The sequence below is a fragment of the Aurantibacter sp. genome, assembly GCF_039941195.1.
Lineage (GTDB): Bacteria > Bacteroidota > Bacteroidia > Flavobacteriales > Flavobacteriaceae > Aurantibacter_A.
Window position 1 is genome coordinate 1 of the sequence record NZ_JBDVFA010000060.1, and the last position, 115,343, is coordinate 115,343.

Below are 115,343 nucleotides of genomic sequence, written 5' to 3' on the forward strand. Positions count from 1 at the left end.
CACCCCATCATCCATTTCATTCCAAAACCTAATCCGCCTAAATCAATTGGTTTCGATACTCCAGTAAAATTGGTTGATTCTTCGGCAATTGTTTGTGTATCCGGATAATTCTCATAAACCGCTCTATTAAGTTCTTTTATAAACTCTATTGCTTCTAAATTCTCATTACCACCAAACTCATTAGCATCCCATTCACCTTCTTCTCTAGAATAATCTAAATATAGCATTGACGCAACAGCATCAACACGAAGTCCATCTGCATGAAATTTGTCGAGCCAAAAAAGTGCATTACTTATTAAAAATGATTTCACCTCATTTCGGCCATAATTGAAAATCAAACTTTTCCAGTCTGGATGATATCCTCTTTTTCTATCTGGATGCTCATACAAATGAGATCCATCAAAAAAACCAAGTCCATGAGCATCTTCAGGAAAATGAGAAGGCACCCAATCCAAAATAACACCTATATCATTTTGATGAAGCTTATCAACCAATAACATTAAACCCTCGGGCTCTCCAAAACGAGATGTCGGCGCGAAATATCCAGTAAGCTGATAGCCCCATGAAGGATCATAAGGATACTCCATAATAGGCATAAACTCGACATGAGTAAATTGCATTTCTTTTAAATATGCAACCAACTCATCCGATAGCTCTGTATATGTTAAGGAACGATTTTCCTCTAATTTACGTTTCCAGGAAGCTAAATGAACTTCATATACTGAATATGGCTTATCTAGAGCATTTTTATCTTTACGATAACCCATCCAAGCTTTGTCTTGCCATGTGTAATCAAAATCCCAAACCACCGATGCCGTTTTCGGTGGATGCTCACAGCTTAAGGCAAAAGGATCGGCTTTCTCTGTTTGAATGCCATAATTATTGCTATGAATCCTATATTTATATGTCTCACCCTTCTTTATTCCAGGAATAAAACCTTCCCAAATTCCAGAACCATCCCACCTAACATTTAATTTATGCTCTCCATCGGTCCAATAATTAAAATCTCCTATAACTGAAACTTGATTTGCAGAAGGAGCCCAAACTGCAAAATATGCTCCCTCTTTACCATCAACCGATATCAGATGTGAACCAAATTTTTCATACATCCTATAATGCTTCCCAGCTTTTATTAAATCTACATCAAAATCAGTTAAAAGACTGTGTACAATAACGTTGCTCATATTCGGTTTTCTAGGTAATTACTGTTTATAGTTTATTACAATAACATGCTCAATTCTCTATTAACTCAACTATTTATATCCAGCATTACTATTTAAGTGATTGGTTGAGTTATTTTCATTACTATAATTTATAACACAAAAACAAATACCATGGTTGGGCATTAAATATCGTATTTCTAATTCGTTTTATCATTATAACAAATGCATTTTTTAACACACAAATACATTTATCTGGCACTACAACGGTATCGTAATATGCACTGGACTATTCCTATCTTCTTATTAAAAAATAAAACACGAAGTAAGACTAACATTAATGTTTAATTGAAATATTGATTTTTTGAGTTGATATACTAATGGATGCTTAAGATAAGAAAACAATTGCTTGAAAATTAATAAATAGATTAATCAACTCACTTTTACCACAATTAAAAACAAGAAAAAACAGGATATCTTTCAGTCAACGAACAAAGCATACCGTTCGTCTGTAGGGCTATCTTGGCAATAGACAATAACCACATTTTCCACCACAGAAAAGGGTCATTTCACATCAAAAAAAGGTGCAATTCACAACAAATACCCAAAGTAAGGCTTACTTCAAACTAACTTTGAATCAGAATTAAAAAACCCAAATCATGTCAAATAAAATTAAAAGTTCATTATTCTTAAGTTGTTTTATCGCTGCTTTTACAATATATAATTTTAGCATTACCGAAGTAGATAATAATTTAAACAATGCCACTGAATTTGCTCATGCAGAACTTGAACAAGAGGTTCCAGCTTTCGAACTAGAAATAGCGGAAAACAAGTAATAACCTACTTTACCTACCCATACTTTAAACCCTACGAACTAACCTAAATCAATAAAAACTCAAATCATGTCAAACAAAATCAAAAGTTCGTTATTCTTAAGTTGTTTTATCGCTGTTTTTACAATATATAATTTTAGCATAAACGAAACTGAAAATCAATTTAGTGATTCATCTGAAATTGCTAAAGCCGATCTGGAACAAGTGACATTGATAGACAATTTACAACACGAAGTAAAAAAATAAACCCAAATAACAATACCTACTTAAAGAAGGGCTCAGATATTTATCTGAGCCCTTCTGTTTTTATACACTTAATTATTAGCTTAAAATCAACCCTAACAATGAACACCTAATTTTTAGTACTTAAGAATACTATTACACTCTAAACAACTATCTAAAGCTTCAAATTCACCCACACGTTTAGCATTGTAAGTTTCTATTGAGGAATTGATTTTTGTACATCATCTTTCATTTATTGTAAAACAAGCTTTTAAATCCTATATATGATGCTCTTCTACTTAGTAAAGAATCAAGGTTTAATTGAAACAAAAAAAAATCTTAGAGTTCTTTATATTGAATAAAACATAAAACACCAGCAAACAGCTTATCGCAAAAAGCAAACACTTCATCTAAAGGCCTATATAGCAACAGTTGGACACACTTTTTACCGACCACAAAATAGCACCATTTCACATCAAAAAAGGGCACTTTTCACAACAAATACACAAAGTAAGGCTTACTTCAATCTAACTTTGAATCAGAATTAAGAAACCCAAATCATGTCAAATAAAATTAAAAGTTCATTATTCTTAAGTTGTTTTATCGCTGCTTTCACAATATATAATTTTAGCATTACTGAAGGAGATAATAATTTAAACAAATCCTCTGAATTTGCTCATGCAGAACTTGAACAAGAGGCTCCAGCTTTCGAACTGGAAATCGCGAAAAACAAGTAACAACCTACTTAACCTACTTACACAAAATTACTTGCTAACTAACCTAAATCAATAAAAACTCAAATCATGTCAAACAAAATCAAAAGTTCGTTATTCTTAAGTTGTTTTATCGCTGTATTTACAATATATAATTTCAGCATAAACGAAACTGAAAATCAATTTAGTGATTCATCTGAAATTGCTGAAGCCGAACATGAACAAGTGACATTGATAGACAACCTACAATACGAAGTAAAAAAATAATCCCAAATAACAATACCTACTTAAAGAAGGGCTCAGATAAATTTCTGAGCCCTTCTTTTTTTCCACCGATCATCATAAACACACCTTTATTCTTTACATATTACAATCAATAATTTTCAAGAAACCAGTTGCGCGATTTCTTGCACTTACGCATATTAAAATCATCTAGCCTATAAGCACTATAAATATCTATTAATAATGGACTCTAGTATTTGAACTTCATATATGTTCAGCCATTCCATTGATAATCACGAACAACATTCATTAAACAACTTTAAAATCAAGTCTCATTTCATATAAATCTAATAAAAAATTCCTTAGTGCATAGTTAAACATAAAATACTAGTAAACAGCTTATCGTAAAAAGCAAACAGTTCATCTAAAGGCCCATATAGCAATAGATGAGCACCCTTTTTTTCCACCACAAAATAATACCCTTTCACATCAAAAAAGAGCACTTTTCACAACAAATACCCAAAGTAAGGCTTACTTCAATCTAACTTTGAATCAGAATTAAAAACCCAAATCATGTCAAACAAAATCAAAAGTTCATTATTCTTAAGTTGTTTTATAGCTGTTTTTACTATTTATAATTTCAGCATTACTGAAACGGAAAAAATTTATAGTGATTCATCTGAAATTGTAAAAGCTGAACTTGAACAAATAGCGACTATAGACAATTTAGATTTTGAAGAATCTAAATAATTATTTCGTAATTCTACCTACCAAAAACAATCAGATTTTACCCAAACTAAAAACCCCAAATCATGTCAAATAAAATCAAAAGTTCATTATACCTAAGTTGTTTTATAGCTGTTTTTACTATTTATAATTTCAGTATTACTGAAAACAATTCAAACGAAACGGCTGAAATTGCAATTGCAGAACTTAATCAAATGCCAACACCAAACTATCTTACTAACGAAGATTTAAAATAGACCAGAACAAAACCTACTTGATTAATGGACTCAGACAAACCTGAGTCCATTTTTTTATTAAACTAACTACCAACACTTTAACCCATATATTAAGCGTTTAAAATATTCTTTAACAGATAAACCTTAATTGTGGTAGTATTAACTTAATATAGCAGCACTTTTAAATATTATATAGTACTATTGCGGTAATCTTCAAATCTGATAATGATGAATACCACTTTCACCGCTAGGTTTAAGAATTATATAATAAACCCCATCATAAGTTATATTAACTACAAAGACAACCCGCTTAAAATAAGTGGTATTTTGTTTTTATTATTGATTTTACTATCAATTTCAACAACACAAGCACAATGCGGCTCCGAGCCCTTTCCGAACCAATGGACCATTCATGAATTGGAAAGCACAGAATTACCCTATAGATCAGTATATCTATTCGCTGATACGGATATTGATAGTGATGGCAAAAAAGACATTGTAACTGGTGGTTGGTGGTATAAAAACCCTGGTACAGCATCTGGAAATTGGATTCGTAAAACGATTGGAGGCACCTTTAAAAACATGGCCTATATCCATGATTTTGATGGTGATGGCGACCCTGATCTTTTAGGTACTACTGGTGCGTATAGAGGAGCAGATTTAGTTTGGGCACAAAATGATGGCGCTGGTAATTTTACAATTAGAACAAATATTCCTTCTGGTAATACCGATTATTGGGAGCCATTTTTAGCAGGTATAGCCGGTGCTAATTTTCAATCTGGCGGACCATTTCAAATGGCAATTAACTGGAACGGAGCCGAAAGCACAAATTCACCTGTACAAATTTTAACCGTACCTGCTGATCCTGTTAATAACACATGGTCACTTGTAGATTCAAATCCAGATTCTCTTGGTGAAGATATGCAGGCTGGTGACATTGATGACGATGGAGATATAGATTTATTTCAATCGAGTAATTGGTTACGAAATGAAGGCAATGGTTCATTCACCACCTTTGACACAGGATTGTCTTATGTGACTACACCTGATCGTGCACAATTATCAGATTTTGACGGTGATGGTGATTTGGATGCCGTTGTGGGACAATTAAGTATTGGTACCAGCAATGCTAATAGGTTTGAATTCTCTTGGTGGGAAGCTCCATCAAACCCCACCCAAACATGGGAAAGACATATTTTAGCAACCGATATCAACGGGAGTTTAAGTGTACATGCTGAAGATATTGACAAAGATGGTGATGATGATATTATTGTTGGTGAATGGCAGGGTGATAATAGATTAATTGCTTTTGAAAACGATTTATGTGATTCCGGCACTTTCATCAGACACGAATTAGATGCGGGAGGCACCGGCTTCGACCATCACGACAGCACTCGAGTTGTAGATATCGACGGTGACGGTGATTTTGATGTTATCTCAATAGGATGGGACAATATCGTTCCAAGAATATTCGAAAACACGTCAACTACATCTAACAATGAGGACCCCGTATCTAATGCCGGGAGTAATAAATCAATAACTTTACCAACAAACACGATTACTATTAATGGAACTGGAAACGATCCTGATGGCGGAAATATCACCTTTTCTTGGTCCCAAACAAGTGGTCCTTCTTCAGCAAATTTAACGAACGCATCAACAGCAAACTTAACTGCGAACAATTTAGTTGAAGGAACATATATCTTTCGATTAACCGTCACTGATGATGAAAACGACACTGATACAGATGAAATATCTGTATCAGTGAATCCTGAGCAAAATACCGATATTCCACTAGTAAATGCAGGAAGCAACCAAAATATTAAATTACCTACCAACACTATTACTTTAAGCGGTTCTGGAAGTGATCCTGATGGAGGCACAGTATCTTTCTTATGGTCACAAATTAGTGGACCAAATACGGCTTTACTTGACAATGCCAATACTACAGATTTAACGGCTAATAACTTAATCGAAGGAAGTTATGTTTTTCAACTGACTGCAACCGATGATGAAAGTGATTCAGCATCCGACAATGTTTCTGTAGTTGTGTCACCTCAAGAAAACACCGATATTCCAGTAGTAAATGCAGGAGGTGACCAAAATATAATGCTACCGAATAATAGTATTACCTTAAGTGGTACTGGCAGTGACCCAGATGGTGGCACGGTAACGTTCGCATGGACACAAATTAGTGGACCAAACACGGCTTTACTTGACAATGCGAATACAGCAGCTGTAACAGCTAGTAGCCTAATTGAAGGATCCTATGTATTTCAACTGACCGGAACAGATGATGAAAGTGATTCGACATCAGACGACGTTACGGTAGTTGTTACAGCTCAAGAAAATACGGACATACCGATAATAAATGCAGGAACTGATCAGGATATTACCCTGCCAACTAATTCAATTATTTTAAATGGTTCTGGAAGCGATCCGGATGGAGGCACAGTATCATTTCTATGGGAGCAAATTAGTGGACCAAACACCACTTTACTGACCAACTCGAATAGCGCAGATGTAAGTGTCAGCAGCTTAATCGAAGGCAGTTATATTTTCCGTTTAACAGGAACAGATGATGAAAGTGATTCGACATCAGACGAGGTCACTGTTGTTGTATCGCCGGAATCTAGTTCAGAATTTCCAATAGCAAATGCTGGGAGCGACCTAAATATAACCTTACCCAATAACACCATTACACTAAATGGATCTGGAAATGACCCTGATGGTGGTGCTATTACTTTTTTATGGACACAAACAAGTGGACCAAGTTCTGCGTTTTTAACCAACATAAACACTGCTGATTTAACTGTAAATGAATTAATTGTTGGAACGTATGTATTTAGATTAACAATCACAGATGATGAGGAAGATACGGCATTCGACGAAACATCTGTATTTGTTTCAGCAGCAAATGAAATAAACCAAGAACCGATAGCTGTGTTAGATACAGATATAATATCGGGTCCAAATCCATTGACGGTAAATTTTACAGGAAGTAATTCTACAGATGATGGGACAATAACTACTTATTCGTGGGATTTTGGGAATGGTGAAACCAGTCTGCTTGCTGACCCAAGCTACACCTATACAACCACAGGAACATTTGAAGTAAATTTAACCGTTACCGATTCGAATGGCCTTTCAAACACAACTTCAACCAACATTACTGTTACAGCTCCGGAAACTATCAATGAAGAATCTTCCATTGTTTTAGAAACAAACCCTGCTAAAGAAGGCACAGCACGTATTATTCTTCTAAACAAACCAAATGGAACAATTTTAACTTCACTATACCTACATGATTCAGCAGGACGTATTATAAAAACTTTTAATGCACAAACAGCTTCAACTGGGAACAATACTTATGAATTCTCTATTATAACGCTTAGAGATGGCTTATACTATATAAGCATGGACTTAAATAATGGCGAATATGAAGCACTAAGTTTGATGATTAAAAATTAAACCAACGCTATATTGAATTAATTTTAAAAAAATTCAATATCAACCAACAAACCATGTAAACCCTTTTACCTTAAAGGTTTACATGGTTTTTTTATCACTAATTATTTGGTTAAAAATTTGCCAAAATCAATATTTCCATTAAACCAAACTTCTCTTTCTCAGTCAAAGGTGTGTAATTAATAAAATTTTAAACAAATGAAAAAAGCAATAATAGTAATGATGTTATTGGTGGGCGTAACCACAATAGCACAAGAGAGAAAAGAGAGACCTAATAGAGGTGACATGAAAGATTTAACAGCTGAACAAATTGCAACTTTGCAAACTAAAAAAATGACTTTAGCCTTAGATCTTACTAGTAAACAGCAAACACAAATTCAAGCTATTAACCTTGAACAGGCTACAACTAGAAAAGCTAAAATGGCGGAACGAAAAGCTGCCAAAGAAGATGGTGAACGTAAAAAGCCAACTTCTGAAGAACGATATGCCATGCAAAACGAACGTTTAGATGCACAAATCGCTCTTAAATCTGAAATGAAAAGCATTCTTTCTGATGAGCAATATACTAAATGGGAAAAAATGAGACACCACAAGAAAAAAAGAGGTGGTAAAAAAGGCGAGAAAAACGCCAAAAGAAAATAGGTTGATAGTGAGAGTTGATTGATTGAAAAGGCCATCCGTTTAAGCGGATGGCTTTTTATTTATACTACAATGCATTAACCTTACAAATTCAAATTCTCTAAAGCTTGTATTGTAGCATCTAGATCTTCATACGAAAGTGCATCATTTAAAAAATAACTTTCAAATGCACTGGGCGGCAAGTAAATACCTTGCTTCAACATACCATGAAAATACTTTTTAAAAGTATCATTATTGCCCTTTGCTGAAGATGCAAAATCAACAACCGGTTCATCTGTAAAATGCACCGATATCATACTTCCGAATCTATTAATTTGATACGGAATTCCCTTCTTACTAAAAGCACGTTCTAAACCTTCATGCAAGTACGCCGTCTTTTTTACAAGGCTTTCAAAAACTTTTGGATTATTATTTAACGCTGTTAACATTGCTAAACCTGCACTCATAGCTAAAGGGTTTCCACTCAAAGTTCCGGCCTGGTATACAGGACCTTCTGGCGCTAAATGAGACATAATTTCGTTATTGGCTGCAAAAGCACCTACTGGCAGTCCTCCACCAATAACTTTACCAAAACACATAATATCTGCATCAATTCCTAAAGCTTCTTGAGCTCCACCTTTCCCTAATCGAAAGCCGGTCATTACCTCATCAAAAATCAATAGTATATCATTTTGAGTACAAAGCGCTCTTAATCCTTTTATAAATTCATCTGATGGAATAATACAACCCATATTACCAGCTACAGGCTCAATTATTATAGCCGCAATTTCATTAGAATTTGCCTTAACTAGTGTTTCTACACTTGCTAAATCATTATAATTAGCCAATAAAGTATCTTTGGCTGTACCCTGCGTTACTCCTGGACTATTAGGACTACCGAAAGTAACTGCGCCACTACCCGCCTGAATTAAAAAAGAATCCGAATGGCCATGATAACATCCAGCGAATTTAATTATCTTATCTTTTCCAGTGTATCCTCTTGCCAATCTTACAGCACTCATACACGCCTCTGTGCCACTATTAACAAATCTAATTTTATCAATATTAGGCACCATAGAAACTGCCAACTTTGCAAGTTCGGTTTCAATTTCAGTAGGCATCCCAAAGGAAGTCCCTTTTTTAGCTTTTTCAATTACCGCATTAATTACCGGTTCATATGCATGCCCTAGTATTAAAGGACCCCATGAAGCTATATAATCAATTAAACGATTTCCATCCTCATCATAGAGATAAGCACCCTTCGCTTCTTTTACAAATATTGGATCTCCACCTACCGCTTTGAATGCGCGAACAGGTGAATTTACGCCTCCAGGAATATACTTTTTAGCTTCTGAAAATAAAGCACTGCTCCGTTTATAGATCATTATAAAATATCTTGTTTTACCTTAAACTTGTGAAATTTATTTATAGACAAATGTTGATTTTGAAATTAATCAATCTCAACTATAATCTGTTGCCCGATTGCAAGATTCGAGCTATTCATTTTATTGAGACGCTTCAATTCCGCCACAGATATCGCGTATCTTCTGGAAATAGAATACAACGTATCGCCCTGCTGTACAGTATGAATATTATCCATACTATTAAGTCCGGTGGAAGCTACTACAACATCGCTTCTTACATCAGTATTTAAATCGTATTGATACAACTTATATTTTTCAATTAGCGATATCAATTTTTGTGGATATTTTCTATCCGTAGCATAACCAGCTTGACTTAATCCTTTTGCCCATTTTTTATAATCATAAGGTTTAAATTCAAACAAAAATGCGTATCGAGATCGAGAGGTTAAAAAATGACTGTGATCACGGTAGGAATACATTGGGTGATTATATTTTCGAAAACATTCCCCTTTTTCATCATCATCATGAAAATCATAATCGCCTTGCCAACCGGTGTGGCATTTTATTCCAAAATGGTTATTAGTTTTAGCAGCCAACTCCCCTTTTCCAAATCCACTTTCAAGCAAACCTTGCGCAAGTGTTATACTTGCAGGAATACCGAAAGCTTTCATTTCAAATTGAGCAATTTCAGAAAACTCATTGATATAATCTGAAATTGAATTTATTTCGAATTTTTGAAATCTACCAGAATCTTCCGGTAACGGATAAAGTCCATCGTCTTTGTCACTAGTATGTTTGCTTTTCTTATCTACAACCACTTTAGGACCGCGTTTATTAGCATCGGAATAGCTCACTTTCTGTTTCACTTTACAACTCGATACAGCTAACAAAATGACTCCCAACAAAAATATCTTCTTAATCATACAGTGATTAAAGGTTTGTTCTTTTTTTCTAAAATTAAATTCATACCAGCAATACCTTGCAGACCACCTGTATGAATAGCTAAAATTTGGGTTCCGGGTTTAAAATGGTCTTTTTCTATCTTATCTAAGATTCCATAAATCATCTTTCCCGTGTAAATTGGATCTAACAAAATACCAGTATTCAACTTAAAATCATTTAAGAATTGTACCAGTACATCATTCACCTTAGCATAACCACCAAAATGATAATCTGTAATTAAATCCCAATTTTTCTTCAGTACAAACTTACAAATATCTTCTTTTAAAAAATCACCCTTTAAAGCTGAAAAACCTAAAATAGTCTGTTTTTCACCACTGGAATTAATAAGTCCTGAGATTGTACCTCCTGTTCCTACTGGGCAACAAACAACATCAAAATTTAGTTCCTCTTGTCCTAAAATCTCCTCACAACCTTTTATTGCTAAATGATTAGTACCGCCCTCAGGTAATAAATAAAATCTTCCAAATTCATTTATTAAATCCTTTTTAAAGTCCTTATGACCTTTACCCCGATAAACACTTCTAGCAATAAACTTGAATTGCATTCCATGTTCATGAGCCAACTTTAATGTTGGATTTTTAAGAAAACTATTTCGTAATTCTTCCCCGCGAATTATGCCTATTGTTTTAAAACCATCTTCTTTTCCTGCACAAGCTGTAGCTGCTATATGATTTGAAAATGCGCCTCCAAATGTTAGTAAAGTTTTATAACCCTTTTCTTTAGCCTCAACCAAGTTATACTTCAACTTTCGATATTTATTACCCGATATAATGGGATGCAGCAAATCTTCTCGCTTTATAAAAAGTGAAATCTGCTTCTTTTCTAAAATTGATAGGTGTACTTCTTGAATTTTACGCAACGCTTCGGATATTAAATCCAAAGATATTTAATAAAGCTAAATGGTGAGCGCTGATTTATGTAGTCTAAATTATCTTCATGTAAATAAGCTTCCCGTTCAAAACTTAAATTTTGATAACCCTTATATCCGTCGAGATAGTATATTGACTTAATTACCCATTCCGTTAAGTAAACTATATAAAATGGTATTACTAACAGTTCTAGTTGCTGTTTAAGGTGAATTTTCTCATGATTAATTAAAGAAACATCACTTTTTAAAGCGTCATTCTTTAAAATAATGAAAGGCCAAAGTGATAGGCCTACATAATTTTTTCGGAAAAAATGTTTAAAAACTAATATCATATGCTGACTTTTAAACGCTTTTTAACAAAGATAATTGTTAAGAAACTCGTCATATCATAAAACCAAAAATCTTGCCAACTATTACAACAAGTCGATTTAACTATAGTTTTATGCTATTAAAAACAAATTTTCAAACGATAATACTACATCTATAGTAAAAAATCAAGTAATTTTATACTTCTATCAATATAAAATCAAGTTTAGTGAAGGAAATAATTCCAATTGAAGAAGGTGATTTTTATTGGTCTGAGGAAGGCTATCGAGTATTCACGAAGCAGTATCACTTAAAAAGAGGTTACTGTTGTGAAAGCGGGTGTAGACATTGCCCTTATGGTTATGACCCTAAAACAAATTCACAATAAAATAAGTTAAGAACACGAATACATAATGATTCGGCATAGTTTTTGAAGCGAATTCATATAGAACAAACTGAATCTAATTCTAAAAATATCTGCTATGAAAAAACTTAGAAATTTTGCGCTTCCCGTACTCACTTTAATGCTATTGGCATCTTGTACATCAGTGCGTGTGTTATCTGATTACGACAAAGAGGCCAACTTTAACACCTATAAATCGTATGCTTTTTATAAAACAGGAATCGACAAAGCTCATATTTCTGATTTAGACAAAAAGAGAATTTTAAGAGCTATTGAAGCTGAAATGGATACCAGAGGCTTCGAAAAATCTGACGACCCAGACATCCTAGTAAGCATCTTTACCAAAGAAACAGAACAAGTAGATATTTACAACAACTACTGGGGTGGTGGTTTTGGCTGGGGATGGAGCCCATTTTATTATGGTGGTTTTGGTCCAGGATGGGGTGGCAACAATGTTCGAAGCAGAACTGAAGGTTCGCTATATATTGATTTAATAGATGCAAAAAATAAAGAATTAGTATGGCAAGGTAAAGGAATTGGAAACCTTGGTAATACTGCTAAAATTGAAAAGAAAGAGGCTCGAATTAAAGAATTTGTAACCGAAATATTAGAAGCTTATCCACCTACACCCGAAGCGACTAAATAAGTCCCTAAAAACAAAAAAACCTAAAGCCTTCTATCAAAAGATAGGAGGCTTTTTTTGTAACTTTACAATAATGCCAACCTCAACATTATTGACGTTAGTATTATATTTCACTATTAAAAGCACCAAACTAACTAAACCAAAGTATGAAATTCGCATTTCTGACAATCTCCCTTATTTTCTCGCTCCAAACAAGTTTTGCTCAAAAGGAATTCGAGCGTAATTATGACGAAAGTAAAGTGCCAAATTTTGATATCCCTGATCCCTTAACTTCTTTTGATGGACAAATTATAAAAACTGCCGAAGACTGGTCTCAAAAGCGAAGACCGGAACTTTTATCATTTTTCGAAGAAAACGTTTACGGCAAAATGCCCAGTACAATTGATGATTTATCTTTTAAAATTGTGGAAGAGGGTGATAACGCCATAAATAATAAAGCAACCCGCAAACAAGTAAAAATCACCATTAGAAAAAATAACCAATCTTTAAGTTATACCGTTTTAATTTATCTACCTAAAGACAAATCTAATGCTCCGATTTTTCTTAGCACCAATTTCAGAGGAAATCATACTATAAATGCAGACCCGAATATTATATTAACAGATGCTTGGGTTCCAAACACCAAAGAGCTTGGTATTACAGACCATAAAGCCAAAGAATCGTCGCGCGGAACACGAACCAATCGTTGGCCTGTTGAAAAAATTATAGATGGGGGTTTTGGCCTAGCAACCGTTTACTATGGAGAAGTTGACCCTGATAAAGATGATTTTTCTGATGGATTACATGCTTTATTTTATGCGGAGGACCAGCAGAATCCAAAACCTAATGAATGGGGTAGTATTACTGCTTGGGCATTTGCCCTTAGTAAAACCCTAGATTATTTTGAAACAGACCCAGCCATAAACGCAAACAAAACAATAGTATTTGGACATTCCAGATTGGGGAAAACATCACTTTGGGCCGGAGCAACCGATGAAAGATTTGCTGGTGTTATTTCTAACGATTCTGGTTGTGGTGGAGCTGCACTATCGAAACGAAAATTTGGTGAAACTATAGCAATTATAAGCAATTCTTTTCCACATTGGTTCAGCGATAGTTTCAATCAATATATTGAAAATGAATCGGCTCTACCCGTAGATCAACACCAATTACTAGCCCTTATTGCTCCTAGACCATTATATGTTGCTAGTGCACAAGAAGATGAATGGGCTGACCCCAAAGGTGAATTTCTTTCAGCGCATTACGCTTCTACAGTCTATAATTTATATGGTATTGATGGCATTAATACCAATAAAATGCCAAAAGTTAATCAACCAATACAAAATACAGTTGCTTATCATATTAGAACAGGCAAACATGACGTCACAGATTTCGATTGGGAGAATTATATTAAATGGGCTAAGAAATATATTAAGTAAAAATTTTAATCCTTCAGCAATAATACAGGCAAATCAGAATCCACAGGCTCACCTAAATATTCCAACTTCCACTCCATTGAATTCGTTAAGATGTAAAACTTTTGGAGTTCGCTTAACAACCTATTCTGAGCATTACTTTTTAACGATGAAGCCTCTACTTTTTTTAGCAAAGAATTATTCACGTTCTTTTTTATACGATTATAATCACGCTCATCAAAAGGATTAAAATAATCAGCAGTAACATCGTAATATTCAAAATCCGGATTAATTTTAACCTCTGCTTCAGGAATACTTTTTATACGTAAAGTTTTATTGGTCTCATCTATTTCAAAGTCAATTTTAGATAAATCGTAAGCTACCGTTACCTCAGAATTAACAACTACCAATGCTTTTTTATTTGCTGATATTAAAGCGCCAAAGAGTAATTGCGAATCTTTATAATTGTAGACTTCTGCAAAATGACCTTCAGATACTACCAACTTAGAAACGTTTTCAATCTGTTTTTGAATTAACATCGAATTTTCTTTAAGTATCGTTTTTTCTTCTTTAGAATCCGAACACGACCTAAAAACAAACACAGCTAGTAATGCAATTACAATACCAAGTACTATTTTTTTCATAACAACCGATAGGTTTAAGCTCCTGAATTAAACGTCGTAATATCTAATTTAAAAAAGCATAAAAGAATATGTTTCTTGAAGATACGTAATTTTCTTTTCGAGCGTCTTTTGGAATTTTTTATGTTGTTCTGAATTAGGGTTAAATGGTCGATGCTTCAGATCTCTTTGCACTGCTTCAACTTTATCCATTATTGGATATTCAGTATCAGAAATCCAAGTGTTTTTAAACCGTTCCCAAATATAGTCCACCGCCAATTCGTTAGGATGAATCATATCTGTTTTGTAAAAACGATAATCCCGTAATTCATCCATCATTATTTCATATGAAGGAAAATATGAGACATTATCCTGATGAATTACCTGATGTATTGCGGCTATTAAATGAGCCTTACTTCTTTGATTTTCCACAAAACCATCTTTTAAATGACGAACAGGCGAAACCGTAAAAATTACTTGAACATCTTTGTTAATAGTTTGAATTTTACGAATACAACTATTAATGCAATTTGAAACTATTTCTGTACTTAGTATTTCTTTTTCAAATGTCTTTTGAGGTAATTTGTGACAATTTGAAACTATTTTATCAATTTCTGCTTTTCGATAAACCCAAGAAGTCCCAAGTGTAATAACAATGTGCGAGGCCTTTTTAATTTGATTACTTGTAGCTTCTAAACCCGCATTTAATTTCTGAAGCAATTGTTCTTTAGTTACGTCACTTAAGTCTGAATGTGCATCAAAACAATGCCAACGTTCGTTATAAAAAAAGATATCCTTTTCCGAATAAACCAATTTATTTATCGCCCGTTCTATTAAATTTTCAATCGCCAATGGGTGAAAAAATATGCCAAATGGATTCTGGGAAGATTGAAATTTAAAATGTTCAAATTTACCACCAATAAGTTCTGAAAAACAAGAACCTAAAAAGAACAAATGACTATTATAATCAATTTGATTTAGTTCTTTATTTAAATGAATTTTAGTTTGTAATTTCATGATTATTTCTCTTGAAATTTAAACTTAACCAGTCCGAATTTTACAACAAATAATTTTTAGCACTATCCAAAGCCTCATCAATTCCTGCTGGATTCTTTCCACCTGCAGTTGCAAAGAATGGTTGCCCACCTCCACCACCTTGAATAAACTTACCTAATTCCCGAACAATAGTACCTGCATGTAGTTCTTTTTCATCGACCAATTCTTTTGAGATGTAACAAGAAAGTAATGCTTTTCCATTCTGCTCTGTTCCAAACAATAAGAATAAATCATCCTGATTATTTCCCATTTCAAAACATAAGTCTTTAATACCCGCAGCATCTAAATCTATTTTCTTCGCTAAAAATCGAACTCCATTTATTTCTTCAAGCTCATTAGCTAAATCTCCTTTGAGATTCTTAGCTTTCGCTTTTAGCAACTGTTCAACTTCTTTTTTTAGTTTTGCATTTTCTTCTTGCAAACTAGCTACTGATTTTACTATATCTTGAGTATTATTCAATAAATCTTTTATCTTAAAAAGTGTTCTATTATTCTCAAAATAAAAGTCTTTTACTGCATCATAAGTAATGGCTTCAATTCTTCTGATTCCTGCAGCTACCGCACCTTCCGATCTAATTTTAAAATGCCAAATATCACCAGTATTCTTAACATGTGTACCACCGCAAAGTTCTATGGATTGACCAAAACGAACTGTTCTAACAGCGTCACCGTATTTCTCTCCAAACAATGCCATAGCACCTGCCGCCATAGCCTCATCTATAGGAACATTTCTATTTTCCTCAAAAGGTAAATGACCATCAATACGTGCATTTACAAAATTCTCTACTGCTCTTAATTCTTCGGTCGTTAATTTTGAAAAGTGAGAGAAATCAAATCGTAAATATTTTGAATGTACTGCAGACCCCTTTTGTTCCACATGCGAACCTAAAACTTCACGTAGTGCCTGATGCAATAAATGTGTAGCACTATGATTAGCTTCAGTTCTATGCCGTTGTTTTTCATCGACAACAGCAGTAAAAGTTTCGTCTAATTTCTTTGGAAGGTTTTTAACAAAATGGATAATCTCATTATTCTCTTTTTTGGTATCAACAATATAAACCACATCTCCATTAGGCACTTCCAAATATCCTTTGTCACCTACCTGACCACCACCTTCAGCATAAAATGGGGTTAAATTAAAAACGAGTTGATATAGAACTCCATCTTTCTTAGAAGTGATTTTTCTATACTTCACTAATTTTACCCGAGCATTCAAAACATCATATCCAACAAACTCTTGCTCTGCATCATCTAGAAGAACCGTCCAATCTTCTTTGGATATTTCAGAAGCCTTTCTCGAACGATTTTTTTGTTCCTGCATGGCAACTTCAAATCCTTTCTCATCTAAAGTATATCCCTTTTCACTTAATATTAGTGCTGTTAAATCTATAGGAAAACCATAAGTATCATATAATTCAAAAGCTTTTCTACCTGCTATTTCTTTCCCATTTGCTTGTGCAATTACCGAATTCAACAAAACTAAGCCTTGGTCTAACGTATTTAAAAAAGAATTTTCTTCTTCTTTTACAACATTCTCAATGAGTTGTTGCTGCTCCTTTAATTCGGTGAAATTCTCACCCATTGCCTCTACCAATACTTTTGTTAATCGATAAATAAATGGCTCTTTTGTATTTAAAAATGTAAAACCATACCGAATTGCTCTTCGTAATATTCTTCTTATTACATATCCAGCACCAGTATTACTAGGTAATTGCCCATCTGCGATAGAAAAAGCGACTGCTCTAATATGATCCGCTATTACGCGTATAGCAATATCGATTTCTTCAGAACTACCATATTTAGAATGTGTAATTGCCTCTATTTCACGAATAATTGGCTTAAAAACATCAGTATCATAATTAGATTTCACATTTTGCATAACCATGCACAAACGTTCGAATCCCATTCCGGTATCTACGTGTTTTGCAGGTAGATTTTCTAAACTTCCATCTGCTTTACGATTGTATTGCATGAAAACCAAATTCCATATCTCTACTACAAGTGGGTGATCTTGATTTACTAAAGAAGCTCCTGAAACTTTCTTTTTCTCAGCTGCAGAGCGTATATCTACATGAATTTCTGAGCAAGGTCCACACGGCCCTTGATCACCCATTTCCCAGAAATTATCCTTTTTATTCCCTAAAATAATCCGATCCTTTGGCACAATAGCATTCCAAAGTGCATAAGCCTCTTGGTCTTTTTCTAAATTATCAGCATCACTACTCCCTTCAAAAACAGACACATAAAGACTGTCTTTATCAATCTTGCAAACTTCAGTTAAAAATTCCCATGCCCACTGTATGGCTTCTTCCTTAAAATAATCACCAAAACTCCAATTCCCGAGCATTTCAAACATGGTGTGATGGTAAGTATCTTTACCAACCTCTTCTAAATCATTGTGCTTTCCGCTTACTCTTAAACATTTTTGAGTATCTGTTATCCGAGAATTCTTTGAAACAGTGTTTCCAAGGAAATATTCTTTAAACTGATTCATTCCCGCATTCGTAAACATAAGCGTAGGGTCATCTTTAATAACCATTGGGGCAGAGGCTACAATCTTATGCGATTTACCCTTAAAGAAATTTAAAAAATTTGATCGTATATCTTTGGAAGTCATAGAAACTGCTAACGTTTTGCAAATTTTAACAATTTGTACAAAACAATTTTTATATTTGTTTGTTCTGTAAAAAAACAGTGGCGCAAAAATAGGATAAAATCCATTTATGTCTAAGGTAAAGTATTATTACGATCCAGATACGCTATCCTATCGCAAGATAGAGGTACAAAAATCGAAACGTTACCGCAATATTGCGTTATTCTTTTTAGGCTCGTTACTCTTCGGAATTCTTTCTGTTGTTTTACTACTAAATACGAATTTAATTAACACACCACGGGAACTTTCTTTAAGACGTGAAGTTAAAAATTACGAATTACAATTTGAATTGCTCGATAAAAAAATGGAGCAAATTGAAGAAGTTTTAGCCAATATTGAAGATCGCGATAATAATATTTACCGCTTATATTTTGAAGCAAACCCCATACCTGAAGAACAACGGCGCACTGGTTTTGGCGGTGTAAACAGATACCGTTCTCTTGAAGGTTTTAATAATTCTGAAATGATAATATCAACTACAAGAAGACTTGATATTATTAAAAAACAAATGGCGATTCAGTCCAAATCTTTAGATGAAATCACCAAGCTAGCAGAAGAAAAAGAAAAATTATTGATGGCTATTCCTGCCATTCAACCCATAAATAATGAAGATTTAACTCGAATGGCATCCGGATTTGGTTGGCGTTCAGATCCTTTTACTAAAGCTCGTAAAATGCATAGAGGAATGGATTTTACAGCCCCAAGAGGTACTCCTGTCTATGCCTCAGGTGATGGAAAAGTGATTCGTGCAGATAATGGCGCTTCAGGATTTGGGAATCATATTAGAATTGATCATGGTTATGGGTATCTTTCATTGTATGCACATTTAAGCAAATACAACGTAAAGAAAGGACAAAAAGTAAAGCGTGGTGATTTAATAGGTTTTGTTGGCAACACGGGGCGGTCAGAAGCTCCCCATTTGCATTATGAGGTATGGAAAGACAAGGATAGAATTAACCCAATCAATTTTTACTACGGAAGTTTATCAGCGGAAGAATTTGAGAACATGTTGAAATTCGCAACTCAAGAAAATCAATCCCTTGACTAATGCAAATAGAACTACCTGAAAAAAGATATTACGGTATAGGCGAAGTCGCTAAAGCCTTTGGTGTAAACACTTCACTTATACGTTTCTGGGAAAAAGAATTTGATGCCTTAAAACCAAAAAAAAATGCCAAGGGCAATCGTAAATTCACACCAGAAGACATTAAAAACCTTAAACTTATTTACCACTTGGTAAAAGAGCGCGGATTTACATTAGATGGAGCGAAAACACATCTTAAAGAAAATCGTCAAAAAGCGCTAAATAATTTTGACATAATTGATAAGCTTGAAAAAGTTAAAGCTGAATTAATTAAGATTAAGGAACAATTATAATTTTCTTTAATCTTATTTTTTTGTTCAATTATTGTAACATTTTACCACTTTCTGCTGACTAACATGTATTAACTATATTATCAAACACTAAAAATAAACACTATCATGAAAAAAGGACTAATTGCATTAATAGTATTAGGGGTCTTGGCAATCGGCATTTACCAATGGGCTGTTGGATTTAATAACACCGCTGTAGAACATGAAGCCGATGCAAAAACAGCTTGGTCTAATGTTGAAAGTTCATATCAACGTAGAAACGACCTGATTGGTAATTTGGTTAAAACCGTTCAAGGAGCTGCAGATTTTGAAAAAGAAACTTTAGAAGGCGTTATTCAAGCAAGAGCAAATGCAACTAAGACCACGATAGATGCTGGCAACCTTACACCAGAAAAAATGGCTGCATTTCAGGACGCACAATCTGGACTTACCGGTGCATTAAGCAAATTAATGGTCGTTGTAGAACGTTATCCTGAATTAAAAGCAAATCAGAATTTTCTAGAATTGCAGTCGCAATTGGAAGGCACTGAGAACCGTATAAATGTAGCACGTGACCGTTTTAATGAAGCGGTAAATGTTTATGACAAACACACTACTAAATTCCCAGGGAAACTTTTAGCCGGCCTTTTTGGGTTTGACGAAATGGCGAGATACGAGGCAGCAGCAGGATCAGAAAACGCTCCTGACGTAGATTTCGATTTCAAATAGAAAAATATGTCTAGAGTAGAAGACTTTTTAACTGCCGAAGGGGAGCAAGAAATCGTGTCGGCAATACTTGAAGCCGAAAAGAACACCTCTGGAGAAATTCGTGTTCATATTGAGGCTCACACTCGTTTGCCTCATGATGATCGCGCTAAAGAAGTCTTTCATCTCTTGAAAATGGATAATACCAAAGATGCAAACGGGGTATTAATTTACATTGCTGTAAATGACAAAAAATTCGTTATTTATGGCGATCATGGAATCAACAAAGTGGTACCAGCCGATTTTTGGGAGTCTACTAAAGACGCAATTCAACATCAATTTAAAAAGGGCAATTTTAAACAAGGTATAATTGACGGTATTCTATCTGCTGGCAAAGAATTAAACACTCATTTCCCTTGGAATGCAAATGATACAAATGAACTGAGCAATGAAATATCAAAAGGTTAGCTTACTGCTCTTTCTCTTGTGTAGCGTGGTTGTGCATGCGCAGTTTAAAATTCCTGAAACTCCTACGGAGCAAACTAGTGTTTATGATTACATAAATCTATTATCACAGCAGCAAAACACTGCGCTTGAACAGAAACTAATTCAGTATTCAGACAGTACCTCAACCCAAATTGTTGTCGCCATAATTAAATCTACTGAAGGAGAAGAAATCAACTATTTGGGTGCCAATTGGTTAACAAAATGGGGAATTGGTCAAAAAGGAAAAGACAACGGCGTTCTAATTATTTTAGCTAGGGACGACCGAAAAATTGGAATTAATACGGGATATGGTGTAGAAGGTTCTCTTACAGATGCCATGAGCAGACGTATAATAGAAAACGTAATTATCCCTCATTTTAAACAAAATGATTATTATTCGGGACTTGACAATGGAGCAGATGCCATTTTCCAGGTACTTAATGGAGAGTTTGAAGAAGAACGTACTTTTGATGAGTCGCAAGGTTTTCCTCTAGATGCACTCTTGCCTTTTATAATATTTCTGGTAATTCTTATCATTCTTTCACGCCGTAACAACAAAGGTGGAGGAAGAAATGGAGGTAAACGTTCCGGTGGATTAGACCTTTGGGACATCATCATTTTAAGCAACATGGGGCGCAGTGGCCATTCTGGAGGTGGCTTCGGAGGTGGCGGCGGAAGCTTCGGTGGCGGTGGTTTTGGTGGTGGCTTCGGAGGCGGAATGGGCGGCGGTGGCGGCGCTTCTGGTGGTTGGTAAAGTCAATCGAAAAGCGCAAAAAAACTACACCCCAAACAACTCTACTTCTTACGCATATAAATTGTTACCGGTACTCCCGTAAAATTAAAGTTTTCGCGTAACTTATTCTCTAAGAATCGCTTATAAGGGTCACGAACATATTGCGGTAAATTACAAAAGAACGCAAACTGTGGATAGTGTGTTGGTAACTGCGTAATGTATTTTATTTTTACGTATTTATCTTTATACGCCGGTGGAGGGGTATTCGCAATTATGGGCAATAACACATCGTTTAATTCGCGTGTTTTTATTTTTTTAGAACGATTTTTATATACCTCAACCGCAGTTTCTATCGCCTTATAAATCCGTTGTTTATTTAATACTGAAACAAAAAGAATTGGCACATCTACAAATGGCTCCATAGCCTGCTTGATTCGTTCTGTATATTGTTTCATGGTATTGGTCTCTTTGTCTACAACCAAATCCCATTTATTCACCAATATTACAATACCCTTGTTATTCCTTTGCGCCAACCAGAAAATGTTTTCAACTTGTCCATCAAAGCCTCGTGTTGCATCAAAAAGTAAAATACACACATCCGAATGTTCTATAGCACGAACAGAACGCATAACCGAATAAAATTCTAAATCTTCTTTAACCTTAGCTTTTCTACGGATACCAGCGGTATCAACCAAGTTAAATTCGAAACCAAAACGGTTATATTTCGTATCAATACTATCTCTGGTTGTTCCAGCAATATCGGTAACTATATAGCGATCCTCGCCAATTAATGCATTAATAAATGATGATTTTCCAGCATTTGGACGTCCAACAACTGCGAATCTCGGTAATTCAACCTCTTCCGTATCTTTTTCAGGTAGCACTTTAACTAATTCATCAAGCAACTCACCAGTACCCCCTCCATTTACACTGGATACGGTATAGTACTCACCCAATCCTAATGCGTAAAATTCAACAGCATCAGCTTCTCTTTTAGCGTTGTCAACTTTATTGATAACTAAGAAAACAGGTTTTTTTACACGGCGCAATAGCTTGGAAACTTCTTCATCCATAGCTGTTACTCCAGTTTCAACGTCTACCATAAAAATTATAGCATCCGCTTCATCGATAGCCAATTCTACTTGTCGGTCAATCTCCTTTTCAAATATATCTTCACTTCCAACGGCATATCCGCCTGTATCAATTAATGAAAACTCTTTACCGTTCCAATCGCTTTTTCCATAATGTCGATCACGTGTAACACCACTAACGGCATCAACAATAGCCTCTCTACGCTGAATTAAACGATTAAAAAAAGTAGATTTTCCAACATTAGGTCTTCCGACAATAGCAACAATAGCACTCATTATGGTAATTTAAGCCACAAAGGTAATGTTAATCGCCTTAAACCTTCTAATCTAAAAATAGAAATAAGATACCTTAGGTTGTAGTGCGCTCTTCATTCTTATGAATTACGACTAATTCTGATTTTGAATCTTTGTTTTTTGCCAGATACGGCTCACCCACTTGTCTTTCGCGGATTATTTGAGATGGAGCGCCATATGCTACAACATGGCTTTCTATATTATTTACAACTAATGCACCTGCACCCACAACCGTGTGTGCTCCAATAGTAATGCCTTCAATAACACTAGCACCAAGACAGATTGCTGAAAAAGCTCCTAAATTTACATGACCTCCAGTAGAAGCCCTCGGAGCTAAGCTGGAATAATCTCCCATTACACTATCGTGATCCAATGATGCATTGGTATTAACTATACAAAAATCACCTATCTGAGCGTTGGAATTTACAATAGCACCAGGCATAATAATTGTTCCCACACCTATAGTAACATCTCGTCCTATTACAGCTTGAGGATGCGCAGAAGAAACAAATTCAAAATTGGGAACTATTTCTATGATTTTATCAACCACTTTTTTTCGTATCCAATTATCACCAATAGCCACTATACCAGCGGTTATATTAAATTTATCAATAAAATATGGAAGTTCGTCTTCAGTACCTAGCACTTGGTAGCCATTAGCCAAACGGCATTTTTCTTTGTAGGTATCAATAAAGCCAATTACATTAAAATCAGCCTCTTTTTCGATTATATCCAAAACCACATTTCCATGGCCGGATGCACCGATAATTACAATATTTTTCATTCTCGTGGGGGGATTTGGGGTTTCCACTTTCGATTACTCAAATGTAGGAATTATTAATAGGGAAATAGATAATATGTAGTATTATTCGATGAACTACAAAAAATCAGCAAACCTTCTCAACATAAGTAAAAACGGACTTTATAAGCCTTTATTACTAACTATTATTGTAACCAAAACGTTTTAGCTGACGTGCATCACTACGCCAATTCTTATTTACTTTTACATAAAGTTCTAAATGCACTTGCTTGCCAAAAAACTTTTCGAGGTCTTTTCGAGATTCAACGCCCACACGTTTTAAAGCAGTGCCTTTATGCCCAATTATAATGCCTTTTTGCGAATCGCGTTCTACCATAATAACGGAACGCATTCGAATAATATCCTCATCTTCAAAAAACTCCTCTGTTACTATTTCTACTGAATAGGGAATTTCTTTTTTATAATGAATAAGGATTTTCTCACGTATGGTTTCATTTACAAAAAAGCGCTCTGGCTTATCCGTAAGTTGATCTTTTGGATAATAAGCTGGTGCAACAGGAAGCAATTCTATAATACGTTCAAAAACATTTTTAACATTGAAATTTGATAGCGCCGATATCGGATGCAATTCTACTGAAGGCAAAAGTTCTTGCCAGTACTGCACCTGTTCTTCTAAAATTTCTTGAGTGGTGGTATCCACTTTGTTGAGCAGCAATAAAACGGGAATCTTACTATTTTTAATTTTCTTAAAAAAAGCTTCATCTTTTAAAGCTTTCTCTCCTATTTCTACCATATATAGTAACACATCTGCATCTTCAAAAGCGGACTTTACGAAATTCATCATTGAAGATTGCAGTTCGTATGCAGGTTTAATAATCCCCGGCGTATCAGACAATATCATTTGAAAATCATCACCATTTACAATTCCTAATATACGGTGTCTTGTTGTTTGTGCTTTTGAGGTAATAATAGATAGTTTTTCACCTACAAAGGCATTCATCAATGTTGATTTCCCAACATTTGGATTACCTATAATATTTACAAACCCTGATTTATGCTCTTTCATTACGGAGGTCTTTAAAATAAGCTTTAGTAGCTTTATTAACCTTTGGAGCTAGCAAAAGTACTGCAATCATATTTGGAATCACCATTAAAGCATAAGACAAATCAATTAAGTTCTTTACAAGGTCTAATGATGCGACCGCCGCAAAAACTATCATAATAACAAAATACCAATTGTAAAACTTACCAATTTTAGCATTGGTTAAAAAAGAAAGACATTTTACCCCATAATACGAATAGGTAAATAAGGTGGATAAAGCAAAAGCAGAAACAATAATCATTAACAAGTCGTCACCATAGCCGAAAAGTGTGCGCTCAAAAGCCGTTAAGGTCATTACTATTCCACTTTGATCCTCTAGGTAAGCACCACTTAATATTATTACTACTGCTGTAAAGGTGCAAACTAAAATGGTGTCGATAAATGGACCTAACATTGCTACCAACCCCTCTTTAATAGGATTATCGGTTTTAGATTGACCGTGATACATGGGCGCACTACCTAAACCTGCCTCATTGGAGAACATCGCTCTTCGAATACCTATTATTACGAGACCCCAAAAACCACCAGTTACTACTGTTTTAAAATTCCAAGCTTCGGTAAGTATTAATTTTAAAGAAGGCATAATCTGAGAAGCATTCATAGCCATCACTACAATTACCGCAATTAAATAAACAGCAACCATAAATGGCACTATTGCCGAAGCTACTTTAGCAATTTTTGTTAACCCACCAAAAATCACGAATGAGGTTACGATTGCTAATACAAATCCAACGGTCCATTTCCAGTTGGTTTCATCCATTTCAAAAATAGTTTTAGAGGGTTCTATTACACTCATAAAGGTTTCCGTAAACTGGTTAGCAGTAAATACCCCCAAAAAGCCAAAAAGCCCACAAACAGCAAAAAATATAGCCAATGGTTTCGCTTTTGGTCCTAAGCCCTGAGTAATATAAAACATAGGGCCTCCTTGCAATTTACCATCAGAATCTTTTCCCCTAAACATTATGGACAAGCTGCACGAATAAAATTTAATACACATACCTATTAAGGCAGTCACCCAAATCCAGAAAACAACACCTGGCCCTCCATCATGAATAGCTATGGCAACACCCGATATATTCCCTAAACCTACAGTAGCTGCAACGGCTGCCGAGAGCGCTTGAAAAGAACTTACATCGCCTTTTGCAGTTTTATCATCATACTTACCTGCAGTAATCGCAATGGCATGACCAAAATATCGATAGGGCAAAAATTTTGAATAACACACTAAAAAAAGCCCCCCACCTATTAAAAGAATAAACATTGGCCATTCTGTGAATGGTATTAATTGCGCTAAAATCTCATTGATTGTTTCCAAAGGCTATGTATAAAACCCGAAGTTATACATTTTACTGACTTTTGAAAACGTACTCAACAAAAATATTCTTTCAACAATCTTTGAAATAACTAAAAAACGGTTGTATATTTGTCGCCCGTTACAAATAGTAGCGCACCTTTATCTCGTCAGCGTAATGAACTGAAGTTGCAAAACAAGTGAGATAAGAACCCATATCGCGGGGTAGAGCAGTAGGTAGCTCGTCGGGCTCATAACCCGAAGGTCGCTGGTTCGAGTCCAGTCCCCGCTACTACCAAAGCTTCAGAGAAATCTGAAGCTTTTTTTTATGCCTTTAACTCAAAATAATTTTAAGAGCTGGCTCCCCCGAAGCGTCGGGGCTGTCCCCGCTACTACCAAAACTTCAGAGAAATATGAAGCTTTTTTTTATGCCTTTAACTCAAAATAATTTTAAGAGCTGGCTCCTCCGAAGGGTCGGGACTGTCCACGCTACTAGCAAAGCTTCAGAGAAATATGAAGCTTTTTTTATTACTACATCATCTCAAATTTAGAACTATATGACTTTTTTATTTTCTTAAATTTAACGTCAAACTTATCGATATGAAAAACGCTCGAAGCGTGTTTTTTTTACTGCTACTATTAACTATTGGCTGCAACAGTTTCAAAAAAAGTGAATCATCAAATTTCGAAAAATCTCAAATATTAAAACTACACAACCAGAGTAAAAATGTAAAACTTGAAAAGTCTCAAAGACTTATTTTAGCCGACAGTGCATATAACCTTATTAAAACAAAGCCCCTAGATAGCTTAACACTAGCAACTTTATACAATAAAAGCAATATCCATTATGCCTTAAAACAAATTGACAGCTCTTCTTTTTACGATCAGTTATTATTAGAACAATCGAATCTAATACAGAATAAATATTATGCAGGAAAGGCAAGTCAGGCTATAGCTTATTATTTCGATGCTATAGCTCAATTCGATAGTGCCTATTTCTATTACAACCAATCGAAAAACTACTTTCAAAGCATTATAGATAGTAGTCAAGTTGGGCGACGATTGCTAAGCATGGGCCAGATTCAAAAAAATCAGAACGATTTTTTTGGCAGTAAAGAAACATTAACCGAAGCACTCCAATTTCTTCAGCCTGAAAAGGATATAAATTATATAGCTTCTTGTTATAGCGCGTTAGCATCCAACCATCGCAAACTATTAAATTACGATGAGGCAATTAATTACCATTTAAAAGCTATTGAACTTTCAAAATCATCAAAAAATATTCTTGCCTATAAAAACAATTTGGCGACCACTTATATTGACAATAAAAAATATAAGAATGCCATCACCCTTTTAAATTCGGTATACAATGATACTTTATTGCAAAAAAAATCGTCGCAATATGCTCGAGTTCTCGACAATTTAGCCTATGCCCAATGGTTATCTAATAACAACCAATCAGAAAACCTTTTTATTAAGGCCCTAGATATTCGACTACTAAATAAGGATCGAAGAGGACAAATTTCTAGTTATACCCATTTGGGTGAATTTTATGCTGAAAAGGACAGAAAAAAGGCGTTTGTATATTTCGATTCAGTGATAGTATTATCTAAAGATTTAAAAATTCCGAAAGCAGAAAAAGATGTTCTTGTTCATTTAATGAATTTGGATGACAAGAACACGAATCTAAAAGATCGCTATATATTTTTACAAGACAGTTTGTATGCCGCTGAACTAAAAGTTAAAACGCAATTTGCTAAATACAAATATGACGACAAGCTAAAGCAAGAAGCTATTCTGCGTTTAGAGAAGGAAAATGCAGAACAAGCATTGAAAGCTAGCAAAGAACGAAATCAAAAAATTATGTATTTGGGAGGCGCAGTATTTTTAGCTTCCCTCCTAGCCTTTGCTTTTTTTATATTTAGCCAGCGTACGAAACAATTAAAACAAAAAAATAAATCGGAAAAGCTCGCTGCTATTTATGAAACTGAAGCAGAACTATCTCGAAGATTACATGATGATCACGGTGGTCGATTAAACCAAACCATGTTATTGGTTGAAAATGATGCTGATAAGTCTATAGTCTTAGACAACTTGGAAAAACTTTATAAGCAAAGTAGAGATTTCTCAAGGGATATTAATGAAGTAGATACAGGACCTTATTTTTGGGAGAACCTTTTAGCAATGGTAAAACTTAGAACGCCAACCGATGTAAAACTATTTATAAGTGGTGCTAAAGAAATCAATTGGAATATAATACCCTTAACAACAAAAACAGCCTTGTTTAAAATAATGCAAGAGTTGATGATCAACTTAAAAAAACACAGTGGTGCGAGTATAGTCGCAATTACATTTCAAAATACCAACGATGTTTTACAAATAAACTATGAAGATGATGGTAACGGTGCCACGCAAGAAGAACTTCGACTAAAAAATGGACTGCTGAATACGGAAAAGCGTATTCTAGCCATTGGTGGAAGTATTATTTTTGAATCAGAAAAAGGAAATGGTTTTAAGGCAGCGATACAATTTCCTATTTAATTATACCGTGCTATGTTCAAAAAAGTACTAATTGCAGAAGATTTTCAAGATGCCAATTTAGGTATTATTGACACGCTTAGAGAAAGATTACATATTACCGAAGCTCAAGAAGAACTTTATTGCGACAGGGCTTTATCTCGTTTAAAAGTAGCCCTTGCTGCTGAAGAACCATTCGAACTCTTAGTTACCGATTTACATTTTAAAAAAGACCATGTAACACAACGTATATCATCAGGTATCGAACTTATAACAGCTGCTAGGTTACTGCAACCCGGTATAAAAGTGATTGTAAATTCTATGGAAGACAATCCTATTAAGATTAATGCTCTTTTTAAAGACCAAAAGATAGATGGCTATGTTTGCAAGGGTAGACACGGCTTAAACGAACTGGTTTCTGCAACAAAAGAAGTTTATCACAATCGCACGTATTATTCGCCGCAAATAAATTTAAATATTGCCGACAATGTTTTTGAACTAGACGATTATGATTTAAAAATATTAAAAGCATTGGCCGCAGGACTCACCAAAAAAGAGGTTTCTGAAAAATTTAAAAAAGAAAATATTTCACCTAGCAGCGAGAGCACCATTGATAAAAGAATTAGTCGACTCTATGACGAATACCGCGCTAAGAACACGACCAACTTACTTTTTAAATTAGTAAAAGAAGGAAAAATATAAGGTGTCCAGCAATCAATATTCTTTAGTAAAATACAATTTAATATTCCTTACAGATATCTGTAAGGAATTCTTCTTTTATGGGCATAGGTTTGGTGTATCATTAAGCTTAAACAATATTTAAAATGATAAATAAACATATCAATTTCAACGTATAACAAATTGTTGGCCATCCTGCTGTTTGGGGTATTCGGGGGAAGTTCTATTTAGCGGGTTTGGCCTTCATTAAGCTTTAATAAAGATAATTGCATTTACAATTCAATAGATTAACCATTATTTTATAAACATAGGTAGAGGTCGATTTTACAATCGACCTTTTTTTTACGCTTATTATTTGTTAAAGATTCAATAAACTAATTAAAAAAGGATTCCTGTTTTTCTTATATTCAAGATAAACTAATATACTTCCACCAAATACTATATTTTACCCTCCCTCCTATCGTTTCCGTCAACATTTTAATGATTTGAGCTAAGCTTAACCCTGATAAATAGGCAACTTTGTAGTGTAAAAAATGGTGATAGCCATCATAGTAAATAAAAAACACATAAAAATGAGCAATACAGGAAATACAGTTTTAGGAATATTAGCAGGATCAGCGATTGGAGCTGCCTTAGGAATATTATTTGCGCCAGATAAAGGCGAAAATACAAGAAAAAAAATCGCAGATCAAGCTGCTGCCACAAGAGAGAGCATAGCTGAAGGCGCAATCGATTTAAGCGATAGAGCAGCCCATAGTCTTTCTTCCAAAACGGATACGTTAGAAACAAAAATGAATAGCATTGTATCAGATGTGAGTTATAAGACTGAAGACGTAATCACAACTTTAGAGAGTAAGCTTGCTGATTTAAAAGCTAAGAATAAGAAATTACAAAAAACATCGTAATGGGAATTATCAAATCATTAAACCACACCTCAGATAAAGCCATTGATATTAGTGAAAACTACTATCAAAAAACACAAGAATATTATAAGCTTAAAATTTTTCAACAGCTTACACAAACCATAGGTTTGTTCTGCAAAACAGCATTAATAGGTAGTCTAATTTTTTTAGGAATTATTTTCCTAGCCGTTAGCGGCACTTTGGCTTTATCGAATTTATTAAATAACCCTATTGCTGCTTGTTTAATTATCGCAGGATTAATATTTCTATTGGCATACGTAGTTTATTATTTGCGTGCAAGAATAGATGCCTACATAATAAAAAGTAGTAGTAAAACATTTTTCGATTAGATGAAAACATATAAAAATCAAAATGAAATTAATGCAGACCTCGCTCGGCTCAACCTTGAACGGAAAATAGCCTGGGAAGAAATTAAAGGCCTGCGCTACCAATTAGAAGAAGACTTACAACCCTATAATTGGATGAAAACCGCAATTTCGGTTACCAAAAAATATGGCTTGCTTTATCTAGTTCGTAAAATTCTTAAATGATTTTTTAATACAAATTTGGTTGGTTGATTTGGATAGGGGTACATAGCAATATGTATCCCTATTTTTTTTACAGTACTTCTAACGGAACAGTTATATTATTCTGAAATTCACTAGGACTAATACCGTATTTTCTTTTAAATATTTTAGAAAAATAACTGCGACTACTAAAGCCAATAGAATAAACAATTTGTGATATATTCATATCTGAAGTTCGGATATGGTCGCGCGCTGCTTCTAATCGAATATGTCTAATATACTCCGTTACCGTTCTTGTATACAACAGCTTAAAACCTTCTTGTAGCTTGGCTTGTGACAATCCGGATTTTGTTGCTAACATTTCCAGTGAGTAATCTTTTGATGGATTTTTTATGATGGCATTAGCCATTTTACGCACAAGTTTTAACTCGCTTCGCAGTAAAGACGTACTAGGCATTTTGTTTTTATATTCTTTATCATGCTGTAAAATATGCATCGATAAAATTTCATAAACCAAACCTTCTATTTGCATTATTCGTATCATTCCTTTGGTTCGCACCTTTCGTAAGGCACCAATTTTTGTTGCCAATTTTAAGTTAAAACTACCATAAAATGAAAATACATTTTCGTGATCTGTATCCAAGAAAACGCGATACAATCGTTGATTTAGTTCATCGACATTATTCAACCTTTTCTTAAGAAATTTCTTTCTGGTAATCTGAATTACATTAATGGCTAATTTTTCATCTTTTGGAAAATAACCATAATTATAACCCCCATCCTTACAGGTAACTATTACCGATTGAAATTGTGCTAAGGTTTGAATATCACTTTCAGGCTGATACCCAAATCGATGTTTGCAATAACCCTCTAAACAATATGAAAAATGAATAGGATTGTATTCAGATGCATCCATTCGTAAGACGACGTCATCAAAAAATTTAATGTCGTACTCCAACAAACTAACCCCCCAATCAAAAGTGATAAAGCGAATAGTTCCAAATGCAATTTTGCTATTGACTTTTAAAATATATTCACCCCAGCGTTCATCTATTTCACCTCCAATAACTTCTTGAATTTGCCGTACTGTACCTTCTGTACTCTGAGCATCTACAAATATTTCTGTCAAATTTTCTTTTTTACATAAAACAAACCATTACTGGCTGTTAATCAAATATATAAATAAAGCGAATACACCTTTAAAATAGTTTTTCTTAAATAGCTTTTCATAAATAAAAAAGCTCCTTTAAAGGAGCTTCTTCTACTTGTTCAAGTTATAATGTAACGCTAAAAATAATCCTTAATAATCAACTTTACTTTTTTCAAGATTAACCCTATTTAAGTTAATTGGATTATTCATTTGTAACGTACGAATTGGGAATGGTATGTTAATATCGTGTTCGTTAAACTTCTTTTTTATTGCCATTATTCCCGCGCTTTTAGCATCTAATCTATTCTTTGCATTTTCTGCATCGACCCAAAAACGACATACAAAATTTATGGAACTATCTGCAAATGCAGTCCAGTATACTTCAATCTCAGAATTATCATTTTGATGATAAACCGACTCTATGGCCTCTTTAACTAACGATTCAACCAACTCTAAATCAGATTCATAACCAACACCACATTCTACAGCTATTTTCATTTTTTTGGTTAAGGAATAATTTTTTAGCGGATTTTCGATAATTGTTTTATTAGGTATAATCACCAAACTATTATCATACTCCTTTAACACTAGGCTATTCAAATTTATATCAACAACCTCTCCTGCATAACCCGATGTTTCAATCCAATTGCCCAAATTAATTTTGCTTCTAAATGAAAGTATAATTCCTGATAATAGATTGGACAGGGTACCTTGTAAGGCCAAACCAATTACAAGACCTGAAATACCAGCACCAGCAAGCAATGTATTTAGGGTTTTGCTTAAATCTAATGCTCCTAGCGCCAAAAACAATCCTATAGAAACAACAAATATTGCCGAAAACCGACCTATTAACTTTGTTATACTTTCTTGAGGAATTTTTTTTGCAGCAATGCGTACCGCCCATTTATTTACATACCTTGCCATATAAAAGGCCAATACCATTACTATGGTTGCCACTAACAAATTGGGAATACTCTCGATAAATGCGGTCATCCAACCTAGTAATTTATCAAATATATCAGTAAATGATTCTTGAATTTTATCTTTCATTTTAAATGTTTTAAAGTTTAAATTTCTTTTAGACTGCCACTACTAAAACATTACGAAACACTTTCTAGCTCAACCTTTTTTAATTGGTCGGCTGTATCCTTTATAAAGGCATTTAACATCCAACTAGACTTTTCTAATTCTCTAATATAAGCTCCCAGCATATCTATAGTTCCTTCATCACCAGCTTCGTCAGCTTTATCCAAAGTAAGTTTCATTTGCGCTAACAGCTTTTTGTGATCCGATAGAATACTAACCACCATCTCTGTGTCTTCTATAAAGGGAGATTCTTCCTCAATATTTGCCATTTTTAGATATTTAGATAAATTACTTACCGGATGATATCTTAAGGTTAAAACTCGTTCGGCAATTTCGTCTATTTTGATTCTAGCATCGGTATATAATTCCTCAAACTTTACGTGTAAATCGAAAAAATTTCTACCCAAAACATTCCAATGGAAACTGCGCAATTTTTGATAGTAAATAGTATAATCGGCCAATAACACATTCATTTCTGTTACTACAGGCACCAAATTTTTATCGTTTATATTTAAATAATTCATAGTTGATAATTTTAATTTAACTGGAATATGGTTTTCATACTCTAACTTCTGAAACAAAGATATCTGTAAACTAATATTGTCTTTTGCTCATATGAAGCAGATGTTAACACATTTACATAATTACCTGATTTAAAATCAGATAAAACCTTTACCAGCGTCATATAGCTGAATAGATTTAGCATTTGAGTCAAGGTTTTATTCATTTGAACCAAACAAGCTCTAAATATGATTATAACTTTGTATTAAGCAAAAAGACTATTAGCTACTTCTTAAAGGATATCATTTATTATTCCTCCTATTGGTTTTCAAAACCCAAACACATTACGTTAAGAATAAAAAACGCTTTATTTTTTTGCTGAGATGTAAAATGATAAACATCCCGAAAAAGAAATTATCATTCACTAATAATTATAATTTAAATGAAAACATATACTGAGAAAATCGGAAACAAATTAAACGAACTACTTGAAAAAACTTATGATGCGGAAAAAGGATTTCGAAAAGCAGCAGATCATACGGATCACAGTTATTTGAAAGAATATTTTGAAAAAAAAGCTGAACAGCGTAAAGATTTTGGATATCAATTAAAAACTGAAATTAGCACATTTGGTCAAAACGTAGAAACTGGTGATAGTGTTACCAGTAAAATGCATAGAGCTTGGATGGATATCAAAGCATTATTTTCTTCAGAAAGTGAAGAAGCTATGTTAGAAGAAGCCATTAGAGGTGAAAAAGCTGCTATATCGGAATATGAAGATGTACTATCTGAAACGGCATTACCCCCAACAACAAAAATGCTACTTCAAAAACAAAAGGATAGTATTAAGTCTGGACTGACTACTGTAAAAAGTTTAGAAAAAGCATTTTAAACTAAACATCAAATTATTAAAAAAAGGGAAGCAAATGCTTCCCTTTTTTATTTGAATGAAATCTACAAAATCAATCTTTAATACAACCATAAACTTTTAATTATCAAAGTTTTAAATAATTTTTATATGAGTTAAGATTTCATTTGATACCATTAAACATCCAGATAAAATAAGTCCATATTTGTAAAAGTTAGAGGAAACAATACGATTTCCTAAGTACAAATTTAAAAACCAGAATATATGTTACGTTGGACAATCACTTTTATAATATTAGCAATAATAGCCGGAATTTTTGGATTTGGTGGAATAGCTGCTGGAGCAGCAAGTATCGCCAAAGTCTTATTCTTTATTTTTTTAGTACTATTAGTAATCTCATTAATAAGAGGCAGAAAAGCGTTCTAGTTAACACCAGAAAGCTCTAGAGATATATTAATAATTAAAAAAATAAACAAGATGAAAAATTTAGCAAAACTATATATACTATTATTCTTCTCAGGCGTATTTTTAACTGCCACAAGTTGTAGAGAGAAAACTACTGAAGAAAAAGTTGAAGATTCCATTGAAGCAGTTGGAGATGAGCTGGAAGAAGGCGTAGAAGAAATAAAAGATGAAGCAGATGATGCTATCGATGACCATTAAACTTCACTGATACAAAGCGCTAAGGCAAGCAATTAAATTTGCTTGCCTTTTTTATTTCAAGTTTAACAATTGAATAACTATTAAATTAAGACCAAAAAAAAAAAAGAGACGGTTAAACCGTCTCTTTTTAATAAAAAACTAATAATCTAAAACTACTCTATAATAATAAATTCAGATCTCCTATTTTCTTGATGTTTTGGAATAGAACATACATTCTGATTATTACAATCATTTACTAAACGTTTTTCACCAAATCCTTTACCCGAAATTCTATTTGGATCTATTCCTTGTAATTTCATATACTCGCTTGTGCTCGTTGCTCTTCTTTGAGATAAGGCCTCATTATATATATCATTTCCTCTAGAATCGGTATGTGATTGCACTTGCACCTTAACATTAGGAAAAGCTTTCATATAATCGATAACTTTTTGAATTGATATTACTGCATCTTCGCGAATATTTGATTTATCGAAATCGAAATAAATTGGTTCAATATCTAAGTATTTAACCAGGTCAGTTCCTATTGGAGGAGTTTTCACAATTGGTTCTAAATACACTTCAACATTGGCAATATCTTCTATATCAATAGAAAATGATTTGTCGCCATCATTAAAATCATCTTTTGAAGCAACGACTTTATACATTCCGCCCTCACAATACCCTGCTAAATCAAAATTACCATCCTTATCTGAAACTCCTTCAGCAACAACTGCTCCAGTGGCATCAGTTAAAAGTAATTTTGCATTTAGGATGACTTCATTTGTTTCTTGGTTTTTAACAACACCAGCGATAGCCACATGGCAATCCAAGTCCAATTTCTTAACCTGGGTAAAGCTGTATATATCATCACCTCCATGGCCGCCTTCTCTGTTTGATGCGAAGAAACCCTTCTGAGTTTCACTATCATAAATAAGTGAAAAATCATCTTCACCCGTATTTATTGGCTTTCCTAAATTAACAATATATGGCTTATTTAAATCATCTAATTTAGTAGCAAAAATATCCAATCCTCCTAAACCAGGATGACCATCTGAAGCAAAATAGAGTATGTTCTCTTTTGTTACATATGGAAAAGTTTCACGGCTTTCTGTATTTATACCTGTTCCTAAATTTACTGGAGTACCAAAACTTCCGTCGTCGTTAATAGCAACTACAAACAAATCCGATTCACCAACTGTTCCTTTCATATCAGATGCAAAATATAATTGCTTTTCATCTGATGAAAGGGCTGGGTGAGCTACAGAATATTCATCGCCATTAAACGGCAGTGAAATAATATCTTTCCAATCACCACCCACCAAGGTTGCACGATAAATTTTTAATCGACTTACCCCTTGTTCATCTCTCGAAAACCTTCCATTTTTAGAATTATTTCTTGTAAAATATACTGTCTTTCCGTCCTTTGTATAAGCTGATGATGATTCATGTGTTTTCTTATTAAAAATCTTTGACAATTTCTCAACACTTTCATATTCTCCTTTTTCATTAGCAATTGCTTTATAAAGATTTGTAAATGATTTACCATTCCACAAATGAACATTACGGCGTGTGATTCCACTATCTCTTGAAGTTGAAAAAATCAAATCTTGTCCTTTAAAAGAAGGTGCAAAATCGGATTCTTTTGAGTTGATATTTAAATTCTTAATCTCAAAAGCACCCGATTGCTCTTCTATTTTTTTAAGATAATCAGGTTCTTCATCAAGTTTTACTGCGCGTACTTCAGAACTGGTTGCCTGCTTATATTTATTCATCCACACCTCCGACTCTTGGTAATTTCCATTGGATTTTAAAGATTGTGCATACCTGTACATATATTCCTGCTCGACGTCTACTTCTTCTAACTCAAATAATTTCTCGTACCAGCCTGCCGCTTCAGTATATTTTGCATTTTGATAATTCGCATCACCTAAATCACGATAAATTTGCTCATCTGAATGGCCATCAGCCACTAACTTCTCATAAGAATCAATAGCTAACGTGTAGTCATAGTTCTTATAATTAATTTCCGCTTTTTTTATCTTTTTGTCTTGAGCTGTACCAAAGGCACAAACCATAGACATTAAGTAAAGCGTGTATATAGTTTTTTTGTTCATAATACTTGTTTTAAAAGAATCTTGGGGCGATTACCCTTCTAAACCTATTTTTGAATTCGTAGCGCAACAACACTTCAAAAGAACCATCATTAAAGGCGGTATTACCTAATTCTGTAGTTTCTTTATCATATGCTAAACCTATCAAGAATTGTTCTGAAACTTGAAATCCAAACATTGCACTTACAGCAGCATCCCACCTATATGCTATTCCTAAGTTAAATTTATCGTTAAGTAAAAAATTTGCAGAAGCGTCTATTTGTAATGGTGCACCATTAACAGCTTTTAATAAGGCAGCAGGCTTAAATTTTAAGTTCTGATTTAAATCAAATACATAACCAGTTATGAAATAGAAATTCATACGTTCTTTGGCTATTGCAGAGCTTGAATTGTCAAAATGTTCTGTTTCTAGAAAATTTGGCACTGACAAGCCTGCATAAAACTGATTCGTATGATAATAAATTCCTGCTCCAAAATTTGGTGAAAACCTTTTATCAATATCGGTTCCTCCAATAGCAACAGCCTCATTATTATAATTTCGAAGTTTAGTAAAATCTAAGTTTAGCAAATGACCACCTGCCTTTACTCCAAAAGAGAGTTTACCTGTATCTGAAGTGTTTATAGTGTATGATACTACTCCATCAAAATAAGTATCTTGATTAGTTCCATTACCGATTTCATCATTAACTATCGATAAACCAATTCCTACTCCACGACCAATAGGCGTATTAAAATTTAAAGTTTGAGTCGTAGGAGCCCCATCTAAACCAATCCATTGTGAACGGTGAAGCGCAGTAATACCGAGCACACCTCTTGAGCCAGAGTATGCAGGATTAACCGCCATAGTATTGTACATGTACTGCGTATATTGAGCATCTTGCTGGGCCGTGAGACCCCACAATGAGAGTACAATAAACAGACTGGTAATAATAATTTTTTTCATCCTATTGTTTTAATAATTGTATTTCGATTCTTTTCTATCTATTAACATATAGATATCCGTTTTTAACCTTCGCTACACCTTCATTCATATAATCGATTATATAGAAATATGTACCTACAGGTAATTCTTCACTTTGTTTGATGATAACACGACCGTTGGATATTCCTCTAAAAGCATTGGAACCATTATCATAACCTTTAGTTTCAAAAACTAATACTCCCCATCGGTTATATATCCTAACGGTATTATCTTGATAAGATTCTATATTGTTTATCTGAAAGATTCCATTATTCATACCAGGACCTACTAAATCACTTTGAATAACGATATCACAAACTAAGCCTGAAGGTGTCATACCCCCTACTGCGCTACATGGTTCATATGGATTAGTATTGTCCGCAATTTCTTGTTCATTCGACACATCATCGCCATCACAATCTGCAGTTAACCACAAACCAGTGCGTTCTAAAGTGATGCTCATTTCTTCAAAGTCACATGGGTCAAGAGGATCTGTTTGGTCATTAAGTTCTGTTTCGTTTAATACTCCGTCTCCATCACAGTCTATTAGTAAATAATCTCCCGAAGGATCTACATTTACATTATCAGCATCATAATCGCAAGGATCTTCTGGATTGGTTCCATCTTCTAACTCTTGTCCATTAAGCACACCATCGCCATCACAGTCTGTAATTAAATAAGTACCTGTTTGAAGCGTCGTCATACTAGCTATTTCAAAATCACAAGGGTCATTTGGATTCGTACCATCCAATATTTCTTGCTCATTTGAGACTCCATCACCATCACAATCTGCACTACCTAAACCATTACATTGATCATAATCTATTGTAATCTCACCTGGTGTTGACTCATTACCATCATTATCTTCTACCGTGTATTCAATTACTTCTGGGTCGGCAGTAAAGCCTGTTTCTGGGGTAAATGTTACTTCACCCGTTGTTGGATTTACGGTCCATACACCTTCATTAGGAACAGTTACTTGCGTACAATCGCCATTGGCATCAGTAATATCGCATACACCTCCTGTTACTGATGTAGCATCCAAGCTTACTGTTGTTGGGTCAATACTTCCATCCGGGTCGTTGTCATTATCTACCACGGCAATCGTTACAGGATTTCCAGTCACATTATCTGTGCTTTCATCATCACCTGCTACCGGTACTTGCACTGCATAGTCAATAGTGATGGTGGCATCGTTAGATTCATTACCATCATTATCTTCTACCGTGTATTCAATTACTTCTGGATCGGCAGTAAAGCCTGTTTCTGGGGTAAATGTTACTTCACCCGTTGTTGGATTTACGGTCCATACACCTTCATTAGGAACAGTTACTTGCGTACAATCGCCATTAGCATCGGTAGTATCACATACACCTCCCGTTACTGATGTGGCATCCAAGCTTACTGTTGTTGGGTCAATACTTCCATCGGGGTCGTTATCATTATCTACCACATCAATCGTTACCGCTGTATTGGTAGGATTGTTTGTACTGCTATCGTTTGTAGCTACCGGTACTTGTACTGCATAGTCAATAGTGATGGTGGCTTCGTTAGATTCATTACCATCATTATCTTCTACTGTATATTCAATTACTTCTGGATCTGCAGTAAAGCCTGTTTCTGGGGTAAATGTTACTTCACCCGTTGTTGGGTTTACGGTCCATACACCTTCATTGGGAACAGTTACTTGCGTACAATCGCCATTGGCATCAGTAGTATCACATACACCTCCTGTTACTGATGTAGCATCCAAGCTTACTGTTGTTGGGTCGATACTTCCATCCGGGTCATTATCATTATCTACTACGTAAATCGTTACTGCTGTATTGGTAGGATTGTTAGTACTGCTATCGTTATCTGCTTCTGGAGAAGCATTAATTGGAACAACTATAACTAGAGGTTCGCACAAACAGTTGCTATTAGAAGGAACAAATTCAATTATTACAGATTTCGATGCACAAATTGGTGCTGAACTATTAAACGTAAGTGTTTCAGAAACAGTTGCTCCTTCTGCAATTAAACTAGATGTACTACCCGTTCCAATAGATGCCCCTGTTTTAATTCCAGTACCATCATCACAATACACATCATAAACATAACCAGCGGTTGCATCATCACCTCCAACATTATTAAAATCAAGATGAACTGTAAAGTCAAAACTACCATCAGTTTTTTCAAAATACGTGCCACCATCATTATTAGAGACTTCCAAAATTGGTTTTTCTAATGGTAAAATTTCATAAGAAAAACCTGTAGCAACTTGAAAATCACCACAATTCTCAGTAGAACAACTTATTCCGTTAACTAGTACATAATTAACAATTTGAACTTCAGCCGAATCATCACAAAAAGCTTCGTTTAGCGTGACAATATCAAAATCGAAATCTATAGTATCATCATCAATAACTCCGCTAGGATACTTAATAATCATTTCTTGATAATTACCGACCGTATTAACATTTTCTAATGTTGCTATATTGGTGCCATTAACAACAAATGTACTTGGGACATATTCTGTTCCTGGAATCAATGTTATTTTGGCATAATCTGAACTCGTAGAAGTTCCATTCTTAATTGTTGTTACAACATTTATAGTTTCTTGCACACCACATCCATCGATTGGCGCACCATAACCAGGTAATGTTATTGTACTCAATGCACTATAAGGTGCTACTGCCTGATCTACCTCAATAGCTGAAGATACTGCCCTCAGACCATTACCTAATGCTAGATCTCCACATGGACTTTCTCCATAAACTTTAAATGTAATTACTGAATTAGATATAAAATCGCATTCCAACTGTAATTCCATATCTATATGTGCCGTTCTTTCATCTGTGCTATTGTTAGCTGGATCACCGGCAATTCCTTGAATTTCGGTTATGGCCGTATGTCCTTTTAAATCTATTCGTGCAACACCATTTGTTACAACTGCACTTACAGTTTGAATGTCACCTGAATCCTTTGGATACTCTATGTCAACAGAATTTACCGTCATTCCATCCTGACCACCAGGAATAGCAAATTCAACATAAGGGTTAATTAAATCTGCTAATTGAGCACTAACAACATCTAATTCAATATTAAAAGGTGTACAAAGTGTTTGTTCTGAAGTAGGCTCATCCGTTATAGCCATTTGAACCTGAGCCTCTTTTGGCTCTAGAACAATTGATGTAGACCTCTGATAACAAATTGCTTCGATACTTTGAAAATCTGAGACATCTACATTTAAATCTGGATAACCTGGATAACCCAAACAATCCCAGCCATGTTCAAAAATAACAGTTTCATCTGTACATGCCGTAGAAGTCACTTTTAAGCGAATAGAACCTGTTTCATCCTTGGCTAATGCACCCGCTTCTATCCAAGCTTTACCACTAGCTACATGATAATTAATTGCTGTTTCCGTACCACCAGAAACTTTGTAAGCACCAACTACCTCAACACCTGTGGGTAATGTAGCCTGCAACCAATTGTAATTTACATCATCCGGACTCGTATTACTTATATTAACATCTAAATCTATTACATAAGCATCTCCATTTACGGTCGGGGACGGTGATTGCAATAAAAAGGTTGGTGGTGTGTAATTAAAAGTATTTGTATTTGTAAAACTTGTTGATTCTGGAGTTGCATAAGCAAATGCATCAAAATTAACAGTATAATCATAAGTTGTTGTCTCTGGAGAATGACAAGTGCCCGTAAATTCTACATAAAAACGAGGATAGTGCAATGCACGTTGGTCACGATTTATAAAATTCGGACCAGGAGTTATAGTAATTTGACCATTACTTTCTGTGGCTATAAAATCACCTGAAGTCGTAGAATAAGCTCCTTCAAAACTTACTGAAGTTACATTACCTGTAAATCTAGCTCCTTCAGGAATATCTACTACAGTAGATGTCCAATTAGAAAGTGGCCTGTATTCATCAGGAAACATATCACCAGGTGACATATTATGTGTAAAATAAAGCACACCCGTTTCTGATTCGCAACCGTTAGCTGAACGCGTTTGATTACTTCCATAAATTCTCGGTCGTGAATAATATGCTCGATCACCCCATGTATCACAACTTACTCTTACTGTATTGGCCGGATAATCAGTAAAAGCATAAAAATCACCTCTAAAGCCAGATAATTCAAAATATGAAATATCTTTAAAGTCTTTTGCAAATACAAAATTTAGTTCTAATTCTATCTCATCTTGTTCTAAACCTTCGCCATAATTATAAGAACTACTAATAATATCTCGATAGGAGCTAAGGTCAAAAGTGAGCAAATAATCTCTCGGTCCATTTGTAGTTAGTGTGGGTGGCACAGTTATAGACGTAGTTTCTGTTGTACTTGATTTATCGTTTATTGTAATAGTACCATCCACGAAAGTTATTATATCTGCACCCTTAGTTTCTGTATCTGCCGTATGATAATCAATATCTAAATAAAGATTATTCAAGCTAATATTGTTAATACTTGCTGTGGTTACCAAAGTCATGGTGTCACCTGCTAAATATTTTTTTGTCTCATGAACACTTTCGTCTAAAACAACTTGTGTAGCCTGAGTATTATCGATCCAACCGGCAGTAGTTCTATTGGCATCAAAACTTGTAATACCAGGGCCTGCACATCCTCCTGGGCAATGCGCATATATTTGAACTGATCCGCAATGAATATCTTGATCCCAACAAATACCGCTACCGCCTGTACATTTATAATTTGTCTTATACGGAATTGTTTGTAAGCCATTAAGTCCTACTCCACAGGTAACAGTCAAAGGAAAATCTACCCATTCCTTAAAGTGACCACTAGATATATCTGTTGTAGTAAAAATTACTTCATTACCGGATTGAGTAAATTCTGCAGGTGCCGTAGACTGTAATGCCATCCCCGTAGGAACAGTAATGGAAACGGTCCATTCAGACCCCGCATCATTTGAGCCCATATTGTCTCCATCACAAAGAGGATAACCTGTTCCTCCTATATATAAGGCAGGTGCTATACTAACTGTAAAATCTTCACCATCCACAACATCAGTAGGAGCTTCAACTTCTGTGACAGTTTGGTAATCTCTGATAATATTGAAATAGTTAAAGTCTACACGCTCAGGCAGTCTATCACTCTTACATTGATCCTTAAAATTTACATCCAGATATGTGTGCTCCCATGTCATATAATCATACCTACCTGTACCACAATTATCCCTTGGATCGATTTCGAAGTCAAAACTTAATTCTGTAAACTCTCCTGGGGGTAAATCATCGAAAAAACCATCGTTATCTAAATCATCTAGTCCAAAATTTAATCCATCTGGATCTGATGTGAAAAAATCCGCCGGTATATAAACTGATTCACCTGAACCACCAGATGGATAACTATCACTTGCAAGTGATGATGGTGTAAATGAAGGATTACTCCCAAATCTAAAATTTGAAACACTACGTGTATCTCGATAATCAAATGCCCAAAGAGGATTTGTGGTAGGATCGGTAATATCTGAGTTATTATGACCTAAACCTAGATTAATAGCAACATCTAACGCCATTGAACCTATAGCCGTTTTAGTATTCTCAATTTTGATTGTATAGGAAACAGCATTACATAATTCTACACGTGTTGCACCTCCCTTTGTTAAGGTAATTTCTGGAACATTTGCTCCAAAATTCAATGATCCGGTTTGTTGTTGTGCTGCTTGACAAGTTTCACCTGCTGAACATCCCCAAAAAGCGTTATGAATAATATCGGTATCAATACAGTCGTCTACCCTAAAAGATTCCGTTAAAAAAATTGATTCTCCATTATCAAAACAACCATCGCCATCACCCACAGAGAGAAATGGGTCTGTGGTCATATCAAAATTATAGGTGTAAACACCACCAGAAACAGAGGTAGGGGTTAAATCAGTAGAACCATAAGATAATTTATATTCATCATCTACGTCCGAACCAACCGTTACATAATAAGTGTAATTATCTGTACATCCATTTCCACCTTGTGCTAAAGTTATATTTCTAGTATATGTCTCCCCCACGTTGGCATTCGTTGTGGGAATAGAAGAAATATTTAATGAAGCAGCCCGTAACGTATAAGAGTCTACAGTAATATCGTCATCAGTTGCACTTTGGTTTCCTCCTTGATCCACAAAATTTATAGTATGTGCATCCTTAAAAATACCTCCAGAATTTAAAAACTCCACCGCCTCGCAATTAGCACTTCGTTCAAATGAAAAATACACCTCATCTCCAACTGCCCAATTTCCGTCGCTAGGTCTTTGAATAGTAAAAATAGGTTCATTGGCTGTACCTCCTTCAGTAAGCACAAAATCACCTGAACCTGTTTGCGTAGTAATTGTCGCAGTAGTAGGCACGTACTCTATCCCTGGCGGTAGCGCAAATGTTATACTAAACGTATGGCAAGTTGCATTTTTTCCTTGTATGTATACTTGTTCTAGGGAGTTGTTAGACCCACCACAAGTACCTAATTCTTGAGGGTCTATTGTTACCTTAAATCTGTTAGTTTCAATTTGTGCCATACTGGAGTACACAAAAAGAAACACAGAAAGCAAGGATAAAACCTTTGTTCTGTTCATTTTACAATAATTGAATTTGAGAGTAGTGTGTGTTACAAGAATACCTTGGCATTTATGTATAATCTCAAAAACTCTATTGGAACATTTTTGGGGGATAAAATGTATCATAGTAAAGTTTAAACAATGGCTTAAAAAGCTAAATTATTTAGTTCCAAGCCCAATAAAATTTGATATTTTGATTTAATATTTGAAGTACAAAGAATAACAATCTTTACACTTTATCGAAATAATTGTTGTGTTCATCTGATAAAACAGATGTGAATGTGCCGTTTAACGACATTAGCAGAAATGAAGAACGAATAATTTTTGTAGTCTAATTATAATTTATGTAAGAATTTTCTTGTTTATATTAAAACAACAACCTATAAAACCCTTACTTATATAACTATACGATGCTCATTAAAAAAAGTGGTTTAAATAATTCCTACATCCAAAAAATGGAAAAATACTGCCAATACTGTTAAATAGGCTATGTAAGAGCGCATGATTTCATTAAAATACTTTCAATAAAACACTTAAATTGAAGAAAAATAACAGGTGCCTATATCAATTTTTGGCACCCAGAATCGTAAAATACCATTCAGTATTATCCTGCTTTACATTTGATTGATGCCAAATGCTAAAACCAGCATTTTCAAATAACTTTTTATAGTTATGAGAAAATGAGCTTTCAGGTCCATAAATTTGAGAATTCGAATTCGTTTCAAAATTCACTTGTGATCCAATTGGTTCAATAGCAATAAATTTAATTTTACCTAGATTATTTAGTCGTTTTAAAAAAGCTTCTAAGTTTTCTTGTGTAAAATATTCCAATACCCCTCCTGAAGTAACAAAAATTGTATTTTCTTCTCCAAATTCATTCACCCAGTCTAGAACATCTGCAGCGACAAAACTAAGTCGTGTATTTGAATGAAACCTTTGTTTATTAATTGCTATTTGTTTAACACTTAAATCTATACCAATAAATTGCTCAATTTGGGGAAACTTTTGACTAAGAAAATTCAAAACATTTCCATTCCCGGCACCAATTTCTACTAAGGTTTTATATTCATATGTACTCCCTGCTAGTTCTATTTGGAGTTTATCAAAAATAAAAGACCAATCTGGAAGGAAAATATTCTCGAACATATCGTCTGTTTCCACAAACAATTCATCCCCTTTATTCACCCAATAATTATGATGTAGCTTTGCTAAATTATCAAAATCTTTATTTTTTTTTGCCTTGTTAAGAATAGCATCGCGCATTAAATACTCTACTTTCGAAAGTTTTTTATTCAACACAATTGTCATTCCATTTTCGCCAAGTTTAGCAGCCTTCTTAGGCATTAATACTACCAAACATCTACCAATTATGTATCTTAATTTTTCTTTCATCCTACAAATTTGCATCAGTTTTTCAAAATTCTTGTAAAACTGTAGTTAATATCCCAGCAAACATTAACATGTCATCGAGAACTTTGACAATATAAAGATTAAAATTACTGCTGGTTCACATACTTTATACATTAGTTCTAATATTCTTAAAGGAATTGTACAAGGATGAGGATTAACAGCTCCATTACAAAACTTTACAACAGTCATACTTAAACGCTGTAAATGTTCATTAATCTAAGAAAATAGCATTCGGTCTATTTAGAATAATTAACCCCTTTTCCTTGCGTTAAAAATTATTCGTTAAGCTATCAAAACACTAAAGTTCTATTCGAAACTAATTTAAATTTTGTTCATGCCTACTCCTAACCATATGAATAACGGATTATCTTCTTTTGAAAACCATCTCAGTGGTATTGAATTAGATTATCCTGATTCTACACTACACAAACTTTTTGACCATTGTGCAACTAGAAACCCCAATGCAAACGCTTTACAATATAAAAATGAGACAATTAGTTATGCGGAGTTACAAAATAAGGTAAATCAAACAGCTCACTACTTACATTCACAGGGACTAAACCAAGGCGATATAGTCTCCATTTCTTTAGATCGCACGCCTGAATTTATCATCTCTATTTTTGCGATTTTACAATGTGGCGCAGCCTACCTCCCTATTGATACTGGATATCCACCAAAACGAATTGAATTAATACTTAAGGATTCTAATTCAAAATTCTTTATTAGTACAGCATCTCATAAAAATCTAAATCACCAAGCTAAAAATATATTTGTTGAAAATCTTTCTTCAGAATCTTTAGAGTTTTCAATAGAACCTTTAAAACTACAAATCGGTAATGAAAATGTTGCATATATAATATACACTTCTGGTTCTACCGGCAATCCAAAAGGAGTGCAAGTAGCTCATAAAAATGTGATTAACCTAGTGCATTCCATGAGCATCCAACCAGGGATTACTACAAATGATAAAATATTCGCAGTAACCACCATTTCTTTCGACGCAATGGTAATGGAAACATTCTTACCATTGCTAAACGGAGCAACAGTAATATTAATTGATGAAGACACTCGACGAGATGGCGAATTACTAATAAAAAAAGCACTTGAGGACAATATCACAATCATGTGGGGCACGCCAACCATTTGGCAGATTTTAATAGACTCCGGTTGGGAAAAATCACTAAAATTAAAAGCACTTATTGGAGGTGAACCTGTACCTAAAAATTTAGCTGATAAATTGCTAAATCTTTGTGGCGAAGTTTGGAATATTTATGGTCCAACAGAAACCACTGTTTGTTCTATACTTACCCAAATTAATGAAAAAGATGATCCAATAGTAGTAGGCAAACCTATAGCGAATACTCAGATTCATCTTTTAGATGAAAACAAAAAACATGTAAAACAAGGTGAAATTGGCGAAATAGTTATTGGTGGGGATGGTGTTTCTTTAGGATATTTAAACCAAACCAAACTTACAGATGAAGTTTTTGTCACAAATCCTTTTGATGGAAAATCAGGTAATAAAATGTATTTATCTGGTGATTTGGGAAAGTTACTTCCTAATGGAAAAATTCAATGTCTTGGCCGGAAAGACAAACAAGTAAAAGTTAGAGGACATCGTATTGAATTAGGTGAAATTGAAGCAGTTTTAAGTCAGGTTGCTTCTATTAAAAAATCGGCTGTAATTGTAAGTAATGCTATAGGTAATGAACCTAAATTAGTGGCATATATTCAATCAAAAGATTCGTTAAAAGACACACATACTTTACGATTACATCTTGAAGATATTTTACCTGAGTATTTGATACCCTCAATTTTTATGTGGGTTGATGAATTCCCAGTAACTACCAATGGGAAGGTTGATTTTAAGAATTTACCAAAGCCTGAGTATGTACGACCAGAATCGGCACCTTTATTTAAAAAACCGCGTTCAAAGCAAGAAGTAGAAATTGTAAAAATATGGAGTGAACAATTACAAATTCCTACTATTGGAATAGATGATAATTTTTTTGAAATGGGAGGCACATCTCTCTTGACTCAAAAAGTAGCATCACAGATTAGAAAACGCCTTAAAATAAGATTTCCGGTTACAAGCATTTATCAATTTCCAACGATCGCTTCTTTGTCAAAATCGTTGAATTCAGATTATACACATACGAATAGCCTACAAGTTAAAAATCAAGCAATTGACAGTTTAATTAAAGATGTTGCCATAATTGGTATGGCTGGCAGATTCCCTGGCGTATTAACAATAGACCAATTTTGGGAAGTTCTACGCGATGGTAAAGAAACCATTTCGTTTTTTACTCCAGAAGAACTTGATAAAGCTATATCCGAAGATTTAAGAAAAGACCCATTATATATTGGCGCCCGTGGTGTTGTACCTTCAGCAAAAGAGTTTGACGCCCGTTTTTTTGGAATTAATCCAAAACTAGCAGAAGCTATGGATCCGCAGCAACGTCTATTTTTAGAAATTGCTTGGGAGGCACTAGAAGAAAGTGGACATCTTCCAAAACATTACAATGGTAGTATTGGAGTTTATGCAGGTACAGGAACGAACACTTATTACAAAAATAATATTTTACCAAATAAAGAAATATTAAATCAGATTGGACATTTACTAGTTAATACTGTAAATGAGAAAGATTATATAGCTTCAAGAACCGCCTATCATTTAAATTTAAAAGGCCCAGCTGTAAGTGTACATTCGGCTTGTTCCACTTCACTACTAGCAATTGCAGAGGCAGTAGAAGCAATTAGAAATGGACAATGCGATATTGCCCTTGCCGGTGGATCTAGTTTAACAGCACCAATAAATAGTGGTCATCTTTATCAAGAAGGCTCAATGTTAAGTTCCGATGGTCATTGTCGTTCTTTCGACGCTGATGCAAAAGGCACTGTTTTCAGTGATGGAGCAGGCGTAATTCTGCTTAAAAATTTGAGTGATGCCAAAAAAGATGGCGACCACATTTACGGTGTAATTAAAGGTGTAGGAATTAACAATGACGGTGGCGGCAAAGGAAGCTTTACGGCACCGAGTATTGAAGGGCAAGCCGATGCGATTTCAAGAGCGCTAAATGACGCCAATATTTCTGCATCCGATATTAGCTATGTTGAAACACATGGCACAGCTACGCCATTAGGTGACCCTATTGAAATAGAGGGACTAAATATGGCTTTTGGAGAACAAACTCAAAATGGATATTGCGCTATTGGATCTGTAAAAAGTAATCTGGGGCATTGTACAGCCGGTGCTGGTGTTGCTGGTGTAATAAAGACTATCTTATCTATAAACAATAAACAGATTCCAGCCTCCCTGGGCTATTCAAAACCCAATCCAAATATTGATTTTGAAAACAGTCCTTTTTATGTAAACAATACATTAACCGATTGGAAAATTCCCAATGATTTAAGGCGAGCTGGAATTAGCTCTTTTGGAGTTGGTGGTACAAATGTTCACATTGTTGTTGAAGAATACGTAATGGAATCTAAAACAACTGATAGTGGAAGACCATTACAAATTTTGCCGTGGTCAGCTAAAACTGATAAAAGTTTAACTGATTATGGAGAAAAATTAGGCAACTATTTAACTACTAATAACACGCAACAGCTTGCAGATATTTCATTCTCACTAAATATGACAAGAGATGATTTCAATCATCGGAAATTCATATTAGCCAAATCTAATAAAGAAGCTGCGGAATTTCTTTTACAAAATGATAAAACATCTAAAGAAACAAACAAACTAAAGGAAGTTCCCAATGAAATAGCTTTTCTTTTTCCCGGGCAAGGAGCACAATATTTACAAATGGGTAAAGCGCTTTATCAAAATGAAAACATATTTAAAAAAGCTGTTGATTCTTGCGCCGAATTACTCCTAAAAAATCTTGAAATTGATATTCGAGAAGTTATTTTTCCCAAAGAAAATTCGCAGGAAACAACCAATCGATTAAAAGATACACGACTAACCCAACCTGCTCTTTTTGTAATTGAATATGCACTTGCCCAATTATGGCTCAGCTGGGGCATAAAACCAACTGTTATTTGCGGTCATAGTATTGGAGAATTTGTTGGAGCTCATTTGGCTGGTGTAATAAACCTTCAGGATGCATTGCACTTGATAGCAACTCGCGGACGTTTGGTTAGCGAATTGCCAGAAGGCAGCATGCTATCGGTTAGACTCACAAAAAATCAGTTGGAAGAAATACTTCCTAAAAGCCTTTCAATTGCCGCAATTAATTCGGATAGACTATGTGTTGTTTCCGGATTAACGGCTGATATTGAAAATTTTATGACTGTTCTTAAAGAACAAAGAATACCCTGTCAATTATTAGCTACCAGTCATGCGTTCCATTCTACAATGATGGACCCGGTATTGGATACTTTCAAAGATGAAGTTGATAAAATACAACTGAATAAACCAAAGCTTCCCATTGTTTCTACAGTTACTGGCAATTGGTTAACTGACCAAGAAGCAACAAGTTCAGCTTACTGGACTAATCATTTAAGAGCAACTGTCTGTTTTTCAGATGCTTTAGATACTATTTTAGCTTTAGAAGATGTATTACTACTGGAAGTAGGCCCTGGAAAAGCTCTTACTACGCTTACACAACAGAAAAAGGCTGCAAAGACAAAACCTGTTATTTCCAGTTTAGCAATTCCTAAAAGTAATGAAGATTCATACTACGAACTTTTAAATGCATTAGGCCAACTATGGCTTAACGGCATTGAACCAAACTGGTCCGCTTTTTACGAAGGTCAAATCAGAAAAAAATTAAGACTACCCTCATATGCTTTTGACCGTAAACTTTGTTGGGTAGACCCAATAACTATTGAAAAACCAAAATTTCACACTGAAACTAATTCACCAATTGTAGTTCAAAATCAAAAAACTGAACCACTTATTGAAACAATACCAATGAGAAAGCCCATTTTACTTACTAAAATTTCAGAATTGATTGCCAATGCCTCTGGAATTGAACTTGAAAATTCTGATAACAGCTATAGCTTTTTAGAGCTTGGATTAGATTCACTGATTTTAACCCAGATAGCATTAACATGTAAAAAAGAATTTAATATTCCTATTACTTTCCGTCAACTTAATGAAGATTTCAATACTCCTGACCTACTGGCAGAACACCTAGACCAAAATTTAGATAAGGAAGCATTTGCACCCAAACCAATTGAAGTTTCCGCCCCAATTCAAGTAAAAGGAATTGCAACAAATCCATCATGCACTACAAATGTACATACTGGATTAAATAATAATGAGAACACAACTCTTGGATTAATTGCACAACAAATACAGCTTTTAGGAAAACAGGTTGAACTTATGCAAGGTGGTACCGCAATTCCTAATCCTGCTATTAGCACACCTAAGACTGTTGATACACCCAAAAACAAAATAGCCACAACAACTGCTGTACCTTCTAAATCAATTTTATCCGAAGAAGAGAAAATTGAACATCAAAAGCCTTTTGGCGCAGCACCACGTATTGAGAAAAAATCCACCGAATTGAGTGATTCTCAAATGGATTTTTTAGAAAAATTGACACAACAATACAACAAAAAAACTATTGGCAGTAAAAATTCGTCACAAAAAAATAGAGCCTTAATGGCCGACCCCAGAGTGGTTTCCGGATTTAAACCACTTACAAAAGAACTTATTTATCCATTAGTTATCGAAAAATCTTTGGGCAACCGTTTATGGGATTTAGATGGTAATGAATATATAGATGCATTAAACGGATTTGGTTCATGCATTTTTGGACACCAACCAAATTTTGTAACCGATGCACTAAAAAATCAAATTGATTCTGGTTATGAAGTTGGTCCGCAACACCCTCTTGCTGGTGAAGTTTGTGAATTGCTTTGTGAGTTTACTGAACATGATAGAGCCGCCCTTTGTAATACGGGTTCAGAGGCAGTACTGGGAGCCATGCGTATTGCCCGTACCGTAACTGGTCGTTCATTAATTGTGGCTTTTTCTAAATCGTATCATGGAATTAATGATGAAGGTATTGTTCGAGGTTCTAAGAAATTAAGAACCTTCCCAGCTGCTGCGGGAATACTTCCTGAGGCTGTACAAAATATGCTAATTCTAGAATATGGAACAGCTGAAAGCCTGCAAATAATAAAAGATAGAGCTCATGAATTGGCTGCTGTATTAATTGAGCCTGTACAATCTAGAAGACCAGAATTTCAACCAATAGACTTTATTAAAGAGGTTAGAGAAATAACCTTTAAATCTAGTACAGCACTTATTTTTGATGAAGTAATAACGGGTTTTAGAGCACACCCTGGTGGATTCCAAGGACTCACAGGAATTAAAGCTGACCTCGCTACCTACGGTAAGGTTATTGGAGGTGGACTATCAATTGGTGCTATTTTAGGCAAAAAAGAATATATGAATGCCTTAGATGGCGGTACTTGGCAATATGGTGATGACTCATACCCAGAGGTTGGAGTAACATATTTCGCTGGAACATTTGTTCGTCACCCATTAGCACTTGCTGCATCAAAAGCTTCATTACTTCATATGAAGGAAGAAGGACCTCAACTACAAGAAAACTTAACCACGCTAACCACAAATTTAGCTACTGAGCTTAATTTAGAATTTCATCATAGAAATCTTCCGTTAGAGGTAACGCATTTTAGTTCTTTGTGGCGACTGAACTTTAAAGAAGATATCCCTTATTCAGAGCTACTGTTTGTATTATTAAGAGGAAAAGGAATTCATATTTGGGATGGTTTCCCTTGTTTTTTAACCACTGCTTATACTGCAAATGACATAAATACATTAATTATTGCTATTTTAGAGAGTCTTGAAGAAATGATGACTGCAGGTTTTTTTCAAAAAACCAAAACAAATAACAGTCATAAATTAAATTCAAAACCTCTTTCAAATGTTCTAAACAATCCCCCAGTTTCAGGCGCTAGATTAGGTCTAGATCAATCAGGAAATCCTGCTTGGTTTCTTTCTAATAGAAAAAGAAATGGAGAATTTGTGAAAATAGCATTATGATAGAAAAGGAAGCCAAAATATCATTAAATCATCCTAATACATCATCTTTCGACCCATTTTCGGGTCCAAAAATTGAACGTGTAGTATGCACAACACGTTCACAAGAAGAAATTTGGACTGGATGTAAATTAAGTGGTGACAATGCTAACAAAGCCTATAACGAGTCTATTTCTTTAAAATTAATTGGCGACCTTAAAATTAAAGCCCTAAAACAAGCCTTACAAACTTTAATTCAAAGACATGAATCTTTACGGTCTACTTTTAGTACAGATGGCCGTTTTATGACCATATTCTCTGAACTAGAGACTAAAATTGAATTCTTAGACATAAGTGATCTTCAAGAAGATTTAAAGAAACATGCCCTATCAGAATATTTAAAAGCAGATGCAAATCATCTTTTTGATTTAAATAAAGGTCCTTTATTGAAACCGGGAATTATTAAAACTAGTTTCAGCGAACACATTTTTGTAATTACCGCCCATCACATTGTTTGCGATGGCTGGTCAATTGGCATTATGCTTCAAGATTTGGGGGCTTTATATTCTGCATTTGCAACAAACAAAGCTCCTAAACTACCAGAACCAGAGAGTTTTTATTCCTATGCTGATGAACAAAATCAATACACTCATAGTTCAGCTTATAATCAAACTGAACAATACTGGCTTGACCTCTACAAAAATGACGTGCCTCTTGTAGATTTACCTACAGATTATCCTCGTCCTGCAAATAGAGAATTCTCCAGTGCACGACTTGATTTTCCTATGGATTCTGATTTACTCGAATCTTTAAAAAAAACTGGTGTAAATGCTGGATGCAGCTTAGTTTCTTCGCTTTTATCAAGTTTTGAAGTATTCCTACATCAGCTAATAAACAAAGATGATTTGGTTGTAGGACTCCCCGCAGCTGGTCAATCAGCAGCTGGTAAAATGCAACTTGTAGGACATTGTGTTAACATCTTACCATTGCGTAGTAAACTTAACTCAAAAACCTCTTTCAACACCTATCTTAAAAAGCGCAAAACCGAACTTTTTGATGCTTACGAACATCAACAATTTAGTGTTGGACATTTACTGCAAAAATTACCAATCGCAAGAGATGCAGCTAGAGTACCGTTAGTCCCAGTTGTTTTTAATATCGACCTCGGACTTACGGACGGTGTTAATTTCGAAGGTCTAACATATGAATTAACAAGCAACCCAAGAGAATTCGAAACTTTTGAAATATTCTTAAATGCAAGTGGTGATGCCGATGGATTAGTTTTTGAATGGTCGTATAACACTGCTTTATTTAAAGCGAGTACAATACAAAAGATGATGTTATCTTTTGAATCACTACTAAAAAAATTGGTTGAAAATCCGGATGAAATGATTTCTAAAATCGCAACATCAGATTATTCATCAAAGTATAAAAATCTCAATAATACCTGTAATAATTTTTCATCATTAGCATTACCAGATTTAATAAAAGAACAAGTTAAAAGAACGCCTAATAATTCTGCTCTTGTTTATAATAATACTGAATTAAGTTATGTAGAGTTACAAAGCAAGGTAAATCAATTATCCAATTATTTAATAGAATCGGGTATTAAACCGGGAGATTTAATAGGCGTTTCTTTACAACGCTCCGCTGAGCTGCCCATTCTGTTATTAGCTATTTTACAAAGTAGTGCGGCCTTCGTACCGATTGATCCAAAATATCCCGCTGCAAGATTGGAATATATGTTGGAAGATTCGGAAACCAAATTCTTAATTACCTCAAAAGAAATTTCTGCAGCATTCCCAGCAACTATAAATTTGCAATTTATTGAAGACCTTTTTGTTGCTGCCAAGGATTACTCAAAAAAACCTATTGCAGAATTCGTAGCACCAGAAACTTTAGCTTATCACATATACACTTCGGGGTCTACCGGCAAACCTAAGGGTGTACAAGCAAACCATAAGAGTTTAGTAAACTTTTTATGCAGTATGGCAAAAGAACCTGGGTTAACAGAAGAAGACCGTGTGCTATCCGTAACATCCATGTCTTTTGACCCCGTATTTCTTGAACTATTTTTACCATTAATAACAGGTGCTACTATTGTTCTCGCTAATGATGAAATGGCTAGAGATGGAAGGCTATTGCTTGATTTTTTAAAAACTGAAAGCATCACTATGCTTCAAGCAACGCCTACAACTTGGCAAATGCTAATTGATGTTGGCTGGAAAAAGCCTTTACCTTTAAAAGCTTTATGCGGTGGTGAAGCACTAACGAGACAGCTTGCAAATCAACTTCTTGAGCGTTCTAAAGAACTATGGAATATTTACGGACCAACTGAAACAACTGTTTGGTCTGTTATAAATAAAATTAATAGTGGCAATGACATAATTACGATAGGTAAACCTATTGCCAATATGCAACTATATCTTTTAGACAATAATAACCAGTTGGTTGCTCCAGGAGACATCGGAGAAATATGTATTGCCGGTGCAGGAATGACACTTGGGTACTGGAATAGACCTGATCTTAATAAAAAACTGTTTATAGAGAACCCTTTTAGTCAAGAATATAAATTACTATACAAATCTGGAGATTTAGGTAAACTATTGCCAAATGGTGAAATTCAATGCTTAGGACGCGTAGACCATCAAATAAAAATTAGAGGATATAGAATTGAACCAGGCGAGATAGAAAACGCAATTATGTCACTTGATGGTGTGCAAAATGCAGTTGTAGTAGCCCACTCAAATAAACTCAGAACATATGTAGTTCCATGCTGCAAATTAGAGTCAGATGATAATCAAATAAACGTTTGGCGGAAAACTTTAAAATTAGACTTACCTCCACATTACATACCTCAAGAGTTTATAGTTTTAGATGAATTGCCAAAAACTCCAAACGGAAAAATTGACCGAAAATCTTTAATGGAGCCTAAAGAGGCTGAATTAGATATACCAACATTTACTAGTCCAGCATCAAAAAATGAACAACTTGTTGCAAAAATTTGGCAAAGTGCACTTGAAATAGAAGACATCGACGTCAATAGCAACTTCTTTGAAATGGGTGGTCATTCGATTATTGCAGTAAAAGTGATGACCTTAATTGAAGAAAAAACTGGCAAACGTTTGCCATTATCTTCTCTTTTTGAACACTCTACAATAAAAAAACTAGCAAAATTATTAGACGCTAATACAGAGATAAAAACTAATTCTGTAATTGTTCCAATAAAACCAAAAGGCAATAAACCCCCTTTATTTATAGTACATGGAGCTGGATTAAACGTGTTAATTTTCAATGAAATTGCAAATCAACTAGATCCTGAACAACCAGTATATGGCATTCAAGGTCAGCAAATTTTACCTAAAGACAAACCACTTCCAACTATTGAAGAAATTGCAACTAAATACGTGGCCAACATAATTGAAGCACACCCTGAAGGTCCATACGCCTTAGCTGGATACTCTTTAGGAGGATATATCGCCTATGAAATGGCAAAGCAACTAAAATTAGCTGGAAAAAATGTAAGTATGCTCGCCATACTTGATACTTACGTAGACCCTCACTTTAATTATTCATCCCCTATTCGAAAACAAATGGCCACAACCGGCTATCATATTGAAAGACTAACAAATCTGTTAAAAGAGATGACAACTAGTTTTAAAGATTTAAAATATCATACTGCTAGGAAAATTAAAGAGATATTTTTTGGTGCAAACAGATATACAGATGAAGATGAAATGAAAAATCAGGGTCATAATACAATTGATAAACGGGTATTTAAAATAATGAATAACTATCATATTATTCCAGATGACATACAAATAGATTTATTACGAGCTGAAGAAAAAATATATCATTTACACGACCCAAAAACATTAGGGTGGCAAGAAATTGCTTTAGCTGGAGTTGAAATTCATAATGTACCCGGTCATCACCTAAATATGCTTGTTTCTCCAAATGCTAAAACAACAGGTAAAACTTTACAAAACGTATTAGATCAACGGAATTAGAATTATCTTATGTAGTACAAATACCTTCTCAATTTAAACGAATTTTTACAAAAAATAGTAAGGGTAATTGAATAGAAAGATACAATCAACACATAGCTTACCAATCAACCCACTTTTTCAAGACGAAATACTATTTGAACTTAGTCGATTTTATTAGGATTTAGTCGAGCTATAAATCCTAATAATTTAAATATAAATCCAGTCTAAATAATCATCATAATCACTACATAATATATTGATTTTTAAATATTTAGCCTTAAAATAAATCAAAAAAATTAAGAAACTATTATATACCAAATCACATATTTAATTGATTCAATTGTGTGATTTAAGACTAATATTTATCTTAGCTTTCAATCAATTTAACTATTCCCCGAAACCGTTGAATTCCTACACATTTATGTTGATAAATCATCAATAATTACAAACAAAAAACAAGCAAATTTTCGATCAATAATTTAATCTCTTACTAATTCCAAATTGGTTGCAATTTTAGAGATTTTACGCGCAAGCGCTATTGACATAAATAAATTGATAGTCAGAAGTTGATTTATGAAAAAATATAAAAATTCAGACTTCATTATACCTATATCCGTAATGTTACAGTTATGTATCATTAATGGTATTTTCGCCTATCTTATACCTGAAACCTATTTTGATTTCTCTCGTATACTATATTATAATGCTTCATGGATCGTAATTATTAATGGAGTCCAGTACTACCCTTTCGCTCGTAAAGATCGTTTTTTTACTAAAATTAAAAAGGTATTACAACTATATATCGTTTATGGCCTGGCGTATTTCGCACTTCTAAGTTTTATGGATGAAAAATATGAAACCATACAATATTATATCTTAGTATATGTACTATTATGCCTTGCTTTATTCACCTACAGAGCCTTTTTCTTTTGGTTAAGAAGTAAATATAGATCTGGAGGAGGAAACTCGGTAAAAAGTGTTATTCTAGGCGGTGATGAAAACCTTGATAAAATTCAAAAAGTATTTGATGTACCTGATTTAGGCTATCGATATAGTGGCTTTTTTAGCGACACCTATTCCGATAAAATGGGATATTTAGGAAAGGTAGAAGATAGTTTCCTTTATATTCTGGAAAATGATATTGATGAAATTTATTGTGAGGCATCTAAGTTTAACCCACAAGAATTGAAAAACTTAATAGGATTTGCAGATAATAATCTTATTAAATTCAAAGTCCTATTAGACAACAAAGAAATGTTCTCAAGAGCAATGTCTATAGAGCTATTTGATAACATCCCAGTTCTAAACTTAAGAAATGTACCTTTAGACACAGAATATGCGCGTATTACCAAAAGAACTTTCGACATTTTATTTTCTTCACTGGTAATAATCACAATACTATCTTGGTTAAGCCCATTGTTATTTATACTTATTAAACTAGAATCTAAAGGAAACCTATATTTTAAACAAAAAAGACATGGTTTTAAACGTCAAGTATTTTGGTGTTATAAATTTAGGTCTATGGTCTCTAATAAAAGTTCTGATACAATTATGGCTACAAAAAATGATGCCAGAGTAACAAAGATTGGTAATTTCTTAAGGAAAACTAGTATTGACGAACTACCTCAATTTTTCAATGTATTTAAAGGAGATATGAGCGTAGTAGGCCCTCGACCTCATATGGAATTACATACCGACCACTACGAAACCTCTGTGGATAAATATCTTGTACGACATTTTGTAAAACCTGGTATTACTGGACTTGCTCAAACTAAAGGTTATAGGGGAGAAATAGAAAATAAATACGATATACAGAACCGTGTAAGACTGGATATTTTTTATGTTGAAAAATGGTCTTTATGGTTAGATTTGTCGATAATTTTTGACACAATTGCTAATATTTTTAAAAAGGAAGAAAAAGCATATTGACAGTAAATTCATAACAATACTGAAAGACAAACCATAAAACGTCACGTTTGACGATCTTATTTTGGGCCACCATAATGATTAACTTACTTTACCCATTACTAAACACATAGCATCTTTTTTAAGATTAGATTATTAAAAGAATAAAATGAAAAAAATTAATCTCATTAAGCAATTAAATCTAACGCAGAATTATTTGAGCGCATTACGTGCCATATTTGTTATTGCTACATCGATGGCTATAAGTTCTTGTGGAAATACTAAAGGCGCAACCTATTTTTACGAAACCCCTGACACACAATTTGTTACATCGACCGAAGACTTAGAACCAATAATTCAAGAAAACGACTTATTAAGCATTACGGTTAGTAGTATAAACCCTGAAGCTGCTGAAATGTTTAATGATTCAAACATATCACAAGCACAAACAGCAAATGCCGTAGGAAATGTGGCTAATATCTCTGGGTATTTAGTAGATCAAGATGGTTTTATTAGATTCCCGGTTTTAGGAAAAATAAAGGCATCTGGTAAAACTAAAAAAGCATTAAGAGAAGAGATAACTTCAATTTTAGACGATCGCAAATTACTGCTTGATCCAATTGTAGATATTCGTTATTTAAATTACAAAGTATCTGTTTTAGGAGAGGTTAAAAACCCCACTGTTTTAACTGTTCCAAGCGAAAAAATATCAATTTTTGAGGCACTAGGCTTAGCAGGTGACATCACCATATATGGTGTTAAAGAAAATGTTGTTATTTTAAGAGAAGAAGGTGGTGTTAAAAAATTAGCCAGAGTTGATTTAACGACAGATGACATATTTAGCTCGCCATATTACTACCTAAAATCGAACGACGTTGTATATGTAGCTGCGAATAAAACAAGAATTTCAAGTTCAAGTCAAGCTAATCTTTGGGTACCCGTTATTCTAAGTGCAATTTCACTTGGTATTGTAGCAATAGTAAACTTCAAATAATACTTAAATGGCATCATCTCATAAGAACAGACCACAGGAAGAAGAAAATTTCTTGAGTGAATTATTCTCCAGATTTCTTCCTTTTTGGCCACTATATGTTTTATTAGCCCTTATTGGGCTTTTTAGCGCTTGGACCTATTTAAAGTTTACAACTCCTATTTATGAAGCCTCGGCGACCTTGCTCATAAAAGATGAGAACAAAGGTGTAGACGATGCAAAAATGTTAGAATCAATCGACCCTTTCGATTCTAAAAAAATTGTAGAAAATGAAATAGAAGTATTGCAGTCAAGAACTTTATTGGATAAAGTAGTTACAGAATTGCATTTATATGCTCCTGTAATGGAAGAAAAATCTTTCGGAGAATCGTCTGCATATTCTATTTCTCCTATTTCTATTGAATTAAAAGACCCTAGTGCTATTCCGCTATATTCACCTGATAAACCCGTAAAATATTATTTTACGCATTATCCTGAAAAAAAATCGGTTTTAGTTAACGGAAAAACATACCGTACTGATGAATGGATTACAACATCCAATTTTGGAGAGATTAAATTTAACACTACTAAAAATATAAGTGCAAGTAAAAAAGGCAAACTTTATTACACTCTTTATAATCCTAGGTACATTACTGACTATTTATTGAGCAACCTTTCTGCTGGGGCCACGACTAAACTTTCGACTGTTGTTAAGGTAACTTTTACTGACCCAGACCCCAAGCAAGCAGAAGATATTTTGAATGCACTTATTTATGCATATAATCAAAAAGCAGTTAATGACCGTAATAGGCTCGCCAATAACACCTTAGAATTTATTGAAGAAAGAATGAATAAGGTTAAGGAGGAGCTTGGTAGTCTGGAACAAGAAATACAAGAATTTAGATCCAACAAAGGAGTAATAGACCTTAGTGAACAAGGTAAACTTTACCTTCAAGACATGGGTTCTTATGATAGACAAATGGCATCAGCCCGTCAACAAATTGCTGTACTCGACCAAGTTGAAGATTATATAAAATCAAATAATACTCAAGGTGGAATCGTGCCCTCTAGCCTAGGTGTAAATGACCCTGCATTAACGCAACTACTTAATAAATTATACGACTCTGAGATAAAATATGAAAAACTCAGGAAAACAACAGCTGAAAATAATCCCATTTTAACCTCGGTTTCTAATGAAATAAGAAAAATTAGACCTAGTATTTTAGAAAACGTTCAGAATCAAAAAAGTAATCTAGAGGCTAGTTTAACCAATCTTGGGCAAAGCGCTGGTTCTTCAAGAAGTGCCTTAAAAGCTATTCCAGAAAAAGAAAAGCAACTTCTTGAAATTAGCAGAAGAAAAGCTATTAAAAGTAATCTTTTCTCCTTTTTACAACAAAAAAGGGAAGAAACAGCACTTACCTACGCCCCTAGCAACCAGGAAAGTCAGATTGTAGATTTAGCACAAGCATCTTTTGATCCCGTTAGTCCAAATGGTAAATTAATCTATTTAATAGCCTTAGCCTTTTCTGTTTCACTAGGTTTACTCTATGTTATCGTCAAAGAATTTTTAAATAGAAAAATTCTATTCCGTTCAGAAATTGAAAAATATACTTCAATTCCAATTATTGCTGAAATACCTTATGTTGAAACCAAGGACATGGCAAAAATTGATATTTCAGAAAATTCGAATACTTCAGGCAACAAAGTACAAGGTAAAAAATCAACACGTAAAAAAACGAGACCGCTCAATAGCACTTCTGTTTTAGTAGGACAAGAGCCTTACTTACAAGATTATTTTAGACAACTTGGTGCGTCTTTAGGCTTATACAGTAGAAACTTTAACAAAAAGACCATATTAGCAACTTCAAGCATTTCTGGAGAAGGTAAGAGTTTCATTTGTACAAATCTTGCCAATAGCATCGCTAAATCAGGCAAAAAAGTTGTATTAGTCGATGTTGATTTTATTCGACCAAACACTTCAAAACAGTTTAACCTCTTAAAAAGCAAAGGTATACTTGATTATTTAAGAGGAAACAGTGGCTTAACTGAAATTGTAAATTCAACTTCAATAAACAAGAATTTGAGTGTGGTTTCAGTAGGTATCAGAGATGGAGATGACCACACCAACCTTTTATTAAATGGCAAACTCGATTTACTTTTCGAATTTTTAAAGAACAAGTTCGATTTTGTTATTATGGATGCACCTCCAATAGACCTGGTTGCTGATGTAAACCTCCTAGCGGAATTTTGTGATGAGTCTCTATTAATGGTTAGACACGGTCATACACCAAAGCAAATTGTAAAACATTTTGAACATTCGCATGTTCTAAAAAGATTAAAGGATGTTTCGATAATCTTTAATGGTGTTAAAAAACGAGGCGCTTTAAACAAAGAAATAGGTTATGGATACGGTTATTCAGCTAAACATAGTCATAAATATGAGTATATGCCAGATGAATAAAATAATGCCTTAAAGAGCGAATCAATAAATAATTAAATTATAACATTAAGTTGTAAGTTCAACATTCACGAACCAAATGAGCTTTAAAGAAAATTTAAAAGCATCTATAAAATCACAAGGTTGGCTTACCAAATTACTTCGTAATTACAGGGATGGGTTGCTCTTTACAAAATCTTATAAACGAAGTATTAAAGGGACAAACAATAAATTAAACATTAACAATTCGGCTAGATTTGTTAATAGTAGCATTATAATTAACGGTAACAATAACACTATTAATATTGGAGCAGATTCATTTTTTAAGAATGTTGAAATCTTCATTAGCGGAAATTCAAATAGAATTGACATAGAGAAGCTCGTCTCTTTTAACAAAGGAGGATCACTTTGGGTAGAGGATGAGCATTGTAAAATAACAATTGGTATGGAAAGTACCTTTGAGAATGCTCATATTGCAGCAACGGAATCTAATTCAAAAATTACAATAGGTTCAGATTGTATGTTTGCTTATGACATAGATGTACGTACTGGGGATTCACATGCAATTTTAGACAATAGCACTAAAAAAAGAATTAATGCAGCTCAAAACGTGAATATTGAAGATCATGTTTGGATTGGCGCACACGTTTCGATACTTAAAGGGGCCTATATTGCCTCAAATAGTATTGTTGCTACCAGATCTGTAGTTACCAAAAAATTTGAACAAAGAAATATCCTTTTGGCTGGTATTCCAGCAGTAGCGATAAAAGACAATATCATATGGACAAGGGAACGCATCCCTGATTAGAACAACAGGAACTTGTCAAATAATCGAAAACACATAACCATTAAATACCCGATTAACCTTGTTTGACCCTTTAAAAAATAGATTCATTTCGCCTCTGGTAAATTTCGTCAGAGACAAAATGGGAGGTGGACACGAACGTAGCGTAAAGGCTAAGAAAAACATTGCTGGATCATTAATAATTAAAGTGGTCAGCATTGCTATTAGCCTAATCGTTGTGCCGCTTACACTTAATTATGTTAATCCATCACGTTACGGTGTTTGGTTAACATTGAGCTCTATTGTGGCTTGGTTTAGTTTCTTTGATATTGGTATTACACACGGACTTAGAAATAAATTTGCCGAAGCAAAAGCTAATGGAGACGATGAAAGTGCACAAATTTATGTTAGTACAACATATGGTATTTTAGCCATTGTATTTACCGCAGTTTGGTTAGTTTTTATTTTAATTAACCCTTTTTTAGATTGGTCTTCACTTCTTAAACTTGCACCAGAATACGCAACTGATGTATCTAAATTAGCTTTAATTGTATTTACATATTTCTGTTTGCAATTTGTGCTTCAGACCATAACAACAGTAATTACAGCAGACCAAGAACCCGCAAGAGCCTCATTAATTAATGTAATTGGGCAAGTTATAACGTTAATAGTTATTGTAATACTTGTACAGACTACCGAAGGCTCCCTTGTAAACTTAGGTTTAGCACTATGCGTATCACCTTTAATAGCACTAGTAGGAGCAAATATCTTTTTCTTTAGAGGAAAATACAAAGCCTATCGACCTAAATTATCTAAAATAAAGTTTAGTCATGCAAAAGGCCTTTTTAATCTGGGAGTAATATTTTTCGTAATTCAAATTGCCGGACTAGTTCAATACGAATCTGCAAACATAATTATCTCGAGAAGTTTTGGACCAAGCGATGTAACCTCTTACAACATTGTTTACAAATACTTTAATATTTTAAGTATGGGTTTCATGATATTCTTAACCCCATTCTGGTCTGCATCTACCGAGGCATATTTGAAGAAAGAAATTGATTGGATAAAGAACAGCGTAAAAAAATACAACTACCTTAATCTAGCATTTTTTGCAGCGGGTATCGTTATGCTTTTTGGCTCAGAGACTATTTATAATCTTTGGTTAGGTAAAGACGTTGTGGATATTGACTTTGTTTTATCTTTCTGGGGGTTCGCCTTTTTTATGGTTTCGTTGTATGGTTCCAAATATGTTAGTTTCCTAAATGGCATTAGTGCCTTAAGAATGCAGTTTTGGGCAAGCATATTTAGCCCTATCCTTTACTTAATTTTAGCGTATTTACTAATTGACTATTTTAATATTGGTGTACATGCAATGTTCATTGCAGCAATAATTGCAAACTTTAATGGTTTCATCTTAGCACCCTTACAATATCACATGATTATCAACAAAAAAAAGAAAGGTATTTGGGTAAGATAATGAACAGAAGATTTTACAAATGAATTTGAAAGATTTTAAAGCGAAATTAAAAAATAAAATTTGGCGGAACGTAAAAGCTTACTTCTACGATCAACGCATAGCGGATAGTACTTTAGTGCAAAATATTAATTTATCAACTGCTCAAAACCAAAAAAAGGCTATTGTAAGTTATGTTACGTACAGTCATTTTAATGACTGGGAAAATAACAACATTGGTCGTACCCAGCCATTTGAAATACTTTCTATGGTAAAAGTACTCACAGAATTAAATTATGCAATTGATATTGTTGGTTGCCATGACCTTAAAACTTTAGATTATTTAAAACTTAAAAATTATGACTTGATTTTCGGTTTCGGGGAAACTTTCTATCAATTAACGATGCTTCACCCCAATGCCAAGTCTATTTTATACATGACCGAACATCATCCTAATTTCACAAAAATAGAAGAACAAAAACGGCTTGATTATTTTTACGATAGAAAGAAAAAGAAAGCGAATACGGTTAGAACAGGAAATTTCTATTGGGATCACCACATGAAAAAAAAATATACTCATGTTATTACTATGAGTGAAACCGAACCTTTTAATACAGAATACACAAAACCGTTTAATATTTTTCCTACAGGGATTCTAAACAACAACTTTAAATTGAAGCCTAAAAATCACGATTCAAGCAAGAAACATTTCTTATGGTTTGGATCCTATGGAGCTATACATAAAGGTTTAGATTTATTATTTGATGTATTTCAAAAACATGATGACATAGTGTTGCACGTAGCAGGTTTTTACAAAGACGACAGACAGCTATTAGAATTTCCTAATAAAAAAAATATAATTGATTATGAATATATTGATATTCAATCTAATCAGTTTCTAGAAATTATAGAAACTTGTACCTATTGTATTCTCCCCTCCTGTTCTGAAGGCTTTTCCACAGCTATTACCACCACAATGCGACATGGCCTTATCCCCATCGTAATGGAAAATACCGGGTTTAACAGGTTAAATGAGTTAGCGTTTTTTTTAAACGATTTTAATATTGAATACATAGATAAACAACTCAAGGAGTATTCTACTAAAGACAGCGAATATTTAGCATCTTTAAGTGAAAAAGTCTTTTCTTTTGCTAATTCCAATTTTTCGATTCACGCATTTGAAAGTAAGTTTAATGTTATTTTAAATCAAATACTTAAAAACGATTAGATGATCAATGTTGTTCATTTGCAAACCCACCTACCATCTTCGGGAAATGCAGCTTATAGATTGCATCGCGCTCTAAACCAACATGGCGTACAATCAACCATGCTAACACTTTCTTCTGAAGTTTCTTGGGACAAGAATGTAGAAACCCTTGGTCTGAAAAATGAAATAATTGCTACTATTAATAGTAAATTTCATAGTGCACAAAGTAAAAAAACTGTGCCAGAATATGGATTATTCTCTTATCCTATAATTGGTAATAACATTTCACAACACAACTTAATACAAGATGCTGATGTTATTTATTTTCATTGGACTCTTGCCGGATTTTTAAGCATAAAAAACATGCGACAACTTGCAAAATTAGGCAAGCCAATTATAGTTTTCATGCATGATGTCTGGTATATTACAGGAGGGTGTCATTATAACTTCACTTGTAATAATTATCAAATCGACTGCTCTAATTGTCAGGTTTTTACCGAAAAAAACAAGAATTCATTATCAAAAAAAGGATTTCAAAAAAAGAAAGATTTTTATTCAAATTTTAACAACTTAAGTTTTGCAGCTCCCAGTAGTTGGTTAACTAATATGGCTAAAGAATCAGCCTTAACAAAAAATAAACCAGTTTACCACATACCCAATATAATTGACCATAAAGTTTTCAAACCAATAAATAAATTACAGGCTCGTGAAATTTTAAATCTAAATACAGAAGAAACTATAATTTCATTTGGTGCTGCATCACCAAACAGTCCGTATAAAGGATGGAATTATTTAAAAGATGCTCTAAATATATTAGCATCAAAAGTAGACTCCAAAAAAGTATCCGTACTATTATTTGGAAGCGATTATGACCAAAGAGTAGTTGACGCCGTTCCTTTTAAGGTTAACTTTTTAGGATATATGAAAGATGACAGAGCAACTTCTTTAGTTTATAATGCTGCAGATGTTTTTGTAGCTCCGTCCATGGCAGATAATTTGCCCACCACCGTAATGGAAAGTTTATGTTGTGGAACCCCTGTTGCTGGATTTAATATTGGTGGAATTCCAGACATGATTCATCACAAAAAAAATGGATACCTCGCAGAATATAAAAATTCAACAGATTTAGCCGAAGGTATATTATATTGCTTACAAAACAATATACAAGGATATGCACCTCCGCTATTCGATACATTACCAATAATTAATAGTCATAAGGAACTGCATAAAGAACTGCTTTCAACCAATTCATTAACTTAATATGGAAGAGGAAAGAGAAGTTTTATCTGAAATGTTAGCATCAAGAAATTCGCTAAGAAACCGCCAATTAGTAATTTTATTTTGGGCTGGTTTTTTAATTTATACGCTAGGCTTTTCGCTTTCAGCAGCACCAGAACCTAATTATGTGATTTGTGATCTATTAAGAATCACTGGAATAGGTCTATTTCTTATATCATCACTGCTTGTGGTTGCCTTTAAATTTGAGAGTATCTATTTAGCACTACTGTTTTCGCTCTTAATGTTTTGGCAATTTTTCGTTATACTAAGGGGCTTAGAACTCGATTACGAAGGAGTTAAAAACATCCTTTTTAACCCACTTAATGGTGTATTTCTATACCTCACACCATTAATACTTTTATTACCAAGAAATCCTCAAACCCTTAAATTAATATTTAAAGTTATTATCATTTTAGGATTACTATTTATTGCCGAACTAGCATTAATGCATGCACCAATTATTGATCGTGAAAATATAATGGGTAGAGATATTTTTGAGGTACTTGTTAAAATACTAGCGCTCCCAGCTGGATTCTTAATAATGACATACAATTACCATTCTAAGTCTATTAAATTTATAGCAATTGCTGTCATCTTACTAGCATTAGCTCTGGCCGGCTTTCGGGTCAGGCGTGGTTTAATTTTTATATTAGGCTTAATCTTAATTTTTGCCTTTCTTATCTTTCTATATATAAACAAAAGGCAATCGGTTCTCGTAGTTTTTTCTGTATTTGCAGGACTTTTATGTACCATATTAGGTCTTGGAGCATTTGGAAATAGCGATATTGAATTTGTAAATAGGATAAAAGAGAGATTAGAAGAAGATACTAGAGGTGAAGTTGAACTCTATTACTATGCCGACATGGAAGCCGATGATTGGCTCATGGGTAGAGGCATGAGAGGTATGGTGGCAGCACCCCCTGGTATAGATACTACTGGTGATTATACGGGCTACAGAGAAGGCATTGAGACTGATTACCTTAATATTATTCTAAAAGGTGGAATAATCAGTCTAGGTTTATTATTGCTAATCGCAATTCCTGCAATGATAAAAGGTTTGTTTTTCTCAAACAATTCGCTTTCAAAAGCAGCGGGATTCTGGATATTACTATGGCTGGTATCACTATACCCCTCAACAGTAACAACCTTTAGCATGAATTATATACTGGTTTGGATTGCTATTGGAATATGTTATTCACCTAAATATACTCAATTGAGCGAGGCAACATTAAAAGACTATTTCAAATACGATATTGAACCCGAAGACCAAGATGATTCTTATCACTTAAATTAAAATTTAATTAGATGCCCTCACCTAAAATTTTAATATTAAACCAACCCTTTGTTTCTGATACAGGAGGAGGAATAACACTTAGTAACCTATTTTCTAAATGGGATGCTGACCAAATTGCGGTTGCGAGTTCCGGTTATCTACTAACTGGTGATATTGCTAAAAACAGATGCAGCAACTACTATCAACTGGGTTCAGAAGAAAGAAAATGGATATTTCCACTTAATTTATTCGGACGAACTTATGAAAGTGGTAAAGTAAACCTTTATAACCAATTCAAAGAAGAAGTAACTCCAGAAGAAATTGAAACCAAGTCTAGATCAAATTTTATTGAAAAATATATATCACCTATTTTTCATTATTCTGGTCTTTCACATTTTATTTCTAAAACCCAACTATCCCCAAAATTTTGCTCCTGGCTTTTAGAGATTAATCCAGATGTAATTTATGCTCAAAGTTCATCGCGAGAAGAAATATTATTTTGTATTGCTGTACAAGAGTTTTTAAAAAAACCAATGGTATTTCATAAAATGGACGACTGGCTCACACTTGCCGGAAATAAAACTTTTATGAAAAATTATTGGAGAAAGAAGATAGATGGTGAATTCAAAGACCTATTAAACCATTCTGAACTTGTAATGAGTATAAGTGATTATATGGGTGAGGAATACTTGAGACGATACCATAAAAAGTTTATCACTTTTCATAATCCAATAGACATTGATTTCTGGAAAACTGGGCAGAGAAGTGAATATGAAATCAACCAGAGCCCCACGATTATGTATGCGGGTAGAATTGGTCTTGGTATCGACAATTCATTAATGACAATTGCTAGTGCTATTGATGCTGTAAACGAGCAATTAAATATGTCTATAAACTTTCTAATTCAAGCGCAAGATGCGCCAGACTGGCTTACTGATTATAAATGTACTAAACATCAACATTTTGTATCATATAGTAATCTCCCAAAAGTTTTTGGCTCTGCAGACTTTATGATTTTACCATATGATTTTGATCCAGATGGACTTGCTTTTATTAAATACTCCATGCCCACTAAAGCATCTGAATATATGGCAAGTGGCACTCCGATTATCATTTTTGCCCCGGAAGATACCGCCTTGGTACAATATGCAAAAAAGAATGATTGGGCAGCTGTGGTAACCGAAAACAATACTGAAAAATTGGCCATAGAAATTAAAGATTTAATACAAAATAAGCACTTACGAGAGAAAATTGCCCATACGGCTAGAAATCTAGCAGAAAAGCGCCACAATACCGATATTGTGGCCAATGAGTTTAAAAAATGTATAGAAAGTGTTATTCAAGAGTAATAGTAACACGGCGTTTTAATTCGTTTTGCTGATTTAAGATAAATATATGCATCATATAGTAATAGGTATACCAACTTACAAAAGACCAGAGATGTTGGCGAAATTAATACGCAGCATATACCTATCTATTTTTGATAGTTCAATTATCGGCAAAGTAGACATCTTGGTTGTCGATAATGACATAGATAAAAGTGCTGAAAAAGTTTCGAATGATTTAAGGAAAATCTGTCCGGTAAAATTTAATTTCATATACCACAGTTTTGCCATTAAAGGATTATCGAATGTTAGAAATGAAATTCTCAAGGAATCAATTAAGTTGAATCCTAAGTATATTGTTTTTGTTGACGACGACGAATATGTTACTAAAGACTGGTTAAATGAATTGGTTAAACTAGCAGAAAAGAATGATGCAGATATAGTTCAAGGTCCAAATATACCTGTTTTTGAAAGCAACATAAATGATAGCATTTCGCATCATTTTGATTATTTAGATTTTGATCACGATCAAAAAATATCGGATTTTGAAAGTAATAATGTGCTACTAAAAACCCAATTTATAATAGAAAACAAACTGTCTTTTGATGAACGCTTTAATATTACAGGTGGTGAAGATTCGTATTTCGGAGTTCAAGCCATGGAAAAAAAAGCAAAAAATTATTGGTCAAAAAATGCAGTGGTTTATGAAACCATACCTGATTCTAGAGCCAATTTATCATGGTTAATAAAAAGAACATTCAGAAGCGCTTCAACATATACATACATGTTAAAGCTGCAAAACAACGTTAAACTATTGGTTAAGAAAGTTGGGGTTAGCATGTTTTATTTATTAACAGGATTATTAGCGCTTCCATTTTCGCTTATTCCTTTTAAAAACAGATTTTGGGGCATTTTGGCTATTTCAGATAGTTTAGGTGCTTTATCGGGAATGATAAATTTAAGATACAATGAATATTCATAATTAAAACTAAAATATTTTAGAATTACCACCAATGAGAACTGCACTAATCATAAATATTCCGGCACCTTATCGCTTGCCAATGTATGAGATATTAAACCAACGTTTTGGTGATGATTTCATGGTTATTTTCTGCGCTAATACCGAATCGAATAGAAAATGGAATATTGATGAATTACAATTCAAACATGTTTTTTTAAAAGAAAATGTACGGTTAAAAAAGGACGGCTTTAATTATGTGCATAATAATCCTGAGGTATTTAAAGTTTTAAAAAAATATAAGCCAGATAATGTAATCGCTACGGGGTTCAACCCTACTCATTTATATGGATGGATATATACACTGCTTTATCGTAAAAATTTCATTCCTATGACAGATGGTTGGCTCGGATCTGAAAAAGATTTATCGTGGGTACATACATTAATTCGTAAAATTGTTTTTAAAACATCTTCAACTTATATCGGAGCTAGTAAAAACAGCATGAAACTTTTTGAAGCATATGGTATTGATAAAGACCGTATTTTTCAAAGTGCATTATGCATACATAATTCAAAGTTCGAGAACGATAAAAAATTTACGAATCGGAAGTATCATGTAATGTATTCTGGTCAATTTACAGAACGAAAACTACCCTTATTTTTTGCAGATGTAGTCATAAAATTAGCTGACAAAATTGACGGATTTAAAGTTTTAATCCTAGGCAGTGGACCTTTAAAAGAAGAACTTTTTTCAAAATTGGATGCACATAATATTGATTATGATTTTCCAGGTTTTATTGCTCAAGAGGAGTTACCTAAGTTTTATTCAGAATCAAAAATATTTTTATTCACCACAAGAATGGATCCTTGGGGAGTTGTTGTAAATGAAGCTATGGCTAGTGGAACACCAGTGATAACGACACCTTTTGCCGGTGTTGTTGATGATCTTTTGGTTAACAACCACAATGGTTTTGCAATAGATATTGACACTGATAAATGGGTACAAAAAACTGATGAAATATTAAAGAATGAGGAGAATTGGAAAAGGCTTAGCGAAAATGCAAAAAATAGAGTTCAAGAATTAAATTTCGATAATGCAGCTCAAGGAATTATAGATGCCATAGCCCATATTGAGAATAAAAATTAATTCTAATAATCACAGAACATAAAAGCTAAAGATGCAACCAAAAATACTATTCATTTTACATTTACCACCTCCTGTCCACGGGGCATCGATGGTTAGTAAGCGTTTAAAGAATAGTTCGCTCATTAACTCCAGTTTTAGCGCAAATTACATCAACCTAGCAACTTCTTTTAATCTTGAGGATATAGGCAAACAAAGTAAGGGCAAATTCAGTGCTTTACTTAAAATCCTAAAAAACATTACTAAAGCTTTATCTAAAACAAACTACGACCTTTGCTACATGACCTTAACCTCCGCAGGTCCAGGCTTCTATAAAGACCTATTAGTCGTAATCTTACTCAAACTCTTTAGAAAAAAAATTGTTTTTCACTTTCATAATAAAGGTGTGAAAACGAATAGTAATATCTGGTATAAAAGACTGTGTTACCGGTTTGTATTTCATAACACCAAATGTATTATGCTTTCACCGCTTCTTTACGATGATATCTCCAATTATGTAAAAAGCAATGATGTTTATTATTGTGCAAATGGTATTCCTAAGATAGATATTACAGTTAAAAAAGAAGCAACACCAGCAATTTGCAAATTCCTTTTTTTATCTAATATGATGGAAGCTAAAGGGGTTTACACGCTTTTAGATGCCTGTGAAATTCTAGTCAACAAAAACTTGAAATTCGAATGTAATTTTGTTGGTGATTGGTCTGATATTGATGAAAATAAATTTAGAAACAAAGTACAAACTTTAGGAATAGCCAATAACGTTTTTGCTCACGGTAAAAAATATAATGCTGATAAAAACCCATTTTTGGAGCAAGCTAATGTATTTGTTCACCCAACTCATGAAGATTGTTTTCCTCTTGTTTTACTGGAGGCTATGCAGTACAGTTTGGCAACAATTGCTTCTAATGAAGGTGCAATACGAGAAATTGTGGCGCATAAAGAATCAGGATTTACGATTCAAAAAAAGAATGCCACAGCATTAGCAACTAAAATGGAAGTCTTTATTAAAAACCCTGAATTAGCCACTAAGATGGGTAATGAAGGCAACAGATTATACAAAGAATCATTTACATTCCAAACATTTGAAAAAAGAATAATATCCATTTTAAACGAAATAATTACGGAGACGAAATAGATTTATGAGAATAGCGGTTTTAACAGAAAACATTAATTCACTCGCCAACTGGCAGTTGAGAATATTACAACATATTCTTAGCTCGCCTGAGCTCGAATTTTCTGCGCTTATTATTAACAAAAATCCTAAAATAAACAAGCAACCTGAACTTCAGCTTCCAAGCAGTTTTATAAGTCGGGTTCTATTAAAAACACAGTGGTTTATTGAGAGAAAGTTTTTCTTCAAAAAACCAGAAACGGTTAATATATTAGAGTTAGAATCCGAATTAAAAAATGTTGAAAATTTAGAATTTGACCAAAACAATGTTGAAATAAGTTCAAAAATTATTGAAAAAGTAAGGCAATTAGAAGTAGATTTAATACTCCAGTTTGATACAAATATTGATTCGGAATTACTAGCTCCGCATGCTAAAAATGGCATCTACCTTTTTAAGCATAATGGGGCACATATAAGTTCTGAGAGTCCAATTGGTTTTTGGGAAATCATCAAAAAAGAAGCTACGGTTATTGTTTCACTACAAAATATTACAAGAAACAATCTAAATCTAGTTAACATCGACCAAGCACACTTTAACAAACACTGGTCTTTGGCGAAAACCACAGATATGGTTTTGGAATCTTCTGTTGCCTTATTATTAAAAAACTTAAAATTAAACACCTTTAATAAATTAGAAATTTCGTTCCCACCAATAGAAACTGAAGCAGTTTTAGGGCAGCCCAGTTTTTTACAAATCATCAAATATTCTACAGGTTTTTACCACAAAGTACTTTCTAAGGTTTTCGAACGTATAGCAACAAAATTGTTTAAATGGCGCTATCAATGCTTTACACTACTTATTAGCAAAGGTCAATTTAATGCAACTAAACTATCAACATTAAGACCCATTGATTTGCCTAAAAATGAGTTTTGGGCAGATCCTTTTTTGTTTCAACATAAAAATGAGACATATGTTTTTTTTGAGAATTATCCTTATTCGACAAAAAGAGGAAAAATTTCATGTGGAAAATTAAAGGATGATAAAATTATTGATGTCGTTGACATCTTAGATTTAGATTATCATTTATCATACCCCTTCGTTTTTAAGGAAAATGGAGAAATCTTTCTTATGCCAGAGAGTTCCGAAAATCAAAGGCTAGACATTTATAAATGCCTACAATTCCCTCATACATGGGAATTACATTCGTCAGCTTTTGAAGGCGAACTTGTTGCTGATGCCTTTTTTTATAATGATGAACAAAACATAAAATGGCTATTTCTAAATAAAGGTGCCGAAACAACTGTTCCCTTAGAAAACGAGTTACATATTTATAAAGTAGAATCAGGCGATATGCTTAAAAATTTGACACCACATCATCAAAATCCAGTTTTAATTGACTCGCGAATAGCTAGAAATGGTGGCGCAATTTTCAATTATAACAATGAAGTCTATAGGCCGTCGCAATGTAATGACCAAGGCATTTATGGGCGAGCATTAAATATCAATAAGATAAAAAAATTAAGTCTTGAAGAATATGAAGAAGAAACTATAAAAACTGTTGAGCCAGATTTTTATAAAGGTCTTATGTCTATCCACCACCTTCATCAAACCGATGATAGTTTTGTAATAGATGTTGCTTACGCAAAACATTAGCTTATTTAATTAATTTAAAATGCAAAAAAAACAACATACAGAGTGTTTAGGTTATCAAGTTTTTAATGGGGAATTGGCAAAAGCTTTTTCTTCACAAAAAACACTTGTTAGCACTATCAATCAGTATTCATATTGCATTGCAGAGGAAGATATTGAATTTAAAAAAGCTTTAGAACAAAGCGAAATTTTACTGCCAGACGGTATTGGTATTGTAGTCGCAGCTAGATTGCTTTATGGTAAAAAAATAAAAAAAATAGCCGGAGCAGATCTTCACGAATTTTTATTAAACCAATTAAATAGTAACGGAGGTTCATGCTTTTATTTGGGCTCTTCGGAAAACACTTTATCATTAATTAAAAAACGCCTTTCAAAAGAATACCCAAAACTTAAAACGGGAGTCTATTCTCCTCCTTATAAAGCCGAATTTTCAGAAGAAGATAATTCCGCTATGATTGCAGCTGTAAACGAATTTAAACCTGACATTCTATTCGTTGGCATGACTGCACCAAAACAAGAAAAATGGTCATTTTCTAATAAAAACGAACTTGATACTTCTATAATTTGCTCTATAGGTGCTGTCTTTGATTTTTATGCAGGCACGCTAAAAAGACCACATAAAATATGGGTTAACTTGGGTCTGGAGTGGTTAGGTCGGTTAATAAAAGAACCTAAACGTATGTGGAAACGCTATATCTATTATGGCTTTATTTTCCTTGGATACTTAATTAAAGAGTTGTTTAAAAAAATATTCTAGTAAACAACATCGCTTGCTTATGCCAGGTTCTAAAATAAAGAACGAAAGAAAATATCTGGACTGTCTTATTCAGCATTATTTACCATTCTGAAATTTTCAAATAGTTTGCTGCTTAAAAAAATTTCGAGATATAAAATTCAACTAATACTATTTCTTATTATCTTAAATGCCCATTGAGTAAAATCAATATGGCAAAATCTTTTATATTCAACAAACCAACTAAAAATGAAGAACAACTTAAAACGACTTATTGCTCAAAATAAGGAGGAAGAAAAGGCATATGCTGCAAGGCGGCAGGCTGAAATAGACAACCCTAAAACTGGAGACAAACGACGCGACTTTTTAAAAAAAACTGCGTTAGGTGGTATAGCATTATCCAGTTTTATGGGATATTCGTTTGAGGATACAGTCGCAGAAACTACGGCTAAAGTCAATCGTTCATCCTCACCTTCCGAACTTAAAATTACCGATATGCGTTACGCGCTCACCAAGGTAATGGGAGGCACAGCAATTATCCGAATCGACACCAACCAAGGCATATATGGCTTGGGTGAAGTTAGAGATGCAGCTGATGTTCGTTATGCACTAATGCTAAAAGCTCGTATTTTAGGTCAAAACCCATGTAATGTTGAAAAGATATTTAAAAGCATAAAGCAATTTGGAGGACCTTCACGACAAGCAGGTGGCGTATGCGCTGTTGAAATGGCTTTGTGGGATTTATGTGGAAAAGCTTATAATGTTCCAGCATGGCAATTATTAGGCGGAAGGTATCGCGATAAAATTAGACTTTACGCAGATACTCCTGAGGCTAGTTCTCCAGAAGAACAACAGCGCCTCATAAACTTTAGAGTAAAAGAGCAAGGGTATACTTGGTTAAAAATGGATGTTTCCATTGGAGAGTTAAAAGGCATTCCAGACACCGTAGTAAACGGGAAATTCTGGGAAGACAACAAAGGGAATCTTAACCAATGGGGAGACCAAAGAAATTATATGTCCTATGGTAATACCGCTCATCCATTTACACAAATTCAGATTACAGAAAAAGGACTAGAACATTTACAACAAGTAGTTGAAAATGTTCGAAATATGGTGGGTTATGAAATTCCTATTTCGACTGATCACTATGGACATTTTGACCTCAATAATGGTATTCGCTTAGCGAAAGCATTGGATAAATATCGTTTAGCATGGTTTGAAGATATGATTCCTTGGCAACATACAGAACAATGGCGAACCATTTCTGATGCTATAGAAACACCGACTACAACAGGTGAGGATATTCATTATCTAGAAAATTTCAAACCTTTAATTCATAACCGTTCGGTTGATATTGTACATCCAGACTTAGCATCGTCTGGAGGACTTTTAGAAACAAAACGCATAGCCGATTATGCCGAGGAGTTTGGTATCGCAATGGCCATGCACCAGGCAGGCACACCGGTTTCTTTTATGGCTAATGTGCATTGTGCAGCGGCAACGCAAAACTTTTTAGCATTAGAACATCACTCTGTAGATTTACCATGGTGGGAAGATTTGGTAAAAATGACTGGAAAAGAAAAAATGATTGATAAAGGTTTTTCACCAGTTCCATTGGATTCTCCAGGACTAGGAATTGAACTTAATATGGATGTGATAAAAGCACATATGGACCCAAGAGATAAATCATTCTTCGCTCCTACTGACGAATGGAATGAACTTCGTTCTCATGATAGAACATATAGCTAAGAAACTACAATAACGGATTAAATCTAAATTACAAAAATGAATACTAAAATATTATTAGTAATTGCAGGAATATTAATATCATTCACTGCTCAAACACAAGAGGTTGGAACAAGTCCAGCACATATTAAAGCATTAACATCAGAATGGAAGGGCGAACGATTTGAAGATGGTAGACCAAAAGTTTCAGATGCACTTTTAAAAAGAATGAAAAATATTCAAATAGAAGAAGCTTGGGGATATTTAAGAGGCAAAAATTACCACACACAATACGAAGGTAATTGGAAAGTAATACATCCAGAAGGTGTTATGACTGGTCGTGTTGTTACCGCACAATATATGCCCGAAAGACCAGATTACAAGCAATTAATTAAAATTACTGGAGGTAAAGAAAAAAGAGATACTATCGGTGGCAGCAATTCCTGGCCTATTCAAATATTACAACCCGGCGATGTTTATGTGGCAGACGGTTACGGTAGAATTATTGACGGTACTTTAATTGGCTCTAATTTAGGTAACGCCATTTACGCTAATTCTGGCAATGGAGTAATCTTTGATGGAGGAATCCGCGATTTGGCCGGCCTATTAGATATAGAAGGATTTAATGGCTGGTATAGAGATGAAGATCCTTCGTATTTACAGAATCAAATGCTAACTTCAATTAACGCACCCATAAGAATTGGACGAGCTACTGTATTACCAGGCGACGTTGTATTGGCCAACAGACATGGAACAATTTTCATCCCATCGCATTTAGTTGCAAATTTAGTTATCTCATCGGAGGTAGTAGGTTTGCGCGATATTTTTGGTTTTCAAAGACTTAAAGAAAAAAAATATACTGCAGGTCAAATAGATACCAAATGGACAGACGAAATTAAATCGGATTTTAGAAAATGGCTGAAAAACTATCCAGATAGTAAACTACCCATGACTAGAAAAGAATTAAATGACTACCTAAAAACTCAGAACAATTAAAATTGCGACAACAACTAAAATATAATATGAAAAATATTAATAAGCTATTTCTATTATTTGTTTTTTGTGGCACGCTTGTTTCTGCTCAAAAACCAAATAATAAAGAGATTTTGGAAGTCGAAAAAACTATTGCAACGCTTAGCAAAGCAATGGTTGACCGAGATGGACCAACATTAGAAAAACTAACGATGGAAGAACTTACATATGGTCATTCTTCTGGAAGAATTGAAAATAAGAAACAATATATTGAAGCCGTGGTACATGGTGATTTTGATTTTTTAACTCTAAATAGAAATGAACAAACTATTTTCCTTTCCGGTGAAGACACCGCTGTTGTCCGACATATTTTCGCAACAAACGCTCTTAGTGCAGGCAAACATGTTGATGTTCGAATAGGCAATATGATGGTTTTAAAAAAACATAAAAATCAATGGAAAGTTTTGGCGCGGCAAGCTTATAAACTTTAACTACTGCTCATTTTTAAATTGAAAAAAATTATAGCCTTGTATTCGTTACAAAGGCTATTTTTTTGCTGTCTGGCGACCAACTCGGAACATTTATAGTACCCTGCCCGCCATATATATAACCTATAATTTTAGGCTCCCCTCCTTCATAAGGCACAATTCTTAATAAACAATGTTCGTAAAATGGATGTGAACTTGGGTCTATATCTGCTGGAAATGAAATAAAGGCTATCCATTTTTTATCCGGACTTACATGTGGGAACCAATCATTATATTCATCAAATGTTAATTGGGTTTGTTTCTTTCCATTAGCCTTCATGCGCCAAAGTTGCATTTTGCCAGTTCTTGCGGAATTAAAGAATATATATTTTCCATCCGGACTGTATTCCGAACCATCATCGAGTGTAGTATAATCAGTTAATCTTTCTTCTTTTCCAGAAGCTACATCCACTGTAAAAATATTGTAGGCTCCATCTCGATTTCCTGTAAAAATCATTTTTTTATTATTTGGCGACCAACCATGTAAATAAGAAGCTCCTAAGCCAGATTTAGTTACCTTTTTAGGTAATGAATCACCATCTACTGGCAAATAATAAATTGAAGAATTACCCTCATCATCTTTATTATGATTACTAATACCTAATAATCTACCATCAAAAGATAATACATGATCATTGTTATTATTGATTGCAAAACCCGTATTTAAAGGTGTAATTGCATTAGTAGATATTTCGTAATTATACAAATGACCTTTTGAATTATAGATTAGTTTCTTACCATCAATTGTCCAGTTAGGCGCTTGAATCGAATGGGCAGATTGATATAATATTTTGCGATGACCTGTTTCTACGTTCATAATTTCAAGATTGCTGCCTATAAAATCGCGATAGGGTTGATAGTCCGATGCCACTGGTCTAACAATTCGAACATTCCTATATATAGCACTTTCAACAACATCTGGATTATGCGAACAAACATATATTCCAACATAAACCTCATTATCCATTTCAAAAGAATCCAACTTAACACTTGTAAATTCTTTACCATACTTGGCAGTTGACATAATATAACTATTGCCTCTCCGCTCCAATTGAATTACATCAGGATTTGTTGCTGTGGAAACTAACTCTTCAGTTTCAGCTTCTATCTCTTTTCTGTATTGTAAAGTGGTAAGTCCATCGCCATGTGTTGAAGCGTTAACATGTTTCGAATTTGGATCCAAGCTATTTTTCACAATCCAACCGACTTTTCGATGTGGGTCTACACCGTCACCAACAAATTCAACTTCTGCTCTTAAAATAAAATCGCCCTGAATTGTAGTCCACAAATAATGAAATTCGTCTGAGCCAAACCACATATTTGTACCCGATCCACTTATGGTATAGGTTTGTTCATCTTCAGAAAAAACAACTTTTCCTGAATTTTTACAATCTCCTATATCTGTGTTACGATCAAATATTCCTATTTTATTTTGTGCATGAACTACTGAGAAGCTTGATAAAACATAAAAAAACAATAGCGATTTTAAGAGTTTCATTTTAATTAGATTTAATTGGTTCTTTTGACATTCATTTTGTAACATTAAAACTTGACAAATAGTAATTTAAGCAATAGAAGTTACATATTTTAAAATTTAGCTCCCTTCAGATTCAAAATCCGCTATTCAGATTTAGTCCTTTCATAGCGTTTTTTATAATTTAGGGGAGTTGTTTTGGTAATTGCTTTAAATTGTCGATTAAAATTAGACATGGTTCTAAAACCGCTTTCATAGCTAGCACGAGAAGCATTGATTTTTTTTTCAATTAATAGCTTACAAGCATGTCCTATTCGAATTTCACTAACAAATTCTGAAAAAGTTTTGTTTGAATGAGTTTTAAAATATCGACTAAAAGATGTAGGAGTCATATTGGTCAATTTGGCTAACTCGCCAATTGAAATTTTTCTTTGAAAATGTTTCATTACGTAAGCATACACTCTATTCATACGCTCCGTATCACCTTCCCTAAGGGTATTGGTATAACCAGAACTAGCGATAGATTTTATATTACTAGTTTGTGATAATAAATTTAATATATGCATTAAACCAAGTACTGCATCAAACCCTTCTAATTTCGGAAGATTAGAAATCCTTTGACTTATTTCTTTTACAGCAGCTCCGGTTATATCGAAACCACGCAAACTTTTTCGAAATAATTGCCGTAATAATATTCCTTCCTCCTTATTTAATAATTCATCTCCAATAAAATTTTCATTAAAATAAACTACTATACCTTCTGCTCCATTACCGCCCGCATTAATAGTTTCAATATTATCGCTACGCCATAAATGTGGCAAATTTGGTCCTAATAAAGTAATATCACCAGCCTGAAATGATTTTACGTGATCTCCAATAAAACGAGTTCCTGTTCCTTTAATCACCATAAACAATTGATATTCTGGATGGAAATGCCAATTTGGATCAAAAATCGATTGTCTTAACTCCTCAACTACAAACGCATGGGTCTTTGGAATTGGTGATTTTTGTAGCGCTGATTTCATTTTTTACACTCTTAATCTTAAACTATTGTAGCACTAAACTATCTATTAAATTTAACATTTTACAATATTGCGATATAATACAGTCAATATCTGCAATAAGACAGTCCAATTTATGTGATTTTAATACTTAAAATTGATAAATAAATAGAATAGTGGGTTATGAATAGCATTTTAAAAGGAATTTTTGGAGTTTTACTTATAATTCCATTATTAATTGGTTGTAATACGAAAAAAGAAAAATCATTTTTTGTAGATGACCAACCTAGACGAATTGAATTATTATTTCTCGGACACGAATTAGAACATCATAATTCAAGAAAGTATTTCCCAATTCTTGCTGCTGCGCTAACTAAAGAAGGTATAAATATCACATATACTGAAAATACTAATGATTTAAATTCTGATAATCTAAATTTATATGATGGTCTAATCATCTATGCTAATCATGAAGAAATCCTTCCAAATCAAGAATCAGCATTATTAGACTATATTTCAAATGGTCATGCTTTAATCCCAATTCACTCAGCTAGTTTTTGCTTTAAAAACTCATCGAAATATATAGATTTAGTTGGCGCACAATTTAAGGAACATAGTGAAGGTATTTTCAAAACAACTATTGTAAAAAAAGACCACCCAACTATGCTAGGTCTTGAAGAATTCTCTACATGGGATGAAACGTATGTCCACGATAAAATAGCGGATGATATTGAAATTTTAATGGAGCGTGTAGAAGGTGAACATCATGAGCCTTGGACTTGGGTGAAATCCGTCGGTAAAGGAAAAGTATTTTATACAGCATATGGACATGATGAACGTACTTGGAATCAAACCGGATTTCAACAATTAATAAAACAAGGAATTCTGTGGTCAGTTGACGCTATAGCCAATAAAAATTGGGAGGCCTATTCAAAAGATATTCCAACCCTAGCGTATGAAGAACGTGATAATATTCCGAATTACGAAAAACGTGACTCGCGCTTAAAATATCAATTACCATTAACACCTGAGGCATCAGCCAAATTAATTCAGGTTCCGGTCGAATTCAATCTAGAATTATTCGCGTCGGAACCTGACATTATTAATCCAATCGCCATGAATTGGGATGAAAAGGGTAGACTTTGGGTTATTGAAACTGTTGATTACCCCAATACAGTACGTGATAAAAATGGTATTGGTGATGACAAGGTGAAAATATTAGAAGATACTGATAATGACGGCAAAGCTGATAAAGTGACCATCTTCGCAGAAAACCTAAACATACCTACTAGTTTTGCATTTTATGACGGGGGCATAATTGTTTCTCAGGCACCACATTTCTTATTTTTAAAAGATACTGATGGAGATGACAAAGCTGACATTAGAGAAATAGCAATTGACGGCTGGGGTACATATGACACCCATGCAGGGCCATCAAATCTTCAATACGGAATTGACAATAATTTATATGGTGTTGTTGGCTATTCTGGTTTTGAAGGCACAATTTATGGTGAAGAATTGGATTTCAACCAAAACATGTATCGCTTTGATCCTAAGAATAAATATTTCGAAGTCTTAACAAATACAAGTAACAATACTTGGGGCTTAGGCATAACTGAAGACAACTCGCTTTTTGCATCTACAGCAAATAATACACACAGTGTTTATTTGGGAATTCCTAACAAAATAATGAAAGACGTTGAAGGCATTCCTGCACAAGGTAGTCTAAAAATTGATGGCCATTATGCCATGCAACCTTTAACACCAAACATTAGACAAGTTGATGTTTTTGGAGGATTTACTGCTGCCGCAGGACATCATTTTTACACTGCAAGAAATTATCCTAGTATTTACTGGAATAAATTTGCCTTTGTATGTGAACCAACGGGAGGCCTTGTACATATTGCCAAAATAGAGCGAGAAGGAGCTAATTATATTGAAAAAGATGGTGGCAATCTGTTTGCTAGTTCTGACGAATGGGTTTCACCAGTGGAAGCCAAGGTTGGGCCCGATGGTAATGTATGGGTAGCAGATTGGTATAACTTTATTATTCAACATAATCCTACTCCGAGAGAAGACAATGCTGGTTATGACGCTACAAACGGAAAAGGTAATGCTTATGAAAACCCCTTACGAGATAAGTCTAGAGGTCGAATTTGGCGAATTGTTCCAAAAAATGATATAGCAAAAACTGCACAGTCTTTAGATAAGGAAGATTCTGATGATTTAATTAAGGCGCTCTCGAATAACAATATGTTTTGGCGTTTAACTGCACAACGTTTGTTAGTTGATAATGAAAATAATGAGGTACTCTCAGACCTATACAAATTAGCTAATAATAAAAAAGTAGATGCAATGGGCATGAATACCTCCGCTCTACATGCGCTCTGGACAATCAATGGCTTAGCAGATTTAAGTTCTAATAAAGATGCACTCAACACTATAGTCGATGCTTTAAATCACCCCTCATACGCCGTTAGAAAAGCTGCATTACAAATAATTCCTAAAAATGAAACAAGCGATAAACTAATTTTAGATTCAAATCTTCTTGCTGATAAAAATGAGTTGGTTCGCTTAGCCACATTACTTTATTTTGCTGAGCGACCAGCTTCGGATGCCATCGGCTCAAAACTATTTAATATAAGCGAGGAAGAATCAATTATTGCTGATGATTGGTTATCTAAAGCAACTTATGCCGCTGCTAGTAAACATTCCAAAGGCTTTATAGATGCTTTTACTACCTCAAACCCTGATTTCAAAGTAAATGAAGAAACCGTTAAGAAACGTCAAGAAATAGACTTTGACGACAGCAAATGGAAAACCATGCAAATACCCCAGTATATTGAAGATGCAGGCTTAGAAATGGATGGAGTTATCTGGTTTCGAAAAGAATTTAATTTTAGCTCATACGAAAAAACTCACATCTCTTTAGGCCCAATTGATGATTCCGATATTGTATATATTAATGGTGAAAAAATTGGTGCCACTGAAAAAGATTATGAAAGGAACCGATATTACGATGTGCCTACAAAATTGCTCTTAAAAAATAAAAATGTAATCGCCATACGCGTTGAAGACACTGGTGGAGGTGGAGGCATTTATGGAGAACCTGAACAACTTTATATTCGTTCTGGTAATAAAACCACTAAGCTTTCTGGCGAATGGAAATATGAAATTGAAACTAATTACTCCCAAGCGTCTAAGAATGCTTTTAGCGAAACCTCTATAGCTCAAGTTTTTACAAAAAACTATGCTAATTCAAGTGTTAAAGACAACACCAACGATATAGGTAGTGATCGCAATAGTACTGTTATCAATATGAAAACAATTAAAAATGAAATGAAATTCAACCTTTCAGAAATTGTTGTTGAAGCTGGAGAGTCAATCGAATTGGTATTGGAAAATGTTGATTTTATGCAACATAACCTCATCATTATTAAACCTGGAACTATTGAAAAAGTAGGAGCTGCCGCAGATAAATTGGCTCAAGAACCTAAAGGGGCCGATCTAAATTATGTGCCGAATATGAATGAAGTTCTTTTTGCTACAGATTTAATTAACCCACAAGAAACCGTCACCTTAAAATTCACCGCCCCAAATGAACCTGGAATGTATCCATTTGTCTGTACTTTTCCGGGACATTGGCGTTTTATGAAAGGTATTATGAAGGTAGTTAGTAAATAAAAAAATATGTCAAAAAATATACAATTCGGTGTTAGCACTTGGCTCTGGCAATCACCGTTCACAACTGCATCTATCGCTCTTTTTCCGAAGATTAAAAAAATGGGATTTGACGTTGTTGAAATACCTGTTGAGGATCCAAATTTGATTGATAGCGCCATTGTTAAACAGGCCCTAAATGACAACGGATTGAGACCTACAGTTTGTGGTGTTTTTGGTCCAACTAAAGATTTGACTGCAGCTGATATTAGCTTGCACAAAAACTGCTTTCAGTATATAGAAGAATGCTTTAAGCTTTGCTCAATTTTTGAAGTCGATTTTTTAGCAGGCCCTATGTATTCAGCAGTGGGCAAAGCACGAATGGTTTCTGAAGAACAACGGAAAATAGAATGGAACTTAGCCGTTACCAACCTTCAAAAGGTTTGTGAAATAGCAAAAACCTATGATCAACAAATTGCCTTAGAATCATTAAACAGATTTGAATCTGATCTTATAAACACCGCTGATGATTTATTGCGATTAGTCAATGACATTAATGCGTCTAATGCCAAAATATTACTCGATGGTTTTCACATGACAATTGAAGAAAAAAACGTTCGAAAAGCTATAAACTCAGTTGGGGATAAATTAATTCATGTACAAGTTTCTGAAAACCATAGAGGAATTCCTGGAACAGGATTGACACCATGGGATGATTTTAAATTAGGTTTACAAGACATAAATTATAAAGGAGCCATGGTCATAGAAAGTTTTACTCCGGAAATAAAAGAATTAGCAGGCGCCGTATGTATTTGGAAAAATCTTGCAAATAGTCAGGATGAATTTGCATCTGAGGGACTCAAATTTTTAAAACAAACATTTAATTAATCTAAAATGAAAAAAATAAATATAGCTATTGTTGGATTAGGGTTCGGTGCAGAATTTATTCCAATTTATCAAAAACATCCGAATGCAAATTTGATAGCTATTTGCCAAAGAAACGAACCCAAACTAAACGAAATAGGAGATGCTTTTAATATTGAAAAAAGATTTACCTCTTATGACGAATTATTAATGGATTCGGACATTGACGCGGTACATATTAATACTCCTATCCCTAATCATGGAGAACAATCTATTAAAGCATTAAAAGCGGGCAAACATTTAGCCTGTACCGTGCCCATGGCAACTACTGTTGAAGAATGTCAACAGATAGTTGAATTGGTTGAAGAAACCGGTTTAACTTATATGATGATGGAAACTGTAGTATATGCTCGCGAATTTTTGTACATGAAAGAGTTGTATGAAAATGGTGATTTAGGAAAAGTTCAATTTTTAAAAGCCAGTCATCAACAAGACATGGATGGTTGGCCAAATTATTGGCCAGGATTACCGCCAATGCATTATGCAACGCATTGTGTAGGTCCTGTTTTAGCTTTAACTCGTGGTCAGGCTGAATATGTTTCTTGTTTTGGTTCAGGAACAATTCGAGAAGAATTAATTAATGAATACAACTCACCTTATGCTGTTGAAACCACACATATTAAATTCAAAGATTCTGATTTAAGCGCTCAAGTCTATCGCTCTCTTTTTGATGTTGCGCGCCAATACAGAGAAAGCTTTGAGGTCTATGGCTCTAAAAAATCTGTAGAATGGCCACTTATAGAAGGCAAACCATTAGTAGTACACACAGCTAAGAAACCTGAACCAGAAATTCCAGAAGAAATTGAAAGTCCGGATTTTGCAAAATTATTACCTAAGGAAATTCAAGGTTTCACTACCCACGGGGTTTATGATACTGATGATAATACACATCTATCTTTTACACAAGGAGCTGGCCACGGCGGTTCACACCCACATTTAGTTCATGAATTTGTAAAAGCTTTAATTAACGCTGAATCGCCATATCCGAATGCTAAGCAATCTGCAAATATTACTTGCGTCGGTATATTATCACATGAATCTGCATTAAAAGGTGGCAAAATAATACGACTTCCAGATTTCACTTTTAATGAGTGAATTTCAACTAATCCACATTGATTAATATTTAAGAAACATAATACTACAATTAAAAAAATAAGTGCAAAACTAAATCAAATTATGATTATCATTTTTAGCACTTAAAGAATTATTCTATATTGACATGTTTAACTCTTATAATTTTAAATTAAGTGTGTTCAAAAAACATGAAAAAATTGAGATAGTTTCTTATATTCTTATTTAAAAACTAACACAAATAACATGAAAAAATTAAAACTTTATTCAACTATTAAAAGCTTTGCTCTGGCTTTTTTACTCATTGGCAGTTTCTCATGTAAAAACAGTGTAAAAAAAGAAGCAGTAAGTGAAGAGAACACTAATGAAATTATCGAAAACAGTACAGCTAATTTTGGTGGTTTAGCGTTGTACACCGTTCGCGATGATATGGGAACTGATGCTAAAGCTACACTGCAAGCAGTTGCTGATGCTGGATACAAAAACATAGAGGCTGCGGGATATGCTGATGGCAATTTTTATGACATGTCTCCAACTGATTTTAAAGCACTTTTAGATGAATTAGAATTATCCCCAATTAGCACGCATCAAGCAACCGTTACTCTTGAAAATGCTGATGCAATGATGGCAGATGTAAAAGCAGCGGGATTTGAGTATTTTGTTATTCCTATTCCTCCTATGGGTATGTTTGAATACAACCAGGAAAAACAAAGCATGGGAATGAATGGAACTGCTGTAGATCTTGCGAAAATATTAGACACATTGGGTGAGAAAGCATCAGCAGTAGGACTAAAATTATTATACCATAATCATGATTTTGAGTTTATAAAGAATGATTCGGGCGAATCAATTATTGATTATTTATTAGAAAACTGCAACGCTAACCATGTAAACTTTCAAATGGACTTGTATTGGGTTACAAAGGCAGAAGCCGACCCTATCGCCTATTTCGAAAAATACCCAGGTCGTTTTATAATTTGGCATGTAAAAGACATGGATTCAAAAGGTCGATTTGCTCCAGTTGGTACTGGCAAAATAGATTTTGAAAGCATCTTAGCTAAAAAAGAATTGTCTGGGATGAAATATTATATGGTAGAACAGGACAAGACTTTCGACGGAATGAAGCCGCTTGAGGTTATTAAAACTAGTCATGAGGGATTAAAGAAAATAGGTTTTAAATAACCCCATTTATTTACGACATTTTAGTGTGAATACACTGAAATGTTATACACCTGCGCCAACCAAACATTAATCATACTGAACCTATTATCGTTAATATTCAGCATTTAAGACTTAGCTGACTTCGTAGCCATTGTTATCACTAAAATTTCTTCATTATAAATTCGGCAAAAATTACCAAATGAAATCAAAACAGTGAACCCTGTCGTTCATGTGAAGACCTCAGTCGTTTAAAGATTTAGAACAAATGTTTTAATAATTTTAAAGATCTTTTACAAACCAACTTAACATAGATTTAATTAAAAAAGATGCCTAAATTACTTTATGCGCTCCTAATTGGAGCTCTACTTTTAAAAACCACTACTGTTTCAGCTCAAACCAACACTACCATAAGCGGAAAAGTTATTGCTACTGACGGCTTGCCTATTGAATTTGCCACCGTGTTAGTTGGCAATCCAGAAAATCAAAAACCGATTGCTGGAACTACCACCTTAGAAGATGGTGCTTTCTCTCTAGAAACTAATGTAGAAACTTTTTATATTGAGATAAGTTTTATTGGCTTTACTAAGAAAACTATAGAAAATCCAAAAATAATTGAAGGCAAAATTGAACTAGGCACCATAACCCTCGAAGAAGACTCCCAGCAATTAGATGAAGTTGTTGTTGAAGGACAAGTCTCACAAACAGTTTTCAAATTAGACAAACGGGTTTTTAACGTTGGTGCAGATCTAAGCAGCACTGGAGCCAGCGCTCTTGAAGTTTTAAATAATGTTCCCTCTGTCAATGTAAATATTGAAGGTGCGATTAGTTTACGTGGTAGTGAAGGCGTACAAATGTTAATTAACGGCAAACCATCAGTTATCGCCAATGAGCAAGGAAATGCCCTAGGCACCTTAACTGCCGATATGATTGATCGAATTGAGGTTATTACCAACCCATCTGCTAAGTATGACGCTGAAGGAACTTCTGGCATTATTAACATAGTCCTTAAAAAAGATGAAAAGAAAGGATTAAATGGTTCTGTTACATTAAACACTGGGGTTCCAAATAATCACAGCGTAGGACTTAGTCTTAACCGACGTACCGAAAAGTTTAATTTATTTAGTCAAATCGGGTTAGGTCGTAGAACTTTCCCTAGTGATAATGAAACAGAAAACCGTAATCTTACTGATAACACCTATATAAGTAGTATTGGAGAAAGTGACAAAAACGAGACTTTTTTCAACTTAATTCTAGGTACGGACTATCATATTAATGACTTGAATGTTCTTACACTTTCAGGAAACTTCGCCTATGAATGGGAAAAAGAAAATGCGAATGCAGATTATAGCACTTTCGATTCAAGCAACAATATAACTGATGCTTTCCACAGAAATGAACTTACTACGGCTACCAACCCAAAATACTCATATGAATTACAATACAAAAAAGATTTCGAAGGCAATGAAGACCAATCATTACTACTTAGCGCCACAGGAAACTTATTTGCAAAAGATCAAACCTCAGATTACAATAACATGGTGACCTTAGGTTCCGATGATGATTTAATACAGGAAACTCGAACTGATTTTAAACAGGCGGAGTATACATTTAAAGCTGATTACACACATCCATGGGCAGAAAAATACACTATTGAAACTGGAGCGCAATATCAAATAAATGATGTTTCAAATGATTTTGCCATAAGCGAATACATTAATGGAAATTTTATTGAAGATCCCGATTTAACAAATATTTTTGAATGGATTCAAAAAGTACTAGGCATATATACTACTGCGGCCTATGAAGGTGAAAAATGGGGATTAAAGTTAGGCTTACGTTATGAAGGCACCGATGTTGGCACCTTTCTACAGAACACCAATGTTAGTAATGACCAAAATTATAATAATTTCTTCCCTAGTGGACACACTTCTTATAAAGTAAATGATAATTTTTCATTACAAGCGGGTTATTCAAAGCGTATATTCCGACCAAGACTTTGGGATTTAAATCCCTTTTTGAATATTAGAAACTTTAATAGTAGACGAACTGGCAATCCGAACTTACAGCCTGAATTTACAGATAGCTTTGAAATAACAAGCATACTAAAAGCAGGTAAAACCTCAATGAATTTAGGCGTATATTACAGACATACTGAAGATGTAGTAGAGCAAATTGTTGAAATTGTGCTTGAGGAGGGAAATCAAATAGGCATATCCAAGCCAGAAAACATAGGCACCAACAATACAACTGGAATAGAGTTTAATGCAAAGTATTTACCCAATAATTGGTTATCATTTACTAATGATACTAATTATAATCAATTTGCACGAGAAGGAGAATATGATGGAACCGATTTTGATTTTAATGGAAACCAATGGTCCACTCGAATAACGAGCAAAATTAAGCTACCAGCAGATTTTGATGTTGAATTTACCGGTAATTACCAATCTGGCTACAGAACACTACTATCCAAAATATCTGAAACAGCCTTTATGGATTTCGGAGCAAGAAAGAAAATCATGAAAGGCAAAGCCATACTAAATTTAAGTATAAGAGATGTATTTGCATCAAGAATTAGAGAAACAATTACAACCCAATCAACCTCCTACATTCGAGATTTTAGTAAAAGAGGTAGATTTATTACGTTTGGTGTAAGCTTCGGATTTGGTAAGGGAGAAGCTATGGAATTTTCAGGACAAAAACGCTTTTAATAAATGACTCTTGAATGAAAAAATAATAGACACCATTTTAGAATATAGCCAAAACCATATATAATATTCAATCTATTTACGTCCACTTTCACGAGCACATTCTGTCTCAAAAACTATACAACTGTGTTCAAATTCATGAACTTTAAACAGTCTAGCCTACTTTAGTATTTATTATTATTAGTAGTTTTTTGTATTTCAATGTCTATTGTAATTCTGCGCATTCAACAACGTATTTAAATGAAAAAAAATGTCTATATAAGCTATATTTTACAATATAATACTTATAGGTATTTAAAATATAGACGCTTACATCTGCAAAATAAAAATTATTTTAAGCTATACCAACACCTTCTTGGGCAGTCCACAAAAGCTGGTCTGTAATTTTAATAATTTACAATCGAAATTGCATCTATTTTTATTCCAAAAGACAGCTAATAATTTGGTATTTTTCAGACTAGCTTGATTCAAAAATATGAATTCATAAACAAAATTCATGTCCATAATAAACCAACCGTTCTGTTTATTATACCAATAGTATTCTATAAATCATTGAGAATGGTAAATATTCTCATTTATAAAATCAACCAAAAAATAATAGACCTAAAGAATGCAAGAAATTTAAAAGAAAATAATTAAGGAAAACATCCATATTTAAAACTAAGCAACACTTGCATTTTATTTCTATTTAATACTTTAACCAGTACTATACTTACAAATTCCCACGTATATCAATAAATATGCGATGATTACAATCTAAAAATCTTATTCAAAAAATTTAGAATTTAATTTATAGCACTACAACAGTTTATCAGATATACTTCAATAACTTCAGCAGCTTTTAAATCCAAATTACCGATTATCTTTACCTAGAATTAATTAAAAATCGTAGCTCTTATCGAAATATTGGGAATTTATAACAGGCGAGACTATTTAAAAAAATAGAAATTAAATTTTATATACTTATTAGTATTTAATTTATCTCTAAACAATAAGTGCTATTCTATCGAAGCTAAAAAATAAAGTAAAATTAATTCTTCAAATTTGATTTAGACTAAACTAATATCTCTAAAAAAATTCTAATAATTTGACCTAATTTTAGCATCAAAATAAGTTCACATTTTGAAAAATTATCATTTATTGAATCGCAATAAATTGAATTAAAAATTTGAAATTTTCAATTTATATAAAAAACTACTGCAATCAATATACTAATAGGTATAATAACTATTTTCTATCCTTCCATGCATCAAACTCATCCGCAATATTATTATCAGTTAGCGGATAGAGTCCAACTATACTTCTTCCACCAGCAACCTTTTCCATCACAAATTCTTCAAACAATGTCATCTGTAAACATTCATCAGCAACTTCATCGGCAATCGAGGAAGGTATTACCATAACCCCATCATCGTCACCTACAAGAATATCCCCCGGAAAAACTGCAACATCGCCACAACCAATTGGCTCGTTTAAGGCAATTGCTTGATGCAAAGTTAAATTTGTTGGAGCTGATGGTCTTGTATGATATGATGGAATTTCTAAGTCAGCAATCTCAGCAGAATCTCTAAAACCACCATCGGTGACAACTCCTGCAACACCTCTTACCATTAAGCGTGTTACTAAAATAGATCCAGCGGAAGCCGCTCTTGCATCTTTTCTACTATCAATAACCAATATAGACCCTTCAGGACATTCCTCCACTCCTACCCGCTGCAAATGCTTTGGATCTTTAAAAACTGAAATGGGATTCAAATCTTCTCGTGCTGGTATATAACGTAAAGTATAGGCTTCACCAACCATAGTAGGCTTTCCTAATTTTAAAGGATATACATCTTGTATAAATTGCTTTTTTAACCCTTTTTTGAATAAACACGTTGCGATAGTAGCCGTGCTTACCCTTCGTAGTTTTTCTTTGGTCGAAATCTGTTTCTTATTCATACTACTATGCGTTACGCCATGTTTCTTTTAACCACTCTAAATCTTTTTTCATATGCCCATAAACAATCTCTTTGTCTATTGAAATAGATTTTGCTCCATGTTCTGCTCCCCCTAATTCATATTCTAAATGAAGAGAAATAGGCACATTAATATTGTACTTTTTTAGCAAGGAGAAATAGCGCTTAAAATCTACCATTCCTTCCCCAAGTGGCGTATCAATCAACTCCCATTTACCATCCAACATTCCCCATTTAAAATCTTTAATTACAATTGATTTTATGTATGGCTTAATTAATCTCAAACCAAGCTCCCAACTACCTCCTCCTTCTACTACAGCATGTCGAATATCATATTGACTACCAATTGCCTTATTATCTGTTAACTTTAAAATAGGTTCTAAATCCCAGATTGGAGCACCTACATGATTTCCTGCATGATTTTGATAACAACCGATTAAACCTAACTTAGCATTTAATACTTCTAATTTCTTTAATTGATTACCGTACAATTCCTGACTTTCAGCTATGCTTCGTTCTTCAGGATAAGCCAACCACCCTGTCCTATAATGTGTTAGCCCTAATTTACTTGCAGTTTCGAGTACTGTTTTTTGCACACTATTTTCAGCATCCAAAACATTTGTTGTCATCAACTTAGGCGATAATCCATATTTCTTCATAGCTGCAACCGCTTTTGGCAAATCTACCGCTACATTTTCGGGCAATACATGCCCCTTAGGCCTAACCGTTAAATCCAACCCATCAAAACCTATTTTAGAAGCTATTTCCGACATCTCGTCATAATTCAAAAACTGAAGATGTTTAGAAAATAGATTAACAGAAAGATCATCGTCTATATTTTCCACTACGGATTCAAAAGAACTCGCTACTCCTAATACTGGCATTGCCATTAAGCCAGTTGAGGATAGCTTTACAAAATCTCTTCTAGACAAATTACTGTTCCGTTTTTCCATTTTTCAAGGTTTTTTTAATTTTTGTTAGATTTTATGTTAAAATTTTGATAGTCTGACAAAGATACTTATTTTTGGTAAACCAAACTGGTTAACCAATATTTAAAATTACAATTAAATCCCATTGTTCCATTAAGAAAATCCTTCTTAAAAACTCTAGAATATCTAAAAAATTAAAATGACTAAAACGGGTGTCGAAAAACAAGAAAAGAATTAGCTAAAATCCCACTTTTCGACACCTAAATAGTTAAAACAACTTTACCAATAGTTACTTCAGCCATAATTAATCGATTTTAAATCGTTTTATTTAAAATAATCAAATTCCTAAAAAAATTAATTCATATTTGAAACTACTAGGATGCTACCATCCGATATAACCATTGTCCTTTTTATACAATTAATAAAACGCACTCAAGGTAATTCTTATCAAATCATTGAATAAAATATAGTAACTGAAATTCAAACCCATTCCGCTTTTTTACAATATTAATATTTCTACAGGGTAAAACTTATTTAATTTTCATTTTAACAACATGTTTTTTGTTAAAAACTTGTGAGTATAATAAATATATGTATTTTTGGTGAACCAAACTGGTTAACCAATTTTATCAACATGATTAAGCATTATATACCTCTGATTTTTCTCTTTGTTTTTACTATTTCATGTAACACTGAAACTAAAATGAACAAAATCGTATCATCTATTGAAGAATTTAATGAACGAGTATCTAATATTCAACCTGGTGACAGCATAATTTTAGCCAATGGAGTATGGAAAAATGCAGAACTCCTTTTCGAAGCAAACGGAACCGCTGAAAAACCAATTACGCTCATTGCAGAAGAAAAAGGAAAGGTAATATTGGAAGGTGCATCCAATCTACAAATTGCCGGAGATTATTTAATCGTAAAAGGTCTCGTTTTTAAAAACGGATATACTCCAACAAATGCCGTTATTTCTTTTAGAAAAAGCAGAGAGAAAATGGCCAATAATAGCAGACTAACAGAATGTGTAATCGATAATTTTAATAATCCTGAACGTCAAGTGCAAGATTATTGGATAACTATTTATGGAAAAAACAATCGTATCGACCACAACCATATAACAGGCAAAAAGAACTTAGGTGTTACTATGATAGTTGGACTTGATACAGAAGAAAGTAGAAAGAATAACCACAAAATAGACCACAACTATTTTGGCCCTCGTCCTACTTATGGAAACAATGGAGGTGAAACATTGAGAATAGGAACTAGCCATCATGCATTAGAAAATTCCAACACTTTAGTTGAATCTAATTATTTTGACAGAACAAATGGCGAACATGAAATTATTTCCAATAAATCTTGTCAAAATACATTTAAATACAACACTTTTTTCGAATGCACAGGAACTTTAACCATGCGCCATGGCAATGAAACATTAGTCGATGGAAACATGTTTATTGGCAATGGTAAACCGAGTACAGGGGGAGTACGTGTAATTAATGAGAAACAAACGGTAACCAACAATTATCATATTGGCCTAACGGGATACCGTTTTCGTGGTGCATTCGTAATGATGAATGGTGTACCAAATTCACCTCCGAATCGATATGTACCAGTTATTGATTCTAAGGTAAACAACAACACCTTTATTAATTGCGATAATATTCTTTTTGGAGCAGGTAGCGATGAAGAAAGAAGTCAAGCACCTAGAACTTCAGAATTTTCAGAAAACATTATTTACAATGAAAGCAAGGAAGACATTTTTACCATTGATGATGACATTAGTGGTATTAAATTTCTGGGAAATATTTTAGGCGAAAATTCCAAAACTACTATTAAAGAAGGCTTTGAAAATGCAAAAATACAGTTGACAAAAAACGAGCAAGGCTTTCTAATTCCCAATTCCGATAAAATTAAAACCAAGGTTACTATCAGTCCGAAGATTGCTACAAAAGACAATACAGGAACAACTTGGTATTCAAAATCCGATAACGATATTGCGCTAAATTCGGGTAAAACCTTAAAAGTTGAAGCCGGAATTAATACCCTTTTCGAAATAGTAAAAAAATCTTCTGGAGGTGATATTATAGCATTAGAAGAAGGCGGTAATTATCTTTTAACTAAAGCCGTGAAAATTAATCACCCACTTACATTCAAAACTTCAGGAAAAGTAAAAGCAATTATTCAATTTGAACGGATGATGGCATTTGAAATTGAAAATGGAGGAAGTTTATCATTGGAAAATATAACTTTTGATGGCGCTAAATCTCCTGACTATGCTGGCAATTCAGTTATAAGTACCAGTAAAAAATCAATGATTGACAACTACAAATTATTTATTGATAAATGTGAATTTAAAAACATGGTAGTAAACCATTCTTTTGATGTACTCAGGGTTTCTAAAGGCACTTTTGCTGATACAATCAGCGTGCAAAATTCCATATTTAAAAACATCTCAGGAAGTATTGCCGCTTTAGATAAAGAAACCGATGATATTGGAGCATATAACGTTGAATATTTTCTAATGAAAAACAATGCAATTACAGATTTGCAAGGAGCCGCACTTCGACTTTACAGAGGTGGAAAAGATGAAAGTACATTTGGTCCATTTTTAGAAATAGACCATAATATCTTTGATAATGTAGGTTTTGGAAAGAAAAACAAATATAATGCAGCCATATCATTATATGGGGTACAAGAAACTGATATAAAAGATAACATTTTTAAAGATAGCAAGGCCATTAACATGCATCTGGTCGTTGGTGAACCTATTGTTAAAGTACGAAATAATGCATTAAGCAATTCTGAAAAATTAAAGGTTACAGGCGACCAGAAATACCTCGTAGAAAACCAATGGAACCTTGCTCCGACTTTTTCTGATAAATCATCATATACATTAAGTGAAGACTCTCCTTTAAAAGGAAAAGCTACAGACGGATTAGATTTAGGAATTCTAAAACAATAGACTCGTGAAAATTAGTAATCGGAATATTTTAAGAACAACAGTTCTAGTAAGTTTTTTTCTATTAAGTTTATCACTCATGAAATTACAGGCCCAAGAACACCCCAATTTAATATTAACAAATACGGGTGTCGAAAAAATAAGAAAAGAATTAGGCAATGTTCCCCTTCTTGATGCCTCTTTAGAAAAAATAAAAAACGAAGTTGACGCCGAAATTGCTTTAGGTATCGACACTCCTATTCCAAAGGATTACTCGGGCGGCTATACGCACGATCGTCATAAAAGCAACATGGTAGTATTACAACAAGCAGGAGTTTTATATCAAATACTTGATGATGAAAAATATGCAAAATATGTAAAAGACATGTTAATGCAATACGAGGCATTATACAAAACACTTCCATTACATCCTAAAACAAGATCATATGCCAGAGGTAAATTATTTTGGCAATGCTTAAATGATTCTAATTGGCTGGTATATGTGAGTCAAGCATACGATTGTATTTATAATTATTTAAGTGAAGCTGAACGCAACAAGCTAGAAACAAATTTATTTAGACCATTTGCAGATCATATTTCGGTGGATAGCCCGCAATTTTACCAAAGAGTTCACAACCATAGTACCTGGGGAAATGCAGCAGTTGGTATGATTGGTTTGGTAATGAATGATCAAGAATTAATAGATCGCGCATTATACGGCATCAAAGGTGTAAATTTAGACACGAATGCCAAAGACGATGATGGTGGGTTTTTGAACAAAGATGGAAAAGCAGGCTTTCTAGCGAATATAGAAGAACCTTTTTCTCCTGACGGATATTATAATGAAGGACCATATTATCAACGCTACGCCATGTATCCTTTTTTAATTTTTGCTGAAGGATTACATAATGTAAAACCAGAATTAAAAATTTTTGAATACAAAGACGGTGTGCTTTTAAAATCAATTAATGCCTTATTAAACCTGTCAGATGCTGATGGAGAATTCTTCCCACTTAATGATGGTCAAAAAGGAATGTCGTACTACAACAGTGCTTTAGTAACCGCTGTTGATATTTCATATTATTTTGGCGAACAGGAACAAGGTTTATTAACTATTGCAAAGGAACAAGGAGAAGTTCTATTAGATGATTCTGGACTAGCCGTAGCCCTTGGTGTTAAAAATGGTATAGCAAAACCATTCTCAAAGAAATCAATTAATTTATCTGATGGACCTAACGGCAAACAAGGAGGTGTTGCTATTTTAAGAAATGAAAATATTGAGCTTGTATTTAAATACGCATCACAGGGATCAAGTCATGGACATTACGATAAACTATCCTATTCTTTATATGAAAAGGGAGATGAAATTATTCAAGATTATGGACTTGCTCGATTTGTTAATATTGAACAAAAAGGTGGTGGCAATTATCTAAAAGAAAATAAAACTTGGGCTAAACAAACTATTGCCCATAACACAATTACTCAAAATGGAACCTCTCATTTTGGTGGTAAATATGAAATCGGAAGCAAGCATCACTCCGAACTTCATTATTATGACGATGCTTATCCGAAAATTCAAATTGTTAGTGCACTAGAAAAAAACGCATATCCTGGAACAGAAATGCATCGAACTATGGCCCTAATTAAAGATGAAAGCTTCACCAAACCATTTTTGTTAGACATAATGAAATTAAAATCTAACAATGAAAATCAATATGACTTTCCATACTATTTTATGGGTCAAGTATTACAGTCTAATTTTGACTATGAAAGCCCAACTGCATTAAGTACATTAGGCAAAGATAACGGATACCAGCATTTGTACATTGAAGGAAAGGGTAAAGCCTCATCTAATAACACCAAATTTTCATGGTTAGGTAATAATAAATTTTATTCTTTAACAGTCACAACCAACAATGAAGATGAACTATTTTTTACGAGATTAGGCGCCAACGACCCTGAGTTTAACTTAAGAAGAGATGCTGCTCTTATGATCCGTAGAAAAAATTCTAAAAACACCATTTTTGCCTCCACTATAGAACCACATGGCAATTATAGTCCTGTTACAGAATCTGCAACAAATTCTAAAAGCAGTATTAAAGAAATAAAAGTAATTTTGGATACTGACGCTTATACTGTTATTTCAATTACAACTATAAATGACAACATCAAGTTATTTATTACCGCAAATACAAATAGCTCTAAAGAAGCAAAACACACATTAAAAATTAACGATAAGAATTATACTTGGACAGGTTCTTATTATTTTAAATAGAAACAAATAAATTATAAATTATGAAAAGATTTAGTGAAAAATACGTCATTGCAAAAGATATGGAATGGGAAGAACTCGGTGGAGGAGTATCAAGAAAATTCTTAGGTTACGACAACCAAATAATGATGGTTAAAGTGAAATTTGATAAAGGAGCATTAGGCACGCCTCACCAACATTTTCATACGCAAGCAACCTACTGTGTTTCTGGCAAATTTGAATTCGAAGTTGATGGAGAGAAAAAAATTGTAGAAGGCGGAGATGGGATATATATAGAGCCTAATTTATTACATAGTGCAGTTTGCCTAGAAGAAGGCATTCTTATTGACACATTTAGTCCTGTACGAGAAGATTTCTTAAGTGGTGATGCCGTATCTTATTTTGGAGATAAGTCTTAGGAAATAAAATTTTAGGTTTACCAATTTTTAATACTTATTGGAAATCCTATAGATTTTTAAACATTAACCCTGCCCTTAAAAGCAGGGTTTTTCAATCAAGTATTTGTTTAACAACTTTTCCAATAGCAGCATACTCAGTAGACTCAATAAAACCAATTGAAAAAGTTTGCACTGTAGTTAAATGTTTAGTTGTTTTTTCACCGTTTTGCCTTCCAAAACCAAGGACCGTCATATCAGGTCTGCTAACATAATTATCTGGAATATCATCATCTTCATGATGTAGCACATAAAACATTCTTGGAGAATTTTGATCACCAAAGGCCATCCATTCTGGTGCTGGTAAATCACCTTCGAATGGATCTTCAATAGAATGTTTCACATTATCCACAGAGGCATACCAAAAATCAGTTGCATCCATTTCACCATTAGGAACACCTTCATATTGCACCCAATAATTATAGCCTTCACTAATTTTTGTCATGGTAAAATCACAACGATTATGATAAAAATCCCATTGTCCTTGCCATTTATTATTATCTGAAGTGAAAGTAATACGAATATGTTTTTCAGTATCAATATTTACCTCGGAACTAGATGGATCGGTCCCTGCATTCATAGCATGAAAATAACTTCCATCTTGTTTGTGAATTGCATTTGGAAATCCTCGATATTCACCTTTATGAGCAGAGCCTTTCTTATTATGAAAACCTATCCAATCAACACCATCAGAATCAAGCATACTTGAAAGACCCCCACCTTCTTTTTCCAAATAATATGTTGCCGAGGGCGTAGTTATGATATATGCTGAACCACCACCGGCCGATTCATCCGTACCATGCGTTAAGGTCATTTCCTGTGCCGAACAAGAACCTAATAAAGTTAGTAGCACTAGCGAAGATATCATTGCTCTAAAATTCATAGCTATTTACTAATTTTTAACAGAGATCTTATTAATTGCGCTTCTTTTAAGAAAAAAGCCAATAACACAAATAATAGAAGCACAGACAGCAAACATTATTCTACCCCAATAAGGATTCGGAATTAGGGCCATTAATAAAATACCAACACTCATTACCATAACCATATTACCTAATTTTCGTCTTTGTTGCTGATCGGTCTCATCTTGTTGATTATCCGATATTATTGGTGTTTCTAGATCTTCAAAGAAGCGATCAGTTTCTACTTTATTTTTGTCTTTTGCTTCATTGTAAAATAGAGATGTTGCCCAGAAAAAACCTCCCGTAACAAACACATGTCCGGCAATCGTAAGAATAATGTTCATATCAATAATTTCTCTTTTGGTAAGCGATTCAATACCAAACATAGAAACAAAAACTTCACCAGTAATAACATTTGCAACCAACCAAGAAACTACTAAACCGACTGCAATAGTAGCCCAAGGTGCCCATTGCGGAGTTTTCTTTATTATTACACCTAATAACAGTGGAACCATCATCGGCATTTGAATCATAGTCGAAACAGACATCATCAATTCAAACAAACTAAGCTCTCTAAGCGATGCAAAATATAACGCAGCCACTATAACTCCAATACCGCTTATAAAGCTAACTACTTGACTAAGTCGCAACAATTTCTTATCATCTGTTTGCCTATTCCTCTTTGCTAAAAATGGCTGATATATACTTCGCACAAATATTCCTGCGTTTTTATTTAATGCTGAATCCATAGAAGACATAGAAGCTGCAAAAAGTCCAGCCATTAATAATCCAACTGTTCCTATAGGCATAGCATTTCTAGCAAAAACGAGATATACTGCATCTGCAGCTTTATTTCCTAATTGTGCGTAATTCTCTGGAGCATCTGGGTAAAGTGTAGCAGCAGCCCAAGGTGGAATAAACCAAATAATGGTTCCAACTCCCATAAGGGTCATTGCCAACAAGGCAGCTTTTCTTGCATTTATAGAATCTTTAGCATTTAAAAATCGAAATGAATCATGTAGATTCATCATCGTAATAATTTGTTTGGGTAAAAAGAAAATAAATGTTCCTATTAATATTAAAGGATAGTTCATATTTGGTCCGATGAAAAATCCGCCAGGGAAATTTTCAACCAATTCCACTGGACCACCTACTTTCACTAGCGCAACAACCGCACATGCGATGGAAACCACAGCAACAACCAAAGTTTGAACAAAGTCTGATGCTACAACTCCCCACGCACCAGAAAGCACTGACACGAAAAGTACTGTTAGCCCAATAGCAATAATGGTGTATGCAATATCAGCATCAAAAACTGCACTTGTAAAAACACCCAAGGCATTTAACCAAACACCTGCATTTAAAAATGAAAAGACAATTAATGCCCATGAAAAAAACGTTTCATTTTGTGGCCCAAATCTCCTTTTGATTCCTTCTGTAGGCGTATCTACTCGCATTTGTCTAAATCGTTGAGAAAAATAAGCCCAACCACAAAAGAATGCAAAAGTATTTCCGAGGTAAACTGCACTTATTGCAAAGCCATCAGCGAATGCTTTTCCAGCCGCACCAGTAAATGTTACAGCAGAAAATTGTGCCATAAACGCAGTAGACCCTACCATCCACCACAACATCTTACCACCACCACGAAAATAATCACTCGTAGATTTACTAGCCATACGTGAAAACACGACTCCGATAGCAAGAATTAAAATAAAATAGAGTGCAATTACGAGATAGTCATAAAACATAGTTTCCTTTTTTTATTGAAGATGACGAACATCAGTCCAATTATCATTCTTTCTAATTAAATCTATAAGTTGTTGATACAAACTACCTTCTTTGAAAGACTGATAATAGTCAACTTTTTCACCTTTAATATCTTTCACAAATTCTCTTGCCAAATATTGCCAGTTTCGTTCTGTATCACCCTTTACCTTAGGTTGATCGTCAACTATATCTTGAGGCAATGGTAGTTCTTTCCATGTTTTATTTTCATCCCAAATATGAAGTGGCCCCATACCATAATGACCTTCTATAAAAATTGCTCCTTTCGTACCATAAAATACGATATGGTTCTCATGAAATTTAGGATTAAGTCCACCATGTTTAAATAACACTGACACAGGTTTTGTTGCCATTTTACTTTCCAATTGTGCCATTACAGTGTATGACCACTCAACATTACTTTCTCCCCATTTCAATGAAGGATCATTAAGATCTTTAGGTATATGCTCCCTTCGTGTTTTAAAATTATGAACTCCTTCAACAATAGGCGCTTTGCCCAAATCATCACGAACCTCCCCTATTATAGATAAGATTTTCTCACCAATAACCGATGTCGCTATCGACATCATATGCGTAAAATTATTATTTAACCGACCACCACCATCTTCTTTACGGTGCGACCATCCAAATGGTATATCTCGTTCGAGATTAAAATGCGAAATAAATTCAGCTTCAACAGGTTCTCCAATAACTCCTGACTCCACTAACCTTTTAGCATGAATTACACACGGCATGTACCGAAAACTGGAAGCAAAAGCTGTTTTAACGTTCTTACTTTTAGCAAGGTCATACAATTCGAGGGCAGATTTTCCATCAACAGTTAAGGGCTTATCGCTGTAAACATGACAGCCAAACTCGATTGCTTGTGTTATAGTATCATAATGAGCACCTCCTGGTGTGGCTATAGAAACAATGTCAGGTTTACAATCTTCCAAAGCTTTTTGCCAATCTGTACCAGAATACGGAATTTCCATTTTCTTAGCTACATCAACAACTACATTTGGAGTTCTACCTACAATTCCAACAACCTCAGCACCTACTGCACGAAAAGCGTCTGCATGCCCTTGTCCAGCAAATCCGGTTCCTGAAATAAGTACTTTTAATTTTCTTTCCATTTTTAAACTTTTTTTATCCGTTTCCCGCTTTTTATCCATTTTCAAATGCTTCTTATAAAAACAATTCTCATAGTAAATAATTTATTACCTGATTTTAAGAAAACAATATTTACAGACTTGTAAAACTAAACCTTATAACTTGGTTAACCAAAAATAAATTTAGATTAAATAATGGTATATTTGTAAAAAATGCAAAATAACAGCATCCTAATCGATACTTTACACAAAATATCACTCAATATATTACTATATTAGCATTTTTATAAAACTGCACGTTTCTATCAAATGCATAAATAAAATCAATAAAAACATTAATGGTTAACCAAAAAAGGTTAAGTTTAGTTTAATAAAATTAGTAGGATTAATGTCCGTAGATAAATTTAAAAACTTAGGAGAAATAAACCTCGAAACATCAGTTGACACAATTGTCAATCAGATTAACGAACTAATAACTTCAGGACAACTAATTGAAGGAGATAAGATTCCTTCAGAAAGGTTCCTAAGTGAAAAGTACCAAGTCGGTAGAATGTTTGTAAGAGATGCTCTCAGCAAACTCGAGTTTTACGGAATCCTTAAAAAAAAATCAAGCGGTGTTCGTGTTGTGGCAGGCAACAAACATTCCGCGCTTATTACGCTTACCACCAATGTGGTGAATTTGCTCAAACCAGATTACAAATCACTCATGGAAGTGCGCAATGTACTTGAAATAGAATCTGTTGGACTTGCCGCTGAAAGAAGAGAACAACATGATATTGATGAACTAGAAAAAGCAATAGAATTATTAGGAAATAAGGTTTCAGCCAACGAAGCCGGCATTGAAGAAGACTTAATGTTTCATATTGGTGTAGCGAAAGCTTCCAAGAACAATGTAATTATTTATCTAGTTTCTTATTTGGTTTCTCATATGATAAACTTTTCCAAAAAATATGATATATGTCGCGACTCACGACCTCTTAAAGCATACAACGAACACGTTGTAATTTTAGAGCATATAAAAAACGGAGACAGTGAAAGAGCAAAACAGTCAATGCGGGAACATCTATCAACACTTTTTGACTTTATTCCAGAATCAGAAATAAAATAAATTTAAAGAATGAAAATTAAACAAATTAAGGTATTTGTAAATTGCCCAGGAAGGAACTTTGTTACCGTAAAAGTTATTACTGACGAAGGAGTTTATGGCCTTGGCGATGCAACAGTAAATGGACGAGAGATGGCAGTTGTTGCTTACTTAGAAGAACATGTTGTGCCTTGTTTAGTGAACAAAGACCCACACCAAATAGAAGATATTTGGCAATATCTGTACAAAGGGGTTTATTGGAGAAGAGGGCCAATTACAATGGCCGCTATAGCAGCAATAGATATGGCTCTATGGGATATCAAAGGAAAAGTCGCTGGTCTTCCAGTATACCAATTACTTGGAGGTAGAAGTAGAGAAGGAATAATGGCATATGGTCATGCAAATGGCGAAAATATTGAAGAAACATTAGACAACTTAGGAAAATTTATTGAACAAGGGTTTAAAGTGGTTCGCCTGCAGTGTGCAATACCTGGCCTTGAAGGTTCTTATGGAACTTTAGGTGAAAAAAAGGACTATTATGAACTTCAAAGTGATCGCCCACTTCCTCCAGAACAACCCTGGTCTACCGCAAAATACATGAAATTTATTCCCGAACTTTTCAAACAAGCTCGTGAGCGTTTTGGATATGACATACAATTGGTACATGATGTTCACAGCAGATTAACACCCATTGAGTCAGCTCATTTAGGCAAAATACTAGAACCATACCAGTTATTTTTTCTTGAAGATGCTTCCCCAGCTGATAATCAAGACGGGTATCAAATCATAAGAAACCACACCACTATTCCTTTAGCGATTGGAGAAATTTTCAATACAGTATGGGATGCTAAAGATTTAATAGTTAATCAATCTATTGACTACCTAAGAACAGCCATTACCCATGGCGGTGGCATAACACCTATGAAGAAAATGGCAAATTTTGCCGATATGTACAATGTAAGAATGGCTCCGCATGGCGCACCAGATTTATCTCCAATATGCCATGCTGCTCATGCCCACTTTAATCTTTGGGCTCCAAACTTTGGGGTGCAAGAATTTATCGGATTTGGTACTGAAAAATTGAATAGCGTCTTTAGTCACCCTTTATCTTTTGTTAACGGCTACATCAAGCTTGATGACAAACCCGGCCTAGGAGTTGAATTCAATGAAGAAGAAGCATCCAAATACGAATACAAACGATCGTATTTACCTGTAACTCGATTAGAAGATGGAACAATATGGTATTGGTAATCTTATTTTATTCTGATTAAAGAATATCTTAAAGAACTATTATTTTCAAATAGCTTGGCATTTCAGATTAGTCTAAACACTGATAACTCTAAAACCCATCTGAATGCTATAAAATGCCTTCCCCCTGGCTTATATTAATAAGTGAAGTTAAACTTAAATGAAAAACAGTTTATTACTATACTGCTTATTTCTGTTGTTTTTATCTTGTGGAAGGAACTTAAACAAAGAAGTGGCGATGTCTACAACATTGTCACAAAATTCCTCTTCACAATACCATGAAGCACCAGAACTTTTTGCTGCTGTAATAGCAGATTCCTTACCTCCTGTTTCCGAACGCCTTCCAGACAACCCACAAGTCATTAAACCTTTTAATAAAATTGGCAAGTATGGCGACGAACTGCGATTTGGACTTTCAGGACAAGGCAATATGGACCCTATACGTGCTTGGGGAAATATGGGTCTTGTTCAGCATGATTTTGATTCTAATTTCACCAAAATAATTCCTCATGTCGCAGAATCATTTGAGGTTAATGAAGATAATACCGTTTTTACTTTCCACCTTCGCAAAGGAATGAAGTGGTCAGATGGTACACTTTTTACTGCTGACGATGTTGAATTTGCAGTGAACGATATCCTTTTAAATAAGGATTTACAGCCATTAGCACAGGTCTGGAGTGCTGGTGGTCAAAGTGTAAAATTCCATAAAATTGACCAACTAACATTTACGTTCTCATTTATAGAACCTTATAGTGAGTTTTTGCATGTTTTAGCTGATCGTAGATATCTTCATCCTACGTTATATCAAAAAGCATATTGCTCAAGAGCTCACCCAGACTACAACCCTAATCTTGATGCTGAACTAAAGGCTAATAATTTAAATGATTGGCGCGATTATTTAAGAGCACTATCCGGCGACCCAAGGGCAGTAGGCACCCGTTGGGAAAATCCTGATCGACCAACGCTTGAAGCATGGAAAATTGTTGCACCATATAAGGGTGGGTCCACAATGGTTGTACTGGAACGAAATCCTTATTTCTGGCAAGTTGACACTGATGGAAATCAATTACCCTATATCAATAAATTAATTGGTATAGTTTACGGCGATCCCGAAGGAATGCTACTCGGAGCAATCGGAGGCAATAATGATTTAGGGTTTTCCATTTTCGGCACTCCTGTTAATCGCCCCTTACTCGCAAAAACTGCTGGTCGTCATGGTTCGGAACTATACCCCGCAACAGCTATAGGTGGGACTAGCCTATTATTCCAATTGAATTTAACACATAAAGACCCAGAATTAAGGAAGTTATTTAATGAGAAAGATTTTCGCGTAGCCCTATCAATCGGCCTAGACCGTCAAGAAATTATTGAAACTGCACTTTTTGGAGATGGCGTTCCATGGAACAATGCACCCTTTGAAGATAGCCCTATGTACCATGAACGATATGCTACGGAGAACTTACAATTTGATAAGAATGAAGCAAATAGACTACTAGATAAGCTGGGCTTAACAAAAAGAAACTCAGATGGTATTAGACTATTACCAAGCGGTCGTCCAGTTCATTTTATTGTAGAATCTACTAATCGTCCACCAGAGCGTATTGACCAACTAGAAATGATGATTCAACAATGGCGCAGAAATCTCGGCCTAGACATTCGAGCAAATATCACGGTGAGTTCGCTTATGTTATCACGCACAAATAACAACGACCATGACGCTGCCATCTGGGTAGATTTTGCAAGTTGGATGCCAGGACGATTTCCGACTAGCATGGTACCACTCGAATTTGATTCTCGTTGGGGCATTGATTGGGTAAATTGGTACAAGAGTGATGGAAAACGAGGTGAAGAGCCTCCAAATCACATCAAAGAACGTTTTTTGCTCTATGAAAAATCGAGAGGAGCTCCTAATCTCGAAGCACGTAAAAAGTACTATCACCAAATTGCCGAAATCGCAGCTGATCAGTTCGAGACATTTGGAATATCAAAAAACACCACCAACTACGGACTTAAAAAAATTGCTTTAAAAAATGTTCACCCTAGCAATCCAAGTAGTAATCAATATCCGTTATCGCTGCAAAAACCGTGGAGTTTTTTCTGGGATACTGAAACCGGGAATAGACCTGATATTTAATTTATCATTATTAAAACATTTCGAAACCACAAACCAAATCGAATAACAAATATAACCACATGATAAGCTCATATAAATATTTTGCAAACCATAAGAAAGGAACACAATGATTGAATTCATTATTCGTCGTATTCTTTGGACGATTCCAATCCTTTTTTTGGTGTCGCTCTTAGCTTTTGCCATAATCCAAGCTCCTCCTGGTGACTTTGTTACTGCATTAAGTGCATCTTTAGCAGAACGAGGCGAAGAAGTTGACATGGCTCAGTTAGAGGCACTTCGAGCACGTTTCGGTCTGGACCAACCATTTTACGTTCAATATTGGAAATGGATTAGCGGTGTTGTTGTTGGCGATTTTGGAGTGTCATTTGAATGGCGCCAACCGGTAAGCGAACTTATTGGCGAGCGATTAGGATTATCTTTTATATTAGCTTTATCCACAATTTTATTTACTTGGGCACTAGCACTACCCATAGGCATTTATTCGGCAGTTAAAAAATATACGATTGGTGATTATATAGTTACCACAATAGGTTTTATTGGTTTGGCCATGCCTAATTTTCTTTTAGCACTTGTGTTAATGTATGTTGGTGTTGTGCATTTAGGTAATGACGTTACCGGTTTGTTTTCGCCAGAATTTAGAAACGCCCCTTGGTCAATAGCCAAGTGTATTGACCTTTTTTCTCATTTGTGGATTCCTGTGATAATTCTAGGCACTTCTTCGACTGCAAGCATCATAAGAATAATGCGCGCCAACCTGCTCGACGAACTTCCAAAACCATATGTAACCACTGCCAGAGCAAAAGGACTCTCAGAATTTAAATTGTTAGTAAGATATCCCGTTCGAGTCGCACTTAACCCTTTCATTTCTACAATTGGCTGGATGTTTCCGCAAATAATAAGTGGCTCCGTAATTGTTTCAATTGTTTTGTCACTACCTACTGCTGGCCCCTTATTATTATCCTCACTTAAGGCACAAGACATGTATCTAGCAGGCTCCTTTGTATTATTACTCAGCATCCTGTCTGTAGTAGGAATGCTTGTTTCAGACATATTACTCGCTATTGTTGACCCTCGAATCCGTGCAAAGAAATAAACCGATGAGCGAAACTTCTAAAAAGGTGAAAACACAAATTGAGGCACAATCCAAAAAGGATAATGCGTCTCAATGGCGATTAATGTGGAACAGTTTTCGACAACATAGACTTGCCATGTTTGGTGGAATCATAATTCTCTTATTTTATACTATTGCCTTATTTGCAGAATTTATAGCTCCATTCGATCCACACGCATCGACTTCAAAAAATGTATATCACCCACCCCAGCTCATTAAATTTATTGACTATGATGACAATGGGAGTTGGTCTTATCGACCTCATGTGCAGTTAATGAAACTAGACCGAGACACTATTACCCTCGAAGGTAAATTTAGTCCCGTACAGGGAAGGAAAGTATATTTAAAATTATTCACCAAAGGAGACCCATATAAAATGTGGGGCAAATTTAATTTAAGTCGTCATTTAATCGCTCCTGTAAATCCAGATGAACGATTTTATTTATTTGGCGCAGATCGGTTAGGTCGCGATATGTTGAGTCGCACTATAATGGGCACAAGAATATCAATGTCAATTGGACTTGTAGGGGTTGCGTTAAGTTTATTTATTGGAATTATTTTAGGAGGAATATCGGGTTATTATCGCGGAGTTACCGACACAATTATTCAACGTATTATTGAGATTATGATTGCCTTACCCACTATACCACTATGGTTAGCACTAAGTGCAGCAATGCCTCAAGATTGGTCAACAACTACACGCTATTTTGCGATTACAATAATTTTATCTTTAGTTGGCTGGACAGAATTAGCGCGCGTAGTTCGAGGACGATTTTTAACGTTGAAATCTGAAGATTTTGTAATTGCTGCTAAACTCGATGGCGGATCACAATGGCGCATTATTTTTAGACATATTTTACCCTCCATGACTAGTCATATTATTGCCGCGGTAACTCTAGCTATACCGGCAATGATTCTAGCAGAAACCGCATTATCTTTCTTAGGACTAGGACTGCAACCACCCGCCGTGTCATGGGGAGTTCTCTTACTAGAAGTACAAAACATTAGATCTATAGCCGCTGGCCCATGGTTATTTCTACCAGGAGCAATGGTATTGATAGCAGTTCTTTCATTAAATTTTCTTGGTGACGGCTTACGTGATGCAGCTGATCCATATGCACGTAAAGACCATTGATAAAAATGAATAACACAACACAGAAAAATACGAACCCTACCGTACTAGAAATAAAAAACCTAGTGACCGAATTCCCTACACGTAAGGAAACATTTCGAGCTGTGGATAATGTTAGCTACTCTTTAAAGGCAGGCAAAACCCTTTGTGTAGTTGGTGAAAGTGGTAGCGGCAAAAGTGTTACTGCTAGATCTATATTGCAAATTCTTGATGCGCCAGGAAGAATTGTTTCTGGCGAAATTCTATTACATACTCAAGGAGGAAAAACACTAAAGGAAAATCCTATAGATTTAGTACGTTTAAAATCACGGTCTAGAGCAATACGTTCTATTCGTGGACGGGAGATTGCCATGATTTTTCAAGAACCTATGAGTTCATTATCTCCAATACATCGTATCGGAAATCAAATAGCGGAAGTATTACAATTGCATGAAGGATTATCAAAAAAACAAGCTTGGGCTCGAAGTGTAATTTTACTTGAACAGGTAGGAATTCCTGAACCAGAAATTGCTGCTAAAAGGTTTTCGTTTGAATTTTCGGGAGGAATGCGGCAACGAGCAATGATTGCAATGGCTTTAGCCTGTAATCCATCTGTATTGATTGCTGATGAACCTACAACTGCACTAGATGTCACCACCCAAGCAGAGGTACTTGAGCTTATAAAATCAATACAGGCAGAACGAAATATGGCCGTTTTATTTATTACTCATGATATTGGAGTTGTGGCGCAAATTGCCGATGAAGTTGTTGTAATGAAAAAAGGTAAAGTACTTGAAAAAGGTGATGTATTCAACATTTTTAAAAATCCAAGTCATCCATACACACAGGAGTTAATTTCTAGTGCTCGAGAACTTGATCAACCTGCTATTCAGCGACTCGAAGCTAGAGCACGACAAAAAATAGGTAAACCGATATTAATAGCAGAAAATGTTCGCAAAGAGTTTGTTATTTCAAGTGGTATGTTTGGATTGAAAGCGAAAAAAGTAGCTGTAGGGTTAAAAGACGCAAGCATTGAACTACATGCAGGAGAGAATTTAGGAATTGTAGGCGAAAGTGGCTCAGGAAAAACCACCTTAGCTAGGTGCTTACAACGCATCTATGATAATACTGCTGGCAAGATCAATTATACTGACCGAAATGGTAAATCTGTGAATCTTGGGGAATTAAAAAGCAATCAATTACGACCCTATTGGCGTGATATCCGCACTATTTTTCAAGACCCATTCGGGTCCCTTAATCCAAGGATGACTATTGCTAAAATTATTGGGGAACCTATGCTTGTTTCTGGTGAACTTTCAGGTCGAGAACTTGATATGCGCGTAGAAGAACTACTAGAACTTGTTGGACTTCCAGCATCTGCAGCCCAGCGATATCCCCATGCCTTTTCAGGCGGTCAACGACAACGAGTTGCAATTGCAAGAGCTATTGGTCCTAAACCAAGAATAATTATAGCAGATGAACCAACTTCTGCACTGGATTTAAGTTTACGATCAAAAACGCTTGATTTACTATTAACACTACAAGATCAAATGGACCTCAGCTTTATTTTCGTTACCCATGACATTTCAGTTGTGCGTTATTTTTGTGACCGAGTAGCTGTTATGTACAAAGGGGAAATTATTGAAGTGGGTGATTCAGAAACAGTCTGCACTAATCCAAAACATTTATATACGCAATCATTATTATCCGCAGTTCCGAAACCAGACCCTATGCAAAGAAGTAATAAAAGAATTATCTATTCTTAAACACAAAGAAGAAATAACTATGTTAGAAAATTGGTTCTCATTAAAAGGAAAAGTAGCTCTTGTAACAGGAGGCTATCGTGGACTTGGACTTTCCATAGCACAGGCCTTAGCCAGTGCTGGAGCTAAAGTTTATATAAACGGACGTAATGCCGAGGGTGTTAAAAAAACGGTATCTGAATTACGTGAAAAAGGTACGAATGTCGAAGAAGCTGTCTTTGATATTACTGATGAAAAGTCTGTAATTGCTACTATTCGTAAAATAGAAAACAACGATTGCAGTATTGATATTTTAGTAAACAATGCTGGAATTCAACGTCGAAGCCCATTAGTGGATATGTCTGTTGAAGATTTTGAAGCAGTTATTCAAACAAATTTAAGTGCAGCTTTTATTGTCGCTAAAACAGTGGTACCTGGCATGCAAGAAAAAAAAGCAGGTAAAATAATTAACATTTGTTCTTTGATGAGTAGTTTGGCCCGAAAGACTACCGGAAATTATGCCGCTGCCAAAGGCGGACTTGAAATGCTAACTAAAGCTATGACGGCGGAATGGGCTGAACAAAATATTCAAGTTAATGGAATAGCTCCTGGATATTTTGCTACAGAGATGACTAAACCTCTAGTTGAAGACAAATCTTTTAATGATTGGATATGCGGCCGAACTCCCTCTGCTCGGTGGGGCAAACCGGAAGAATTACAAGCCTTAGCAGTATTTCTTGCTTCAAGTGGCTCTAGCTTTGTTAATGGGCAAGTTGTTATTGTGGATGGCGGACTTAGTTCTGTAATCTAAACTTTAGATTTATTTTTTTTTGATAAAACAATTAATCGCTATGAATAAAAAAATACTGAAATGAAGATCAATCTAATTCTAATCTTTTCTTGTTCTTTTCTACTTTTTATTTCCTGTGGAAAAACTTCAAATTCAAACAACACCTATGTACAAGATATTAAGGAATTAAAAGAAGCTATTCATCAAGCAAAACCAGGTAGTGAAATTATACTCAGCAATGGAATTTGGAAAGATGTGCAAATCAATTTTTATGGAAATGGTACAAAAGAAAATCCAATAACCCTAAAAGCTGAAACCGAAGGCAAGGTTTTTATTGAAGGGCAATCGTTCTTTCACCTCGGTGGCGAATTTTTAAATGTCGAAGGTTTACATTTTAGAAATGGCTTCTCTCCTAATACGGGTATTATACGGTTCAAAATTGGACTAGATAGTGTTGCGAATAATAGTAGTGTTAAGAATTGTGTAATTGAAGAATTCAACAATCCTAACGTATCTATATACAATCAGTGGATTGAATTTTTCGGCAAACATAATCAAATAAACCACTGCTACATCTCTGGAAAAACCAATAATGGCCCAACTTTAATGGTGTATCATAATGGAAATGAAAACACCAGTAATTATCATCAAATAGTTAATAATTATTTTGGTGCGCGACCTAGAAATAGCGGAACCAACGCGCATACTATTCAACTTGGAAATAGCAAAACAAGATTAACTCCAGGAAGAGCAACTTTTTCGAATAATTATTTCGAAGCTTGTAATGGCGATGAACAAATTATTTCAGATATGACAAATTACAATTCGTTTATCAACAATATTTTTTACAAATGTGAAGGTGCTCTAGTCTTACGACATGGAAATTTCGCTACAGTAGATAAAAATATATTTATTGGAGGCGACGAATCTAATTTATATGGAGGACTAAGTGTCATGAACACAGGACACTGGATTACCAATAATTATTTTTATAAAATAAAAGGAGAAGGATTTAAAAGTCCGCTTGCTATAATGAATGGCATTAAAAATACTCCCTTGCAAGGATTCAGACAGGTTACTGACGTTGTAATCGCTTTTAATAGCTGGATAGATTGCCAATCAACTTGGCAAATAGGTGTTGGACAAAACAAGGCAAGTATTGATTCACTTCCATTTACTGAAATTAGATCAGAACCTCCCATACGTTCAATCATAGCCAATAACTTAATTTACAACACTCAAGTTGATGCCTCACCTCTAATTAATTTTGACGACATGGATGGCATCGCGTTTAAAAACAACATTATTGATAATAGTGGCGAACAGTATATGGAATTCAATGTTTTCAGAAATGAAAAGTTAAAAATGAAACAGCTAAATGATTGGTTGTTTATCCCTGATGATGAAAAAAGTCAAAAATTAAACGAAGTATTCTACGGTTATGATTTTGGCAAGATAAAAAATGATCTTTTTGAAAATTCAAGAACAGTCAATAATAGTGTAGGGGCAATTAACAATTTCGAAACCATCGAAAATTTCCAAATTAACAAGAAACGATATGGCCCAAAATGGTACTCACCTGCAAAATTTAGCATAAAATGAAAAATTGTTTATCAATAGTCTTCATAGCATTTCTACTTTATTCTTGCGGTAAGGAATTAAATACCGAAGGCATTTTAGTAACCAATATTAACGAGTTAAACAATGCAATAAACAAGGCCACCCCAGGTCGTGAAATTATTCTTGCCAATGGAATTTGGACAGATGTACAAATCAAGTTTTTTGGAAAAGGAACAAAAGAAGCACCTATAAAGCTCCGTGCCGAAACTCCTGGAGAAGTTTTTATTGAAGGGCAATCATTTTTACATTTAGGTGGAGAAAACCTGATTGTAAGCGGATTATACTTTCGCAATGGATATACTCCTTCATCTGGAATTATAAGGTACAAAATTGGTTTAGACAGCGTAGCTAACAACAGTAGAGTTACTGAATGCGTTATTGAAGATTTCACACAACCAAGTCGTTTAATAAGTGATAGATGGATAGAATTTTACGGCAAGCACAATCAAATGGATCATTGTTATATCGCTGGAAAATCTAACGACGGCAATACTTTAATGGTTTGGCACACTGGTAATGAAAACACTAACAATCATCATCAAATTGTTCATAATTATTTTGGCCCGCGACCTAGAAAAGGTGGACCAAGAGGAGAAACTGTACGCATAGGAAATCCACAAATGACCCCGGGCTATGTAAATGTATCAAACAACTTTTTTGAGGCGTGTAATGGAGAAGTTGAAATAGTTTCAGACAAAGCGGACTTCAATATTTTTAGAAATAACATCTTCTATAAGTGCGAGGGATCATTGGTGCTTAGACATGCCAACTATGGCACTGTTGATGGCAATATTTTTATAGGCGATGATGACTCTGACTTTTATGGTGGTATTCGGCTTGTAAATACCGGACATTGGATTACTAACAATTATTTTTATAAAATTAGAGGTGAAGCCTTCAGAACTCCGCTTGCCGTAATGAATGGAATTCCGAACTCTATTTCTAATAGGTACAAGCAAGTTACAGATGCCGTTATCGCATATAATACTTGGGTAGATTGCAAATCGCCTTGGCAAATAGGGATTGGACAAAACAGAGCAAGCTCTGATGTTTTGCCTGCAAGTGAAATTCGCTCATTACCGCCAATACGAACTACTATTGCTAATAATTTAATTTACAACACCGCAGCAGACCCATCACCTATAGTAGACCATGATAGCATCAATGGCATATTATTTAAAAATAACATTATCGATAATAATGGAGTTAAATATTCGAAGTTCAGAGTTTTAAATAACGAGAATATAAAAATGAAACAAGTAAATGAATGGCTTTTTGTTCCTGAAAATAATGAAAATGATTTTTTGAAAGAAACATATAAAGGGTATGATTTTGGCAGTATTAAGACTGACCTTTTTGGGGATTCAAGATTAGAAAAAAACAGAATAGGCGCTATCAATAAATTCGAAACAGCCAAAAAGTTTGTAATTGATAAGAAAAAGTACGGTCCAGAATGGTTCACTACAGAGAAAATAGAGAAAGAACCTACTATTTATAAAGTCACTTCTAAAAAAGGTGAACTTAACAAAATGATAAATCAGGCAAA

86 protein-coding genes and 1 tRNA gene (1 of these 87 running past the window's edge) are annotated in these 115,343 nt (G+C 34.3%); 61 read left to right on the forward strand and 26 right to left on the reverse strand.

Annotation, left to right across the window (positions count from 1 at the left end):
- Positions 1-1,184 (reverse strand): 1,4-alpha-glucan branching protein GlgB (gene glgB, locus ABJF52_RS09500; protein ID WP_348149421.1); only part of this gene is annotated, 1,184 nt, incomplete at its 3' end.
- Positions 1,185-1,819: 635 nt separating this feature from the next.
- On the opposite strand from glgB, the gene ABJF52_RS09505 reads away from it, so the two are divergent.
- The 8 genes from ABJF52_RS09505 to ABJF52_RS09540 all read left to right on the forward strand — a co-directional run bounded on the left by ABJF52_RS09505 (position 1,820) and on the right by ABJF52_RS09540 (position 8,222).
- A complete protein-coding gene (locus tag ABJF52_RS09505) occupies positions 1,820-1,996 on the forward strand; it encodes a hypothetical protein (protein ID WP_348149422.1) in 177 nt (58 codons plus the stop codon).
- A gap of 66 nt (positions 1,997-2,062) precedes the next feature.
- Entirely contained in the window at positions 2,063-2,239 is a 177-nt protein-coding gene (locus ABJF52_RS09510) for a hypothetical protein (RefSeq protein WP_348149424.1), read from the forward strand.
- 536 nt (positions 2,240-2,775) lie between these two features.
- Positions 2,776-2,952, forward strand: coding sequence for a hypothetical protein (locus ABJF52_RS09515; protein WP_348149425.1), 177 nt, complete (start codon positions 2,776-2,778; stop codon positions 2,950-2,952).
- Between the two features lie 66 nt (positions 2,953-3,018).
- On the forward strand, positions 3,019-3,195 hold the full coding sequence (locus ABJF52_RS09520; RefSeq protein ID WP_348149427.1) for a hypothetical protein: 177 nt from the start codon (positions 3,019-3,021) through the stop codon (positions 3,193-3,195).
- A gap of 528 nt (positions 3,196-3,723) precedes the next feature.
- Complete coding sequence (locus ABJF52_RS09525; RefSeq protein ID WP_348149429.1) at positions 3,724-3,900, forward strand: hypothetical protein; 177 nt, start codon at positions 3,724-3,726, stop codon at positions 3,898-3,900.
- A gap of 62 nt (positions 3,901-3,962) precedes the next feature.
- Complete coding sequence (locus ABJF52_RS09530) at positions 3,963-4,133, forward strand: hypothetical protein (RefSeq protein WP_348149430.1); 171 nt, start codon at positions 3,963-3,965, stop codon at positions 4,131-4,133.
- Between the two features lie 207 nt (positions 4,134-4,340).
- Positions 4,341-7,583: a PKD domain-containing protein gene (locus ABJF52_RS09535; RefSeq protein WP_348149432.1), complete on the forward strand. Its 3,243-nt coding sequence runs from the start codon at positions 4,341-4,343 to the stop codon at positions 7,581-7,583.
- A 195-nt stretch (positions 7,584-7,778) separates the two neighbouring features.
- Complete coding sequence (locus ABJF52_RS09540) at positions 7,779-8,222, forward strand: hypothetical protein (RefSeq protein WP_348149434.1); 444 nt, start codon at positions 7,779-7,781, stop codon at positions 8,220-8,222.
- An 80-nt stretch (positions 8,223-8,302) separates the two neighbouring features.
- Here the strand turns inward: ABJF52_RS09540 and hemL are convergent, their stop codons facing one another.
- The 4 genes from hemL to ABJF52_RS09560 all read right to left on the reverse strand — a co-directional run bounded on the left by hemL (position 8,303) and on the right by ABJF52_RS09560 (position 11,725).
- Positions 8,303-9,583 (reverse strand): glutamate-1-semialdehyde 2,1-aminomutase, encoded by a 1,281-nt coding sequence (gene hemL, locus ABJF52_RS09545; RefSeq protein ID WP_348149436.1) that lies wholly within the window; start codon positions 9,581-9,583, stop codon positions 8,303-8,305.
- A 65-nt stretch (positions 9,584-9,648) separates the two neighbouring features.
- Positions 9,649-10,485, reverse strand: coding sequence for a glucosaminidase domain-containing protein (locus ABJF52_RS09550; protein WP_348149438.1), 837 nt, complete (start codon positions 10,483-10,485; stop codon positions 9,649-9,651).
- On the reverse strand, positions 10,482-11,396 hold the full coding sequence (locus tag ABJF52_RS09555; protein ID WP_348149627.1) for a pyridoxal-phosphate dependent enzyme: 915 nt from the start codon (positions 11,394-11,396) through the stop codon (positions 10,482-10,484). The genes ABJF52_RS09550 and ABJF52_RS09555 overlap by 4 nt, the downstream gene beginning before the upstream one ends.
- Positions 11,396-11,725, reverse strand: a complete 330-nt coding sequence (locus tag ABJF52_RS09560) for a hypothetical protein (RefSeq protein ID WP_348149440.1) — start codon at positions 11,723-11,725, stop codon at positions 11,396-11,398. The genes ABJF52_RS09555 and ABJF52_RS09560 overlap by 1 nt, the downstream gene beginning before the upstream one ends.
- 203 nt (positions 11,726-11,928) lie before the next feature.
- Here ABJF52_RS09560 and ABJF52_RS09565 point away from each other — a divergent pair, with 203 nt between their 5' ends.
- The 3 genes from ABJF52_RS09565 (at position 11,929) to ABJF52_RS09575 (ending at position 14,163) form a co-directional block, all read left to right on the forward strand.
- Positions 11,929-12,087: a DUF5522 domain-containing protein gene (locus ABJF52_RS09565; RefSeq protein WP_348149442.1), complete on the forward strand. Its 159-nt coding sequence runs from the start codon at positions 11,929-11,931 to the stop codon at positions 12,085-12,087.
- Positions 12,088-12,181: 94 nt separating this feature from the next.
- Entirely contained in the window at positions 12,182-12,748 is a 567-nt protein-coding gene (locus tag ABJF52_RS09570; protein ID WP_348149444.1) for a DUF4136 domain-containing protein, read from the forward strand.
- Between the two features lie 143 nt (positions 12,749-12,891).
- Positions 12,892-14,163 (forward strand): acetylxylan esterase, encoded by a 1,272-nt coding sequence (locus tag ABJF52_RS09575; protein WP_348149446.1) that lies wholly within the window; start codon positions 12,892-12,894, stop codon positions 14,161-14,163.
- A gap of 5 nt (positions 14,164-14,168) precedes the next feature.
- On the opposite strand, the gene ABJF52_RS09580 is transcribed toward ABJF52_RS09575, so the two are convergent.
- Genes ABJF52_RS09580 through alaS form a run of 3 tightly spaced genes read right to left on the reverse strand, consistent with a single transcriptional unit; the run spans position 14,169 to position 18,432 of the window.
- Complete coding sequence (locus ABJF52_RS09580) at positions 14,169-14,783, reverse strand: DUF4230 domain-containing protein (RefSeq protein ID WP_348149448.1); 615 nt, start codon at positions 14,781-14,783, stop codon at positions 14,169-14,171.
- 48 nt (positions 14,784-14,831) lie between these two features.
- Positions 14,832-15,776, reverse strand: a complete 945-nt coding sequence (locus tag ABJF52_RS09585) for a GSCFA domain-containing protein (protein ID WP_348149450.1) — start codon at positions 15,774-15,776, stop codon at positions 14,832-14,834.
- A 40-nt stretch (positions 15,777-15,816) separates the two neighbouring features.
- Entirely contained in the window at positions 15,817-18,432 is a 2,616-nt protein-coding gene (alaS, locus tag ABJF52_RS09590; protein WP_348149452.1) for an alanine--tRNA ligase, read from the reverse strand.
- A 106-nt stretch (positions 18,433-18,538) separates the two neighbouring features.
- Here alaS and ABJF52_RS09595 point away from each other — a divergent pair, with 106 nt between their 5' ends.
- The 5 genes from ABJF52_RS09595 to ABJF52_RS09615 all read left to right on the forward strand — a co-directional run bounded on the left by ABJF52_RS09595 (position 18,539) and on the right by ABJF52_RS09615 (position 21,766).
- Entirely contained in the window at positions 18,539-19,516 is a 978-nt protein-coding gene (locus tag ABJF52_RS09595; RefSeq protein ID WP_348149454.1) for a M23 family metallopeptidase, read from the forward strand.
- The gene (locus tag ABJF52_RS09600) at positions 19,516-19,845 is read left to right on the forward strand and encodes a MerR family transcriptional regulator (RefSeq protein WP_348149456.1); all 330 of its coding nucleotides are present in this window, start codon (positions 19,516-19,518) and stop codon (positions 19,843-19,845) included. The genes ABJF52_RS09595 and ABJF52_RS09600 overlap by 1 nt, the downstream gene beginning before the upstream one ends.
- Positions 19,846-19,950: 105 nt before the next feature.
- On the forward strand, positions 19,951-20,550 hold the full coding sequence (locus tag ABJF52_RS09605) for a LemA family protein (protein ID WP_348149457.1): 600 nt from the start codon (positions 19,951-19,953) through the stop codon (positions 20,548-20,550).
- A gap of 6 nt (positions 20,551-20,556) precedes the next feature.
- Positions 20,557-20,994 carry a TPM domain-containing protein gene (locus ABJF52_RS09610; protein ID WP_348149459.1) on the forward strand — a complete coding sequence of 146 codons (438 nt, stop codon included), beginning with the start codon at positions 20,557-20,559 and terminating at the stop codon, positions 20,992-20,994.
- The gene (locus tag ABJF52_RS09615) at positions 20,975-21,766 is read left to right on the forward strand and encodes a TPM domain-containing protein (protein WP_348149461.1); all 792 of its coding nucleotides are present in this window, start codon (positions 20,975-20,977) and stop codon (positions 21,764-21,766) included. The genes ABJF52_RS09610 and ABJF52_RS09615 overlap by 20 nt, the downstream gene beginning before the upstream one ends.
- A gap of 41 nt (positions 21,767-21,807) precedes the next feature.
- Here ABJF52_RS09615 and der read toward each other — a convergent pair whose 3' ends face one another.
- The 4 genes from der to ABJF52_RS09635 form a co-directional block, all read right to left on the reverse strand.
- The gene (der, locus tag ABJF52_RS09620) at positions 21,808-23,112 is read right to left on the reverse strand and encodes a ribosome biogenesis GTPase Der (protein WP_348149463.1); all 1,305 of its coding nucleotides are present in this window, start codon (positions 23,110-23,112) and stop codon (positions 21,808-21,810) included.
- Between the two features lie 73 nt (positions 23,113-23,185).
- Positions 23,186-23,914 (reverse strand): acetyltransferase, encoded by a 729-nt coding sequence (locus ABJF52_RS09625; protein WP_348149465.1) that lies wholly within the window; start codon positions 23,912-23,914, stop codon positions 23,186-23,188.
- A 154-nt stretch (positions 23,915-24,068) separates the two neighbouring features.
- The gene (gene era / locus ABJF52_RS09630) at positions 24,069-24,956 is read right to left on the reverse strand and encodes a GTPase Era (RefSeq protein ID WP_348149466.1); all 888 of its coding nucleotides are present in this window, start codon (positions 24,954-24,956) and stop codon (positions 24,069-24,071) included.
- A complete protein-coding gene (locus tag ABJF52_RS09635; RefSeq protein ID WP_348149468.1) occupies positions 24,943-26,307 on the reverse strand; it encodes an amino acid carrier protein in 1,365 nt (454 codons plus the stop codon). Before ABJF52_RS09635 ends, era begins: the two co-directional genes overlap by 14 nt.
- A 195-nt stretch (positions 26,308-26,502) precedes the next feature.
- On the opposite strand from ABJF52_RS09635, the gene ABJF52_RS09640 reads away from it, so the two are divergent.
- From ABJF52_RS09640 to ABJF52_RS09665, 6 genes are all read left to right on the forward strand, one after another.
- Positions 26,503-26,575, forward strand: a tRNA-Met gene (locus ABJF52_RS09640).
- 308 nt (positions 26,576-26,883) lie between these two features.
- Positions 26,884-28,824 (forward strand): tetratricopeptide repeat protein, encoded by a 1,941-nt coding sequence (locus ABJF52_RS09645; protein WP_348149469.1) that lies wholly within the window; start codon positions 26,884-26,886, stop codon positions 28,822-28,824.
- Between the two features lie 12 nt (positions 28,825-28,836).
- Positions 28,837-29,502, forward strand: a complete 666-nt coding sequence (locus ABJF52_RS09650) for a DNA-binding response regulator (RefSeq protein WP_348149471.1) — start codon at positions 28,837-28,839, stop codon at positions 29,500-29,502.
- Between the two features lie 548 nt (positions 29,503-30,050).
- On the forward strand, positions 30,051-30,383 hold the full coding sequence (locus ABJF52_RS09655; protein ID WP_348149473.1) for a YtxH domain-containing protein: 333 nt from the start codon (positions 30,051-30,053) through the stop codon (positions 30,381-30,383).
- Positions 30,383-30,730 carry a hypothetical protein gene (locus ABJF52_RS09660; protein ID WP_348149475.1) on the forward strand — a complete coding sequence of 116 codons (348 nt, stop codon included), beginning with the start codon at positions 30,383-30,385 and terminating at the stop codon, positions 30,728-30,730. The genes ABJF52_RS09655 and ABJF52_RS09660 overlap by 1 nt, the downstream gene beginning before the upstream one ends.
- Positions 30,731-30,931 (forward strand): hypothetical protein, encoded by a 201-nt coding sequence (locus ABJF52_RS09665; RefSeq protein ID WP_348149477.1) that lies wholly within the window; start codon positions 30,731-30,733, stop codon positions 30,929-30,931.
- A gap of 67 nt (positions 30,932-30,998) precedes the next feature.
- On the opposite strand, the gene ABJF52_RS09670 is transcribed toward ABJF52_RS09665, so the two are convergent.
- The 3 genes from ABJF52_RS09670 to ABJF52_RS09680 all read right to left on the reverse strand — a co-directional run bounded on the left by ABJF52_RS09670 (position 30,999) and on the right by ABJF52_RS09680 (position 33,667).
- On the reverse strand, positions 30,999-32,036 hold the full coding sequence (locus ABJF52_RS09670; protein WP_348149479.1) for an AraC family transcriptional regulator: 1,038 nt from the start codon (positions 32,034-32,036) through the stop codon (positions 30,999-31,001).
- A gap of 171 nt (positions 32,037-32,207) precedes the next feature.
- Positions 32,208-33,107 (reverse strand): mechanosensitive ion channel family protein, encoded by a 900-nt coding sequence (locus ABJF52_RS09675; protein WP_348149481.1) that lies wholly within the window; start codon positions 33,105-33,107, stop codon positions 32,208-32,210.
- A 50-nt stretch (positions 33,108-33,157) separates the two neighbouring features.
- Positions 33,158-33,667, reverse strand: coding sequence for a DNA starvation/stationary phase protection protein (locus ABJF52_RS09680; RefSeq protein ID WP_348149483.1), 510 nt, complete (start codon positions 33,665-33,667; stop codon positions 33,158-33,160).
- Positions 33,668-34,086: 419 nt separating this feature from the next.
- On the opposite strand from ABJF52_RS09680, the gene ABJF52_RS09685 reads away from it, so the two are divergent.
- The 3 genes from ABJF52_RS09685 (at position 34,087) to ABJF52_RS09695 (ending at position 35,175) form a co-directional block, all read left to right on the forward strand.
- The gene (locus ABJF52_RS09685) at positions 34,087-34,536 is read left to right on the forward strand and encodes a PA2169 family four-helix-bundle protein (RefSeq protein WP_348149485.1); all 450 of its coding nucleotides are present in this window, start codon (positions 34,087-34,089) and stop codon (positions 34,534-34,536) included.
- 240 nt (positions 34,537-34,776) lie between these two features.
- A complete protein-coding gene (locus ABJF52_RS09690; RefSeq protein ID WP_348149487.1) occupies positions 34,777-34,938 on the forward strand; it encodes a DUF1328 family protein in 162 nt (53 codons plus the stop codon).
- Positions 34,939-34,989: 51 nt separating this feature from the next.
- Positions 34,990-35,175 (forward strand): hypothetical protein, encoded by a 186-nt coding sequence (locus ABJF52_RS09695; protein ID WP_348149489.1) that lies wholly within the window; start codon positions 34,990-34,992, stop codon positions 35,173-35,175.
- Positions 35,176-35,327: 152 nt separating this feature from the next.
- Here the strand turns inward: ABJF52_RS09695 and ABJF52_RS09700 are convergent, their stop codons facing one another.
- From ABJF52_RS09700 to ABJF52_RS09715, 4 genes are all read right to left on the reverse strand, one after another.
- A complete protein-coding gene (locus ABJF52_RS09700) occupies positions 35,328-37,268 on the reverse strand; it encodes an OmpA family protein (protein WP_348149491.1) in 1,941 nt (646 codons plus the stop codon).
- 10 nt (positions 37,269-37,278) lie between these two features.
- The gene (locus tag ABJF52_RS09705) at positions 37,279-38,208 is read right to left on the reverse strand and encodes a type IX secretion system membrane protein PorP/SprF (protein ID WP_348149493.1); all 930 of its coding nucleotides are present in this window, start codon (positions 38,206-38,208) and stop codon (positions 37,279-37,281) included.
- Positions 38,209-38,242: 34 nt separating this feature from the next.
- Positions 38,243-44,809 carry a gliding motility-associated C-terminal domain-containing protein gene (locus ABJF52_RS09710; protein WP_348149494.1) on the reverse strand — a complete coding sequence of 2,189 codons (6,567 nt, stop codon included), beginning with the start codon at positions 44,807-44,809 and terminating at the stop codon, positions 38,243-38,245.
- Positions 44,810-45,355: 546 nt separating this feature from the next.
- Positions 45,356-46,183 (reverse strand): class I SAM-dependent methyltransferase, encoded by an 828-nt coding sequence (locus ABJF52_RS09715; RefSeq protein ID WP_348149496.1) that lies wholly within the window; start codon positions 46,181-46,183, stop codon positions 45,356-45,358.
- A 352-nt stretch (positions 46,184-46,535) separates the two neighbouring features.
- Here ABJF52_RS09715 and ABJF52_RS09720 point away from each other — a divergent pair, with 352 nt between their 5' ends.
- From ABJF52_RS09720 to ABJF52_RS09810, 19 genes are all read left to right on the forward strand, one after another.
- Positions 46,536-53,225 (forward strand): amino acid adenylation domain-containing protein, encoded by a 6,690-nt coding sequence (locus ABJF52_RS09720; protein WP_348149498.1) that lies wholly within the window; start codon positions 46,536-46,538, stop codon positions 53,223-53,225.
- Entirely contained in the window at positions 53,222-57,211 is a 3,990-nt protein-coding gene (locus tag ABJF52_RS09725; RefSeq protein ID WP_348149500.1) for an amino acid adenylation domain-containing protein, read from the forward strand. Before ABJF52_RS09720 ends, ABJF52_RS09725 begins: the two co-directional genes overlap by 4 nt.
- A gap of 552 nt (positions 57,212-57,763) precedes the next feature.
- On the forward strand, positions 57,764-59,119 hold the full coding sequence (locus ABJF52_RS09730) for an exopolysaccharide biosynthesis polyprenyl glycosylphosphotransferase (RefSeq protein WP_348149502.1): 1,356 nt from the start codon (positions 57,764-57,766) through the stop codon (positions 59,117-59,119).
- 145 nt (positions 59,120-59,264) lie between these two features.
- Positions 59,265-60,089: a polysaccharide biosynthesis/export family protein gene (locus ABJF52_RS09735; RefSeq protein WP_348149504.1), complete on the forward strand. Its 825-nt coding sequence runs from the start codon at positions 59,265-59,267 to the stop codon at positions 60,087-60,089.
- 7 nt (positions 60,090-60,096) lie between these two features.
- Positions 60,097-62,526 (forward strand): Wzz/FepE/Etk N-terminal domain-containing protein, encoded by a 2,430-nt coding sequence (locus ABJF52_RS09740; protein WP_348149506.1) that lies wholly within the window; start codon positions 60,097-60,099, stop codon positions 62,524-62,526.
- A 76-nt stretch (positions 62,527-62,602) separates the two neighbouring features.
- Positions 62,603-63,310 (forward strand): acyltransferase, encoded by a 708-nt coding sequence (locus ABJF52_RS09745; protein WP_348149508.1) that lies wholly within the window; start codon positions 62,603-62,605, stop codon positions 63,308-63,310.
- A 118-nt stretch (positions 63,311-63,428) separates the two neighbouring features.
- A complete protein-coding gene (locus tag ABJF52_RS09750) occupies positions 63,429-64,763 on the forward strand; it encodes an MATE family efflux transporter (protein WP_348149510.1) in 1,335 nt (444 codons plus the stop codon).
- Between the two features lie 19 nt (positions 64,764-64,782).
- Positions 64,783-65,967 (forward strand): glycosyltransferase, encoded by a 1,185-nt coding sequence (locus tag ABJF52_RS09755; RefSeq protein WP_348149512.1) that lies wholly within the window; start codon positions 64,783-64,785, stop codon positions 65,965-65,967.
- On the forward strand, positions 65,968-67,206 hold the full coding sequence (locus ABJF52_RS09760) for a glycosyltransferase (RefSeq protein WP_348149514.1): 1,239 nt from the start codon (positions 65,968-65,970) through the stop codon (positions 67,204-67,206).
- Position 67,207: 1 nt separating this feature from the next.
- Complete coding sequence (locus tag ABJF52_RS09765; protein ID WP_348149516.1) at positions 67,208-68,518, forward strand: hypothetical protein; 1,311 nt, start codon at positions 67,208-67,210, stop codon at positions 68,516-68,518.
- An 11-nt stretch (positions 68,519-68,529) separates the two neighbouring features.
- Positions 68,530-69,846, forward strand: a complete 1,317-nt coding sequence (locus ABJF52_RS09770; protein ID WP_348149518.1) for a glycosyltransferase — start codon at positions 68,530-68,532, stop codon at positions 69,844-69,846.
- Between the two features lie 46 nt (positions 69,847-69,892).
- Positions 69,893-70,804, forward strand: coding sequence for a glycosyltransferase family 2 protein (locus ABJF52_RS09775; protein ID WP_348149520.1), 912 nt, complete (start codon positions 69,893-69,895; stop codon positions 70,802-70,804).
- 31 nt (positions 70,805-70,835) lie between these two features.
- Entirely contained in the window at positions 70,836-71,927 is a 1,092-nt protein-coding gene (locus tag ABJF52_RS09780; protein ID WP_348149522.1) for a glycosyltransferase family 4 protein, read from the forward strand.
- A gap of 31 nt (positions 71,928-71,958) precedes the next feature.
- Positions 71,959-73,059, forward strand: coding sequence for a glycosyltransferase (locus ABJF52_RS09785; protein WP_348149524.1), 1,101 nt, complete (start codon positions 71,959-71,961; stop codon positions 73,057-73,059).
- A 4-nt stretch (positions 73,060-73,063) separates the two neighbouring features.
- Positions 73,064-74,689, forward strand: coding sequence for a hypothetical protein (locus ABJF52_RS09790; RefSeq protein WP_348149526.1), 1,626 nt, complete (start codon positions 73,064-73,066; stop codon positions 74,687-74,689).
- Between the two features lie 19 nt (positions 74,690-74,708).
- Positions 74,709-75,443, forward strand: a complete 735-nt coding sequence (locus tag ABJF52_RS09795) for a WecB/TagA/CpsF family glycosyltransferase (protein ID WP_348149528.1) — start codon at positions 74,709-74,711, stop codon at positions 75,441-75,443.
- A gap of 225 nt (positions 75,444-75,668) precedes the next feature.
- Positions 75,669-77,168: a mandelate racemase/muconate lactonizing enzyme family protein gene (locus ABJF52_RS09800; protein ID WP_348149530.1), complete on the forward strand. Its 1,500-nt coding sequence runs from the start codon at positions 75,669-75,671 to the stop codon at positions 77,166-77,168.
- A gap of 36 nt (positions 77,169-77,204) precedes the next feature.
- Complete coding sequence (locus ABJF52_RS09805; RefSeq protein ID WP_348149532.1) at positions 77,205-78,140, forward strand: RraA family protein; 936 nt, start codon at positions 77,205-77,207, stop codon at positions 78,138-78,140.
- A gap of 26 nt (positions 78,141-78,166) precedes the next feature.
- Positions 78,167-78,607, forward strand: coding sequence for a nuclear transport factor 2 family protein (locus ABJF52_RS09810; RefSeq protein WP_348149534.1), 441 nt, complete (start codon positions 78,167-78,169; stop codon positions 78,605-78,607).
- A gap of 28 nt (positions 78,608-78,635) precedes the next feature.
- Here ABJF52_RS09810 and ABJF52_RS09815 read toward each other — a convergent pair whose 3' ends face one another.
- Positions 78,636-80,141, reverse strand: a complete 1,506-nt coding sequence (locus tag ABJF52_RS09815; protein ID WP_348149536.1) for a biopolymer transporter TolR — start codon at positions 80,139-80,141, stop codon at positions 78,636-78,638.
- Positions 80,142-80,263: 122 nt separating this feature from the next.
- On the reverse strand, positions 80,264-81,142 hold the full coding sequence (locus ABJF52_RS09820) for an AraC family transcriptional regulator (protein ID WP_348149538.1): 879 nt from the start codon (positions 81,140-81,142) through the stop codon (positions 80,264-80,266).
- Positions 81,143-81,301: 159 nt separating this feature from the next.
- Here ABJF52_RS09820 and ABJF52_RS09825 point away from each other — a divergent pair, with 159 nt between their 5' ends.
- From ABJF52_RS09825 to ABJF52_RS09845, 5 genes are all read left to right on the forward strand, one after another.
- A complete protein-coding gene (locus ABJF52_RS09825; RefSeq protein WP_348149540.1) occupies positions 81,302-84,802 on the forward strand; it encodes a PVC-type heme-binding CxxCH protein in 3,501 nt (1,166 codons plus the stop codon).
- Positions 84,803-84,808: 6 nt separating this feature from the next.
- Entirely contained in the window at positions 84,809-85,666 is an 858-nt protein-coding gene (locus tag ABJF52_RS09830) for a sugar phosphate isomerase/epimerase (RefSeq protein WP_348149542.1), read from the forward strand.
- A 6-nt stretch (positions 85,667-85,672) separates the two neighbouring features.
- Positions 85,673-86,797: a Gfo/Idh/MocA family oxidoreductase gene (locus ABJF52_RS09835; protein WP_348149544.1), complete on the forward strand. Its 1,125-nt coding sequence runs from the start codon at positions 85,673-85,675 to the stop codon at positions 86,795-86,797.
- A 222-nt stretch (positions 86,798-87,019) separates the two neighbouring features.
- Positions 87,020-87,955, forward strand: a complete 936-nt coding sequence (locus ABJF52_RS09840; RefSeq protein WP_348149546.1) for a sugar phosphate isomerase/epimerase — start codon at positions 87,020-87,022, stop codon at positions 87,953-87,955.
- 305 nt (positions 87,956-88,260) lie between these two features.
- Positions 88,261-90,645 carry a TonB-dependent receptor gene (locus ABJF52_RS09845; RefSeq protein ID WP_348149548.1) on the forward strand — a complete coding sequence of 795 codons (2,385 nt, stop codon included), beginning with the start codon at positions 88,261-88,263 and terminating at the stop codon, positions 90,643-90,645.
- Positions 90,646-91,869: 1,224 nt separating this feature from the next.
- Here ABJF52_RS09845 and ABJF52_RS09850 read toward each other — a convergent pair.
- The gene (locus tag ABJF52_RS09850) at positions 91,870-92,583 is read right to left on the reverse strand and encodes a ribonuclease activity regulator RraA (protein ID WP_348149549.1); all 714 of its coding nucleotides are present in this window, start codon (positions 92,581-92,583) and stop codon (positions 91,870-91,872) included.
- A 4-nt stretch (positions 92,584-92,587) separates the two neighbouring features.
- On the reverse strand, positions 92,588-93,553 hold the full coding sequence (locus ABJF52_RS09855) for a sugar phosphate isomerase/epimerase family protein (RefSeq protein WP_348149551.1): 966 nt from the start codon (positions 93,551-93,553) through the stop codon (positions 92,588-92,590).
- A 679-nt stretch (positions 93,554-94,232) separates the two neighbouring features.
- Here ABJF52_RS09855 and ABJF52_RS09860 point away from each other — a divergent pair.
- The 3 genes from ABJF52_RS09860 (at position 94,233) to ABJF52_RS09870 (ending at position 99,143) form a co-directional block, all read left to right on the forward strand.
- Complete coding sequence (locus ABJF52_RS09860) at positions 94,233-96,497, forward strand: polysaccharide lyase 6 family protein (RefSeq protein ID WP_348149553.1); 2,265 nt, start codon at positions 94,233-94,235, stop codon at positions 96,495-96,497.
- A gap of 76 nt (positions 96,498-96,573) precedes the next feature.
- Positions 96,574-98,748 carry an alginate lyase family protein gene (locus ABJF52_RS09865; RefSeq protein WP_348149555.1) on the forward strand — a complete coding sequence of 725 codons (2,175 nt, stop codon included), beginning with the start codon at positions 96,574-96,576 and terminating at the stop codon, positions 98,746-98,748.
- 20 nt (positions 98,749-98,768) lie between these two features.
- The gene (locus ABJF52_RS09870; RefSeq protein WP_348149557.1) at positions 98,769-99,143 is read left to right on the forward strand and encodes a cupin domain-containing protein; all 375 of its coding nucleotides are present in this window, start codon (positions 98,769-98,771) and stop codon (positions 99,141-99,143) included.
- Between the two features lie 91 nt (positions 99,144-99,234).
- Here ABJF52_RS09870 and ABJF52_RS09875 read toward each other — a convergent pair whose 3' ends face one another.
- From ABJF52_RS09875 to ABJF52_RS09885, 3 genes are read right to left on the reverse strand one after another with little or no spacing between them, the layout of a single operon-like run.
- Complete coding sequence (locus tag ABJF52_RS09875) at positions 99,235-100,062, reverse strand: hypothetical protein (RefSeq protein WP_348149559.1); 828 nt, start codon at positions 100,060-100,062, stop codon at positions 99,235-99,237.
- 9 nt (positions 100,063-100,071) lie between these two features.
- Positions 100,072-101,829 (reverse strand): hypothetical protein, encoded by a 1,758-nt coding sequence (locus ABJF52_RS09880; RefSeq protein WP_348149561.1) that lies wholly within the window; start codon positions 101,827-101,829, stop codon positions 100,072-100,074.
- Between the two features lie 12 nt (positions 101,830-101,841).
- On the reverse strand, positions 101,842-103,020 hold the full coding sequence (locus ABJF52_RS09885) for a Gfo/Idh/MocA family oxidoreductase (protein ID WP_348149563.1): 1,179 nt from the start codon (positions 103,018-103,020) through the stop codon (positions 101,842-101,844).
- Between the two features lie 325 nt (positions 103,021-103,345).
- Here ABJF52_RS09885 and ABJF52_RS09890 point away from each other — a divergent pair, with 325 nt between their 5' ends.
- From ABJF52_RS09890 to ABJF52_RS09930, 9 genes are all read left to right on the forward strand, one after another.
- The gene (locus ABJF52_RS09890) at positions 103,346-104,065 is read left to right on the forward strand and encodes an FCD domain-containing protein (protein ID WP_348149565.1); all 720 of its coding nucleotides are present in this window, start codon (positions 103,346-103,348) and stop codon (positions 104,063-104,065) included.
- 9 nt (positions 104,066-104,074) lie between these two features.
- On the forward strand, positions 104,075-105,292 hold the full coding sequence (manD, locus tag ABJF52_RS09895) for a D-mannonate dehydratase ManD (RefSeq protein ID WP_348149567.1): 1,218 nt from the start codon (positions 104,075-104,077) through the stop codon (positions 105,290-105,292).
- Between the two features lie 235 nt (positions 105,293-105,527).
- Entirely contained in the window at positions 105,528-107,423 is a 1,896-nt protein-coding gene (locus tag ABJF52_RS09900; RefSeq protein WP_348149569.1) for an ABC transporter substrate-binding protein, read from the forward strand.
- A gap of 106 nt (positions 107,424-107,529) precedes the next feature.
- Entirely contained in the window at positions 107,530-108,516 is a 987-nt protein-coding gene (locus ABJF52_RS09905; RefSeq protein ID WP_348149571.1) for an ABC transporter permease, read from the forward strand.
- A 4-nt stretch (positions 108,517-108,520) separates the two neighbouring features.
- Positions 108,521-109,669, forward strand: a complete 1,149-nt coding sequence (locus tag ABJF52_RS09910; protein ID WP_348149573.1) for an ABC transporter permease — start codon at positions 108,521-108,523, stop codon at positions 109,667-109,669.
- Between the two features lie 5 nt (positions 109,670-109,674).
- Positions 109,675-111,411, forward strand: coding sequence for an ABC transporter ATP-binding protein (locus ABJF52_RS09915; protein ID WP_348149574.1), 1,737 nt, complete (start codon positions 109,675-109,677; stop codon positions 111,409-111,411).
- 19 nt (positions 111,412-111,430) lie between these two features.
- Positions 111,431-112,198 (forward strand): SDR family oxidoreductase, encoded by a 768-nt coding sequence (locus tag ABJF52_RS09920; protein ID WP_348149576.1) that lies wholly within the window; start codon positions 111,431-111,433, stop codon positions 112,196-112,198.
- 60 nt (positions 112,199-112,258) lie between these two features.
- On the forward strand, positions 112,259-113,779 hold the full coding sequence (locus ABJF52_RS09925; RefSeq protein WP_348149578.1) for a chondroitinase-B domain-containing protein: 1,521 nt from the start codon (positions 112,259-112,261) through the stop codon (positions 113,777-113,779).
- Positions 113,776-115,343 carry the 5' portion of a chondroitinase-B domain-containing protein gene (locus ABJF52_RS09930; RefSeq protein WP_348149580.1) on the forward strand. It continues 742 nt past the right edge of the window, so the window shows 1,568 of its 2,310 coding nt (coding positions 1-1,568); it begins with the start codon at positions 113,776-113,778; its stop codon lies off the right edge, out of view. The genes ABJF52_RS09925 and ABJF52_RS09930 overlap by 4 nt, the downstream gene beginning before the upstream one ends.

What these genes read in the sequence shown, in the direction of transcription:
- ABJF52_RS09505 (WP_348149422.1), top strand. Translation starts at nt 1,820, where the DNA reads ATGTCAAATAAAATTAAAAGTTCATTATTCTTAAGTTGTTTTATCGCT.
- ABJF52_RS09510 (WP_348149424.1), top strand. Translation starts at nt 2,063, where the DNA reads ATGTCAAACAAAATCAAAAGTTCGTTATTCTTAAGTTGTTTTATCGCT.
- ABJF52_RS09515 (WP_348149425.1), top strand. Translation starts at nt 2,776, where the DNA reads ATGTCAAATAAAATTAAAAGTTCATTATTCTTAAGTTGTTTTATCGCT.
- ABJF52_RS09520 (WP_348149427.1), top strand. Translation starts at nt 3,019, where the DNA reads ATGTCAAACAAAATCAAAAGTTCGTTATTCTTAAGTTGTTTTATCGCT.
- ABJF52_RS09525 (WP_348149429.1), top strand. Translation starts at nt 3,724, where the DNA reads ATGTCAAACAAAATCAAAAGTTCATTATTCTTAAGTTGTTTTATAGCT.
- ABJF52_RS09530 (WP_348149430.1), top strand. Translation starts at nt 3,963, where the DNA reads ATGTCAAATAAAATCAAAAGTTCATTATACCTAAGTTGTTTTATAGCT.
- ABJF52_RS09535 (WP_348149432.1), top strand. Translation starts at nt 4,341, where the DNA reads ATGAATACCACTTTCACCGCTAGGTTTAAGAATTATATAATAAACCCC.
- ABJF52_RS09540 (WP_348149434.1), top strand. Translation starts at nt 7,779, where the DNA reads ATGAAAAAAGCAATAATAGTAATGATGTTATTGGTGGGCGTAACCACA.
- hemL (WP_348149436.1), bottom strand. Translation starts at nt 9,583, where the DNA reads ATGATCTATAAACGGAGCAGTGCTTTATTTTCAGAAGCTAAAAAGTAT.
- ABJF52_RS09550 (WP_348149438.1), bottom strand. Translation starts at nt 10,485, where the DNA reads ATGATTAAGAAGATATTTTTGTTGGGAGTCATTTTGTTAGCTGTATCG.
- ABJF52_RS09560 (WP_348149440.1), bottom strand. Translation starts at nt 11,725, where the DNA reads ATGATATTAGTTTTTAAACATTTTTTCCGAAAAAATTATGTAGGCCTA.
- ABJF52_RS09570 (WP_348149444.1), top strand. Translation starts at nt 12,182, where the DNA reads ATGAAAAAACTTAGAAATTTTGCGCTTCCCGTACTCACTTTAATGCTA.
- ABJF52_RS09575 (WP_348149446.1), top strand. Translation starts at nt 12,892, where the DNA reads ATGAAATTCGCATTTCTGACAATCTCCCTTATTTTCTCGCTCCAAACA.
- ABJF52_RS09580 (WP_348149448.1), bottom strand. Translation starts at nt 14,783, where the DNA reads ATGAAAAAAATAGTACTTGGTATTGTAATTGCATTACTAGCTGTGTTT.
- ABJF52_RS09585 (WP_348149450.1), bottom strand. Translation starts at nt 15,776, where the DNA reads ATGAAATTACAAACTAAAATTCATTTAAATAAAGAACTAAATCAAATT.
- alaS (WP_348149452.1), bottom strand. Translation starts at nt 18,432, where the DNA reads ATGACTTCCAAAGATATACGATCAAATTTTTTAAATTTCTTTAAGGGT.
- ABJF52_RS09595 (WP_348149454.1), top strand. Translation starts at nt 18,539, where the DNA reads ATGTCTAAGGTAAAGTATTATTACGATCCAGATACGCTATCCTATCGC.
- ABJF52_RS09600 (WP_348149456.1), top strand. Translation starts at nt 19,516, where the DNA reads ATGCAAATAGAACTACCTGAAAAAAGATATTACGGTATAGGCGAAGTC.
- ABJF52_RS09605 (WP_348149457.1), top strand. Translation starts at nt 19,951, where the DNA reads ATGAAAAAAGGACTAATTGCATTAATAGTATTAGGGGTCTTGGCAATC.
- ABJF52_RS09610 (WP_348149459.1), top strand. Translation starts at nt 20,557, where the DNA reads ATGTCTAGAGTAGAAGACTTTTTAACTGCCGAAGGGGAGCAAGAAATC.
- ABJF52_RS09615 (WP_348149461.1), top strand. Translation starts at nt 20,975, where the DNA reads ATGAAATATCAAAAGGTTAGCTTACTGCTCTTTCTCTTGTGTAGCGTG.
- der (WP_348149463.1), bottom strand. Translation starts at nt 23,112, where the DNA reads ATGAGTGCTATTGTTGCTATTGTCGGAAGACCTAATGTTGGAAAATCT.
- ABJF52_RS09625 (WP_348149465.1), bottom strand. Translation starts at nt 23,914, where the DNA reads ATGAAAAATATTGTAATTATCGGTGCATCCGGCCATGGAAATGTGGTT.
- era (WP_348149466.1), bottom strand. Translation starts at nt 24,956, where the DNA reads ATGAAAGAGCATAAATCAGGGTTTGTAAATATTATAGGTAATCCAAAT.
- ABJF52_RS09645 (WP_348149469.1), top strand. Translation starts at nt 26,884, where the DNA reads ATGAAAAACGCTCGAAGCGTGTTTTTTTTACTGCTACTATTAACTATT.
- ABJF52_RS09650 (WP_348149471.1), top strand. Translation starts at nt 28,837, where the DNA reads ATGTTCAAAAAAGTACTAATTGCAGAAGATTTTCAAGATGCCAATTTA.
- ABJF52_RS09655 (WP_348149473.1), top strand. Translation starts at nt 30,051, where the DNA reads ATGAGCAATACAGGAAATACAGTTTTAGGAATATTAGCAGGATCAGCG.
- ABJF52_RS09660 (WP_348149475.1), top strand. Translation starts at nt 30,383, where the DNA reads ATGGGAATTATCAAATCATTAAACCACACCTCAGATAAAGCCATTGAT.
- ABJF52_RS09665 (WP_348149477.1), top strand. Translation starts at nt 30,731, where the DNA reads ATGAAAACATATAAAAATCAAAATGAAATTAATGCAGACCTCGCTCGG.
- ABJF52_RS09675 (WP_348149481.1), bottom strand. Translation starts at nt 33,107, where the DNA reads ATGAAAGATAAAATTCAAGAATCATTTACTGATATATTTGATAAATTA.
- ABJF52_RS09680 (WP_348149483.1), bottom strand. Translation starts at nt 33,667, where the DNA reads ATGAATTATTTAAATATAAACGATAAAAATTTGGTGCCTGTAGTAACA.
- ABJF52_RS09685 (WP_348149485.1), top strand. Translation starts at nt 34,087, where the DNA reads ATGAAAACATATACTGAGAAAATCGGAAACAAATTAAACGAACTACTT.
- ABJF52_RS09690 (WP_348149487.1), top strand. Translation starts at nt 34,777, where the DNA reads ATGTTACGTTGGACAATCACTTTTATAATATTAGCAATAATAGCCGGA.
- ABJF52_RS09695 (WP_348149489.1), top strand. Translation starts at nt 34,990, where the DNA reads ATGAAAAATTTAGCAAAACTATATATACTATTATTCTTCTCAGGCGTA.
- ABJF52_RS09700 (WP_348149491.1), bottom strand. Translation starts at nt 37,268, where the DNA reads ATGAACAAAAAAACTATATACACGCTTTACTTAATGTCTATGGTTTGT.
- ABJF52_RS09705 (WP_348149493.1), bottom strand. Translation starts at nt 38,208, where the DNA reads ATGAAAAAAATTATTATTACCAGTCTGTTTATTGTACTCTCATTGTGG.
- ABJF52_RS09710 (WP_348149494.1), bottom strand. Translation starts at nt 44,809, where the DNA reads ATGAACAGAACAAAGGTTTTATCCTTGCTTTCTGTGTTTCTTTTTGTG.
- ABJF52_RS09715 (WP_348149496.1), bottom strand. Translation starts at nt 46,183, where the DNA reads ATGAAAGAAAAATTAAGATACATAATTGGTAGATGTTTGGTAGTATTA.
- ABJF52_RS09720 (WP_348149498.1), top strand. Translation starts at nt 46,536, where the DNA reads ATGCCTACTCCTAACCATATGAATAACGGATTATCTTCTTTTGAAAAC.
- ABJF52_RS09725 (WP_348149500.1), top strand. Translation starts at nt 53,222, where the DNA reads ATGATAGAAAAGGAAGCCAAAATATCATTAAATCATCCTAATACATCA.
- ABJF52_RS09730 (WP_348149502.1), top strand. Translation starts at nt 57,764, where the DNA reads ATGAAAAAATATAAAAATTCAGACTTCATTATACCTATATCCGTAATG.
- ABJF52_RS09735 (WP_348149504.1), top strand. Translation starts at nt 59,265, where the DNA reads ATGAAAAAAATTAATCTCATTAAGCAATTAAATCTAACGCAGAATTAT.
- ABJF52_RS09740 (WP_348149506.1), top strand. Translation starts at nt 60,097, where the DNA reads ATGGCATCATCTCATAAGAACAGACCACAGGAAGAAGAAAATTTCTTG.
- ABJF52_RS09745 (WP_348149508.1), top strand. Translation starts at nt 62,603, where the DNA reads ATGAGCTTTAAAGAAAATTTAAAAGCATCTATAAAATCACAAGGTTGG.
- ABJF52_RS09750 (WP_348149510.1), top strand. Translation starts at nt 63,429, where the DNA reads ATGGGAGGTGGACACGAACGTAGCGTAAAGGCTAAGAAAAACATTGCT.
- ABJF52_RS09755 (WP_348149512.1), top strand. Translation starts at nt 64,783, where the DNA reads ATGAATTTGAAAGATTTTAAAGCGAAATTAAAAAATAAAATTTGGCGG.
- ABJF52_RS09760 (WP_348149514.1), top strand. Translation starts at nt 65,968, where the DNA reads ATGATCAATGTTGTTCATTTGCAAACCCACCTACCATCTTCGGGAAAT.
- ABJF52_RS09765 (WP_348149516.1), top strand. Translation starts at nt 67,208, where the DNA reads ATGGAAGAGGAAAGAGAAGTTTTATCTGAAATGTTAGCATCAAGAAAT.
- ABJF52_RS09770 (WP_348149518.1), top strand. Translation starts at nt 68,530, where the DNA reads ATGCCCTCACCTAAAATTTTAATATTAAACCAACCCTTTGTTTCTGAT.
- ABJF52_RS09775 (WP_348149520.1), top strand. Translation starts at nt 69,893, where the DNA reads ATGCATCATATAGTAATAGGTATACCAACTTACAAAAGACCAGAGATG.
- ABJF52_RS09780 (WP_348149522.1), top strand. Translation starts at nt 70,836, where the DNA reads ATGAGAACTGCACTAATCATAAATATTCCGGCACCTTATCGCTTGCCA.
- ABJF52_RS09785 (WP_348149524.1), top strand. Translation starts at nt 71,959, where the DNA reads ATGCAACCAAAAATACTATTCATTTTACATTTACCACCTCCTGTCCAC.
- ABJF52_RS09790 (WP_348149526.1), top strand. Translation starts at nt 73,064, where the DNA reads ATGAGAATAGCGGTTTTAACAGAAAACATTAATTCACTCGCCAACTGG.
- ABJF52_RS09795 (WP_348149528.1), top strand. Translation starts at nt 74,709, where the DNA reads ATGCAAAAAAAACAACATACAGAGTGTTTAGGTTATCAAGTTTTTAAT.
- ABJF52_RS09800 (WP_348149530.1), top strand. Translation starts at nt 75,669, where the DNA reads ATGAAGAACAACTTAAAACGACTTATTGCTCAAAATAAGGAGGAAGAA.
- ABJF52_RS09805 (WP_348149532.1), top strand. Translation starts at nt 77,205, where the DNA reads ATGAATACTAAAATATTATTAGTAATTGCAGGAATATTAATATCATTC.
- ABJF52_RS09810 (WP_348149534.1), top strand. Translation starts at nt 78,167, where the DNA reads ATGAAAAATATTAATAAGCTATTTCTATTATTTGTTTTTTGTGGCACG.
- ABJF52_RS09815 (WP_348149536.1), bottom strand. Translation starts at nt 80,141, where the DNA reads ATGAAACTCTTAAAATCGCTATTGTTTTTTTATGTTTTATCAAGCTTC.
- ABJF52_RS09820 (WP_348149538.1), bottom strand. Translation starts at nt 81,142, where the DNA reads ATGAAATCAGCGCTACAAAAATCACCAATTCCAAAGACCCATGCGTTT.
- ABJF52_RS09825 (WP_348149540.1), top strand. Translation starts at nt 81,302, where the DNA reads ATGAATAGCATTTTAAAAGGAATTTTTGGAGTTTTACTTATAATTCCA.
- ABJF52_RS09830 (WP_348149542.1), top strand. Translation starts at nt 84,809, where the DNA reads ATGTCAAAAAATATACAATTCGGTGTTAGCACTTGGCTCTGGCAATCA.
- ABJF52_RS09835 (WP_348149544.1), top strand. Translation starts at nt 85,673, where the DNA reads ATGAAAAAAATAAATATAGCTATTGTTGGATTAGGGTTCGGTGCAGAA.
- ABJF52_RS09840 (WP_348149546.1), top strand. Translation starts at nt 87,020, where the DNA reads ATGAAAAAATTAAAACTTTATTCAACTATTAAAAGCTTTGCTCTGGCT.
- ABJF52_RS09845 (WP_348149548.1), top strand. Translation starts at nt 88,261, where the DNA reads ATGCCTAAATTACTTTATGCGCTCCTAATTGGAGCTCTACTTTTAAAA.
- ABJF52_RS09850 (WP_348149549.1), bottom strand. Translation starts at nt 92,583, where the DNA reads ATGAATAAGAAACAGATTTCGACCAAAGAAAAACTACGAAGGGTAAGC.
- ABJF52_RS09855 (WP_348149551.1), bottom strand. Translation starts at nt 93,553, where the DNA reads ATGGAAAAACGGAACAGTAATTTGTCTAGAAGAGATTTTGTAAAGCTA.
- ABJF52_RS09860 (WP_348149553.1), top strand. Translation starts at nt 94,233, where the DNA reads ATGAACAAAATCGTATCATCTATTGAAGAATTTAATGAACGAGTATCT.
- ABJF52_RS09865 (WP_348149555.1), top strand. Translation starts at nt 96,574, where the DNA reads ATGAAATTACAGGCCCAAGAACACCCCAATTTAATATTAACAAATACG.
- ABJF52_RS09870 (WP_348149557.1), top strand. Translation starts at nt 98,769, where the DNA reads ATGAAAAGATTTAGTGAAAAATACGTCATTGCAAAAGATATGGAATGG.
- ABJF52_RS09875 (WP_348149559.1), bottom strand. Translation starts at nt 100,062, where the DNA reads ATGAATTTTAGAGCAATGATATCTTCGCTAGTGCTACTAACTTTATTA.
- ABJF52_RS09880 (WP_348149561.1), bottom strand. Translation starts at nt 101,829, where the DNA reads ATGTTTTATGACTATCTCGTAATTGCACTCTATTTTATTTTAATTCTT.
- ABJF52_RS09885 (WP_348149563.1), bottom strand. Translation starts at nt 103,020, where the DNA reads ATGGATAAAAAGCGGGAAACGGATAAAAAAAGTTTAAAAATGGAAAGA.
- ABJF52_RS09890 (WP_348149565.1), top strand. Translation starts at nt 103,346, where the DNA reads ATGTCCGTAGATAAATTTAAAAACTTAGGAGAAATAAACCTCGAAACA.
- manD (WP_348149567.1), top strand. Translation starts at nt 104,075, where the DNA reads ATGAAAATTAAACAAATTAAGGTATTTGTAAATTGCCCAGGAAGGAAC.
- ABJF52_RS09900 (WP_348149569.1), top strand. Translation starts at nt 105,528, where the DNA reads ATGTCTACAACATTGTCACAAAATTCCTCTTCACAATACCATGAAGCA.
- ABJF52_RS09905 (WP_348149571.1), top strand. Translation starts at nt 107,530, where the DNA reads ATGATTGAATTCATTATTCGTCGTATTCTTTGGACGATTCCAATCCTT.
- ABJF52_RS09910 (WP_348149573.1), top strand. Translation starts at nt 108,521, where the DNA reads ATGAGCGAAACTTCTAAAAAGGTGAAAACACAAATTGAGGCACAATCC.
- ABJF52_RS09915 (WP_348149574.1), top strand. Translation starts at nt 109,675, where the DNA reads ATGAATAACACAACACAGAAAAATACGAACCCTACCGTACTAGAAATA.
- ABJF52_RS09920 (WP_348149576.1), top strand. Translation starts at nt 111,431, where the DNA reads ATGTTAGAAAATTGGTTCTCATTAAAAGGAAAAGTAGCTCTTGTAACA.
- ABJF52_RS09925 (WP_348149578.1), top strand. Translation starts at nt 112,259, where the DNA reads ATGAAGATCAATCTAATTCTAATCTTTTCTTGTTCTTTTCTACTTTTT.